This is a genomic window from Streptomyces sp. NPDC097981 (assembly GCF_040302565.1).
Taxonomy (GTDB): Bacteria; Actinomycetota; Actinomycetes; order Streptomycetales; family Streptomycetaceae; genus Streptomyces.
The window spans coordinates 1-115343 of sequence record NZ_JBEORW010000030.1 but is presented as its reverse complement, the minus strand read 5'-3'; the positions used below and the strand labels follow the sequence as shown (position 1 = coordinate 115343).

The window sequence follows — 115343 nt, the reverse complement described above, 5'->3', positions numbered from 1 at the left end:
GGCCGTCCGGTGATCTTCCAAGCGGGCGACTCCGACGAGGGCCGTGAATTCGCCGCCTCCCGTGCCGACGCGATCTTCGGCCGGTACGGGACGCTCGACGAGGGCCGAGCGTTCTACGCCGACGTCAAGAGCCGGCTGGCCGCGTACGGGCGCAGCCACGACGAGTTGAAGATCCTGCCCGCCGCCACCTTCGTCCTCGGTGACACCGACGCCGAGGCACACGAGCTCGCCCACGAGGTGAGGCGCCTCCAGGTCAGCGGGCAGACCGCGATCAAGTACCTGGAGCACGTCTGGAACCGGGACCTGTCCGGCTACGACCCGGACGGCCCGCTGCCCGACATCGATCCCGAGACCGGCGAGAACACCGTCGCCCTCGGGCGGGCGAGCGTCCGCCAGTTCCGCGACCCGCTCGAAACCGCCCGGCAGTGGCGCGAACTCGCCCAGTCCAAGAACCTCTCGATCCGGGAGCTGGTCATCGCCACGACCTCCGGCCAGACCTTCGTGGGCTCCGCGGCCGGCGTCGCCGAGCAGATCAACACGCTGGTGCAGGCGAACGCGGCCGACGGCTTCGTCCTGGTCCCCCACATCACCCCGGGCGGCCTGGACGTCTTCGCCGACACCGTCGTCCCGCTGCTGCAGGAGCGGGGCGTCTTCCGCACCGATTACGCCGGGACCACCCTGCGCGACCACCTCGGGCTCGCGGTGCCGGCGGCGGCCTCCGACAGGCAGGGCGCGGGGTCATGAAGTTCCTGGCCATCACCTTGATCACGGACTCCCCGGACCCTTGCTTCCCCGACCATTAAGGAGCCCGGCCATGTCCGGCATCCCCCTCGGGGTCCTCGACCTCGTCCCGGTCTCGTCCGGTTCCACCGCCGCCGAGGCCCTGCACCACAGCGTCGATCTCGCCCGGCAGACGGAGGCGTTCGGCTACGCCCGCTACTGGTTCGCCGAGCACCACCTCAATCCGGGGGTCGCCGGGACCTCCCCGGCGGTCGTGCTCGCGCTGACCGCCTCCGAGACCTCGACCATCCGGCTCGGCTCCGGCGCCGTCCAGCTCGGGCACCGCACCGCGCTGTCCACGGTCGAGGAGTTCGGCCTGATCGACGCACTGCACCCCGGGCGCCTGGATCTGGGCCTGGGCCGCTCGGCCGGGGGCCCGCCGCAGCGGACCTCGCAGGTCCCTCCGTTCGAGGGGTACACCACGAACGGGTTGCGCATCCCGGCCCGGTTCTCCTTCGCGCACCTGCTGGGCCATCCGCGGGTCGCGCTCCAGCAGAGGCTGCTGAACCTGCCCGGCGCCCAGCCGCAGGACTACGCCGAACAGGTCGACGACGTCCTCGCGCTGCTGCGGGGCGACTACCGCTCCCCGGAGGGGGTGGCGGCACATGCCGTCCCGGGCGAGGGGGCCGACGTACAGGTGTGGATCCTGGGCAGCAGTGGGGGAGTCAGCGCGGAGACAGCGGGCCGCAACGGGTTGCGCTTCGCGGCCAATTACCATGTCAGCCCCGCTTCGGTGCTGGAGGCGGCCGAGGGCTACCGGGCCGCCTTCAAGCCGTCCGCCGAGCTGGACCGGCCGTACGTGACGGTGTCCGCCGATGTCGTCGTCGCCGAGGACGACGCGACCGCCCGCGAACTGGCCACCGGATACGCGCCCTGGGTCCGCAGCATCCGTACCGCCGAGGGCGCCATCCCTTTCCCCACGCCGGCCGAGGCGCGCGCCCTGCCCTGGACGGAAGCGGATCGGGAACTCGTCGCCGACCGGGTGGACACCCAGTTCGTCGGCTCGGCACGGACCGTCGCCGATCACCTGGATCGTCTCCAAGAGGCCACTGGGGCCGATGAGCTGCTGATCACCACCATCACGCACGACCACACGGACCGGGTCCGTTCCTACCGGTTGCTGGCCGAGGAGTGGCAGCGTCGTTGACGCGCCGGCCGAGCCGCCACCGATGCGCCCCTGCGGACCGCGGGCGACCAGCCGGCCCTGAGCCACCTGTGCGTCCGCACTCGGCGCGCGGTCGCACTCAGGACCTCGCGCGCACCGACGAGGTCCTGAGTGCATCACGTCACCGGGACGCGTCTGTTCGGGCCGTCCCGTGCAGCCGCCACCGTCGGGCTCTGCCGACGGCCTGGCAGGGCCGGCCGCCAGGGTCAGCGCTGCCAGATCGTGTACCAGCTGCCGCACCGGTAGTCGGCGCCGGCCTTGGTGGTGCATTCCATGATTTCGAACCGGATGGCATTGCCTGCATAGTTCCAGGTCGTGTGGTTCACGGGACTCGTGTTCGAGGCGCTGAGGCTCTCGGGCCGGACGCCGCCGTCGTTGTACGTGGTGCGGATCCGGACACGGGCGCCGTAGGCGTCACCCGTGTTGGTGTCCTTGATGTTGACGTCCAGGGTGATGCGAACACCGTCCGGGTCGATCTGGCCCCAGGCGGTGGCCCCGGCCACGTCTGCGGGCGTTCGGTACCCCGTCCAGCTGGAAGTGGCGTTGGCGGTGCCTCCCGTGAGCCCCACCACCAGCGCGGCTCCAGCCAGGCCGGTCGTCAACGCGTGACGGATCTTCATGATGCTCTCCTCGTTTCGGTGTTTGCCATTTCGCCGACCGCACCGTGTGCCACCTGAGGAGGCAGCCCTGTTCGCGGAGGCGAACTGGCGCGGCTTCGGTTCGGATCGAGCCGTGTGAAGGGAACCCGGCGGCTGACCGCAGTCCGCCGCGGGACGGGTTCCTCGGCGCTTGTCCCACCGAGTTCAGCGGTCGGCGGATTGTTTGGCATGGGCCCTTCCGGCGTCCGAACAATGGCTGGGCGCGATCCTTTCCGAGGAGAGGCGGGGGGATAGGTTGGCCGATGGGCTGGCGTTGGGGTGACCGGAGGGGGCGGGCCCATGGCGGGGCGTCGTGAGGTGCCAGTGGATCCGGGGGCGGGGCCGGTGCAGCGGTTCGCGTTCGAGTTGCGCAAACTGCGCACCGAGGCGGGCGGTGTGACCTACCGGGCGCTGGCACAGCGGGCGGGCTATTCGGTGACGACTCTGTCGCAGGCAGCAGCGGGTGAGCAGCTGCCCACCCTGCCCGTGGTGCTGGCCTACGTACAGGCCTGCGGGGGTTCCCCAGCGCAGTGGGAGGCCAGATGGCGGCAGGCCGTGGATGAGGCCGCCGCCTTGGCAGCCGCGGACGACGGTGCGGACGATGATCCGCCGTACCGGGGTCTGGCGCGGTTCGAAGCAAAGGACAGCAGCCGGTTCTTCGGTCGCGACGCATTGACCGCCGACCTTCTTGATCTGCTGCACCGTCGGCGGTTCGCCGCAGTGTTCGGTCCGTCCGGCAGCGGCAAATCCTCTCTGCTGCGCGCCGGTCTGCTTCCCGCCCTCCAGGAACTGCGTGGTTCGGGCCTTCGACCGGCCGCGATCCGGATTCTGACTCCCGGCGAACTGCCGGCGCGCACCCGCGGGCACCTTCTCGCTCCCACCGACTCGGCCGGCGCGGGCGAGGACACGTTGGTGATGGTCGACCAGTTCGAGGAGGCCTTCACTCTCTGCCGTGACCCGGCCGAGCGAAGTCGGTTCATCGACATGCTCCTCAGCGCCAGGCAGCCCGAAAGCCGATTACGGGTGCTCCTCGCGGTACGCGCCGACTTCTACGGTCGTTGCGCCGAGCACACTGAACTGGCCGAAGCGCTGCGCGACGCCAACCTGCTGGCCGGTCCGATGAACCCGGCGGAGTTGCGCGACGCCATCGTCAAGCCGGCCACTGCCGCAGGGCTGACTGTCGAGCGCGCCCTGACCTCCCGGCTCGTTCAGGAGATGTCCACCGCACCGGGCGGCCTTCCGCTGCTGTCTCACGTGCTCATGGAAACCTGGCGGCGCCGCCGGGGCCACACACTGACTTTGGCGGGCTATGAGGCGGCCGGCGGACTGGAAGGCTCGATCGCCAAGACCGCTGAAGCCGCTTACAGCAGCTTCACCGAGCGCCAGGCGGCCGCGGCCCGCCCGGCGCTTCTGCGTCTCGTCGCTCCCGGCGAGGGCACAGCCGACACCCGGCGTGGGGTCCGGCGTACGGAACTGGAGGCGGCCGGCCGCGAGGAGACAGCCCATGTCCTGGAGGTACTCACCCGGGCGCGCATCCTCACCCTGGACGACGGCAGTGTCGAGCTCGCCCACGAAGCCCTGCTGACCGGCTGGCCGCGCCTGCTCGGCTGGATCGAGGACGACCGCGAACGGCTGTGCGCTCAAAGGGAACTGACGGAGGCGGCACGGGCCTGGGAGGAACTGGGCCGTGATCCTGGTGCCCTGTACCGTGGCAGCCGACTTGACACGGCACGAGAACACTTCGGCCCTGAAGAGTCCGGTGACCTGACCGGCTTGGAGCGCACCTTCCTCACCACCAGTCTTGCCCTGCGGGACGGCGAAGTCCGGGGCGCTGCACGCACGGTCCGCCGTTTGCGTCGGCTGAGGGCCGGCGTATGCGCTGTCGTGGTGCTCGCCGTTCTCGCCGGCGTGATCGCATGGCAGCAAGGCGAATCCCGGCAGCAGGAGCGGCTGAGGGCCGAGGCCCGCCGTGTCGCGGCGCTGGCCGCGAGCCTGCACGTAAGCGATCCGGTCACAGCCATGCAGCTCAGTGTCGCCTCGTGGGCCCTTGCCGACCTCCCCGAAACCCGCTCGGCATTGATGAGCGCCGCCATGCAGAGGGAACAGGACGCGTTTGTCGATCCCGATGCCGAACCCTCAGCCGTACGCTACCTGAGCAAGGACGGTCGCAGCCTGCTGAGCGTGGGCGAGCGACGGACGGTGCAGTGGGATGTGCGCAGCCACCGGCAGTCGGCCTCGTTCGCAGGACTGGGTGACCGTCTTGCGCACGTCGGCGTGGCCGGCCCCGACGCACGGACGCTGACTCTGGTGGGCGACGACGACCGGGTAGGCATCTGGGACGTGCAGACAGGCCGCCTTGAAGAGGGCCACGAGCCGCCGGTGAGCGACGGAGCCGAGCTGAGCCCGAGCGGGCGTACTCTCGTCCTGTACCGCACCGACGGCCCACAGGTAATGATCCAGCTGAGGGACGTGCAGACCGGACGGGTCCGGCTGGAGCGCCAGGCGGGCGGCCAACTGCCAAGACCCGGAACCGGAGAGACGTTCGACATCCCGGCCTGGACGACTCGGCGGCTGCGTCAGCAACACAGGACACGCGGCTACCCCCTGTCCGACGTCCAGGTCAGCCCCGACGACGGCACGATGGCCCTCTGCCTGCCCGGCGCCCCGCTCCAACTGTGGGACGTGGCCCAGGGCCGGCTTCTGCAGACCCCGTGGGCCCCCAGTGCAACCGCGGGCAACTGCGTCGCGGAGGACTTCGGGTTCACACCCGACAGCCGGTACCTCGTCCTGCGTGACGCTGCCGGAGTCCGCAGGTGGGAGATCGCCTCCGGCAAGGAACTGCCGGTGATCGAGCACAAGGGATTACGAGACCTCCAGTTCAGCTCGGACGGACGGTTCATGGCGGCAACGGACGCCGATGAGGTCCTCCTGTGGAGGACGGACGCCCCAGAAGTCCCGGTCTTTCGCAACCCGTCTTCCGACGAGGTGGTCAGTGAACTCAGGCTGGACATGGACGAGCGCCGAATCCGCTACTTCGCCGGCCGCTCGCAAACCGTGGTGCGGTCCCTGTCCCTGGAAGGCGTGCTGGACTCCCGCTGGCAAAGCCAGGCGGCCGTGGCGGCCTCCTTCAGCCCGGACGGCCTCGCACTTGCCGTCGCCCACCAGGACGCCGACAGCGGGCAGGCCCGCATCCGCTTGCACGACGGTCGCAGCGGCGATCGCCTGGCCGACCTGCCCGCATCCCCCTGCCCTGCTTCCGACCAGAGGCCGAGTTCCGTGCCCTGCCCCGTGCACATGGTATTCCGCCCGGACGGACGCGTGTTCGCCTACGGTGTCAGCGACCCCGCCACGTCCGTTCCCCCGGAAACGCTGTCCCTGTGGGACGTCCCCGCCCATCGTGTCATCGGCTCGCTGGACGTGACACTGACCGGTGCCACCACCCCCGGCACGCCGCCCTTCCCCGGCAACGCCGTCAACGCCGTCGTCTTCCACCCGGACGGAACATCTCTGATCGCCTCTCGCATACCCGATGACGAGAGGATCGAGTTCTGGGACGTTCACCGCCGGACCATGACGCGCGAAGTCCGAGGCATCGGTGGCCGAGCCCTGGCGGTGAAGCCCGGCGGACGGATCCTGGCCACGGACCACGGCCAGTTCCTCGACCTGCAATCCGGGCAGGTGACACGCCGGAACCTCACCCCCGACCAGACAACGGCCCTGACGTTCAGCCCGGACGGAAAACTCCTCGCCACCGGCGACGAATCCGGCCGGGTCACCCTATGGGACGGCGACACCCACCAGTCCCTGGGCGGCCTGCCCCCGACGCCCGTCGGCGACGGCCACAGCAGATTCGTATCGGCGCTGTCGTTCTCCCCCGACGGGCGCACACTGGCCGCAGCAGCCAGGGACGGCACGCTGCGGCTGTGGGACACCCGCTCGGGCAACTCGATCGGCTCCTCCTTCCCGACAGCGGGTGGCGCCGCCCTGTCCCTCGCGTTCAGCAGCGACGGCTCACACCTCTACGCAGCACAGGAACACGTGCCACTGCAGAGCTACACCGTGGCTTCCGACGAAGTGGCCGCCCAGGTATGCGAGCGCGTACGAGAGCCCCTGTCCCCGGACAAATGGCGGGCACTCATCCACAAGATTCCTTATCGGCAGGTCTGTTGAGAACGCGTAGGGACGTTGATCGGTTCGGAGCGGATGGCCGGTCCGAGGCTGTCGGCTCCTTGGTCGCGCGGCGCATGGCGCGTTGTTCAGTCCTGAACCAAGGGGGCGGTCCATCGGGATGTGATCGTCGACGCTAGCGTGATCATCATGTACGAGATCGAAGGCGTGAGAGCCACGCCGGGCGGGCGGATAAGCCTCCAGTTCCATGACCACGGCTTCGCCGTCAAGCCGGACCGGCGCGGAGGCCGCGTCGCCGACAAACTCCTCGGCGAGGAAGCCGGGTGCGTCACCGCACTGGTGCTGCTCGTGTCGGTGGGCCTCTTCAGCCTGCTCCGGAAGGCCGGAGCGCCGGATGCTGCCGTCACGGCTTGCCTGTGGGTGTTCATCGCCGCGGTCTGCTACGGGGCGCTCCTCGCGCTGTTGCACTGGACCGCCGGAGTGTTCGCGAACGTCGTGCTCTTCCTGATCGTCGTGGTGTCCCTCCCGGGGCTGCTGATTCCGAGCTACCGGCGAACAGTGCTGCGCCGGTGGCGCGGTGGCGGCGCGGAGACCGAGCCGGGGTGGGTACCCGGTAGCGCCCTCGCCGGAGTGTGGCACCAAGCGGACCCCCGCGTCGGCGCCGTGGTGACGGTCCGGCAGACCGACGGATCCGTCACCGCCTACGTTCCCCCGCCCGACAAGGCCCGCGACCTGTACGACTGCTTCGACGCGCTGCTGCGCCGCCACCACCACCCGGCCCCTGCGCACTATCAGCAGCCCGCGCACGGTACTCCGGCGTACCAGCCCTGGCAGGGGTACGCCCCCCACCAGCCCGGCCACCAGCCCGGCCACCACCCGGGCCACCCCCGCGGCTGACGCAGGCCCGGTGGCGCCTTGAACCGCGGCCGGACATCGAGCGCCGCCGGGAACCCGCTGCGCGTCAGGGGCAGTGGACGTCGGGTCAGCGGGGCGGGTCCGGCACCTACCGCACCGGGCGGGCCCGCCGGGTGGTGATCTCCCGGTAGACGTACGCCGCGATCACCACGGCGAATCCCGCGTCGTAGAGAACCTGGATGTAGTGGGGCTGGTTGTACAGGAAGCCGTCGAACCAGTCCGCCTGCACCTTCTGCACCACGTCCACCACGATGTCCACGACGAGAAGAACCGCCGCCGCGTACCCCGCCCGCCGGGTCAGAGTCCTGGACCCGGGTGTCAGGAGAGCCGTCAGTGCCCCGAGGGCCAGCAGGGGGAGGAACACCATCGGCAGGCGCGTGACCTCGACGGGCGCCAACACGGCGTAATACACGAACAGGGCTACCGGGAAGCCGAGGCGAATCGCGCGGTCGATACCCGGACGCGCCACACCGTGGTGGAGTAGCCGGCGCCGCGGGCGGCGGTGCTAAGGGCCGGTCCGGCACAGGGGCGGAGGCCGGAGGCGGGCTCGGGATCGTTGCGGGTGCCGTGGGGGCGGGGGCGCTCCCGGCAGCGCGCGGCCGGGGCTCCTCGTCCTCGCGGACCAGCTGCCGCAGCGCCGCGGACAGCGCGGCAGCGTTCGGGTACCGCCGGGTGGGGTCCTTGTGCAGCAGGGTGAGCACCAGATCGTCCCAGGCCGGCGAGATCCCCGCGGCCACCGAGCTGGGTACCGGCGGCTCCTGCACGAGGTGGGCGGTGAGGTAGCCCACGGCGTCCGGGGCCTGGAACGGCAGCCGGCCCGTGACCAGCTCGAAGAGGACGCAGCCGAGCGCGTACAGGTCGCTGCGCGGCTCCGGGAAGCCGCGCGCCTGTTCGGGTGCCATGTACGGAGGCGTGCCCACGATGAAGCCGGTCTGCGTGAGCCGGTCCGACGTCGCGTACGGGTCGGCCGCCCGCGCGACACCGAAGTCCAGCACTTTCACGATGCCGGACGCCACGACGAGGACGTTCGACGGCTTGACGTCCCGGTGCAGGATCCCGGCGGCGTGCGCCTCGGCGAGCGCGTCGGATATCTGCGCGCCCCAGTGCGCCGCGACCGGCGGGGCCACGGTGCCCCGGTGCAGCATCGCGTCCAGGCCCTCGCCCCGGACCAGTTCCATGACCAGGAACGGGACCTTGTCCTCCCCCTCGCCGTCCTCGCCCAGGTCATGGATGGTCACGATGTTCGGGTGTTGCAGGCGGGCCGTGATCCGCGCCTCGCGCAGGAACCGGGCACGAGCCTCACCCCCGCGGCTGCCGCCGCCGGCGAGCACGGAGATCACCTTGACGGCGACGGCCCGCTCCAGTGTCTCGTCCTGCGCCTCCCACACCTGCCCCATACCGCCCTCGCCGAGCTGGCGCACCAGCCGGTATCGACCACCCAGAAGGTGCCCCTCCACCACCGCGACCCCCGATTGAACGCGATTTTTGGCCCGGCGGCTGAACCGCTCTGCGCCGCCCGGCAACGGCGCTCTCACCCCCTGAACATCTGAACCCGCCGAGGACGTCGTCGTCCTTACGGGACTTCGTTCAGAATGCGAAGCGCCACTCCTGGTTGACGATAAAGGGATCCGCCCGGAAGGGCCCAACAGCAGAACCATGCCCCTGGACGCAGTCCCAAATCTGCAGAACTGCACCCGGCGGTGGAGGTGTTGGGAACGACGGGTTCCGGGCGTCGAGGCACTTACCGCTCTGCTGACTCACCAAGAGGATGGCACCCGCGTCGGTGCCTGCGCCGTAAAAGGCCTGAATCGTCCAGAGCTGATTCTGTCCGCCGTGGCAGTCCCACAGAACGACCGGTGTGCCGTTGGCCGTACCGAAGCCCGAAACGTCCAGACATTTTCTGCCCGAGCCCCATCGGATCTCACTGCCGCCGGTCGACAGATCGTAGAGATTGAAGATGCTGCCGGCACCGCTCTCCAGACGGAGGCCTCTGCCGTTGAGGCAGGCCATGTCCCGACATCCTTCGCTGATGACGGACACCTGCAGGTTGGACCACCAGTTCGTCAGGTAGGTCGACGTGTGCCATTGGTCGGCCCGGGCCGGGGCGGGGAACAGCAGCCCCCACAGCGTGATGACCGCGAGCGCGGCCAGAAGGGCCTTGGATTTTTTCAGCATGCTCTCCCCTTTCGGGGCATTGCATTCGATCTCCACCATGACATGGAAGGGCGTAGGGCGCCCCACAAACGCCTGCGCCTCGCGCGCATCGCCGTTCGTCAACACAGTGGCCACAGGACATGCCGGTGACCGACATCGGTTCTCTGCAGCCCGTGGCGACCTTCTGCGACAAGTGCGACTGCGGATGCCCGCAGCTGTTCATCGACGAAGCAGCCCCTGCCGACCGCAGGGTCGTGATCACCGACGACTTCGGCCGGCAGGTATTCCGTCGCGGTCGCGTGAGGAGTTGGTGCCGGCCCGCCCGCGGCCCGCTCAGCTGCCGGGACGCACCACGAACGCGACTGAGCGGGTCTGCTGTGCCCGCCGTGCAGGACGAAGGGGACGGCGTCCCCTCCTTCCATCGGGTCTTCACCTTCGCCATCACGGCCACGGAATTCGGCGTCATGGTCAAGGTGCTGCCCGCCGGGATGTCCACGGACGAGGCCGTGCACGTGGCGGTGCGTTCCGCGGCGAGCAGCCCGTCGCGCGGCCTGAGGAAGTGCCGTCGGTCGGTCGGTTATCGGTGCCGGAGGGTACTGATGTCCTCTGTGTCCGGCCGGGGTCGGGCAGCGAGGACGGACCCGACGGCCTCCAGGACGGGGAGGGAGGCGTGGGCGGTGGCCAGGGCGATGTCCTTGGCCGCGAGGGAGACGGGGAAGTGGGAGCCCTCGGCGAAGGCGCGGGCGACCGCGCCGGCCAGGGGGCCCTTGGCCAGTTGGGTGCGGACCAGCTCCGCGGGCAGGCCGAGGGCCCGTCCGAGTGCGAGGGCCTCGGAGACCAGGGTGACGCCGCCGATCGCCGCGTTGATGAGGACGAGCTTGAGGGCCGCCCCCGCGCCGGGGGCCCCGCACTCGGTGATCTCGCCGAGCGGGCGGAGAACCGTACGGACGGGTTCGGGCAGGGGGCAGCCGCCCGCCAGGATCCACAGTTCCCCTGCGGCGGCCCGGTCCACACTGCCCATCACCGGGGCATCGGTCAGCGTCACCCCGACGGGGAGGCGGGCGGCCAGCGCGTGGATCGTGTCGGGGCCCACTGTCGAGGTGTCGATCCAGTGCGTGCCGGGCCGCAACGCCGGGATGATGGCGCCGGCCACGGTCTGCGCGGCGGCCGGGTCGGACAGCATCGTGACGACGACGTCGGCGTTGCGGACGGCGTCGGCCGGCCCGGCGGCGAGCCGGGCACCGGCGGCGACGAGCGAGGCCGCCTTGCGCTCCGTACGGTTCCAGACGGTCAGCGGGTGCCCGGCATCGAGCAGTCGGGCAGCCATGGGGGCGCCCATGCTGCCGAGTCCGAGGAATGCGATCTTCTCTGTGCTCTTCATGGGCCGACCGTAGGAAAGCCTCACCCATGCCACAAGCGAATGTCTAGCATGGCTGCCATGCACAATCCGCAGAGCTTGTACGAGGTGTTCCTGCGCGTGGCACGGGACGGGTCGTTCACCGCTGCCGCCCGAGGGCTGGGTTACACCCAGTCAGCCGTGTCCCGGCAGATCCAGGCCCTGGAGGAGGAGTGGGGCGCCGTCCTGTTCGACCGGCTGCCGCGCGGAGTGCGGCTGACCGAGGCCGGGCGGGTGCTGTTGCCGCACGCGCAGGGCATGCGGGACCGGCTGCGCGCGGCCCGCGCCGAACTGGACGTACTGCGCTCGCTGGGCGGCGGCACGCTGCGGATCGGGGCCTTCGCCGCCGCCGACGTGTCGCTGGTGCCGTGCGCCGTGTCCGCGTTCGGAGCGCGGCATCCGGGCGTGACCGTCGTCCACACGGAGGGCCCCACCGCCAAGCACGTGGCTCTGCTCGCGGAGGGCGGTCTCGACGTGGCCGTCCTGAGCGCTCCCGACGGGGTGCCGCCCACGGGTCCGGATCTGCATCTTCTGTTGGACGAGCCGATGTACGTGGCGCTGCCGCAGGGGCACCGGTTCGCCGGGCGGGCCCGGCTGCGGCTGGCTGAAATGGCCGACGAGCCGTGGATCGAGGGCGACGTCCGCCCCGACCGGACCCTGCTGGCGCCGGCGCTGGCCAACGGGTTCCGGCCGCAGGTGGCGTTCCGGGTCAACGACTGGACGGCCAAGCTGGGTTTCGTCGCGGCGGGCCTCGGCATCACGGTCCTGCCGGCCCTCGCGGCCGGGGCGGCCCGGGCGGACATCGCCCTCGTCCCGGTGGACCCGGCGGACCTCCCTCACCGTAAGGTCTACGCCGGCACCCCCTGCGGCCGCACCCCCTCTCCCGCGACCACGGCCTTCCTGACGGACCTGCGGGAGGCGGCGGAGTCGGTGGTGCGCTGAGGTGCCTGCGCTGCCGGTGTCGCCCAGGAAGCAGGTGCCCTCCGGCTCCGGCATCCGCCCTCCCGGCGTTTCATGCCGGCGTGGCCGCGGTCACAGGTGAGGCGATCGCTGTGTTCGCGGTACCCGTGAGCAGCTGAACCCATCCGTTCCGCTACCATGTTCGATCGAACAGCGATCGACTGTAAATGTGAATAGCGCCTGAAGAAGCGGTATCGCGAGTGTTTTCACGGATAGACGGCGGAATCAAGTCCGCTGCGTGGCGTCAACCACGGGTCGTGCTGTGGGCTGCGGTGAGTGTGATGGCCCTCGGGTTCCTTGTCGCACTGGAGATCGCCGCCCGCCGCTACGGAGTACAAGGACCGGTTACCAGCCAGGCGCGAGAGGTGATATTCGCTCCGCGGTCGGGGACGGTGCTGTACGCGGGCATGACGTTGGTGCTGGTGGTGCTCAGCTGGCGGCAGCGGTTCATCGCGGTCGGTGCTGCGATCGGCATCGACCTCGTTTTCTGGCTCGTGCGGCGGGCGGTCGGCGCCGAGATGATGTTCGGCAACGGCGCGTTGTGGGTGACTTTGGCCTGTGCCGTCATCGCCGTCACACGCCGCACCGGCCAGGACCGTGTCCTGTTGCTGAAGGGCGTCGGACTGGCCCTGCTGCTGGTGGCCGGCCGCAAGACCGGCTACACCTGGCTGCTGATCACGTCGAAGACGCGCCCGATGGTGCTCGACCAGTACGTGGCGACCGCCGATCACGCGTTGGGCAACCCGTCATGGGTCGTGGGCCGGATCGTCGAGGCCACCGGCCCGGTCGGCTTTCGCGTCCTAGAGTTCGTCTACATCCAGCTCGCGGTGATGGCCGTCGTGGTCGCGCTGTACCAGCTGCGCAACGTGGCGGTCGACCGCCGCTTCCCCGGCCATCATCTGGTGCGCACCTTTCTCGTCATCGGCCTGCTCGGGCCGGGCATCTACATGCTCTTCCCGGTCGTCGGACCGATCTTCGCCTACGGGGGAGACGGGGGGCACTGGGCAGTGGCCAACCTGTGGCCGGACACGCCGTCGCAAGTCGGTACCCCGCACCCGATGCTCTTCGACGGGATCACCCCGCGCAACTGCATGCCCAGTCTGCACACGGCGTGGGCCACGGCGATCTTCATTCATTCCCGCAGGGGCCCGCGGGCTCTGCGGTACGCAGGCGTGTTCTGGCTGATCGCCACGCTCGGCGCAACGCTGGGCTTCGGCTACCACTACGGCGCGGACATCGTCGCCGGGGTGGTGTTCACCTTCACGATCGAGACGGCGCTGCGCACGCTCGACCGCGGCTGGGACAGGTCGGGAATCCAGCTGGTCGTCTACGGCACCGCGGTCTTCGCCGCGCTCTTGGCGTCGTATCGCTATCTGTCGCTGGAGATGGCCGCATATCCGTGGGTCTTCGGGCCGCTGCTCATTCTGGCGATGACGTCAGTGGTCTACGGCTATGTACGGACCACCAAGCGGTGGGAACGGAATGACGCGTCGGTGCATGTGCCGGAACCGCGAGGCGAACGGGAGCCTGAACTGGTGTGAGCCGCGATGCAGCGGTTTGTGGGCCGAGCGTCTCGGCGTCCGGGTTCCACCGGTCGATCCACGCAGCGGCCACGGGGCCGCACGCAGGTCCGCCGACGGGGACCTGGGTGCGCGGATCGAGAAGATCCACGAGGAATCGAACGGCCCCGGCGGAGTGCCCCGGATCGCCCGGGAACCGCGGGAGCGGCACGGTGTGGTGAACCACAAGCGACTCGCGGGGCTGATGCGCGAGCGTGGGCCCCGTCGGGAGGCATCCGCGGCGCAGGGTCCGGCCGACGGTCGAGGACCGAGCGTGCCGCCGGCACCGGACCTGGTGGGGCGTACGTTCGCGGCCCCGGCGCCGGACATGCGCCGAGCTCCAGGTGGATGCATTTGAGGTCGGCGGCCGCGGCCGCCGCAGACCACGTTGAGCACGCCCGGCGGCAGGTGCGCGGCCGCGATGCGGGCCGGCAGCGCGGTCGAGGCGTGCGGCGGCGAGCCCGGCGCCGAGCACGATGACGTCGTGGCGCGTTGTCTGGCCTAACGGCCCGTGGGGAGGTTGGCGCCGCCGGTGCAGTCGATGACCACGCCGGTGATGAAGCCGTTCGCGGCCAGCATGTGGACTGCCCCGGCGACCTCCTCGGGACGGCCGACCCGGCCCGCGGGCGTGGTTGCGGCGAGGCCGTCGAAGAGCGTCCGGCGTTCCTCGGCCGGCAGCGCGTCCCACCAGGGGGTGTCGATGACTCCGGGGGCCACCGCGTTGATCCGCAGCGGTGCCAGCTCCACGGCGAGCGGCGGGACCATGGCCTGCACCGCACCGTTGATCGCGGCGAGCCCTGCGGTCCCGGGGAACGCGGCACGGGCCGAGGCGGCGGTGATCAGGGTTGCCGAGCCGTTCGTGTTCAGCCGGGGCAGCGCTGCCTGGAGGATGCGGATCTGTGGCCAGAACTTGCCTTCGAAGCCGGCGGCGAGGCGGTCCAGGTCGAGTTCGGCGAACGCGCCGCTGCCGGCCGCGCCGCTGACCGCGATGACAAGGTGGTCGATCGGACCGGACTGTGCGAAGAAGGCGGCGATCGCGTCCGGGTCGGTGGCGTCCATCCGGTACGCCGTGGTCTTCCCGCCGATGCGTTCGATGGCGGCGTCGAGGCGGCCCTGGTCGCGTCCCGTGACGACGACCTCGGCTCCGTCGGCGGCAAAGCGGGCCGCGGTGGCCTCGCCGATGCCGGAGCTGCCGCCCATGACGGCGACGCGCTGTTCGGTGAAGGTCTGGGTTAAGGCGGTCACGGCGCACTCCTCTTGTCGAGAACAACGGTCTTGATATCGGCAACGCGTCAAAGATTTGCCGATACTGCTAGTCTCGTCAAGCTCTGAAAACCAATCGACGACAAGGGCAGGCAACGGTATGGACCCCGACGGGCCGCGCCCCCACACAGGGCGCCGCCGCAACGAAGCCACACGCCGCGCCATCCTGGACGCGACCATCCGGCTCCTGGCCGAGGCCGACGGCGCGCCGGTCACGACCGACGCCATCGCCCGCGCGGCGGGCATCGGAAAGCAGACGCTGTACCGCTGGTGGCCCTCCAAGGGCGCGGTCCTCCTGGACGCGCTCACCGACCGGTCCGAACAGGACGTGCCGGCCCCCGACACCGGTTCGCTCCGCGAGGACCTCCGCACGGTCATGGCGGCCACCTTCGAGGGAGCCCAGCGCTCGCCCACGGCCTCCGCCCTGCGCACGCTCCTGCGCGAGGCCGCCTCCGACCCCCACCTCGCCGAACTGATGCAGTCGTTCACCGGCGCTCGCCGCGCCGCCCTGAAGCTCGTACTGGAACGGGGCCGCGACCGCGGCGAACTGCCTCCGGACGCCGACCTCGAACTGATGGCGGACCAGGTCTACGGCGTCTTCTGGTACCGCTTCCTGCTCGGCCACGCCCCCCTCGACAACGAGACCGCCGACCGCCTCACGAACTCCCTGCTGCCCCCACCCGACGCGACGCCGACCAGACGGGTCTGACGGACACCACGGCCCCACCGACAACACTTCGTTCGACCGCATGTGTCCACCGGGCACGGCATACGAGGTGAACCGGTGCCTCCTTCTGCGTACGCTTCCACCAGAACGGACGTGGTGGGGGCGGTACAGCATGAAGAAGGAAGCAACAGCACACCGGTGGGGGTCGACCCTCGATTCGGTGGTGGTGTACGCGCAGGGTGCGCTCTGCCGCCGCCTGGCCCGCGGAAGTGTGCCGCCCGACGGCAAGGTGCGGGTGGCGGGACTGCCCCGGTCGCTGGAGCCGGGCTCCCTGCGGGCCCGGGTCCTGGGCGCCCCGGGAGTGCGTGTCACCGAGGCCCGGGTGGAGATCGAGGCCGGCGCGCCCGGTGCGGGGACACCCGACGGGTTGCTCCGCGAGGTCGAGCGGCTGACCGACGCTTACGCGGCGGCGCAGGCCGGCCGGGACCGACAGCTCGGCCTGATCGAGGAGATCAAGGGGCTCAAGCCGGTCCCGCCCGTCCGCAGGAAGGACGAACCGCACCGCCGCACTCCGGTCGACGCGTGGCTGGACCTCGCCGACTTCGTCGACGAGCGGCTGATGCGACTGCACTCCCGTCTCGCCGAGCTGGAGCGGACCCTGAGCACCGTGGAGCACGAGCTCGCCGTCGCCACCGACCGCCTCGCCCGCGCCTCGACCGACGCGCCGTCAGCACACGTGGAGACCGCGGTCTGCGCGGTCCTCACCCTCGACCTCACCGGGGGAACCAGAGCGGCCCCGGCCTCCGACGACGTCCAGGCGGCCGTGACGGAACCGGAGCCGGATCTGGAGCTGGAGCTGGAGTACGCAGTCCCGGGGGCGGTGTGGGTGCCGACCTACCGGCTCACCTGCCACCAGGGCGACACGGACGGCCGTCTCCTGATGCGTGCCTCGGTCGCCCAGCGCACCGGCGAGGACTGGTCCGGTGTACGCATCGCCCTGGCCACCGCCGACCTCAGGCGTGGCAACGACCTGCCCAGGCTCCGCTCGATCCGCCTCGGCCGCCGCCAAGCCGCTCCCGCGCCGTCCGGCTGGCGCGAGCCCCCGGCCGGGCTCGGCGACCTGTTCTCCGGATACGACGCCGCGGGCCCCGGCCCCGCCGTCCGAGCGGCGTCGGCGGCCGCCGCAGGCGCGCCCGTGCCGATCCCCGCCCCGGCCGGCTCCGCCGCGCCGCCGCCCCTATTCCCGCCGTCGGCCCCGGCTTCGCTGCCCCCGGCACCGCAGGGCTACGCCGGCGGAGGTCCCGGCCTCGCGCCGCGGGCTCCCTCGGGACGGCCCGTCGGCAGAGCGCGTACGGGCGGCGCTGCCTCCTTCGCGGGGGCACCCGCCCCGGCCATGCCGACCGCCGCTCCCGGCGGCGCCCCGGCACCTCCTCCGCCGCCGCCCCCGGTGGTCGGACCGCCTCGGCCGAGCGGCACCGAGCTCGACTACGCCGGCCTCGTCCTGAGCGGCCCGGACGAACCGGGCGCACGCAGGGGCCGGCTGTTCCCCGACGCCCCCTCCGACCCGGTGGCGCAGGAGCAGCGCCGCCGCGCCGAAGCGGTGGCCTCGTTGCCGCTGCCCGGCCACGCGGTACGGCCCCGCGGGTCGGCGGGCTCCTTCGACCACCGGTTCGACGCCGCCGCACGCACCGAGATCCCGTCGGACGGAACCTGGCACACGGTCACCGTCACCGAGTTTCCCGTCGGGCTGCGCACCGAGTACCTCACCGTGCCGTCCGTGGAACAGGCTGTGTACGCGACGCTGGTGCTGTCCAACGCAACCGACCAGGCGCTGCTGGCCGGTCCGGTCGAGGTCACCGTCGACGGCGAGTTCCTGCTGACAGCGGCCCTGCCCACGCTTGCTCCCGGCGCCGTCCGCAGGGTCGGGCTCGGCCCCGCCGAGGGCATCCGGGTCACCCGCCGCACACATCTGAACGAGTCGACATCGGGCCTGCGCAACAACACCACCGTGCTCGACCACCGCGTCCACGTCGAGCTGGCCAACGGGCTCGCCGGAACCGTCACCGTCGAAGTCCGCGAGCGGATACCCGTCACCTCCGAGCCGGACGTCCGGATCGAGGAACGGGCCGACTGGACGGCACCCGAGCCGGGCACCGGGCCCGAGAACCACGCCCCCGGCACCCGCCTCTGGCGGCTGGACCTGCCCGCAGGCGCCACCGCCGCCCTCGACGGCGGCTACGAGATCCGCATCCCGACCGGCAAGGCCCTGGCCGGCGGCAACCGCAGGAGCTGACAACCGCCATGACCACGGCCCCGAAGCCGATCGCCCTCCCCGTCACCGCCGTCACCTGCCTTGAGGACCGCGCCCACATCGAACGGTCCGTCGTCCTCGACCTGGCGGCCGGCGTCCAGCGGCTGCGCCTCGGTCCGGTCAGCGCGCTCGCCGTCGACCGGACCCTGCACGCCGGACTGACCGCCGATTTCGCCGCGACCGTGCTCGACGCGCGGATCGTGCGGACCTGGACGCCCCGCGGGCCGCTGCCGTCAGCCGAGGACGACTCCGCCCTCCGCCGGCGAGTGCACGAACTGGAGGAGGAAGAGAAGACCGTCAAGCGGCGACGGGACCGGCTGCGCGCCCGCCTCGACGTGCTCGGCCACCTCACCACCGACCTCCTGCGGGACATCTCCGAAGGCGCCGGCACGGGCGAGACCGACCGGACCCGCTGGGCCGCCGAACTGGACCGGGTGGACGACGAACGTGACACCCACGGGGCACAACTCCGCACCGTCCAGGCCCGCCTCACCGCACTCGAATCCGAACTCGGCACCACGCGCCGGGCCATGCACCTCGCCGAGGAGGAACCCGCCGAGTTGGTCGGCCACATCGACCTGACCGTCCACACCGAGACCGCCGGCCCGGCCGAACTACGCCTGACGCACCTCTCCCCGTGCGCACTGTGGCGGCCCGCCTACCGGGCCGTGCTCGACGGGGACTCTCTGACGCTGGAGACCGACGCGATGGTCTGGCAGCGCACCGGCGAGGACTGGTCCGATGTACGACTGACCCTGTCGACAGCCCGCTCGGCGCTGACCACCACCCCGCCGCGGCTTGACGAGGACAGGCTCACCCTCACCGACCGCTCCGCGGCGGAGCGCCGCACGGTCGACATCGAGCTGCGCGAGGAGGAGACCGGGGACCTCGGCCCGACTCCGGTACTGGGCCTGCCGGGCGTCGACGACGGCGGCGAGGCACGCGTACTGGGCGCCCCTGCACCAGTGTCCGTGCCCGGAGACGGTCGCGCCCACCGGGTACCGCTGTCCGCCTTCACGACGGGTACGAGCAGCGAGTACGCCTGCTCACCCGAGACGGCGGCCCTGGTCACCCAGGTGGTGCGGTTCGACAACCTCTCCGGTCACGCCCTGCTCTCCGGTCCGGTCGACCTGGTCCGCGGCAGCGGGTTCACCGGCCGGGGCACGCTCGACATGACTGCGCCCGGCGCGCCCGTCGAACTCGCCTTCGGCAGCCGCGACGACCACGCGGTGATCCGGCGCACCGGGGAATCGAGGGACACCGCGGGGTTCCTGCAGAAGACCGTTGTCACCCGCACGGTGGAGGTGCACCTGTCCCGGTTCTCCGCACCCGGCGAACAAGGCGACCGCGTGGTGGTCCTCCGCGAACGGATACCGGTCTCCGAGGTCTCCGCCGTGGAGGTCCGACTGCGCAAGGACGCCTGCTCTCCGGCCCCCGACGCCGTCGACTCCGAGGGCATCGTCCGCTGGGACGTCCCCCTCCCGCCCGGTGGTCGCAGCACGGTCACCCTGGTGTACGAGCTGTCGGCGAACTCCAAGGTCACGGGAGTCTGAGTCCGCGAGTCCGGCCTGGCCCCGCTCCCGGCGGTGCGGGATCCCCCGTCGCCTGCCCTGGCAGCCGCCGACGGCCTCGGCGAGGCCTCCTCCCGGCCGCGGGGGTCGGCGAGCCGGCTGACGTCCTGCCGGTGGCGGGCCGGCACGTCGAGGGATTCCGGGCTTGGGCTGTGGGCGGGCCCGGCAGGGACAGGGGGCGGCAGCGGCCATCCGTGCTGAAGTGGATCTCTTCTGGTGGGAGGCTTCAGGGCAAAGCGGGTGAAATCGAGTAATTCGGTTTCCCGTCCGGCCGCGATCGGGGGATAAGGGTGACGAGGATCGGCAGCTGGCAAGGCTGCCGCCGCCAGCGACGAGGGTGGGACATGGCATCGGAGCCTGGAAGCCGGAGAACCTCTGCCGGCACAGCAACCGCTTCGGGCCCGAGGGCGACACCGCGTACGCGACCCGGCTCAATCCCCCGTCCGGCACGATCACCCGGCTCGGCCCCGACCTGCCCGGGGCACAGGAGGCCGGCGATCCGCGCGCGGCCGATCTGGGTGACGCCGTCTGAAATCCAAGCCGCTTCTTCCCCTATGGCGGCTTCGGCCTTCGCGACGAAGGCGAACGCGCCCGCCAGGGCTCGCACGACCTGTTCCGGCGCGGCGTCGAGGCCGTCACGGTACGGGCCCGGCCGATGGGCTCCCGACAGGTGACGGCGCGGCCCGCGATGTCTTCGTGCTCGGCGACCTCGGCGACCTCGGCGACGAGCCGGCCTCGGCCGCCGCACCGCTGACCCTCCTCGGCCCGAGCGGCTGCCGGATCGGATCCCGGATCGGCTCCCGGATCGGTACCTCCGGCTTCGAGCGCCCCGGCCGATCCCGGCTCCGGAACCTCACCCCGCGCATCCCGAAGACCTGCATCCGGCACGGACTTGCGCCGGGCAGCCGGCCTCGGCGCTCGCTGCTCCGTTACCGCGGCGGGCGCATTCCCGACCAAGCCTGCCCCGTCGGCACGACCACACCCCGGCCGTGCCGCTCCCACCGCATCCGGAGGATGGACCCATGCCGCTGAAGAAATACGGTGTGTTGGCCGCCCGCGCCATCGACCGGCGCCGGGAGGGATCCAGCGACACGCCGCACTACCAGATCCACCTCACCGATGATGCTGGCACCCACTACCGTGCCGCCGTCAACGTCGAGTCGCAGCAGGCCCCCTCGGAGCTGCTGTATCTGGCCGACGACGATTTCCGCCACCCCGTGACCGAGCTGCTCCCGCCGGCCGGGAGTGGATGGACGGCCCTGGCGTCGCAGCCGGGGGAGGCGAGCCTCGACTTCATCCGCGGCAACCTGTTCGACCCGGCCTCGATGCGAATGCTTCCGCCCGATCTCGCGGGCTCCGACAACGACCTGGCCGACCTGCTCGACCACTACGTACAGCGGGCCATTGCCGACCCCACCGCAGCCGTGTATCTCTTCGGGCAGCGTTTCGGCCCCGAGGCGAGCATCGCCGACAAGGTGTTCGGGTTCCGGCCCGGCAACGGCGTCCACGACATCCACATGAACCAGGGCAACAGCGGTCGGTTCCGCTCCGACAACGGAGTCTGGCAGGACGGCGCCCTGCTCGTGCGCCTGCCCGCCGAAAACCGCTGGGTCGCGGTCTTCCTGGCCTTCCAGTCCCAGGCCTGGCACACCGACGACACCACCGGCCATCCCATCGACACCGCACCTCCCCGCCCCGCCGACCGCGCGGAACCCCTGCGGATCATGGCCGCACTGGTCAACCCCGCCGGCCCGGCGGCCGAAGCCGAAATCGTCACGGTGCTCAATGCTTCTCCCGCGCCGGTCAACCTCCAGGGCTGGCGGCTCGCCGACCGCAACCAGAAGACCATCCCGCTCCCCGCCGGCCTGCTCCAGCCCGGCACCACTCTCACGGTCCAGGGCGGCAACGGATTCCACCTCGACAACCAAGGCGGCACGATCACTCTCCTCGACCCGGACGGCCTCAAAGTCCACGGCGTCGCCTACACCGCGCGACAAGCCGAACGTGAGGGACAGACCATCACCTTCTGAACGCTCCGGCCCACAGGCGCCACCAGCCCCCTCGCCCGCCGGTCGAAGCGACATGGCCGACGGGCGGGGGCGGTCTTCGCACAGCTGTTCCGGAAACCGCGCGGCCCAAGCGCGCCACAGGTGCCCACGGCCGAGGCGGCTCTACCGTCCGGGCGGACGGGATCGCGGCCTCGATCGAGCGGACCGGTGCATTTGGGGCGCCAGCGGCTGATCACCGAGCGTGAGGGGTGCATTCCGTTGCAGCCCGGCGCCCCTATTGCCCCGATATGATGCATTCGTGATCAGAGCAAGGCGATCGGGGCGCCGCCGCCCCCTCTACGGCGGCCGGTGGGACGCTGCCCTGCTGTCGCCGGTGTTCGTCACCGTGCTCATCACCGCTCTGGCGTTCTCCACACCGAGGGAGTTCGCCTTCAGCCGCCTCCTGCCTGCCGCACCGGCTCTCGCGGCCGCGATGTGGCCCGTACTTCCCACGATCTTGCTGGGGGCGTTCTGCCTGCTGGTCATGATCGGCCTGAGCTTCGCCTACACCGACCTGGGGACTCCCTACACGGCGGCTGCGATCATTGCGGTCACCCTGGCGGCCGCATACGCAAGCCACGTCCGGCTCCAGAGGGAGGAGACGCTCCTCCACGTCCGGCTCATCGCCGACACAGCCCAGAAGGTACTGCTGCGCCCCCTGCCGCGCCGCATCGCGGATGTCGAGATCGAGTCGCTGTACCTGGCGGCCCAGGAGCAGGCCCGGATCGGCGGAGACTTCTACGAGGCGGTCGACACGCCGTTCGGGGTCCGTCTGCTCATCGGCGACGTACGCGGCAAGGGCCTGGCGGCCGTAGGGGCGGCCTCAGCGGTGATCAACAGCTTCAGGGAGGCCGCGTACGACGAGCCCGACCTGAGGGGCGTCGTCCATCGCCTGGAGGCCAGCATCTCCCGCCACAGCGACGCGTTCCCCGCTCTGGACCTGCCAGAGCGCTTTGCGACCGCTCTGCTCGCTGAGATCCCGAATAGCGGAGGCCGCATCAGCATCCTCAACTGCGGACACCCCCCGCCCCTGCTCGTCCGCCGAGGCGAGATCCGCGTCCTGGACCCCACCACCCCCTCTCCGCCCCTCAACCTCGCCTCGCTCATCGGAGACCACTACTGCGTCGACACCCTCGTCTTCGCCCCGGGCGACCAGCTGCTGCTGTACACAGACGGTGTCACGGAGGCCAGGGATCGCGACGGTGAGTTCTTCCCGCTGCCGGAGTGGATGCGTCGGCAAAGCCCGGCGCCGCCCCGCGAACTGCTCGACCGGCTTCACGAGGCCCTGGTGCACTACAGCGGCGGAAGGCTGGAGGACGACATCGCGGTCCTTGCCCTGCGGTCCACGAGCATCCAGGTCCAAGCGCAGCCCGTATAGGCGGCGGGAAGCGGCGGTGGGACGCGCTGGCCGGACGAAACCGGCCGGATCCCCGATGGCGGCGGCATGCCGGACCTTGCAAGGCCGGCGCGAAGGCGCCGTTCGGGTCACGGAGGGGGTACTTGGTGGTGAAAGCCGTTCGGCTTGCGATCGTGGCGGCCGTCGCGAGGGTAGACCGTCCTGGCAACGACCGCCCCGCAGCCATCGAGGAGCCAGCCATGTACGCAGCAGTCCGGCGGTACGAAGGGGTGACCGACCCCGCCGAGGCGGCACGCATCGTGCGAGAGGGGTTCGTGCCGCTCATGAGCCGGGTCCCCGGCTTCGTGGCCTACTACTGGATCGATGCCGGGAACGGAGTGATGGTCTCGACCAGCGTCTTCCAGGACCAGGCCGGTGCCGAGGAATCGATTGCGACCGCGGCGGACTTCGTGCGGGACCACCTCGCACCACTGCTCCCGACCCCTCCTCAGGTCCTGGCCGGGGAAGTCGTGGCTGCCGCATAGTGGCGCAAGAACGCAGGGGCCCGACCGTGAGCGATACGACGACTCTCGACCTACGACCACAAGCCCGGGCCGTGGCCCGACTCTCGGCGGCAGTCCCGGACGACCGGCTCGCCGATCCGACGCCCTGCCCCCAGTACGCGGTCAGCGACATGCTGAGCCACCTCGCACACCTTGCCGTCGCCTTCCGCGACGCAGCCCGCAAGAATCTGGGGCCCACGACCGACACGGCACCCGACGCAGCAGCCGTGCCCGCCCTGCCCGGCCAATGGCGCGAGGAACTGCCCCGGGTCCTCACCGAAATGGCCGAAGCATGGATGGACCCGGCCGCCTGGACCGGCATGACCCGCGCAGGCGGCGTGGACCTGCCCGGCGAGATTGCGGGTGCCGTGGCCGTCGATGAACTGGTGATCCACGGCTGGGACCTCGCGCGGGCCACTGGCCATGAGTACGCCCCCGATGCGGCCGCGCTGCGCGCTGCGCACGCCTTCCTGCTGGCGGCCGCCGAGGACGAGGACCGCGGTGGGGGCATCTTCGGAGCCGTCGTGCCCGTACCGGACGACGCTCCGCTGCTGGACCGGGCAATCGGGCTGAGCGGACGCGATCCGGGCTGGACACCGCCGACGTCCCTGTGACGCCGCCGCCCGGGTCTTGGAGACCGTGCCGCGTTGCGCCGGCTCTGCAGGGCGCTCTGAGCGGGGACCGGGTCCGGTCAGGTCACCATGCGACGTGCTGGTAGTCCTTGAGGAGGACCCCGTGGACGGGCGCGCCCGCTTGTCCTTGCACGATGGGGTGGTAGATGCGGGCTGCGCCGTCGACGATGTCCAGCGGAGGGCGAAATCCGGTGGCGGCGTGCCGTTCCCGCGCGGGGAGGGGCTTTTCGTCGGTGACCCACCCGGTGTCGACGCTGCAGGTGTGGATGCCGCGGGAGGCCAGGTCGGCGGCGCTGGTGCGCGTGAGCATGTTCAGGGCTGCTCTGGCCATGTTGGTGTGCGGGTGGTCGCTGGTCTTGTTCCGGACAGTGAACTGGCCTTCGACGGCAGATACGTTGACCAGGTAGCGGTGTGCGTGCGGGGAGGCGTCGAGCAGGGGCAGTAGGCGGTCTGCGAGCAGGAACGGCGCGACGGCGTTGACCAGCTGGACTTCCAGCAGTTCGACCGGGTCGACCTGTCCCAACCGCAGCGTCCAGGAGTTGGTGGCGGACGTCTCGGTCAGCAGGCCCGCCTCGTCCACGGTTTCCCGCGGCAGCAGGGCGGCGGCCGCCGATGGCTCAGCCGTGTCTGCGGTGCCGGCCAGGGTGTTGCCCGTCTCGGGCCGGGGGGTGAGTTCTGTCGTCCACGGCAGGGGCGCAGTACGGGGGCCGGGCGCGAGGAATCCCGGAGCGGTCCAGATCCGAGCCGCGGGAAGTGCGGTTCGGGCGGTGGTCTCGGCGGCGACCAGCGCACTGTAGGCCTCAGGGGTGCGGCGCAGGGTCTGAGCCGCGTTGTTGATCAGAATGTCCAGGGGACGGTCCTGCGCGAGCAGATGGTCGGTGAACGCCAGGACCTGCCGGGGATCACGCAGGTCGAGGGCGGCGATCTGCAGCCGGTGCCACCAGCCGGCGGCGCCGGGCGCTGCGGCGAACCGGCGTTCTGCATCGCGGGGGAAGCGGGTGGTCACGGTGAGCTCGGCCCCGTCCCGCAGAAGCATCAGCGCGGCCTGGTAGCCGATCTTGACGCGTCCGCCGGTCAGCAGCGCACGTCGGCCGGTCAGGTCGGTGCGGGCCGTGCGTCGGGTGAAGTTCTCCTCGGCGCACTGGGGACACAGCAGGTGGTAGAAGTGATGGACCTGCCGGTAGTGGTTCTTGCACACGTAGCAGCGTTGCGGGCGGTTCAGCAGCTTGAGAGGCCTGCGGTCGTCCGGGGTGCCGTCCGGCGATCGGCGCTTCGCACCAGGGCCAGGGGCGGGCCGATGCGCGATGTACTCCCGAACGGTCAGGTCTTGCCGGGTGGGAGTGTCGGTGGGCAGCGCGGCGTCCATGGTGCGTTCGGGGGCGCCGGTGGCGGTGGAGGCGAGCAGCTTCGCGTCGGCTGCTGTCCGATCTGCGCGTGCCTGAGCGCGTCGCCGGTGCCGGCCGTCGCGTACGAGGTCGCTGGCGGCCTGTTCCAGCAGACGGCGCTGAGCATCATCCACGGGGAGTTGTTGTGCCTGGTGCAGCAGCTCCAGGCAGGCCTGTATGAGATTGCTGCCCAGCGGCATACCTGTGGCGGGAGTCGCCGAAACAGCTGGCTGCACCAGAATTCCTTACTCGAACATGTGAGCGCTTCACGCGGCAATGACCGCCCATGATGCATGACTTATACGACATCCGTCACTCGCATTCAGTTCCGGCGTGAGCCCCGCCCTTGCTCACCGCGCCACTGTGCCCGGGCACAGGAGCCGAGGCGAACGAGGTCAGTGGTCGTGTCGCATGCCGTGCTCCAGCTGCTCGGGCCGGATCGCGTCGGCAGTGTCGCCGAGGGGCACCAGGCTTGATCGGCCGCCGGGCCCGGTTGCGGTGAACGGGATACCCAGGCTCTGGCACATGCGGGAGGCGCGCCCCAGGGCACTGAACGTCATGGGGGAGGGAGCGTCCGTCGGCAGGTGGATCGTGACCCGACTCGGATGGTGGGCGTGGACGAGGGCCTCGATCTGGAGGGCAGCCGCCGCCCGGTTGGTGACGTCCAGTTCCTGGGGGATCTCCACATGCAGGGTGCCTTCGGTGATGTGGTGACTGATGACCATGATCTGCCTCCCGCCCGCCGGGACCCGGACGGCACCGCCGCAGCAAGACCGTGTCCGGTACCAGTGTGGGACGCACGCCTGGGACGGGCGAGCCAGCATCGTGCCGCCCTGCAAATGAGATGACTTTTCGGGCTGTCGCGCGGGCAAACGGGCCATGTACGCCTCGGTCTGCCTGCACGACGGCCAGCCTCAGCGGGCGGTGAGAAGCAGGTGCTTTGCCAGGATGCCCGGCACCACTGGCGAGTCCGGGCCCGCTCTTCGGCCTTCGGCGTCCTCGCCGGTGAAATCCACCACGCCCGCACCCGTCGGCCGGGCCGCGCGCACGGCGCAGTCGGAGCCGCCACCGGCAGAGCGGCTTGCCGCAAAGGTCGATCCCCTCCCGCCGGAGCGGGCCGCCGACACCCTGGCGGGGTATCCGTCAACACGCGGCGCCAGGCTTGCGTTGCCCGGTCACGCTGGTGGGCCCCGTCGATCTGGGCCGGAATCAGCCGCCGCCTCTGTGGAGGAAGAGGAGAAGGCTGCTCGCTTGGGCGGGGGTCAGGTCAACCGGAACGTCGCGGGGAGCCGGTCTTCCGTCGGCAATGGCGAGGAGGCAGCCTTCGGCTTGTTCGGGTGGGACGCTGTCGAGGATTTCGTTGATCAGTTTCATCATCTCTTCGTCAGAGAGCGTTTCCGGATCGCTGAGGTTCTTCGGCTTCTTCTTGTCCATTTCCGGCCTCACCGCGTAGTCATGTGATCGAGCCGGGCCTGACACTGCCCGGTGTCCGTTCGGCTGTCGGCTGGGTCAGGTCCGTCCTGTCACCAGGCCGGACGAGCCCCATGCCTGGGTCCGACCCGGCGCACGAGCAGCGGGGGCCGAGTAGCCCCAGACGCCAAACGATGGAGCCGGGACCAAGGGCTTCGTACGCGCGAGAGAGCTGCCGGCACCCTGGAAGGACACGCCTCAGGCCGACGGCGCCCTACTGCTCAGCATGGGCGATGCGCGGGAGGCCCGCGAGGCGAGCCGGGCGCCGCAGCCTGCGCACCGTGAGCGCCGAGCCCGCCTCGGGGCACGGCAGTGGGCGTTCAGTTGGACTCGACTCACACCCATCGGATGGTCACGGCGTTGCATCGCGAACGGCCCGACGTCCCTTCGCCACGACGATGTGCGGGAGGTGCGGGTCTGCTGTCCGGCCAAGGGATCCGCGCAGGGTGGGCGGGTCAATGGACGGAGACCCAGCCGATGACGGAGGTGATCGCGCCGCCCAGCGGCACAGCGGCGACGGCAAGGAGAGTGCCGAGGGGGTGACCGACCGCCAGTAGCGCCGATAGCGTAACGGGGTATGGATCATGACGAACAGTTACTTCGTGCCTCGTCGTTCGGTGTGGCGGCGGCCGCATACGCCGAGCACCGTCCGGACTACGCGCAGGCCGCGGTGCGCTGGGCACTCGAACCCGCGCCCGGTCCTCGCGTGCTTGACATCGGCGCCGGAACCGGCAAGCTGACCGCCACGCTGGTCGCGCTGGGCGCCGAAGTCATTGCGGTCGAGCCCGACCAGGCGATGCTGACCGAGCTGCGCCGCTCGCTGCCGGCTGTCCGTGCCCTGCCGGGCAGTGCCGAGGCGATACCGCTGCCGGACGCCTCGGTCGACGCCGTGCTGGCGGGCAACGCCATGCATTGGTTCGACATGGCCGTCGCGGGACCCGAGATCGCCAGGGTCCTTGCGCCCGGCGGCATCCTTGCCGGCCTGTGGAACCTCATGGACGACCAGGTCGAGTGGGTCGCCGGGCTCGTGCGGGTCGGCGGGACCGCAGCGATCGGCCCGCGCGACACGCCCACCAGCTGGCGTGCCGCGACGGCCGGCATGCACCTTCCAAAGACAGGTGTGGGGCCCCGGTTCGGCTCGCCGGAGCAGACCGAGTTCCCGCACGGGCAGCGCCGTACCGCCGACTCTCTCGTCGCGACGATCGCGACGCGCGCAGGGATGCTCGTCATGCCGGAACAGGAACGGGAGGCCACACTGGGCCGGATCCGCGGATTCCTCACGGGTCGACCGGAGACCGGCCGCGGCGAGTTCACGGTACCGATGGTGACCGGCGTGCTGCGTGTCCGGCGGCTGTGAAGCATCACGTCGGCACCCGAGCCTGATGCACGGCCGCGAGTACGCGGGAACCGGCCGCGCACCAGCGCTCTCACCATGCATGCCGTTCACCCGCTCACGGCAGAGCACCATGCGACCTGCCAGTAAGCGACTGAACACTTCAGATGGGGAGGGAGGCGCTGGTGCTCGCCACCCGGTACGCCAAAACCGCCCAGTCCTGGAAGGCAGCCGTCAACCCCGCATCGATCCTGATGTGGGAACGACGATCGACGACAACTCCTCAGAGGGCGAGGCCCCGCCGTGCCGGTCGGCCGGCGGTGCGTCCGCTCTCCTGAGCTCACAGCGGCCGTCCGTACACGCGCGGCGCAGGCGTCCCGCGGAGAGCATCTGCACGAGACCGATGGCCCAGCACATCGGGCAACCGCGAAGCGCGAACAGCCCCGCGGCCGCGACCACAAGGCTGCCGGGCCCCAACAGCGGGATCAGCAGGAGCGATCCGGCCAGCGCCGCGAAGCCCGCCGTTCCGCGCAGGAGATGCCGCGGAAGTGACGCGCTGGTGAAACGCCCGGGGTCACGCATCACTGCCTCCCGACGCGGAGCCCATCGGCGTCCGCAGCGCCTGGCGGACCGCTGTACGGGCGCGGTGGAGGCGGGACTTCATCGCCGCGGTGCTCAGACCGAGTGTTTCGGCGACCATCCGCCCGCTGTAGCCCTGGACGTCCCGCATGATCAGCACACGCCGCTGGTCAGCGGGCAGCGCCGTGATGGCCTGCGCCACCCGTTCCGCTTCCAGCCGCACCAGCACCTCGTCCTCGAACGAGGGGACATTGCCTTCCGGGACCGGCCCGCCGCCACGCGCCGTCAGCCGCATCCGCCGCAGGCACTCGTTGCGCACGATGCGGAACATCCACGAGGCCAGCGCCCCGGACGCCCGCAGCATGCCGATCTTCCGGTACAGGATGATCAGGGCCTCCTGCGCCGCATCCTCCGCGTCCTGAGGCGACGCGCACAGCGACCGGGCGAACCGCTGCAGGTGCGGGTGGGAACCGGCCAGCACGGCTGCCGTCGCCTCCACATCACCGCTCTGGGCCGCGACCACCAGCTGCTCAGCTGGCCACACAAGGTCAGCCACGTGAACGCCCCCATCGGCGCCGCACCACTACAGCACAGGTGCACAGCATGACCGCCCCGGCGACGACAACGCCTATGACCATGACTACCTCCCGTCACACGGCGGACCATATCGTCCGCACACCCATGAGAGGCATGCGCACTGCAAAAGGATTCACCCTCGGTCGGTCAGTCGGGGTCACGACAACCGGACGTCAAGGTTCAGAGTTCACCACCGTCCGCAAGGCCAGCGTCCTGTGCGCCGGCGCCCAGGTCACCCCGGCAGAGCGTCATCGAGCCTCGTGAGTTCCTCCACACTCAGCTTGAGGTCCGTGGCCCCGGCAGAGTCAGTGATGGAGGCCGGGCGGCTGGCTCCCGGTACCGGGATCACCGCCGGGGAGCGGGCGAGCAGCCATGCCAGGGCGATCTGCTGCGGACTGACGCCGTGGTCGTCCGCAATGCTGTGGAAGGCAGTGCCGACCGAGGTGGGGCCCGAGGGTCCGTCGAGAGAGCTGCGCGAGATGCCGCCCAGCGGGCTCCAAGGCAGGAAGGCCAAGCCCAGCTGTGTGCTCAGCTGCAGCTCTGCTTCGCTGTCGCGCACGGCCGGCGAGTACTGGTTCTGTACGGAGGCGAGCCCGTCGCCCAGGATCGCATGTGCCTCGCGGATCTGGGCGGTGGTGACGTTGGAGATGCCGACGGCGCGGATCGTGCCGGCGTCGAGCAGCTCACGCAGCGCGCCGACGGACTCGGCCCAGGGCACGACGGGGTCCGGCTTGTGCAACTGGTAGAGGCCGATCGCGTCGAGGGCCAGGCGCTTGGCGGAGGCCTCGGCCGCTTGCTTGAGGTGATCCGGGGTGGCGGTGACGGTCCAGCTGCCGTCGCCCGGGCGGCCGCGGCCGCCCTTGGTGGCGACCAGGATGCCGGAGGTGCCGCCGCCGTAGCGGGCCAGGGCGCGGGCGATCAGCAGCTCGTTGTGGCCGACCTCGCCGGCGTACCAGTGGTAGCTGTCAGCGGTGTCGATCAGCGTGACACCCGCGTCGAGGGCGGCGTGGATCGTGGCGATGGCCCGCGTCTCGTCCGGACGTTGCTCGATGGACAGCGGCATCGCGCCCAGGCCGATGGCGCTGACGGTGATGTCTGCGATCGTGCGGTACTGCATGGTGGCTCCATTCCTCATGCGGTTTCCGTCCGGCCTGCGCGGCGATGACCGCGACGAGACCGTGTGTACGTCGAGGGGCCCGTCGGAACAAGCGTTGAGCGGGCCGGTGAAGTCGGCGGTGGCCACTCACGGCAGCAGGTCCGCCGGCTCCTCGTAGCGCTCGGCGTAGTGCGCCTCCAGGTACGCGTCGTCGTGCCGGGGAAGGCCCATGGCCACCAGCCAGGCGGCCGGGTCGACGATCTCCTCCGGCACCGGCGTGCCCGGCGTGCCCGGCGGGACAGCCGGCAGTACGGCGGTCGCCGGGTCGTAGACCTCGAAGTACCGGCTTCCGCCGATGACGCAGATCCTTTGCATGCCCTCATCCTGGACATGCACTGCCATCAGCAGAAGTGCTCGCCTACTGAATGCGTATTAAGGCGGACTGTCGATCGATGTGCAGCGGCTCCGCGGCGTGTGGCCGGTAGCGGAGCGCGGCGGCTTCAACCAGGCAGCCGCCGCCTTGCACCTCGCCCTTCGGCCCTTCCCAGCACGTGGCCGCCCTGGCGCGCAGTCTCGATGCCCAGGTCATCGACCGCAGCACCCGTGTGGCTGGTGTGGTCGAGGAACTCGGCACGGTCGGCCCACTCGCCGTCGGTGCGCTGTCGGTACTGGGGGGTGAAGTGGCGGTCGGCGGCCTCTCTCGTCAGGGAGTGTGGGTGAGGGTGTTGTCGAGCCAGTCGTAGATGCGGGCGAGGGAGAGGCGCATGGCGCCGGGGTGGCAGTGGGCGCCGGCGCCTTCTTCGGCGGTGAACATCATGAGGGTTTTGGGGCAGGTGAGGTGGTTGTAGAGCTGTTCGGGCTGGCCCTTGAAGAATTCGTCTTCGGCGGCGTCGCAGACGAGGGTGGGGCATTGGATCTGCTCGGCGATGCCGCCGTCGAGGGTGTAGTCGAGGTAGGAGGCGCTGAAGTCCCGGGGGGTGTCCACGCCCATGACGTACATGCCGTGGTTGATCGCCCAACGCGCGGTCGCGTCAGTGGCCGTGAGCTTCTCGAATGAGGCGTCGAGTTCGGGGGCGGATCCCGAGCGGAGGAGGCGCTCGGCCGCTTCGCGGTCAGTGGGGATGTTCCGGACGGATATCTGGCCGAGGTCGTAGACGCCGTCGACGGCGATCAGCGCGGCGAGGCGGTGTTCGAAGGCGGCGGCTCTGGGGGCGAGGATGCCGCCCATGCTGGTGCCGAGCAGGGCGATGCGGCTGTTGTCGACTTCCGGAAGGGTTTCGGACGCCGAAACCCTTCCGCCGCGCCGCGCAGGTCAAAGATCAAGCCAGGGCCTGTTGTGACAGTGCTGGTCACAGCCACTCGTCGAGGGCTGCGACCAGCAACCGCTGATGGCTCTACCGCCCTTGCGCCCGCAGCCGGCCGCCGACCACCTGAGTACGCCTTCGCCCCGTTCCGGGCCGGATACACCGCCTGTCTTGCGGCTGCCGGGCGGCCCCGTCGCCGGCGCGCAGCAGGTCATGGGTAGTAGCTGAGGATCACCAGCAGCGCTGTGCATTCCCCGAGGAGCTGGGCGCCGAGCGCCGCCTGGCGCACCCTCAGGACGGGAGCGGCCAGAGTGACGACCGACGCTACGACGGCGAAGCCGACACTCCAGACGAACAGCCACCCGGGCAGCCGTCCGGATACTCACCTCGCGGGTGTGTGCCGTACTCAGATCGCAGGCGCCGGGCGGCTTGCAGCAGCGCCGGTGTCAGATGGCCGACGTGGCCGGCGTCAGACGGGTGATGGTGATGCAGCCGGACGGCCCGCCGCCACGGGCGCAGACGTTCGCATCAGTGCGGCGGTCCATCTGCCAGGGTCGGAAACCACTTGGTGATGCCGGGCTGCATTGCCGTGATGGAGTTCATCTGAGCCTGCCAGTCGCTGCCTGCCGTGCCGCGGCTGCCCTGGCAGCCGGGGCAGCCGTCCTCGCCGCGGATGTGGCCCGCCAGCCACGCGTTGACGGCGACGCTCACGATGACGTTGTAGAGGTCGAGTGCTTCGGCCTCGTAGGGTTTATGGACGGGGAACTGGCAGCGGGCGATGCCCGCCGAAGGGTGAGAAACCCAGGCGGCGATCCTCGGGATCCCAGTCGACGGCCGATTCCGTACAGGCCGCACAGGCCGCACAGGCCGCACAGGCCGCACAGGCCGCACGGGCCGGAACCGGGCGCTTGCGGCCGTGATCGCGAAACCGGTTCGGGGGACTAGTCTTTCGATCATGCGTATGAGGATCGTTGGAATCGTGGCGATGGTGAGCGTGGGCTTGTTGGCCACGGGGTGTGGGGGCTCCGACTTGAAGAGTAAGCCGGAGCCTTCCATCAGCCGGCTGCCGAACAGGCTGGATCGTCCGGGTCCCCTCCCGGAGGGCGACCTGCAGCCGTCGCCGGCTGCCGACGCGCCGTTCGCGGCGAACCTGGAGTACGAGCTCCGTAAGAAGACCCTCTCCTTGGCCAATGCCACAGGGGAAGTTACCGCCACGTGCCCGACGGACGTGGGCTCGAAGAAGGGCACCACGGTCGTTTGTACGTCCAACTACAAGGGCGCAGAGGTCGAGTGGGACGTTGCCATCGGCGACGAGCCGGGCTGGTTGCCAGGCTACGTGAACTTCACCGCGAGGCCCCGTAAGGGGATCATGTCGAAGGAGGGCGTCCAGCGGATCATCTTCGGCAACGGCGGTGACTCTGTGGATTACATCCGGTGCAACGACGTGCCCGAGGCCGTCGCGGTGCCCATGGGCCCCACCCAGTACACGTGCCAGAAGGTAATGAAGGACGGGGAGCTGTACTACCCGCAGCCGATGAGCGCCACCGAGGACGGCCCGCGGGCGTACTGAGGCGCGCTCGGCAGTCCACGCCCGGCGCATGATCGTCGGGATTCGGCTGCGGGGCGGCCTGCGCCTGCTCCCTCCAGGCCGCGAGCTCCTCGCCGGTGAAGCCGGCTCCGGCCCCGCCGGAACCGGAGCCGGCGATGTGGCCAACCGGCGCGCCCAGTACCGTCCCCGACGAGGCCGTGGCGCAGATCAAAGCGCCCAACGCGGAAGGCCGGCGCCGGCCGGTCCCGCCGCGCTGCCTGTCACTGGCGCATCGTAGGGTCGCGGGGATGAAACGAGACGAAATCCCCGGATCCATGGACGCCTTCGACCCGGCCCTGCCGATGCTGACTCCTTCTCAGGCCGCGTACCTGCGGAACCTTGCCGCCCCTCATACCGAGGACGGGCACCACTACGCACTGGACGGCCTCGCGGCCCGCTGCGCACAGGTTCCGCAAGAGCAATGGCCCGAACTGGTCGCCGCGCACTTTGAGGTGCTGCGGCGGGCGAGCCGCGGCGGTGAGAGCAGCGAGGAGCTGCTGCGCGGCGCGCACGCACGGCTGCTGCCGGTCGACTCCCTCACGCCGGAGCTGGTGGACCGCATGCGCTACGCGCGGGTGGTGGCGGAGGGGCTGGTATTCGCTTACGCCCTCGACGGGCCGGACAGTGTACGGATCCTGACCGACGCCGACGTCGAGCGGGCCGGGCTGGAGACCCTGGGGCGGGCGGCGTACGAGAACCTGATGGACGTGCCGGTCACGTACGAGGAAGTGCCGGTCGAGGGACGGGCGACGCTGCACTCCGTGTACGGCGACTCCCCGTTCGTCGCGAGCCGGGCACTGTTCCTGGCGGAAACGGTCCGGCGGCTGACCGGTGAGACCCTGCCGGAGGCGGGCGCCCTGGTGGTCGTACCGACCCGGCACCTGCTGGCGTACCACCCGATCGCCGACGGCACGGTGATCGACGCCCTCAACGACCTCGCCACGTACGCCCTGCGCGCCCACCAGGACGGGCCGGGCCCGCTCTCCCCACGGGTCTACTGGTGGTACCAGGGCAGCCTGACCTCCCTCACGGTCATCGACGAGGACACCAGCACCCTCTCCCTGCAGCCGAAGCCTCACCTGCTCGGCCTGATGAAGGGCCTGGTCCGCCTGGACCGCGCCGGACGGACGACCACCAGCCCGGCGGCGCGGACGCCCTCCGACGCAGCCGGGCTCGAACGGGCCGCGGCCGGCGCGCTGGAGCAGCTCACACGGGACCCGTCGGGGCTGGGCGACGCCTTCGCCGCGGCCGTCGCCCTCGCCCACGCGCGCTGCGCCGACGACCCGAAGGCGTCCGACGTCACCACCTGGGACGCGTGGGCCACCGCCGTGCAGCTCGGCTGCGCGCTGTTCACCGGCGCGGAGCCGATGGAGTGCCACCTGGGCGAGGACCTGGTGACCCGGCTGCCCGCCCTCCCGGCCGTTCCCCCGGCGGACGCCCGGGCCTGGCTCGACGCGCTCTACCTGGCGGTCGTGTGCCGCCAGAAGGAGCGGATCGACCGGCTGTGCCGGGTGCCGATCGAGCGGCTGCGGGAGGACGACTCGGTCGACGAGTACGTGCTGCACTGGATCGACACCCTGCAGACGTACTTCGCGACGACCCGGCAGTCCATGGACGAGGTCGTGGACAAGCTGCTCGCCGCGATCCAGGCCTCGATGCCGGAGCGGATCGCCCGTGCCCCGAAGGAGTTCGTGAACGGGATCGACTACCAGCCGGTCGCGCTCTTCCACCGCCTGATCACGGGCGACCGGGACGCCTTCGCGGAGACACTGGCCGAGGCGGTCGCGGAGCACGCGGGCTACTGGGGGACATCGCAGGCCCCGCGCGCCCGGGTGGCCCTGGGCCCCCTGGCGATGGCCGCATTGGCCCACGACTACGGGTACCCGGTCGCGGCGGACCGTCCGCACCTGCCGGTGTACCTCCTCGACGGGCAGCGGATCGAGCACATCCCCTGACCTTGTTCTGTATCTTCTGGCGCTTCTGAAGTGGTCCGGGCAGGGTGGGCGCCATGACGGACAGCTCCGACTCTGTTCCTGCGGATGTGGACGACCGCCAGGCGATAGAGCACATCTCGGTCGTCCCTTGAGCCAACCATGGCCGACGGGCGCATTGGCACCAGGTAGCCGGGGCACGGTCGTCCGTGCCCCGGACTGGGACGCGGGGCGGGGGAGGCGCTCTAACGGCGAGAGGCCGGTCGGCTGCCGTCGCCGGCGGAGCGGGGCAGCGCGGTCGAGGCGAGGAAGTCGTCGAGCATGGTGATCTGTACGTCCTCGGGGAATCGGCTGGGGTCGAAGAGGGCCTGGACGACGAGTCCGTGAGTGAACGCGACGGCGGCGGCGGCGAGTTGGTCCGGGTCGGCCGCTGAGGGGAGCTCGCCGAGGTCGCGCGCGGCTTCGAGGTGTGGCCGGATCGTCGAGCGCAGCCGGGTATAGCGATCGGCCTGCTCGGCTCTCAGCCCGTCGTCGGCGAGGGAGAGGTCCCAGGAACTGACCCAGATGCGGTTGCGGGCGATGTCGCCCGGGGTCAGCGGCAGGATGTCGAGGAGCATGGCGCGCACGGTGGCGAGGCCCGCGGTGGGACGCGCGCGGCGGGGGCGCTCCGCGGTGCGCTTCTCCAGCAGGTCCAGGGCGTGCGTGATCAGGGCCCGTTTGGTCGGGAAGTAGTGCATGAGCATCCCGGTCGAGCCCCCCATCGCAGCGGCGACGGCACGCAGGGTCAGCCCCCCGAACCCCTTGTCGGCGAGTACGTGCCACACCGCCTCGGATACGTCCTTGCGGCGGGCTTCACGGTCTCCAGGTGCAGGCGGCATACTGCCATCCTACGTACCGAACGCTTGTTACGCACCAGAGAGCGAGGCTTCCATGTTCACCCTGCCGCTCGGCGACCATGCCCGACTCCGCCCCTTGGAGCCCTGGCAGGCACCGGAGTTCCTCGCCCACATCGACCGCGCCCGGGCCTCCGTGGACCCGTGGATACCCTGGGCGACATTCAGCACCGACCTCGACTCGGCCACGGCCACCCTCCAGCGATATGCCGACCGTCTGGCCACGGACACCGGCCGTATCTACGGGCTCTGGTTGGACGGCACTCTGGTCGGCGGCGTCATGTTCACCCGCTTCGACAGCGCCTCCGGCGTGTGTGAGATCGGCTGCTGGCTGGAGCCGGCCGGGGAGGGACGGGGCCTGGTCACCCAGGCCTGCCGGGCGCTGATCGGCTGGGCCTTCCGGGAGCGCGGGATGAGCCGCGTCGAATGGTGGGTCACGGCCGGCAACACCCGCAGCATCGCCGTCGCGCGCCGGCTGGGAATGACCCGCGACGGTGTGCTGCGGCAGAGCTCTTCGTACCGAGGTGTGCGGCGCGACAGCGAAGTCTGGTCGGTCCTCTCCGAAGAGTGGCCGCCTCTCGGGGACGTGTCCGTGTCCGATGTCCGGGCCGAGCTCGACGGGCTGATGCGCGTGTTCGTCGGTGCCTTCACCAACACCGGCGACCGTCGGCCGGACCTCGGCGTCATCCGCGACGTCTTCATTCCGCAGGGGAGGATCATCGCGAACGTCGGGGACGAGCCCGTGATCTACGACCTCGACGCGTTCATCGAACCCCGGCAGAAGATGCTCACCGACGGGACGCTGACGGAGTTCTCCGAATGGGAGGTCGCCGCGCGGACCGAGATCTTCGGATCGATCGCGCACCGGTTCAGCGAATACCGCAAGTCCGGCTTCCGCAACGGTGCGTGGTTCGAGGGCTCCGGTCACAAGACCACCCAGTTCGTCCGGACCTCGTCAGGATGGAAGATCTCCTCGCTGGCCTGGGACGACGAACCTGCCGCCATCCCCGAATGACCTTGCGGCCCCTCACCCACTTCCATGGCAGACGGGACGGTGATCGACGCGGCGCTGAGTGTTCCGCGCGAGGTCCAGTCCGGGAAACGTCCCGCTGTCCTCATGCCCGCCCCGCTGATCGGCTGCTTCGGCTTCTCCTACGGCGCCGGGACGAGCCTGCTGCCGCCGGCCGGGAACGACCCCCAGGTCAGGGCTGTGGCCGGCCCAGCGCCGGGGGAGACCTGTTCGCCTCGCTGCCTGGCCGGCCTCGTCTCCAAGCCCACCGACATGGCCTACCGCTGGATGGACCACCACCTCGGTGGCGAGGCCGGCACTGGAGCCACCCCACTTCGGCATCCGCGCGGAGTACATGCCCACGGACGCGCCGCCCCTCCACATCGCGCCTGTGACCCCGAGGCCTTCCGCTCATGCCCTTATTGCGGCTTCGGGCCCTTCATCAGCTTGCTGAGCTGTTCCAGAGCGCCTTCCTTCATGCCCCGGACGTAGTCCCAGCCGTTGTGGTCGCCGCCCTGGATCTCGTGGATCGTGACCTTGATCGGGCCCTTGCCGAACTGCTGCTGGAACTTTTCCATCCGGTCGCGGCCGCCCTCCTTGGTGCCGTACTGGAAGAAGATGTTCACCTCGGGTCCCTTGTTGTTGATCAGCTTCGGGGCGAGCTTCTCAGGGTTGTTCGCGTCCATCTCCGCCTGGTGGCCCTTCCAGAGCGGGGAGTCCGGGACGATGTCGGGGCCGTTGGCTATGACGGCCCGGAAGCGGTCCGGCTTCTGCAGGAGCTGTTTGAGGCCGACGAAGGCGCCGGACGAGTTGCCCATGAAGGCCCAGCCGTCGCGGGACTTGTAGGTACGGAAGTTGGCCTGGGCGAGGTCGGGTACGTCCTCGCCGATCCAGGTGCCCATCTTCGCCTGGCCGGGTATGTCGGAGCCGTCGTAGTAGTACTTGCTGTCCGGGTTGAGGAGCGGCATGACCAGGATGAACGGGAGGCTCTTGCCGGCCGCGGCGCCCTCGGAGATGGCCGTCTGGAGGCCCAGCTTCGGCATGGTCGCCCAGTAGTTGTCGGCGTTCCCGTTGCCTCCGGGCAGCGCGACCATGACCGGGAAGGCGCTCTTCGCGTACTCCGGGCGGTCGTACTCCTTGGGCGTCCACACCCAGACGCTGCCCTCGAAGCCGGACTTGGGGCCCTTCACCCGGGCCTTGGATATGCGGGTGCCGTCGTCCAGCTTGACCGTCTGCTTGAAGTCGGTGAACGGACCGGCGGGGAGGGACACGTCCGGGTCCGCGCTCGGCGCGGCGGCCTGTTTCCCGCCGCCGGTCTGCTTGTCCTTGCCCGCTCCGGTGGAGGGCTTCGCGTAGCTGACGGACTCCCCGTTCCCGTCGAACCAGTCTGTCGTCCAGTGGATCAACCCGGCGCCGGCGCCGGCGAGCAGGGCCACGGCCACCGCGGAGCCGATCCATACCTTCTTGCGGGATCGCCTGGGCCGCTGCTGCGGCTGCGGGTACTCGTGCACGAACTTCGCTCCGAACTGTGCGGCTGCCCTCAGGCGGGCAGAACGGGTGGGTCCTCCTCTTTGGATGTGTTTCTCGATCCCAAGGTTGCAAAAATATGCAAGAAATGTCGTTTACGGGCCGCCGAGCGCGCAGTGACCGGGAAGGGGTAGCGGGTCCAGGCCCGGGGTGAGGATCTGACGCAGGTTTTGGAGCGTTCACTGTCGCGACCTTCGGCCATTCCTTGGACCAGTCGACCGGGGTGATCCGCAAAGGCGCGAAGGCCGCGCGGCACGTGCCGGCCTCGCCGGACGCGTTCGTGTGGCTGCGGCTGTATCAGCAAGAGCTGATGAGAGTCGTGGTGCCCGGCCGCGCACCCTACCGCGACGCCGATGCCGGCCGGGAACACTCGCCCGGGCCCCGGGGCGGCCGTCAATATTCGCCGGTCAGAGGCGGTAAACCGGCGCGGACGTCAGGGTCCAGTGCCAGTTGACGGGTTCCCACTCCTTTTTCAAGGCGGTGCGTTGCCGGGCGTAGGCGCGCAGCGCCTCCTCGACTGCGGCCGCGAGGACGGTGAGATCGTCGGGGGCGGGTACGCGCAGGATCAGGTGCTGCTTGGTGTGGACCAGCAGCAGGTCACCGTCGGGGGAACAGGCTGCGAGGGTGAAGTGGGTCAGCGGCTTGAAGGCCTTGGTGTCGGTGGCCAGCTTGGCGCGGAGCACCCCTGCCTTGTTCCAGGCGTACAGGCCGTATCGGTTGAGGTGGAAGGCGTGGCCGTGGTTGGGGTCGGCGGCCAGGTTGAAGTTGAAGCCGGTGAAGGGGGAGTCGCGCCACTCGTGCAGCCCGTGCAGGCGTCCGGTCATCTCCCCGCGGTCGTCGACGAGGGCGAAGACGAAGGGACGGCCGCGGCTGCCGCCGCGGAACGTCTTGGCGTAGACGGGGACGACGAACAGGTCGTCGGCCAGCGCCACGGGCCGGCCGAGACGCGAGTCGTCCCAGCCCGAGAGAGGGTCCTCGTCGGCCACCAGCTCGGTCAGCGCGGGCCGGGGCCGGTTCGCCAGACCGATCGGCGCGCCCCGGTACGTGGCGTGGGCGCGTGAGTCGATGCCGCTGTGGTGGGCCGGAGCGGGGTCGAGTGCGGCGAGTGCCTTGATCACCGGCTTGGAATGGGCGGTCAGGGCGCCGTCGGCCACGCCGACGATGTTGGTGAGGAGGTTGCCGTACCGCCACACGCCGTATTCGGCGACGGTGCACAGCAGTCGGCCCGATGGGGTGACGCTGATGGAGGTGGCGAAGGCGTCGCCCGGCGCGAACTCCCCGAAAGGGCGTCGGTCCTTCGAGTCGTAGGCGGCCAGGACCCGGCTCAGGTCGGGGGCGACCAGGGTGGTGTTGTCCGGGCGTGTGCTGATCGCAAGGACGCCGTCCGGCAGGACGCACAGGCTCATGTCGTTGCCGTCGACCACCGCCGACGGTTCCCCGGCGCCGTCCGAGCGGAACAGGGCGCTCGCCAGAACCTCACCGTTTGCGGAGTACCGGGTGATGATCCGGTACCCGAAGCCCGCCTTCGCAGGGTCCTGTTCGTCATCGGCCACCCCGTAGGTGTGGCGGTACACCCCGTACAGCGCGTACACCTCGCCGTTCGGCGTGCCGGCGACATCGTAGGTGTGGATGCCCCAGCCGGTGGAGTAGAGCGCGGTCAGGTCGATGCGGTGGTGGTCCACCAGCGTGCCCGGCAGGGCCAGCGGAAGTATTTGGGTCACGCCCTCATCCTGGGCCACAGCACTGACACTCGGTTCTGTCGTCCGTTGGGAGGCCGGCGAGGCGGGTCCGGCAGACGGAGGAAGGAGGGCGGCAGCACGGCGGGCGCGCTGCCACGATCACGTCGTAGTGCGGGCAGTGCAGATGGTAGAAGTCGTCCGTGGAGTCGCCCAGCAGGGCACTCCAGTGGTACTGCCCATAGGCTGCCGGCAGGTCACGGAAGGCATGCAGGAAGCCGGTCGGCCGCGACGCCAAGCGTTGGTCTGGCTGTCCCAGCTGGCCGACGGCCTCAACGGGCAGGGCGTCGGGTGTGATACTGGCGGGCTCGCGTATTCGACTGTCGCGTGTTGCCCCATAGTGGGTCGGACCCCGAGGTCGTTTACATCAGGGCGGACGCCTCCGCATACGACGTGACCTGGGTGCTGGACGTCCACTGGTCCAGCGGTTCCCGCAGCGGCACGCCGGTGATCAACGACAACGGGCGGCCGTTCCGCACGAGTCGCGACAACGGCCGGCCCGCCTACGAGTTTCCGCTGGGCGGCTCGGGCTGGCTCCCGGAGGGCACGACCCGGTGACCCGGTCCGGTCAGCAGCCGATCGTGACCCACCTGTGGACGGGGTAGGTGGGGCTCGTGTCCCCCCTGACGCTCGACAGGATGTCGAGTTCGGCGCCGGTGGGCGGGGCGACCAGCCGGAACGTCACCCAGGCATCACCGACGGAGTCGGTGGTGCCTGACGCTCCCGAGGTGTAGCCCTTCTTGCCGGGAATCCAGTAGTCCACCCAAACCGGTTGCCGCGCGAATCTGGATGCGTCGGCGAGGTCGTGCGAGATGTGCACGGTCACGTCCACCGCGCGGATGGAGTACGGCCATGTGCCGACGGTGGTGCACTGCTGGAAGGCGGTGACGTAGGAGTCGTCGAACCACCACTCCCTGTCGACCCCGGTCGTGTTGTCCCACGTGCAGTGGAGCAGGGGGCGGGTCAGCGTGGTGCTGTAGTAGGTGCCGTCGGCCCAGGCGACCTCGTAGCTGATGCTCAGCGTCGCGTCGGCGGGCGGGTTGTCCACCGTGTAGTTGAAGGTGACGTTTCCCTTGGTCGGGTCGAACTGGCCGAAGAGCGTGCCGTATTTACTGGTGCCGGGGATGGTGTAAACAGCGGTGATCTTGGAGTCGGCAGGGCCGTGTGAGACGGCTTCCAGGTTCAGGGTGACCCGGTCGACGGGTACGACGGTGGTCGTCCCACCGCTCCCGGTGGTGCCCATTCCGCAGTGCTGGTCCAGGTAGGCCGCCACCGGCCCGTCCAGACCGGCGTAGGCGGGCGACGCTCCGGCGGCGGTCAGGCCGATGAGCAGGGCCAGACTCGCGATCAGTGCGCTCAGCGCCCTTCGTGATCTCAGTACCCTCAATGGCCTTGGCGGTCTTGGTGCTCTCCTGGTCATTTTGATCTCTCTCCCAGAGCCGATGATGCCGTTCGGTGTCGGAGCCGGGTCAGCAGGCGATGGTGGCCCAGGAATGGGCGGGGAAGGTGTGCGAGCCTGCTTGGCCGCTTGCCAGCACGTCGAGTTCGGCGCCGGTGGCCGGAGCGATGATCACGAACGACAGCGTGGCCTTGCCGTCGGAGTCGAAGACGCCGGACGTTCCCGAGGTGTAGGTCTTCTGGCCGACGATCCAGTAGTCAGCCCAGACCGACCGGCCCGCGTACGGCGAGGGCCCGTAGGACGAACCGTGCGCGACGTTCACCGTCACGATGTCCTCGCGGACATAGGCGTGCCTGCCACCGAAGCCGATGTCGACGGTCTCGCACCGCTGGGAGATGCCGGCGACGGTCACGTAGCCGTTCCACGTCGAGGCGTCGACGTAGCTGGTGTTGTCCCAGGTGCAGGGAGCCAGCGGAGCGCTCACGAAGTTGCTGTAGTAGACGCCGACGTCGTGCCACCACACCTGGTAGGTGACCGTCAGTGTCGCGCCCGGCGGCGGGTTGGGCACCGAGAAGTTGAACGTGGCGTTCTTCCTGGCGGTGTCGAACGCGCCGGTGGCGGTGCCGGTCTTGGTGCTGCCGCTGATGGTGTAGATGGCGGTGATGGTGGAGTCGGCGGGCGCGTAACCGACGGACTCAAGGCTGAGGGTGATCCGGTCGACGGGTATCGCGGTCGTCATGGGACCGCTGCCACTGTTCTGCACGGCGCAGTGCTGGTCCAGGTTGGGCGCGACCGGTCCGCCCGGGTCGGCGGAGGCGGATGAAGCCCCGATGGCGGTCAGGCCGATCAGGATGGCGAGAGCGGTGGTAACCGCTCTCCAGGTCTTCCAGGTCTTCCAGGTTCTTCGGGCCATCGCGGATGCCCCCAGGTCGTTGGTGCCGGACGGTGCTCTCCACTTGCGGTGGCAGAGACGTCCGTACGGCACCCACGGTTCCTCGCCCGGTGCAGCCCCGCTCAGTCCCAGTGGCAGGACCAAGTACGTGCGCTGACAAGCCACTTGGCCAGGTCCCCCGGGGGCGCGCCCAGTGCCGCGGGAAAATCCGAGCGCGACCCGTCAGCGACATCGGCGGGCGTTGAGCCGGGCGGCCTGGCGCGTCAGGTGGTCGCGCTCGGCGACGTTGGGTGCCTTGTGGGCCGCCTCGGCGTACAGCCGTGCCGCCGTCGCCAGGTCGCCGTCGCGCTCGTGGAGGTACGCCGCCACCGCGGCATGGCGGGGGAGTGAGGCGTCCAGCGCCGCGAGTGCCGCCAGGCCGGCGCGCGGCCCGTCGGCCTCGCCGACGGCGACCGCGCGGTTGAGCCGGACGATGGGGCTGTCGGTCAGGCGCGTGAGCTCGTCGTACCACTCGACGATCTGCACCCAGTCGGTCTCCTCGGTGGTGGGCGCATCGGCGTGGAGTGCCGCGATGGCGGCCTGGGCCTGGAACTCGCCCAGCCGGTCGCGTGCGAGGGCCGCCTGGAGGATCCCGACGCCCTCGGCGATCAACGCAGTGTCCCACCGGCTGCGGTCCTGCTCGGCCAGCGGCACCAGGCTGCCGTCGGACGCGGTCCGGGCGGCCCGCCGGGCGTGGTGGAGCAGCATGAGGGCGAGAAGCCCCGCCACCTCGGGGTGGTCGACGGCGGCCGCAAGCTGCTGGGTGAGCCGGATGGCCTCGGCGGCGAGGTCGACGTCGCCGGAGTAGCCCTCGTTGAAGACCAGGTAGAGGACGCGCAGCACGGTGGCGACATCGCCGGGCCGGTCCAAGCGCACGCCGGAGACGGTGCGTTTCGCCCGGCTGATGCGCTGTGCCATGGTCGCCTCGGGCACCAGGTAGGCCTCGGCGATCTGGCGGGTGGTGAGACCGCCGACGGCGCGCAGGGTGAGCGCGACGGCGGACGCCGGCGTCAGCGACGGGTGGGCGCACAGGAAGTAGAGCTGGAGCGTGTCGTCCACCGCGGGCGCGGGTCCGGGCGCCGGCTCCTCTTCGACGAGGTCCTCACGCCGGCGGCGGGCGGCATCCGCCCGGGTCGCGTCGAGGAACTTGCGCCAGGCCACGGTGACCAGCCAGCCCTTCGCATCCCGCGGAGGGTCGGCCGGCCAGACGCGGACCGCCTGGAGCAGTGCGTCCTGCACGGCGTCCTCGGCCGCCGCGAAGTCGGCTCCGCGGCGGACGAGGATCGCGAGCACACCGGGGGTGAGGCTCCTCAGCAGAACCTCGTCCATCGGTGAGGCCACTGCGCGGTCACTCCGTGATGGTGGGCGGCGCGGCCAGGAACGGGCGCACCTCCAGCCACTCGTGGATCGGCCTGCCGCCTGCCCCGGGGGCGGCCGACAGCTCCCCGGCCAGCTCGACGGCACGCTCGTAGCTGTCGACGTCGATCACCATCCAGCCGGCGATGAGGTCCTTCGTCTCGGCGAACGGCCCATCAGTGACCGGCGGGCGACCCTCACCGTCGTAGCGGACCCACGTCCCCTCGGGGGCGAGCGCCTGACCGTCAACGAACTCACCGGCCTTCTCGAGCCGGGCCGCGAAGTCGTTCATGTACTGCACGTGCGCCGAGATCTCTTCCGGCGTCCACTGGTCCATCGGTACGTCGTTGACCGCAGCCGGGGCGCCCCGGTAGTGCTTGAGCAACAGGTACTTGGCCATCATGGTCCTCCTGGATGGTGGTGCGACCCATTGTGGTCGCGTTCACTGCGGGGACGGAGCCAGGCACGGTTTCTCGACATCGCCGTCCGATTTTTAGCGAGGATTGCCTCCGCGGACTTGACGCCTTCGGTGTCTGCCGGGTGCGCGCCTGTCGCCTGCTCGATGCTCAGGCCGTGACCGAGGTGGGTGCCGAAGGCGCGGTTGCGGGAGAGCGGGGAGGAGCAGGCGGCTACCAGGCCGGCCCGGCCGCGGGGCATCCCGGCACCTGACACCGCCGCAGGAGGCATGCGCCCGTGACCAGCCCGCTTCCCGCTTGGCTGACCTCTCTCACCAGCCTGCGATTCCTCTTTGCCGCAGGTGCCCTGGTGTGTCGCATCGCCGTCGTCTCCCGCATTGGGCGACCACACGAAACTGCGCCGAACGGGAAACGACAAGCTCAGTGGCTCGGTGTGTACAGCAGCGCCTCCAGGCCGTGCTGGTGCGCCGCGCCGGTGAAGTCGTTCCAGCTGATCGCGCCGTCCGCGTCCGAGTCGATCAGCTTGAACGAGGCCTCCGCGGACTTGGCCGGTACACCTTTGAGCCCCCGCCAGACCACGAACTCGCGGCAGTCCATGAGGCCGTCTCCGTCCCGGTCGGCCACATGGAACTGCGCGTGCAGCACGGCCATCACCTCAGGCGTACCTGAGGGCGAACCGGAATCCGAGGCAGGAAGAGAGCTGACCCAATCTCGGTACTCCTCCCGCGTGATCCTCCCGTCGTGATCGCGGTCGACGAGCTCGGCCTGCTGCTGCCACAGCGCTAGATTTGCCTCGATCAGGGCGCGTCCCTTGGGCGAGCTCGGCCCCATGCCGTACGACTGGAGCAAGCGTTCCGCACTCGCCTGGTAGTCGTCCGCGGCGAGCACTCCGTCACCATTCGTGTCCAGCCGATCGAAGATCAGGTCGGCTACTGCCACCCTCTCGGTACCCATGCCGCGAGCCTAGGCCGAGCTCCTCCGTGCGGCGGCGGATTCCCGCGCCCGGGGGCGTGTCATGCCGGGTGACTCAGCGTGTCAGTGAGGTGCACCGACGCTCAGCAGCCGGATGAGATGGGGCGTCCCGCACGCAGCATGTCAGGAGTCCGTTTCCGTGCGTCCTCGCGCGCGTCTCAGGAGAAGGGAGTCTTGTCGGGGCGGCAGATCGCGCCCGGGGGCGGAAGCGTACCGTCGACGAAGTAGCGGCTCTCGTACGTGTTGATGCAGGTGCTGGCGTTGTTGAACAGCGCAGTGTGCCCATACCCGTCGTTGGTGAGCAGGCGCGCGTCCGCCAGCTCCCTGGCCATGGCCTGGGCACCCGCATACGGGGTGGAAGGGTCGTACCGGGTCCCGATCACGAGGACGGGGTGGGCGGTGGGCCTGTTCCACGGGCCGTCGTACCCGTCGGCGGACCGGGCGGGCCAAGTGGCGCACGGTTCTGCGGCCCAGGTCCAGAAGCGTCCCGCGTCGCCGGTGCGCCGGGCGCTGTCCTCCTCCAGGCCGTGGTAGACGGCGGGGTCGCTCGGGTTGGGGCTGTCGGAGCACCACACGGCCGCCGCCTGCTCCTCGCCCAGGTACGGGTTCGGCTGCGCGACCGGGGGCGGCGGCGGGGCGACCGGCGGCCTGGGAGCGCGGCCCTGCGACAGCTCCTGGAGGCGGCGCGCGAGATCCGTCCAGCCGGGGTCGACGAGGTAGAGGCTGTTCACCGTGTCGGCAACGGTCTTGGCGTACGTCCACGGGCCCACCGGACGCTCCCGTAGCTGCCGCATCAGCCGGTCGAACTTGTCTCGGGTGGCCTCCGGGCTGCCCGCGGAGAAGGCGCAGCGGGTCGTGGGGGCGGATCCGCACAGGGCGAGGAACCGGTCCAGGGTGGCCGCCGCGGTGCGGTCCGAGCCCATGCGCAGCAGGGTCGTGGTGCGCGGCTCGCCCGGCGCGGCTCCGTTCGTCCAGGCCTGCGGGTCGATGTTGCTGTCGAGGACCATGGCGCGGACCTTGCCGGGGAAGAGATTGGCGTAGGTGGCGCCCAGGATCGTGCCGTAGGAGACGCCGAGGTAGTTGAGCTGCGGGTCGCCCACCGACCGGCGGAGCAATTCGAGGTCCCGGGCGGTGTCGGCGGTCGACACGTGGCGCAGCAGGTCCGGTTCGCGCTTCTCGCAGCGCCGGCCGAGGTCCTCGTACGCGTCGATCCAGGCCTTGCGCTCCTTCTCGCCCACCGGGAAGCCGCCGGGTTTGCCGGCAGCCCAGGTGTCGGCCTCCTGGGCGCTGCCGAAGCAGTTCACGGCGGTGCTGTTGCCGATCCCGCGGGGGTCCCAGCTGACGATGTCGAAGCGTTCCCGCAGTTCCTTGGGGAAGGCGTCGTAGTTCTGCGGCACCTGCACGGTCCCCGGGCCCCCGGGGCCGCCGGGGTTCACGAACAGGGTGCCGATGCGCTTGCCGGGATCGGTGGCCTGCCGGCGGACGACTGCCAGGTCGATGGTGGGGCCCGCGGGGGCGGAGTGGTCGAGCGGCACCTTGGCCGTGGCGCAGTCGTACGGGCTGCCGGGCTTGCAGGGGCTCCAGTCCAGTCGCGGGACGGTCACCGAAGGTGATGGCGAAGCCGGTGGCGGTGACGGGGCACTCTGTACGGCGGCGGCGAGTCCGGGCGCAGTGAGCAGCGCCGAGCAGGCCAGCGTCGCGGCGAGGGCTGCTGCACGGCGGCGATGGCCGGCTGTGGCATCTGGTACGGACATGATCCGCCCTCCTCCGTTACATCGAGGGCACTGTCCGGCGGCCGATGCCGCCGCACCGGTACACACGCTTCTGTTACCACGAAACCGCGCTTCGCCAGCGCGCGCGAGCCGGTGCGGGTACTGGCACATCGGCCATGTTCAGCGAGGGCGGCCGTCGCGCCAGAGGCATACGGCGCAGGCGAGTGCCGCCCCTGCGTGCCTACCGGACCGCGGGACGCGGGCGCGCGATGCTCCTTTCATGCCGTTCGGGCCCGGTCGGCGGATGCGAGGAGGGCGTGGAGCCGGTGGTTCTCGAGAGGAAGAAGGCCCGTGCGGTCCGCGTGATGCGAAGCTCGGCCAGGCGTACGGTGTTCAGCCTCGACGCCCGGATGCCCCTGCTGGACGTCGCCAAGGACGGTGTGCGGAAGGCCTTTCCGGACCACTGGGCGTTCCTGCTCGGCGAGATCGCCCTCTACAGCCTGGTGGTGTTGCTGCTGACCGGCACGTACCTCACGTTCTTCTTCGACCCCTCCATGCGCGAGGTCACGTACCAAGGCTCCTACGGCCCCCTGAGCGGCCTGCGGGTTTCCTCCGCCTACGCCTCCACCCTGCGCATCAGCTTCGAGGTGCGGGGCGGTCTCCTGATCCGGCAGATGCACCACTGGGGTGCCCTCGTGTTCGTGGCTGCGATCGGCGTCCACCTGCTGCGGGTGTTCTTCACCGGAGCGTTCCGCAAGCCCCGCGAGGCGAACTGGGTGGTCGGCGTCACGATGCTGCTGCTCACGCTGGTCGAGGGTTTCGCGGGCTATTCGCTCCCCGACGACCTGCTGTCGGGTACGGGCCTGCGCACGGCCCAGGGCATCATGCTCTCGCTGCCGGTCGTGGGTACGTACCTGAGCCTCTTCGTCTTCGGCGGCGAGTTCCCGGCCCAGGACATCGTCTCCCGGCTCTATCCGGCGCACATCCTCCTCGTACCAGGACTGCTCGTCGCCTTGGTCTCGCTGCACCTGCTGCTGGTCGTGCGCCTCAAGCACACTCAGTGGGCGGTGCCCGGCAGCAGCGGCCGCAATGTGCTGGGCAAGCCGTTCTTCGCGCAGTACACGGCGAAGTCCGCAGGGCTGTTCTTCATGGTCGCCGGCCTGCTGTCCGCGCTCGGGGCGCTGGCGCAGATCAATCCCGTGTGGGCGTACGGGCCGTACCGCCCCGACCTGGTGTCCACCGGGGCCCAGCCAGACTGGTACGTCGGGTTCCTCGAAGGGGCCCTGCGGCTGATGCCGGGCTTCGAAACCCGCCTGTGGGGCCACACCCTGAACTGGAATCCACTGATCGCGGGCGTCGTCCTGCCGGGACTGCTGTTCGCCGGCCTGTACGGCTATCCCTTCTTCGAACGCTGGATCACCCCCGAGGGCGGGGAGCAGCACCTGTGCGACCGGCCGCGCCACCGGTCCGCCCGCACCGCGCTGGGGGTCGCCGTGCTCGCCGCCTACACGGTCCTGCTGGTGGCCGGTGCGCAGGACATCTTCGCCTTCGTCTTCGAGGTCCCCCTCCCAGCGATCACCTGGGCGCTGCGGTGCGCCCTGCTCGTCCTGCCCCCGGCAGCCTTCTGGCTCACCCGCCGGATCTGTCTCGCCCTTCAGGAGGAGGACGTCAAGGCGCTGAAGAGGGGACTGCCGACGGACGAAGTACGCCAGTCGGTCGAGGGCGGCTTCCACCCCACGCACCGGCCGCCGACGGGGGCGGAGCGGTACGTCCGGTCCGTCCACCGAGGGCCGGCGCCCGTACGGGTGCCCCCGCCCGGGCGAGCGGCGGCGGAGCGGCAGACGGCAGGCCGGCGGCGTCCGGTCGTACGGGGCTTCGCAGAGCGGTTGAGGCGGGGACTGAGCCATTGGTACTACCGCGATCAGCTGGTGCCGCCGCTGACCGAGACGCAGCGCCGCCGCGTCGCCGCCGTGCTGGCCGGCCCGGACGCCGGGGAGGCCGGGCCCGCCGGCGAGCACTGACCTCCGGGTGCCCGGATCAGGCATCCTGACCCGGGCGGAACACGAATCCGTAGAGTCCCGGGATCAGGACACCGACGCCGATGAGGGCCAGCCAGAGCCCCTGAACGGCGCCGATGCCCATGAGTGCCGTACCGGCGGCGGTGATCACGGGCGCGAAACTCCTCGCGGGGAACGAGAACTCCCTGCCCCCGCCCGCACGGATCTCCGCATCGGCGGTGTCCTCGGGCCGCCGGCCCCCGCGGCCGTACTGCCGCCACAGGAACGCGGCGACCAGCGCCGACATGAGGAACGACACCGCCAAGGCGGCGATCCCCGCAGGATCACTGGAGCACGCTGCGTAGACGGCGCCGGTGACGGCGAAGAAGACCGCCACACCGCTGAACAGCCACGCCTCCGTCTTCACCAGGTCACCACTTCGGGGTGGTGCAGGTCGAAGGCGGGCGAGTCCGACCGGATCCGGGGCAGCGCCTCGAAGTTGTGCCGGGGCGGCGGGCAGGAAGTGGCCCACTCAAGGGACCGGCCCCACCCCCACGGGTCGTCCACGTCCACGAGCCTGCCATGGCGACGCGTCTTCCACACGTTGTAGGCGAACGGCAGCACGGACAGCCCCAGGAGGAAGGACCCGATGCTGGAGAGCGTGTTGAGCAGGGTGAACCCGTCGGCCGCCAGGTAGTCGGCGTACCGGCGGGGCATGCCCTGCTCGCCCAGCCAGTGCTGGACGAGGAAGGTCAGCTGGAAGCCGGTGAACAGGGTCCAGAAGTGCATCCGCCCAAGGCGTTCGTCGAGCAGCTTGCCGGTGAACTTGGGCCACCAGAAGTAGAAACCCGCGAAGGTGGCGAACACGATCGTGCCGAAGAGCACGTAATGCAGGTGAGCCACCACGAAATAGCTGTCGGTCAGATGGAAGTCCATCGGAGGCGAGGCCACCAGGACCCCGGTCAGCCCGCCCAGGAGGAACGTCACCAGGAATCCGATGCACCACAGCATCGGCGTCTCGAACGACAGCGAGCCGTTCCACATCGTGCCGATCCAGTTGAAGAACTTCACCCCGGTCGGAACGGCGATCAAGAACGACAGCAGGGAGAAGAACGGCAACAGCACGGCGCCGGTGGCGAACATGTGATGGGCCCACACCGTGGCGGACAGACCCGTGATCGCGATCGTCGCACCGACCAGGGCGGCATATCCGAAGATCGGCTTCCGGCTGAACACCGGGATGATCTCGCTGACGATCCCGAAGAACGGCAACGCCACGATGTACACCTCCGGGTGGCCGAAGAACCAGAACAGGTGCTGCCACAGCAGCGCCCCGCCGTACGCCGCGTCGAATACGACCGCTCCGAACTTCCGGTCCGCCTCCAGAACCAGCAGCGCCGCGGTGAGCACGGGAAACGCCAGCAGCGCCAGGATCGAGGTGAACAGGACGTTCCAGGTGAAGATCGGCATCCGGAACACGGTCATGCCCGGTGCGCGCAGGCACACGATCGTCGTGATGAAGTTCACCGCACCGAGGATCGTGCTCAGTCCCGACACCGCCAGCCCCATCACCCACAGGTCGGCGCCCACACCGGGGGAGTACGCGGCCGCGTTCAGCGGGGCGTACGCGAACCAGCCGAAGGCGGCGGAGCCGTTCGCGGTCAGGAGCCCGCTGATCACCGTCAGGCCGCCGAAGAGGTACACCCAGTACGTGAAGGCGTTCAGGCGGGGGAAGGCGACGTCCGGGGCGCCGATCTGCAACGGCATGACCGCGTTGGCGAAACCCGTGAACGTCGGGGTGGCGAACAGCAGCATCATGACCGTGCCGTGCAGGGTGAAGAGCTGATTGTACTGCTCAGCGGAGACGATCTGCAGGCCGGGCCGGGCCAGCTCCGCCCGCATGACCAGGGCCAGCACACCGCCGAACAGGAAGAAGCCGAAGGCGGTGGCCAGGTACATATTGCCGATCACCTTGTGGTCGGTGGTCGACAGCAGACGCAGCACATGGGACCCCGCCCGCACCCGTCGCCCGGTGGCTCGCTCCTCGTCCGCCGTTGCCGACAACGGCTCACTGAGTGACACCACGGCCTCCAGGAGCGACGACGGACCGGCTGGCCAACGGCCTTCCGGCCAAGCCTGGCACCCCGAGTCGCCTTCAGTGACCAACCGGGACGGCGTGCCGCCGAGAGTTACCCGCATCGGGGAGCGGAGGCAGGGCGGAGGCTCGTCGCAGCGGCACGACGCCCGACCCGGGCGAGTGGGTCGGCAGCGCCGGTGTGAACGAGCTGGGTCAGAGCGCCAAGCCGTTGACGAACGGGCACTTCCGTGTCGGCAGCAGCAGGAACTTGGCCGGGGGGCCGGAACGTGACAGCTCCGGCTATCAGCGGCACGCCCGCGGCGGCCGACGCCGCGCAGTTCGGCGCCTCGCTCGCCGACGTCGAGCGGCAGCTCACCGAACGCATTGATGAGCTGGTCGCCCGACGCGACACGCTGCACCGGCTCGCCGACGGCGACCCGGTCCTGCTGTCCGACCGCGCCTGTGCGGTCCTGGACCGGATGCCCGGCCTCGGCTGCGGCCCCGACCACGTGGCCGCGCAACGCGAGGCCCTGGTACTGGCCCGGGCGCCGGTGCCGGAGCGCTTCGACGGCTTCCTGACCCAGCTCGAACACGGCCTCGACGACCCCGAGTACATCGGCTTGACCAAGCACGGCTGGGAGGCCGAGACCTGGGAACCGGATGATCCGAGGATCGAAGAACTCACAGTGCGGTATTTCCACGCGATGGCTTCAAGGGTGCGGCGATGGTCGGCCCACCGCCGCCCACGGACCGGATCGGCCGGCGTCAGCGGCTGGATCCGGTCCCACATCGCATCAGTGATCACTAACCGGACACACGTATCCGCTCAACCGATCAACCCATCAAAGGGACACGCTGTAGCTGAAAACCTGGCGACTGTTCCGCCGGGCCAAAGGGTGAGGTTTCAGTGCTCGCAGAGGGAGAATTCTCGCTCGTAGAGCTGCTCGTTGTGTTCGTCGATGAAGAACTTGCGTTCCTGCATGAGTTGTTCGCGGTAGTTCTTTGCCTGTTCGAGAGTCATGGTCGAGGTGCCGGACCATGGTTGTTGCGGTGACACATCCGATGTCGAGACGATCTTTTCCGTCGGGTCAACCAGGAAGAACGCGAGAATTTTGCGATGTCCCGGGCGGGTGGTGTCCGTGAGGCGGAATGAGTCGACGCGGTGTTGCAGGATGTTCGGGAACGCCAGGCAGCGGCCCGCTGGGGTCGATGTCGATCCCAGCATCTGGTTCAGTGCGTCCTCGTCCTCCAGGCCGTAGACCTCACGCAGACCGTCGTTGTCGTTCTGTTCGTAGTTCGGGTCGTCGAGTGCCGCCCGGAAGCTCAGCCGGCTTTCGGTGATGTTTTCGCTGTCCCAGTAGTAGAGGGCGGTCGAGACGATCCGCTCGTTCATCATCCCCTCGACGTGCCAGGAACCGCCGGGGTACTCGGGCTTGTCCGGGGTGAGATGAATGGTGGCGAGCTTGACGATGACCTGGAGACTGCGGCCGCGCAGGTCGACCCGGGCGGATGCATCGGGCAACTCGGGCGGGGTGAAGGCCGGGGCGTCCGGGATGACCGGGTGGCGGTTCTCCCACCAGTCGTCCTGGGCCTGTTCCCACGCACGAAGGGCTTCTGTGTAGGCCTCATCATCACTGTAGGAAGATTTGTTCGGATACTCCGGTTCCGAGTCGTACCACCCGAAGGGATCGGCCTCGATTCGCAAGGGCCGCGGATGGCGCAGATCGGTGAGCACGTTCTCCAGTAGTGGGCGCAGGCGCGCGAACAAGTCTGGTAGGACGGATGCCAGTTCGCGGTGAATGTCGGGGTGGACGTTGTTGACGTACGAACGGAAGGCGACATCGCCGTCGTCACTGACGTCGACGTCCGTGGGCAGCCACTGGAATTTCTCCGAGAATTCGTACCTCGAATAGCGGTCCGTTGGATTCTGCCAAGCCCGCTCGGGCGCGCCGCTCACCTCTCTCACCAGGCAGAACAGTGAGGGATGAACCAGATCCAGTACCTGGCCGTCGGAGCCGGGGTGCCAGTCCTGGTCTGCTTCGGGGACCTGTTCCAGAACCTGAACCGCCTCGCACAGGCGGGATCTGAGCTTGTCGTCGACCAGTGTGTCCGACTGCCACACCCCGTCGACGGCGGACACCTCGACGCCGGTGCGTCCGTCCCGCAGCGCGGCGTAATGCACGAGTTCGGCAAGCACGTAACGAACCTGCGCTTCGGTGAGGCCCTGGGCGACCGCTTCTTGCGTCCACCTGGCGACGACGTCAGCATCGTTCATCTTGTCGAACCACCCCGGCTTCGCCCGAATGTGTGAACTGCACTGCATCATCTGAAGTTCCCGCAGCGTTCGGGGTGTCGCTAACGATATGGAACGGGATGCGTGAAAGGGCAGCGGGAAAGCAGACAGGCCAGTCAATTCTCTTGGTCCTCCCAGTCGGTGTGCGGTGGCCGGAAGGATACTTCAGCGGACTGACACCGCAGCCGTGGTCCCTCAACAACTCCATCGCGCCGCCGTGGCCGGGCTCAGCGCCGACGACCTCCGGCTTGGGGAAGTGCGGCCGACCCGGCCCGAGGCCAGCGACCGGATCCACCACACAGGCCTCGCCGGCCCGTTCTTCTGTCCCGGGACCGCGCGGTCGGCTGCCTCGGCCGGCCGTTCGCTGATCATTACCTCAGGCGTGACTGTCCCGGCGCGTCTGTCCTGGACGTACTGACTCAGTCGCTCGTTGACCGCCGGCTTGGCCGTTCTCGGCCGTCGTGCCCGTCGTTCGGTATGCCGCTGCGCGGCGGCGTGACACGAGGTCGATGACGGTCGCAAGACAGAGCGGCTTCGCGCCGCTGACCGGCGGATATGTGATGTCGCCGACGTACTTCGTGTTCACCCCGGCCGCGGTGTCGTTCCTCGGCCCGCGGGCAACAAGTATCGGCCACGAGTGACGTGGCCGATGGCCCGGGCAGCGGAACTCCCGGGCCGTGGTCATCCAGCCACTGTCAGACCAGCGGAATCAGTACCAGAGTTGGGTGGTCTGGTGGTTGCAGCTCGCCAGTACTGTCCTGGCACCGTTACCGCCGCCGGAGATGGTGAGGCATTTGTTCCAGTCGCTCCCGTTCCTCAACTGGGCCGAGCCGCCGGTGGAGTCGATGTACCACATCTGGTCGGCGTTGCCGTTGCAGTCCCACTGGATGGCTTGCTGGGCGTTGTCGCTGACGTTCCCGTAGATGCCCAGACACTTGTCCGAGGCCACGTTGTGCTGCTGACCGCTGGTGAGGGCCGAAGCGGAAGGCGCGGTGATGAGCGCGGTACCGGCCGCGAGCAGGAGGCCTGCGGAGGTGGCGGCAATGCGAGTCAGAGTCCTCGTCAGCTGTGCCCGATCACCATTGCCGGTTCGATGCCGTGGCTTCGCAGTGCGGCGGTGAGGCCGATCTGCAAGGTGAACAGCAGGGGCTGGGCGATCTCGGTCGCGGCCGGCTGCCACTGCCCGGGCGGGGCCATGAGGGCCTTGACCACTGACCATCCCAGACGGGGTGTCAGGGCGGCGTCCGCTCGTTCCACCTCCTCCCGGAAGGCCGGGTGGTGAGCGAGGAGGTCGGCTCCCATGCCGGCCCACTGCGATCCGTTGCCGGAGAACACGAACGCCACGCGGCCGCCGGTCGCCGCTCTTGCGGTGGCGCCGACAGGGCGGTAGGCCGGGTTCGTGTTCGGCCGCCCGGCGGCCTTGGCATGCGGCTCGGATGCCGGCACCGACGCGCCGCTGACGGTCTCGGCGTCGTCGGGCGCGCCGGGGTGCGCCAAGGCGGCGAACTCCAGGGCGGCCTCCTGCGGGGTGCGGGCCAGCACCACCGCCCGGTACTCATGCCGACTCCGGCGCAGACAGGAGGTGTACGCGAGATCGTAGAACTCCTCCGGCGCCGTGGTCCTGAGCTGTGCCGCCGCCTTGGCGGCCGCCTCGGCCAATGCCTGAGCGGAGCGCGCCGACACCAGGACCGGCAGGCCCTCGGCGGGCGGCGGATCCGGTTCCGTCCGGCGGCGAGGTGGTGCGCAGGTGAGGACGGTGTGGGCGTTCGTACCGCCGAAGCCGAAGGAGTTGACACCGACGACGGGGCGGTCGGCCGGTGCCGGCTGCCGGCTACGGGAGGTCACGCTCAGACCCAGCCCGGCGAAGTCGATGTCCGGATGCGGCGGTTCGGCGTGCAGGGAAGCCGGGATCGTGCGGTGTCTGAGCACCAGGAGCGCCTTGAACAGCCTGGCCATGCCCGAGGCGGGCTCCAGGTGACCGATGTTCGTCTTGACGGAGCCGATCGGCAGTTCGCCGCTGATCCGGCGGATGCCCAGTGCGCGGCCGATGGCGTGGGCCTCCAGCGGATCCCCCACCGCAGTCCCTGTGCCGTGGGCCTCGAAGTACACCAGCTCGTCCGGATGCACCCCGGCCCGTGCGTACACCTGACGCAGCAAGTCCTCCTGGGCACGGGGGTTCGGCAGCGACAGTCCCATGGTCCGGCCGTCGCTGTTGACACCGCTGCCGAGGATCACCCCGTGGACACGATCACCGTCGGCGAGGGCTTCGGTCAGCCGCTTGAGAAGGACCACGCCGCCGCCCTCGGCCCGTATGAAGCCGTCGGCGCGGGCGGAGAAGGAGGCGCACTTCCCCCTGGCCGACAGCATCGACGCCTGGGAGAACCCGACGTAGTGGAACGGGCTGATCAGCACGTTGGCCCCGCCACACACCGCCATACTGCTGGTCCCCTCCCACAGCGTGTGGCAGGCGCGGTCGAGCGCGACCAGCGAGGACGAGCAGGCAGTGTCGATGGCCATACTGGGACCGTGCAGGTCGAAGGCGTACGAGACCCTGTTCGCCGCGATCGAGGAGGCCGCGCCCGCCATGGTGTAGGCGCCCACCGTACGCAGGGACGACATCTGCAGGGCGCCGTACGAGGCGTCGGAGATGCCGACGTACACCGCGGTGTCGGACCCGGCCAGCCGAGCCGGATCGATCGCGGCGTCGTCCAGGGCCTCGGCGGTCAGCTCCAGCAGCAGCCGGTGCTGCGGGTCCATGTGCGCCGCTTCCTTCGGGGAGATCCCGAAGTAGGCGGCGTCGAAGGAGCCGACATCATCGAGGAATCCGCCCACACCGGTGTAGCTCTTCCCCCGGCGCGGCATCGAGGTGTCGACGAAGCGGCTCGCTTCGAAACGGTCTGCGGGGACCGGTCCGACCAGGTCCCGGCCCTGCTCCAGCGCGACCCACAGCTCGTCCAGGCTGTTGATGCCGCCCGGAAGACGCAGCCCTGCCCCGACGATGGCGATGGCACGCTCGGCGGCGTCGGGCCGGTGCATATGGGTCGCCCCTTCAGTCCCGTGGCGGGGCCGGGGGGCTCACATCACCCGCGCCACCGCCCTTGAATGCGACGCACAGTAGTGAAAGCAGGCGTCGACCAGGGCCGGGGCTCACTCCAACTGCCCAACCCGAGCGGGACTTTCACCCGCACGGGAAATCGGCCGAGTCATGGATGCGTCATCACTTCGAGTGATCGGATGTGGGAGGAGCACTGCCTGGCATCCCTGCCCGCCCACTCTGCGTATCTTCGCCTGCCGGGCGCGGAGGCCGGCAGCCCGGCGCCGTGGCCCCGTAATCTCCATCGCCCACCGGTGCCGATGCCACGTCAGCCCAAACGTCACCCAGGAGCCAGCCATGGCCGTGTTGTTCACCGGCGCGACCGGATTTCTCGGGAGCCACATCCTGCGCGAGCTGCTTGCCGAGAACGCCGAGGAGACGGTCACGGTCCTGGGCCGAGGTACCCCCGGTGACCTGCAAGCCCGGGTCGAGGCCGCGCTCACCTGGCTGGACTGTTCCGCACCGGACACGGGCACCCTGCGCCGCCTGCGGTACGCCACCGCCGATCTCACCGAGCACCACCTGGGCTTGAGCGGACCCGATCGGGCAGATCTCACCCGAGACTGCACCGCCGTCTGGCACTGCGCCGCGTCCTGGGCCCTCCAGGGAGACCCCGCCCCCCTGTTCAAGGCGAACGTCATCGGCACCCGCCGGATCCTCGAACTCGCCGACGAGGCACCCCAGGCACAGCTGGTGCACGTGAGCACCGCCTACGTTGCCGGACGCCGTCACGTCGGCCACGTCCTGGAGACCGAACTGAGCGAAGAGCACGGCTTCCAGACCTGCTACGAGGAGACGAAATATACCGCCGAGAGAATGGTCCACGCCTGGACCGCCCGAACAGGCCGCACCGCCGTGATCCTCCGCCCGAGCCTGCTGGTCACCGACCGGCATGCCCCCGATGGGCTCCCGCAACAGCCCCTGGCCGTTCTGGCCTGGCTCCTCGATGCGGCCCTGCGCGACAGGGCGGCGGAGGACGAGACGGTGGCGCGCCTGTTCAACGGGGGAGATTCCCACGGCTGCGGAATGCGCTTGCGCATCCCGGGCAACCCTGCCGCCGGCATCAACATGGTCCAGGCGGACTACGCAGCCCGAGCGGCGGTCCGCGCCGCCCGGGCCGTCCGCGGCGACGGGGGAGCCGGACTGCGTACGGTCCACCTCACCCACCCGCGCAACACCGGCTTCGAAGCGGTCATGTACGCCTTCGAAGCCCTCTACCCCGGCATCACCCTGACCATGACGCCGACCGTCGCCGCCCCTGACCCGTACGAACGCGTCTTCGCTCACGCCCTCGGAGACCTGCTGTCCTTCACCGTGCAGCAACGCACGTACGACCGCGCCAACCTTCTCCAGGACGCCCCCGACCTGCCCGATCCACAGCCCGTCACCGGCCCCTACCTCGCCCGGGCGCTGTGCCGGGTCCACGAGCACCTGTTGGCGGGTCATGCCGGTCAGTCGGGAGTGTCATGAATCAGGTGGGAACCTGCTCAGAAGGGACCCCTGATGGACACGGAGACCGGTCACCTGATCGAGGCCGCCGACGGGAGCGGGATCAGCTCGGGAGACCCGCCACGAGGTTGACGTCGACTTCATGGCCCATCGTTGCGGTGCGCCACGCGACGAGTTCCTGGTATGCGGGCGACGCGTACCAGTCGCGGGCCGACTCGTCGCTGGGGAAGCCCACAAGGGCGGTCTTCGTGTACGCGGACGGGCCCTCCAGCCGGGTCGGGCTGCCGAACGCGAGCAGGCGTCCGCCGAACGCCTCAAGTGTCGGGCCGACATGGGCGAGGTAGTGGCCGAGGGCGGTGTCGGGCGTGTCATCGGTACGGACGAACAGCACGTAGTGCACGGCTTCTCCTGGTTGCTCCGGTGCGCCCCTCAGGGCACATGCCTGGCATCGAAAACTCTGACAACGAATACTTTGATATCGAAATGTTTCCGCGGGTCGACGGTACCTGCGGGTGGCAGTGGAGTCAAACGCTTCGACGTCGAAGCGTTCTGTTAGCCTTGGCGCCATGCGCGACACGGTGGACGAGGTCATCGAGCAGTGGGACGCCCTTCGCCCCGGACTGGACACGGAGCCGATCGGTGTGGTCCTGAGGATCTTCCGCGCGTCACGGCACCTCGACCAGGGGATCAAGGGCTACTTCGACGAACACGGCCTGGAGACGTGGGAGTACGACATCCTGGCCACGCTTCTGCGCGCGGGCGGCGGCAACACCCTCCGCATGAGCGACCTGGCCGGCGCCGCGATGATCAGCCCGGCCGCCCTCACCAACCGCATCGACCGGCTGGTCGCCAAGGGCCTGGTGACCCGAGCAACCGATCCGGACAACCGTCGCCTGGTACGCACGGAGCTGACCGCCGAAGGCCGCCGCATCGCCGAAGACCTGATCGAAGGCCACCTGGCCAACGAGCGTGAACTCGTCGAAGGCCTCACCCCCGAAGAGCGCAGGCAGCTGTCATCCCTGCTCCGCAAGCTCCTCATGTCCTTGGAGGGCGACTCCCGCAAGCCCAAGAACTCCTGATACGACGTCCGCCTCGTTTGCGCCCCCGCAGCCGCAGGAGTCTGCGGAACCTCCCGCCGACGCCGTGCTCCGGTAGCCGACCCGGCGGCCCGCTCCCACGCGAGCCCGAGGGGCAGGGAGGCAGACCGGCGCCGTCCGCGCCCGCACAACGCCCGGCACGGTCACGCCGACCAGGGAAGGCACGCGGCGTGCGGCTGATGTGATACGGGCATCAGCGTGTGGCAATGGGCCTGGACGCCCGTCCGGGTCGTGGACCGGGACCCGGCGACCCCAACCGGCCGAGACCAGGAACTACGCTCCGGCCAGCCAGGCAGCGGCCTCCCGCAGCTCCTCCGGCGTGCCCGGCGCCAGGGCCGACAGACGCTCCGGGCGGCCCAGGAGCCGCCGGTGGGCCGGGGTGAGCACGGCATTGGCCAGCAGCCAGCCGCTGAGGGCGTGCGGGTCCGTGGGGGACCGGCGCAGGGTCTCGGCGTAGAGGGCCTGGGCCGTGCGCGGGACCCCGGCGACGAGCTGGGCGTCCGCACCGTCCGGTGCGAGCGGCGGATCGCGGTAGAGACGGGCGCGGGGGTCGTGCCACGGACCCGGCGGGCCGGCCAGGACCGGCTGGTGCGCACCGGCCGGTGGGGGAGCGCCTCCCGCGGCGAACGCCGAGGCCAGCGCGGTCCGTTCGGGCTCGTCGCAGCGCAGGTTCCGCAGCCGCCACTCGACGAGGTGGCTCAGCGCGGCGGCCCGCGCCCGCTCCGCCGTCCGCGGTGCCACGGGCTCGCGCAACCAGCCGTCGAGGGTGGCCGCCAGCCCGCGGAGCAGCCGGGTGCCGGGTGCGGTGAGCCGGGCCCGGGTCAGCAGCGTACGGACGATCAGCCGGGTCTGCAGGCGGCGCAGCGCGAAGTGGAACCCCGCGATCCCGGGATCCACCCCCGGGTCCGTCATGCGGTCACGCCAGAAACCGGTGACCCCCGTGAAGGCGTACGCGCCGTGCAGCAGCCCGGTGGTGTGGCGCGGATCGGGCCGCCACGGCGCGTAGTGGATCTCGGCGCCGTCGTCGTGGAGCAGAGGGAAGAGATGGAGCAGTGCCCCCAGCTTGCTGTGCTGGAACTCGTGCACCATCGCCTCGGCGAGTGCCAGCGCGTCGGGCGGGCGGGAGACGACCATGGAACCGAAGGCGTCCGACGTGGTCGCGCTGACCAGTACGTCGACGGGGGCGGAGCCCGGCGCGGTCGATGCCGTACGGGTCGGCCCGCCCGGCTCCGCGAGGTCCGCCGGCACGATGCGCCGGACCTCGGCCACCCGCAGCCCGCCCGGCCCGTCCGGCGAGGGCCCCTCCAGGATGGCCGCGGCCTCGGTGAACAGCCGTTGCCAGCGCTCCGCCTCCGCCCCGGACAGCGGCTGCGGGGTGACCGGTTCGTCCAGGTCGCGGTACGGGTCGAGGTCGTCCAGCCAGGTCGACGTGCCGGCGAAGGTGCGCGAGGGGGTCCAGTGGCTGCGCCAGGCCTGGTCCAGCGGGCGGACCAGGATCGTCCGGCCGCCCGAGGCCAGGTGCAGATCGCCGCCCCGTAGCCGGGCCCGAGCCGTGCCGTAGCCCTGAAGACCGCCGATCCGGGCCAGGCCCAGGGTGGGCAGGGACAGGCCGCCGTCCCGCAGGGGCACGTCCAGTTCGACATCCAGCCCGGCAAGGATCCGCGCGGTCAGCGAGATGGCGCAGAGGTGCCCGGCATCCGCCCACAGCGGCGGTCCGCCCGTCGTGCCGTGGAGACGGCGCACCACGTGCGCCGTCCAGCAGCCCATGTGCGGGCTCATCAACAACGCCTCGCACGCGTCCGGTTCTGCCCCGGCCGCCTCGGAGAACAACTCCCAGACCGGTGCGGCCGGGCCCAGTTCGCCCAGCGCGCCCGGCAGCTCGTCCAGCCGGTCGAGCAGTTCACCCAGCAGCATCAGGCGCCTGGTGCGTTCGGCCCGGACCAGGAACGCGACCGCTTCGGCGGAGCCGCCGCCCGAGGCGAGTTCGTCGAACCGGGCGCCGGGCATCCGTAACCGCGCTTCGTGCTCCTGTGACGCCATCTACTCGGCCCTGGCCCCGCCGGTCGGATTGCTGTGCCCCATGGTGTTGCTCCGGGCACGGCGCGCCTGGGCGAGCAGCCGTCGGCTGCGCAACGGTGCCGGAACGCCGCGTATCGCGGCGAGGCTCACCCCGGTCAGATCCGCGAGATCGGATTCGACGTGCTCCGCGCGGTCCGCACCGGGACGGTCCGCGTTGGCCGGCTCATGCAACGTGCTTCCCCCTTCAAGTGCCCCGCTCCCACCGATCGGGCGGGCCGTGCCGCCGGCGCTGCCGGAGTCACCTCCATGATGACGAACGGGGGCTGTCTCGAAAAGCCCATGTGATCAAGCCATCCGACGACGCCTCGGCGCCTCACCCGGCGGGTCGCGGTCCGGCACACGCGTGGACGGCCGCCTCCAGGGCCACGGCCCGCTGCTCGTCGTCGTCCAGCAGGGTGACCGCCGCGTGGAGCAGCCACAGCTCTCCGGGCACCTCGCTCAGGGCTCGGACGATCCCGATGAGGTCGGTGCGCGGCTTGGCGTGCCGGCGCATCCGCTCCACGGTGCGGGTGGCCTCGCCCAACTCCGTGACGATCGCCTGCCGTTCCTCGGGGTCGGTCATCATCGGGTACGCGAGCAGGGCGCCGATCAGGCGTTCCATCGGCTGACCGGGTGTGTTCGCCACCCCCGCGGCGGCCCGCGGTGCCGCCGTCGCGGGGGCCGGCGGCGCCGGGTGCTCGGACCGCTGGGGGCCGTAGAGCCAGACCATCGGCAACTGGTCGGTGCGCCGCTCGGCCCGCAGTCGCTCCACCCGCTCCTGGACGTCGCCGAACAGTGCCTCCGGATCCGGCCACTGAGGCGCACCCGCGCCGACCGCACCGCGCCGGCTGTCAAGGGCTTCCAGGACACTGGCCGAGAACAGACCCGTGCCGCGCGCGGGATCGTTCGTGGCCCGCTGCCCCCGGGTCGCCGCCAGCAGCAGCGTCTGGTGGTGGGACTGCACCCGCCGTCCCTCGGGCAGGCTCTCGGCGGGCAGCGTGTGCTGGAAGCCGTACTCCTCCTCGAACGTCTGGCAGGCGTCCACGATCCAGATCTGCCGGCCGAAGCCGGGCAGGGTGTCGCTCGCCAGGGTCCGGCGCATCGAGTCCAGGTCGAGGTTGCGCTTGTCGGCGGTGGTGGCGTCCGCGCAGAACAGCCGCAACCGCTCCGCCCGGTCCAGCACCCCGTGCCCGCCCCACCACACCCACAGCGCCTCGCCTCGCAGGGAGTGCAGCCCGGACACCACCAGCTGCCGCAGCGTCGCGTGGTCGGCGGACCGGTACGGCACGCCCGGGTCGGTCAGCGGGTCGAGGTGGAGCAGGATGTTCTGCTCCGGTACGCCGGCACGCAGCAGCCAGGAGCGGAAGCGCAGGGCGTCCCCGGCAGGCCCGGACAGGTCCCAGCCGGGCCCGGCGGCGTACCGCTCGATGCCCACGACCACTGCGAAGGTGCGCTCCGGCGCGGGAGCCGCGGTCCCCGTCACGACAGCCGGGCTGCGATCTCGCGGTAGACGGCCGGATTGGTCCAGTAGGCGCTGTGCGCGGCCGGGAACGGCTGCCGGTTGTCGACCTCGACGTCGGTGACCCGGTCGGGGAACAGCCCTGCCCCGAGGTAGCCGAGCAGGTCCCGCCGGTCGTAGACGTTCAGCCAGTCGGGCACGTGCCGCGGCAGCGGTTCCGGGTGGGCGAGTCCGGGCAGGGCCCCGCTCTCGTAGAGGAACGGCCCCTGGGACCCCACCGTGACCAGCAGTTCCACTTGCGGCAGCGGCGCGGTGACCAGGGTGTCCAGGGCGATGATGCCGCCGAGGCTGTGCCCGACCACGACCACCGGCGCCGGCAGCTCCTCGATCAGTCCGCGCAGCCTCCGCCGCAGCGCCCCGCCCCGGGCCAGGTACCGCATGATGTCGGCGGCGGCCGGATGGGCGGCTTCGGTCAGTGCCCGGCGGCGCCGGACCGCGGCATGGGAGGCGAGCCGGAGCGCCGGCCGGGCGAGCAGGGCCCCGAGGCCCCGCTCGGAGCCCGCCGGCCGGGCCCCCATGAGTTCGGCGAGGGCGGCCACGGCCGCGTCCCGCGCCTCGCCGTCGGGGACGACGGGCGCGTCCTCGGCGAGTACGGCGGACAGCGCCGCCGCGACCACCGCCCGGGCCAGCAGCCGGGCGAGGTCCTCGTCGTCGGGCAGGCCGCTCGCGGCCCGGCCCGGCAGCGGGCTGCGGGCGAGGGCCAGAGCGGCCTCGGCCAGGTGCCGTTCCGGTACACCGGTGCGTTCGGCGACATCGGCCACCTTCCCGTCGAGGGAGGCCAGCAGCGCCCGAGGCCGCTCCCCGGGGAGCGCGGCGCCGAGGGGCAGTTCGCCGGGGGCGGCCGGGCCGTCAGCGGCGACCAGCGCCAGTTCGACGAGCGGATCGCGGTACAGGTCGGCCCACCGCTCGCTGTCGGTGTCCTCGGCCGGGGCCGCGTCGGGCGACTCGCCGAGGCCGCCGCGGCTGCGCCCGCCAGGCTGCGGCAGGGACAGGCCACCGGCCGCCAGCGTCGCGCCGAACTCCCCGCCCCAGTAGAACGGGACCGGGCGGACGGCCGGGGCCACGGCGCGCAGCCCGGCCGAGAAGCGCCCGTACAGCTCCGAGAACCCGGGCTCCCGGACCCCTGTGCCGTGAATGAACAATGCCGTCGTCATAAGCCCCCACCCCGACGTCAACCGTTCGCCGTGAACGCGATCGTGGCACATAACGAGCCGTCAACTTGGCAGTATGCTGAAATCGTGCCCCTCGACCCCGGGTGCGCGCTCTTTGGTCTGCCGTGCACCCGCCGTGGCCGTTCCGGCCCGGCGTCGGACTCCTTGAGGGGGACCGTATGGCTACTGATGCGATGATCACCCATCTCGTCGGCGCCACCGCGCTCATCCTGATCGTCGCCCACACTGCGGGCTGGCTCTCCCGGCGGTGGCGACAGCCCACGATCATCGGGCAGTTGATCGCCGGCATCGCCCTCGGCCCGACCATGCTCGCGGGGCTCTTCCCGGCGCTTTCGCGGATCCTGTTCCCCCCGGCGCTGGGCCCGGTGCTCACCGGGCTCTCCCAGATCGCCCTGGTCCTCTTCCTGTTCGCCGTGGGCTACGAACTCGATCTCGGCGTGGTCAGGGGCCGGGCCCGTACCGTGGTGGCGGTCTCGCTCGCGGCGTTCGTGCTGCCGATGTCGGCCGGGTGCGCCGCCGCGCTGCTCTTCCACCGTCAACTGGCGTCGCTGGGCGCGCCCCGGGAGATGTCCGCGGCCTCGGTGCTGTTCTTCGGCGTGGCGCTGTCCATCACGGCCGTGCCCGTCCTGACGGCGATAGTCCGCGAGAACGGCCTGGCCGGGACGGTGCCCGGGATCGTCGCCGTCGCCGCGGCAGGGGTGATCGACGTCATGGGCTGGACCGTCCTGGTGGGCACGCTGCTGGAGACCGGGGCGGAGGGCGGGCTGTCCCGGCCGGTGCGGCTGGCGCTGCTGCTCGGGTTCACGGCCGTGATGCTGCTCGCGGCCCGGCCGGTCCTGCGCCGCCTGTTGTGGCGTTCGGGGGTCGACCCGTCGGTGCGGCTTGCCGTCCTGGTGGGCTTCGCGTTCGCCTCGGCCTGGGTCACCCAGGCCCTCGGGCTGCACGTCATCTTCGGCGCCCTGCTCGCCGGCGTGGTCACCCCGCGGGAGGAGGGCTGCACCCTGGACCCGGACCTGGTCCGGCCGCTGCACGACATCGGCATGTTGCTGCTGCCGTTCTTCTTCGTGGTCTCGGGCCGCAGCGTGGAGATCGGAGCGCTCGACTCCGCCGGTGTGGTCGCGGTGGTCGCGGTGACCCTCCTGGCCGTGACGGTCAAGGTGGTGAGCGGGACCGTTGCGGCCCGGCTCGCGGGCCTGGACCGGCACGATGCCCGGACCGTGGGCGTCCTGCTCAACACCCGTGGTCTGACCGAGCTGATCGCGCTGAACGCGGGCTTGCAGGCGGGGCTGCTCAGCGGCCGGCTCTACACGGCGCTGGTGCTGATGGCCCTGGCGACCACCGTGGCCACCGAGCCCCTGCTGGCCGTCGTACGCCGCCTGCGGGCGCGCGCGGAGGGCGCGGGCGGGGACACTCCAACGCCACCACCCCGCACCCCGGTCGATGCATCTTCCGCCGAGGCCCTCTGACACCGCGCACGAGGCGCAGGGCGGCACCGCGGCGCACGGCATCCTGACGGCGGCACTCCGTACGGCGAGTACGGAGTGCCGCCGTACGTCGCCTACAGGGGCATCGGCGCGATGTCGCACTCGATCCGCTGGTGCAGCCGCGCCGCCACCAGCCACGGGTGGTCCGGGCCGAGCACCCGGGTCATGCCCTCCACGGCGTCGGCGTTGAGCTCGTCGGCCTCCTGGATCCGGCCGAGCCCGCGCAGGTCCAGGGCCAGGTTCGCCCGGCAGGAGAGGGTGAGCGGGTGGTCGGGGCCGCAGGTGCGGACGAACTTCGGCAGGTTCTCCTCGTCGATGGCGCGGGCCGCTTCGAAGTCCAGCTTGGCGTAGTGGTTGTTCGCCAGCCCCAGGACGGCGGTCAGCGTGAAGGAGTGCATTTCGCCGAGGGTCTCCCGGAACGTGCCGGTGGACTCCAGGTCCAGGGCCTCGGCCTGCGCGACCTCGCCGAGGGCGCGCAGTGTCGCCGCCAGGTTGGTCATCGTGATGAGGGTGAACGCGTGCTGCGGGCCCAGGGTCGTCCGGTAGCGCTCCAGGGTCTGCAGGCCCAGCTCGCGGGAGGCGGTGAAGTCCCCGCGCAGCCGCCGGTCGACGGTGGCGTTCACGGCGCAGGCCAAGGTGTCCGGGTACTGGGCACCGTAGCGGAGGGTGAACCGCTCCAAGGTCTCCTCGGTGAGGTCCGAGGCCTCCTGGAGAGCCGCGTCCCGGCGCCGGCACACCGCCAGGTTGCGGGCGGCGCGGATGGTGGCCGCGTTGTCCTCGCCGAAGACCGTGCGGTAGATCCGGTACGTCTCCTCCTGCATGACCCGGGCGGCCGGGTAGTCGCCGCTCTCGCGGATGTCGATCGCCAGGCCGTTCATCGTGTTCAGCGTCAGGCCGTTGGTGGCGCCGTAGAGGATGTCCCACTGCCGGGCGGTCTCCTCGTCCAGCTCCCGGGCCGCCGCGAACTGACCGCACGCCCGCAGGGTCACGCCGTAGCTGTGGGCGGCCAGCAGGGTGGCGGGCTCCTCCGGGCCGATCAGGTCACGGGCCCGGCCGTCGGCCTCCTCGTCCAGCGCGCGGGCGGCGTAGAAGTCTCCCTTGTAGCGCAGGGCGCCGGCCATCTGCGTCATGGAGTCGATCAGGTCCTCCTCGGGAACCGAATCCCGCCGCGAGATCTCCAGCACCTTCTGGAACAGGTCCAGGGCCTGCGTGACGCCGCCGGTCTGGAGCAGCAGGAACCCCAGGAGCTTGCCCATCACCAGGACCTGCGGGTCCTCCTCGCCGGACCGGGCGGTCCATGTCTGCCACGCTTCCCGGGCCACTTCGACACCGGTTTCGTGCGCGCCCCAGTAGTACAGGTAGAGCACCATGGACTTGATCAGTTCGCGGCCCCACGGGTCGGAGGTGCGGACCGCGCCGCTCGCCATCACGTGCGGGAGCAGCGCCTGGTACGCCGGCCACTGGTCGGGTGAGTTGGGGGCCCCCGGCGTGGCGGTGGCCAGCAGCAGGTGTGCCGCGCGCCGCAGGTCCTCGGTCCGGTTCTCGTCGAGCCCGGCGGCGAGCACCGCCTGCATCAGACGGTGGATGTGCAGGGTGCCGTTCTTGTGGTCCAGCTTGATCAGCGACAGCTTGCTGAGGTCGCGGGTGGCCCGGGCCAGCAGCACCGGGTCGCGCAGCACCGGGTCCAGTTCCGGGGTGATGTCGACGTTGCGGGTGCCGCGCAGGATGCTCAGGGGGATCGGCTCGGGCGCCATGCAGGCGCAGATCTCCAGGAGCTGGCGGGCGGCCGGGTTGCTGTCGGCCAACTGGTCCAGGGAGATGTTCCACGCGGCGGCGACCGAGACCGGGTAGTCCGGCGACGGGTCGAGCTCCAGGATGCCGGGTCGGCGCTGGTCCAGCAGGTCCAGGTACTGGCCGACCGGCATGCCGGTCGCGGCGTGCCAGGCGCCGGCCTGTTCGATCGCGAGCGGCAGGTCGCCCAGGGCCTCGGCGAGGCGGTTGGCGTCCCCGTGGCTGAGGTCGCGGGCCCGGCGCTGGAGCAGGGCGATGCTCTCCTCGCGCTCGAAGACGTTGACGGTCAGTGGGGAGGCGACCCGCTCCCAGTCGCGGTTGCGGGAGGTGACGATGATCTTGCCGGGGCCGCCGGTGGGGAAGTAGCCGCGGACCGTCTCGATGTCCTCGGCGTTGTCGAAGACCAGCAGCCAGTTGTCGTGCGGTCGTCCGGTGCGCAGCGCCTCCCGGACGGCGGGCACCGCGGTGTTGGCCTGCGGTCCGACCTCCAGGTTCAGGGCGCGGGCGAGGTCGACGAGGGCGCCGAGGATGAGGTTCTCCCGCTCCGCGGGGATCCACCAGATGACGTTGTACTCGTGGCTGTGCCGGTAGATGTACTCGATGGCCAGCTGCGACTTGCCGACCCCCCCCATGCCATGGAGGGCGTGCGGGAGCACCGCCGCCGTCTCGTCCGACCGCAGCTGTTCCTCAACGGCCGCCAGCAGGCTCTCCCGGCCGGTGAAGTTGGGGTTCTTCGGCGGGACGTTCCCCATGACCCTCGGCTGGCCGGAGCGGACGAAGAGGGTTTGGGACTTGGTGTCCATGATCGGTTCAGCCTTCCGGACTGCGGGGCCTGAGGGGTCGGTGGTGGTCGGCACACGTTCTCCAGGGGATGCGTCGTCGTTCGCGGGGACGGGGATCTCCTGGGGAGGTATGCCCTCTTCGGGAATGTCGGGTACGCCGGGAGGGCCGGAGCCACCCGCCGTGATGACGGGGGGGTCCGTACTGACGCCGCCCGGCCCGGCCCCGCCCGGCCCGCCGCCGACGGCGGCCAGGACCCGGTCGGCGCGCCGGGCGTACGGGCCCGCGAGGGCCTTGAGCACGGCCAGTTCGACGCGCAGCCACGGCCGGTTGGCGGCCGTCGCTTCCGGCAGGGCGGCGTGCTCGGGGTCCTGCAGCGCGGCCCGCAGCCGTACGCCGCGCCCGCGGGCGCTCGGCAGATCGGCGAACAGGCTCACGGTCCGGGCGAGCTGGCTGCGGGTACCGGTGGCGAGCAGCGCCTCCCGGATGCCCTCGGCGAAGTCGGGGCGGCCGTCGGAGCCCGGGCCTTCCCAGTCGATCAGCCCGCCCATCAGCAGCTCGGCCACGTGCCCGGGGCCGGCCTCCGGCACCGCCCGGTCACGCAGCTCCTCGATCAGCTCGAACTCGAAGGGCAGGGCGGCCAGATGGGTGGCCAGCCGGCGCGCGGTCGGCGTGGCCAGCGAGAAGAACCGGCGCACCGCGGCCTCGGCGGCCTCCGCGGAGCCGGGCCCGTCCGTCCGCGGGGGCCGCAGCCCCGGCGTCGGCCGGCCCTCGGCCAGCGTCCCGGCGAGCAGGAAGGGCAGCGTCCGGCGTACGCCGAGTTCCCCGGCCACCAGCTCGGCCCAGGCTGTGAACGACTCCGGTTTCAGGCTCAGCACGGGCACGGGGACGACCGGCTTGCCCTCGGCCCCCCAGGGCGGCTCCCCGGCCGGGTCCTCGTACGCGGGGCCGTGGCCGATCCGGGTGTTGGGCGCGCCGAAGCCGCCCGCCTCCAGCTCCGCGCGGTACGGCGCGGCGGAGGAGCGGTGCCACAGATAGGTGGGCAGCAGGTGCACCAGCGCCGTGGGCCCGCTGCGCGCCAGCCGCATCAGCAGGTCGTCCGCCGCCGGTCCGGCCCAGCCGTGCGCCAGCCCGTCGGTGACCAGCAGGTGCACCCGGGAGCCGCGCGCGTCGATGACCTCCGCCGGATCGCCGGTCCCCTCCCCGGGCCAACGCAGCCGGGCCCGGCCGCTCGCGGGTAACTCCAGTCGGACCGTGCGCACGTCCCGGAACGCGCCGCTGCGGGCCGCCTCCACCGCGATCGCGGCGATCCGCTGCTGCCAGATCCGCATGGTCGGTGCGGCGTCGACGAGCAGCACGAGGTCGAACGCCTTCTCGGTGGCCGGCCGCAGGTACGGTACCCAGAGGTTGTCGGAGATGCCGTACCGGGCGGTGCGTTCCTCGTCCAGCTCCTTGCGGTGGAGGGCGGGCAGGCTGCGGCTGAGCAGGTGCAGCGCCTTCGCCAGGCGCAGCGGCACCGGTCTGCGGGCCCGCCGGGAGGCGGGGGCGACGGGCATGGCGCGGCCGGCCTCGGGTTCGGCCCCGGTCTCCCGGAGGCCCGCCGGGCCGTCCTCGCCCGAACGGCCGGACGGGGACGGGAGCGCGATGGGGGAACCGGTGGCGTCGTCCGTGCCCCGCACCGGCTCGGCCTGCTGCGGGCCGCCGGGCATGCTCGGGGGCGGGGTCGGGTCACCGGCCGGCGCCGGGTCGCGTTCCGGCGCATGTTCCGGGCCGTCCTCCGGAGCGTCCTCCGTGGGAGGGCACTGCTCCTCGGCCGCCGACGCCGGCGCCGCGGCCCGACGGGCCGCCGCCAGCCAGACCGCGTCGGCGACCTCCCGCCAGGTCGGAACGTCGCCGGAAGGACCGTCCGTCCCGGTACGGGCGTCGGGAGCGCGCTCCCTGGGAGTGCCGTCCATCAGCGGCCTTTCGCGAGGTCGCGCAACAGCAGTTCAATGAGCTTACGCCCGTCGGAGTCCGCCTGGAAACCACCCGCTGTGGTCAAATGGACAGCATTGAGCAACTGGTCGACCGACTGTGTGCCTCCGGTACGCACCCGCCGCTCGAAGTCGTCGATCAGCGCGTCCACCGCTTCGGGCCTGCTCCGCAGGTGGCTGACCACGATCGAGACGAGCTGCTCCCGGCTGGGCGGACGCATCTCCAGCGGCAGACAGCGGCGCCGGAAGGCGGCCGGAAACTCCCGTTCGCCGTTGCTGGTGATCACCACGAGCGGGAACTCCCGGCACTCGACCCGGCCGCCGACGATCTCGGCCCGGCCGTCCGGGTCGTCCGTGAACACGCTGACCGTCGGCAGGGCGCTGCGGATCAGCTCCGGGACCGTGTAGCTGCCGTTCTCCAGGACGTGGAGCAGGTCGTTGGGCAGGTCGATGTCGCTCTTGTCGAGCTCGTCGATCAGCAGGACGCGGGGGCGGGCGTAGGCGAGCAGGGCGGTGCCGACTGGGCCGAGGGTGACGAAGTCGCCCAGGTAGGGCGCGGGTTCGGGCCGGGGCCCGGCGGCGGGTGGTGTGGCGGGCGTCGCGGGCGCGGGCGAGGCGGGCGCCGGCGGGCCGGGGCGCCGCCCGGCCGGGGCCGGCCGGTCGGCGCCCGCCCGCCAGGCCGCGATGGCTTGGGCCCGGCCGATGGAGTCGTACTCGTAGAGCCCGTCGCGCAGCGTGGTCCGGCTGACGATGCTCCACTGGAGCACCCGCCCGAGGCCCAGTTCGCGGGCGACCAGATAGGCGAGCGTCGACTTGCCCACCCCGGGCGGCCCGGACACCAGCAGCGGACGGCGCAGCAGCAGCGCGGCGTTGACGGTGTCGATCTCCTCGTCCCGCAGCCCGGGCCGGGCGTCGTGCGCACCCAGGCGGCGGTGCAGAGCGCGGTCGTCGTCGGCGGGGGCGGGCTGGAGCGGCGCGCCCAGGAACTCCCGCCAGGGCGGTGCGGGCGGGATCGTCGGCGGGTCACCGGCCGGTGCCGCACCGGTCGCGTGGAAGACGCGCCAGGATCCGTCCGGCGCGGTACCGGTGGTGCCGCCGCCGGCCGGGGCGGTGTCGTGCTCCGGCTTCTGCTCCTGCTCGTACTCGGTCACGCCGGTACCTCCTCGCAGTCGATGAGCCGAAACGGGTCATCGTAGAAGAACGCCACATGACGGCCGGGGAGTTGCATTCCGTTCAATTCGGTCTCGGCCTTCATGCGCAGCCGGTGGATGGTGCCGGGCAGCTGGGTCGTGGGATAGCCGACGAGCATGTCGAGCGGGGCGCCCAGCGCCTGCAGCGCGGGGTCCCGGCGGTCCCAGAGCGCCACGCCGATGCCCTCGGCGATGGCCGCCTTCAGCGGTTCCAGGGCCTGCCCCTCCAGGGCGGGGGCGCTGAGCGTCACCGCCGTCAGGTGCTGGTCCGCGACCAGCTTGTTGCGCCAGATGCGCAGCCCCGTCGTGGTCGGATCGGCACCCGTCCAGGAGTGCGGGCGGGCGGCGCTGGCCGCGCGCAGGGTCTGCCAGCGCAGCCGCCAGCGGCGCAGCTGGGCCGGGTCGCGGGTACGCATCCGCTCCAGGCTGCGCAGGTGGACGTAGTAGCGCAGCCCTATGGGGACCGGCTCGTCCTCGCCCGCCTCGCGCAGCCCCAGGCCGGCCACGTCGTGGTTGAGCATGCTGTACGGCAGGACGAACTCGATGTGGATCGGGCTCGGGTCCTCGCCGGCGCTGTCCGCGTCGGCCCAGTACGCCTCACCGTGCCGGACGGCCCGCTCCACCACCGTTCCCAGGTTCGGCGGGGTGGCCCGTTCCAGAGCGCCCGAGACCGGCGCCCAGTGACCGGCGGTCCGGTTGACCCAGTGCCGCACGTAGATGTCGGGCGAACCGTCGAGGGCGGGATCCACCATGACGATCAGACAGCGGGGAACGTCTCCGCCGGGCAGGCCCGTGGTGCCCGGCAGGCCCGGGGCGCCCAGCCGCTCGCGCCGTTCGTACAGCGCCTCGTCGGCCCCGGCTCCCGCGCCGGACGCCCAGGCCTCGCACCACTCCCGCAGCCGGCGCCGCCGCTCGCTGTCCCGCGGCATCAGCTCGGCGACGCACTCCAGCAGGACCACGGCGGGCGGCAGCCCGTCGGCCCGGGCGTTGAGGTCGAGCAGGTGGTCGAAGAGCCGGCCGGGCATGAGTCCGCCGGGCAGGTCCAGCTGCAGCTCCCTTCTCAGCCGGTCCAGCAACTCGCCCGCGTCGACCCCTGTGTGCCCGGCGAGCAGCGCCCGGGCGGCCTTGAGGTCCCTGTCCTCGAATGCACCGAGCAGGGGCAGCGCCGTGGAGGACTCGGGCTCCCAGGCCCGTAACACCCGCTCCCGCACACGCCCGGCGACGTCACTGCCCTCGTGCAGCTCGACGGCGTAGAGGAGCGCGTCCACGCCCGTCTCCACGTCCTGCTGGTCCCGTAACACCGCCTGCACAAGGGCGACCGTATCGTTCCGGGCGTTCTTGCCGGGCAGATCCAGGGCTCTTTCGAGGTATCCACTGACACTCTGCCCGAACAACAGCCGCTCGCGGGGGTCCCGGACGCAGTCCAGTGCACTCAGCTCGTCCACGAGCGCCATCCGCAAGCGCGCCCTCTCCCCGACGCCCAACCGCACCGCCACGTTCCCCACCCCCGACCGTCCCCCAGAAGTCGGCACGAGTCCCCTCGCTGGTCCGCGAAATTATCACGGGGCTTTCTTTGCCACCAGAAGAACTGATCAATCCCCCGGGAGCGTCCCGAAAAAACCCCACGGCTTGGCCGAGGAGGTGCTTTTCCCATGCACAGCAGGGCTGTTCACCCTGGCGACCCGGGAGAGGTGAGGGAGTTCCGCCGTCTGGACCAGGTGGCAGTTGACCCGGGCCTCGCCCGCGCCCGGGCGGGCCGCCGGTGTCAGCTGCCTGGCCAACCTTGCCGTCATGGCCCTCGACCGCCTGGAGGCACTCGTCCGCAACCGGCTCAAACGCCTCCAGTACCGGCCCGGCACCCTCGACGGCTTCATAGCCGGCACCGGCCTCGCCCTCGACGAGGGGGGAGTCCGCGTTCGAGGTTGCGGCACTCAGCCGGTCCCGTCCGTCACCACGGTGACCGATACCAACCACTACGGGAGGGCGGCCGTCGCCACTGCCTGGGACCGCCTTCACCCGCTGCTGGTCCGGCGCTCGGCCTGGGCCGACCACTCCGAAGCAGAGCTGCCGGTCGTCGAAGGTACCGTCATCCGTCGCGGCAGCCATTACCAGCAGCAAAGCTGCGTGGCCTTGGGTGTGGGCCAGGGGGCGCAGTAGGTCGGTGGCGCGTTGCGCTTGGGGGCCGAGGCGGCGGCGGAGGTCGTTGCGCATGGCGTCGCTGGCGTGCCGGGCCAGGCTGGCCGGCCAAACGGGATCGTGCGGGTCGGGGGCGACGGTGTCGGCGGCGCCGGCCACCGCGCGCCCGGCCGGCCGCAGCCAAGAGATATTTGTTGAAGATTGATATATGTAGAGTTGCTTAGGCCTTTGCGTCAAGGTCGGTCGGAGCAGGAACGCCGACTGACTCCCTTTACATGCGTAAATCGCCTCTTATAATGGGTGTTGGAAGTGGTGTCCAACTAGCCGATCCACCTGATCCCGTCGGTACGTCGGACTTGTCGCACCGTCAGGCACGATGCCTGACGCGCTTGCCGTGGAGCGACAGCTTGCCGCCCCATGAGCCGTGAGACAGTCGATCGCGTGTCGGGGAGTGTCGATCCGGTATTCCCCGGACGGGCAGGGACACGGGCTCTTGACATGCTGCTCTATCTGCTTGCCCTCAACCCCACCGACTCCGTCACCCAGGGATTCCTGCCGGCCGCGGCCCGGCTTGGCCTGTCGGTCACCGTGCTGACCGACAGCCCGGCCCCGCACCAGCGCGCGTACGCGCGACTCCCGTCGCCGCCAGACGTTCTGAAGTGCGATGTGCGGGAGTTCCGCGAGGTGGTCAGCCTGATCTCCACGCGCCGCGCACCGAACGCGGTCTTCACCAACAGCGATCACCTGCAGACGCAGGCGGCGCTGGCCGCGGACTACTTCGGGCTGCCGGCCAAGAACTGGAAGGCCACCCTGCGGGCCAAGGACAAGGGCCTGCTGCGCCGCCACCTCGCCCGGTGCGGGCTGGACACCGTCTGGTCGGCCGAGCTGGCACCGGGAGAGGCGGCGGCGACGCTGACCGAGTTGGACGTGCCGCTGCCCTGCGTGGTCAAGCCGAGGGAGGGCGTGGCCAGCGAGGACGTCGAACTGGTCGACGACATGGACCAGCTGGTCCGGTGCTGCGAGGACGTCCGCAGGCGGCGGCCCGGCGCGGCCCTGGTGGTCGAGGAGTTCCTGGTGGGGGAGCAGTACACCCTGGAGACGCTGGGTGACGGCACCCGCCGGCACGTGGTCTGCGGGTTCCGCGCCGAACCGTCGCCGCCGCCCTACTTCATCGACGCGGTGTACGAGTTCGTCCCCACGCACCCGCCGGCGGTGCTGGAGCAGGTACTCGCGCAGCTGGACGAACTGGGCGTCGGGCTCGGCGCATGCCATACCGAGTTCATCGTGCAGGCGGACGCCCGGGCACGGATCATCGAGGTCAACTACCGGGCGGTCGGTGACCAGACGGATCTGATGATGGCCGACCTCCTGGAGATTCCCTACTTCGAGTACGTGCTGGGCGTCCACCTGGGCCGGCCGCTGCCCGCCGACCTGGGGGCCCGTACTGACATGCGGATGCACAACCTGGCCGTCTGCGCCGACCGCGCCGGGACGCTGACCGAGGCCCCGGGCCCGTCCGACCTGGTGTCCGGCGGCGTCCGGTTGTCCTACCGGCCCGTACGGGCGCTCGGTGAACGACACGAGCACTACCACAGCAACCGGGACTTCCTCGGTCTGGTCTGGGCCATGGGCCAGGACGAGGAGGCCCTCCGGCGTGCCGCCGCGGAGTTCGTCGCCGCCAACCGCTGGGAGATCACGCCGTGACCGTGCGAGACGAGCTGGCCCTGCGGGTGCTGGGCGCGCTGCTGCGCGAGGACGTGCTGGGGCTGCGGACCGGGAGCGTGCCCGTCGAGCGGGCGGACGGCCGCTGGCTGCGACGGGAGCTCGACGGGACCGCCGTGCTGCTGCCGGTGGAGGAAGAGGGCTTCCAGTGCGAGGACACCGCACGGCTACCGCTGCTGGAGGTGGACGGAGCCAGGGTGACCGGTCTGGACGAGATGATCGGTGTGCTGCGCGCGCTGGCCCCGCCCGAGGACCGGGGTGGCTACGACGCCTTCGCCGAGGAGTGCCGGCAGACTCTGGCGACCATGCGGCTGCACGCCGTGTCCCGGAGCGAGGTGCACGCACAGCTGGCGGCGCGGTACGGAGCCGACCCGGCCGACTGGACGGGCCTGCGCGGAAGCCTGGCCCAGGACACCCTCGCGGCCTACCAGGACCACCCCGTCTACCCCACCGCGCGCGGGCGGTCCGGTCTCGACGGCGAAGAGCTCCGCCGCTACGCACCGGAGTTCCATCCGTTCTTCCCGCTGCGCTGGCTCGTGGTTCCGGCGGCATGCCGTGGCGACGCACGGCAACGCCCCGCTGCCCGCCTGGTGGCCCACCCCCGAGCAGCTCGGCCTGTCCGATCCCACCGGGCGCCGTCTCGCCATTCCGGTGCACCCGCTGTCCGTCGGCGAGGCGCTGGAGGAGGCGTTGGCGGCCACCTCCCTGGCAGGACGGGCCGTACTGGCCGAGCGTCCGTATCTGACGGTCGTCCCGACGCTTTCGATGCGTACTGTCGCCGTCGCCCGAACCCCCTTGCACCACATCAAGCTCCCGCTGGCCACCGCCATCCTGGGCCGGCGCAACCGGCGGACCATCAAGCCGGGCGTGCTGCCGGACGGCGCGGCGGGCCAGCGGCTGCTGGAGGCGGTGATCGCTCGCGAGCCACGATTCGCGCGCTGCGTGATGCTGGCCGACGAGCAGTGCTATGCGGAGACCGGCCACGAGCTGCTCGCCGTGCTGCTGCGCCGCTACCCGGCCGCACTCCAGGACGCGCTGACCGTGCCGCTGGCCGCGCTGCTCGCCGCCGCGCCCAGCGGCCGGCTGGTGATCGACCACCTTGCCGACCGGTTCTACCGCGGTGACGTGCTCGCCCTCTTCGACGGCCTCCTCACCCTGCTGCTGGACTGGCACACGACCCTCTTTGGGTACGGGATCGCCCTGGAATCGCACCAGCAGAACACGTCACTGGTGTTCGACCTGCCGTACGGCCGCACCCGCCTGCGGCTGCTCCTCAAGGACAACGACGGCCCCCGGATCAACACCGCCAGGGCCAAGCGGCTCGACGTCGATCCGGCCGAGTTCCACGACCGGCGGATCTGCGGTGAGGGAGACCGGGCACTGACCGACCTGTTCATCACCATCACCGGCCACCTCTGCACGGCCGCCATCGCGTTCGGCCTCGCCACGCACGGCCGCGCCTCGCTGACCGGCCTGCTGCGGCTGCTGCGCGACCGCCTCGCGAGGCGATCGCCCGGCTGGGCGCCGACGGCGAGCCGCTGCGGGCCGCCCTGCTGGACTCCGAACGGCTCCCGGTCAAGGCGATGGTGACGGCCGGCACGCTGCTGAGCAAGGAGCGCTCGGGCGCCGCCGACATCAACAAGTACTACACCAGCGGCCCCAACTACCTACTGCGCGACGGGATCCGGCGATGAGTACCGCTGCCCCGCCACGCTCCGAGCACACCGTCGCCGGCCGCGGGCAGGGACTCGACCGCGGGCAGGTGCGCGCGGTCGCGGCCTGCTACTTCGTCGCCTCGTTCGCCGCTCTCGGCCTCCCGCCGTACCTCACCGCGATCCTGCCCGGCCTCGGCGACCGGGACGGCCACTGGGCCGGGCTGCTCTACGTCCTGCCGACGGTCTTCAGCGCGCTCGGCGCTCCGCTGTGGGGTCGCCTGGCCGACCGGTTCGGCCGCAAGCGGCTGCTGCTGCGGGCCCAACTCGGGCTCAGCGTCTCCTTCCTGCTCGCCGGGGCAGCGGACAGCCTGCCGGCCTTCACCGCGGCGCTGGTGCTCCAGGGCTTCCTCGGCGGAACCTTCGCGGCCTCCAACGGCTATCTCGCCGCCGCCCTGGAGGGCCCACGGCTGTCCGGGGCGCTCACGCTGATGCAGGGCAGCGCGCGGGCCTCGCTGGTCGCTGCACCGATCCTGGTGGGGGCGCTGTCACCGTGGATCGACCCGCATCGCCAGTACCTGCTGATGGCCGCTCTGCCGCTGGCTGCCGCCGCTCTGCTGGCCCGGATGCCGGAGCCGTGCCGGCCGGTGCCCGGCGCGGCCCCGGCGGGGCACACACCGCGCGAGCGTGGCGATGGCCCGCTCCGGCTGCTCTACGCTCTGGAATTCGTCTTCGTCTTCTCCACCATCGTCTCCTTCCCATATCTGATCGCCCTGATCGGGCAGCGCCTGCCCGGCCTGTCCGCCACCGTCGCGGGCCTTCTCTTCGCCCTGCCCCACCTGTGCTATCTGCTGCTCGCCGCCCGGGTGCACCACCCCGTCGTGGGCCGGCCACGGCCCGGCATCGGGCTGGGCCTCGCGGTGGTCGCGCTCGGCCTCGCCGGCCACGCGGCAGCCGACAGCCTGGCCGCCTTCGTCGTGGTCCGGCTGGTGTTCGGTGCCGGGCTCACCCTCGGCCTGGTCTCACTCTCCGTGCTGGCCGCCGAGGCGGCGCACGGGCGAGCCCCCGGCCGGATGTTCGGCACCGTGGAGTTCTTCTCCAAGAGCGGAGCGGTGGCCGCCGGGGCCGTCGCCGCCCTCGTCGCCGGCCGGTACGGCGCGAGCGCAACCATGCTGACCGGAACGGCGGCCGCCCTCGCCGCGGCCACCGCGCTCCTCCTCTCCCGCACTCGTCGGAGGCAGTGATGAAGTCCCTCTCCCGTCCGCCGGCTCCGCTCCCCAGCGCCGACCAGGCGGTCGCGCACACTCTCCTCAACTGCCTGCTCCGCGAGGTGTCCGTGCCCGAGCACCAGACCGCCGTCGTGGACGGGCACCTGCTGGTGCGGCTACCGCGACGCGGAGTGCTGCTGCGGATCGAGCTTCGCCGTACGTCCCTGATCGGCGCGCACCGCTTCACGGGCCCGGTCTGCACGGAACACCCGGCCGGATGGCGGGAGCTGGGCTGGCGCGAGTTCGCCGAGCACGTCCAGGGCGAGCTGACGCTGCGCAGCGGCGTGGACAACGAGGAGTTCATGGAACAGATGGCGTCCAGTTACGAAGGTGTGAAAGCCGCCCTGTCCGGCCGGCCGGCGGCCGGCGCGGACCGCTACCTGGAGTCCGAGCAGGCGATCCTCTTCGGCCACCGATTCCACCCCACACCCAAGTCCCGTACCGCCGACCGAGCGGGCTGGGCCGCATACGCGCCGGAGCTGCGCGCGACGTTCCCGCTGCGCCACTTCGCGGTGCGCGCCGCCCTGCTCGCCGAGCAGAGCGTGGACGACGCGGCGACGGCGCTGGTGGACGGGCTGCGCCCGGTGCCCGAAGGGTACCGGCTGCTGCCCGCGCACCCCTGGCAGTACCGGCTGCTGGACGCGGATCCCCGGTTGCGAGCGGCACTCGAACGGGGCGATGTGCTCGATCTGGGCGCCGGCGGCCAGCCGTTCACTCCGACCGCCTCGGTGCGCACCCTGCACGGTGCCGGCGCCTTCCTCAAGTTCAGCCTCAATGTCCGGATCACCAACTGTCTTCGCAAAAATGCCAGCTACGAGCTGGCCGGCGCGGTCGCCCTCACCCGGCTGCTCGCCCCGGTACGGGCCGAGCTGGGCCGGCGGTTCCCGCGTGTCGCGATCCTTCGCGAGCCGGCCTTCCGTACCCTCGCGCTGCCGGGCCCCGACGGGTACCCGGACACGGCGCTGTACGAGGGCTTCGGCCTGATCGTCCGCGAGGGCCTGGCAGCCGTCCTGCGCCCCGGGGTGACCCCGCTGCTCGCAGCCGCCGTCGCCGACGAGTACCCGACCAGCTCCGCGCACATCTCCCAGCTGCTGGACGGCGCCGGGCCCGCCGAGGCGATCCACTGGTGGCGCGCCTACCTGCAGCTGCTCGTCCCGCCAGTGCTGGCCGCCTACTTCGACCACGGCGTGGTCCTGGAGCCGCACACGCCCGGGTACTGGCCCAGCTGCCCCCCGACGTGGCAGGCCCGATGTCCTACGACGCGCAGCGCGGCTGGGACCGGGTCGTCTACTGCCTGCTGGTCAACCACGTCTCCGAGGTGTTGGCGGCGCTCACCGACCGGTACCCGTGGCTTGAGGCCCCGCTGTGGCAGCTGGTCCGTGAGACGCTGCGCGCCTACGCCGCCGAGCACGGCTGTCCGCCCAGGCTGAGCGCGCTCCTCGCAGGCGTGCCGCTGCCGGCCAAGGCGAACCTGCTGACCCGCTGGGAACGCAAGGCGGACCGCTCGGCCGGCTACGTCCGGCTGCCGTCACCCCTTGCCGAGGACCTCCTCGCCGCCACCCGTACCCCCTCCGAAGCCCCCGACCACACCCCGATCCGGAATGCCCGATGACCGCCGCCGTCCGTCAACTGGTGTCCGGCCTGGCGCCCGACGCGCTCCCCGCCTACGTCTACGACCTGGCCGCGCTGCGCGCGCACGCGGCCGCCGTGCGGGCCGCGCTGCCGGACGGTGTCGAGCTCTACTATGCGGCCAAGGCCAATCCGGAGCCCGAGATCCTCGCCGCGCTGGCGGACTCGGTGGACGGGTACGAGGCCTCCTCCGGCGGCGAGTTGGCCCACCTGCACCAAGTGCTGCCGCACGCCGTGCTGGCCTTCGGCGGGCCCGGGAAGACCCCCGCCGAAATGGCCCAGGCACTGCGGATCGGAGTCCGGCGATGGCATCTGGAGAGCGAACAGGAGCTGCGGCGGCTGGCCGCGCTGCTCGCCGGCATGCCGGGGCGTACGGTGGACGTGCTCCTCCGGCTGAACCTGCGGGCAGGCTCCGGTGCGCTCGACTCGGTGGCGCTGGCCATGGGCGGGCGCCCGACACCGTTCGGGCTCGACCCGGCCCAGGCCCAGCGGTGCCTGCGGCTGCTTGCCGCGCCGGGCTTCGAGCGGCTGCGGCTGCGCGGCGTGCACGCGCATCTCGCCAGCGGCCTGGACGCGCCGGCGCAGCTGGCGGTGACGGAGCAGATCGTGCACCGGGCGGTGGAGTTGGCCGAGCGGCACGGCTTCGAACTCGCCGAGGTCAACGCCGGCGGCGGGATGGCCGTCGACTACGCCGACCCGGCACGACGCTTCGACTGGACGGCATTCGGCGCCGGCCTCGCCGAGCTGCTCAACCGCAACCCCGGACTGCGGCTGCGGATCGAGCCGGGGCGGGCACTGACGGCGTACTGCGGTTACTACGCCACCGAAGTGCTCGACGTGAAGCAGAGCTACGGCCAGGACTTCGCCGTCCTGCGCGGCGGCACCCACCACCTGCGCACGCCCGCCACCCGGGGCCATGACCAGCCGTTCACCGTCGTGCCGGTGGCCGACTGGCCGCATCCGTGGGCCCGGCCCGCCGTCACCACCGGGCGGGCGACCCTGACCGGGCAGCTGTGCACGCCCAAGGACGTGCTCGCCCACCAGGCCCCGGTCAATGCGCTGCGGGCCACCGACCGGGTGATGTTCGAGCTGGCCGGGGCCTATGCCTGGAACATCTCGCACCACGACTTCCTGATGCATCCCCGCCCCTCCTTCCACTTCCTCGACCCGGGGCACCTGGCGGCGGAAGGTCCACGCTGATCCGTACGCACTGCCCGCGGTGTGGGTCCGTGATGTGCGGCGTGTGGGTTGCAGTGGTGATGCGTCACTGTTGTTCAGTGCCAGGGGAGCGGGCCAGCCGGATCGTGATGCCAACACGGGCGGACTGACCGGCAGCGTGGCGCGGCAGGTCTGGATCCGCCGGGCCGCGAACCGTCAGGCCCGCCCGCGGCGAGCACGTCGGGGTGGCGGGCGTTGGCGTTGCGCCACCGTAGGCAGCGGTGCAGGGCTCGGGTCTGCGCGGGATGGCTGCGATGGTTCGATCTCCCCGTTCGGGAAGGGCATGCCGCAGGTTGTCTCATTTCGTACCGTACCCCTCTCAGGGTCGGGAGAATCTCGGATTGCAACAGGCGGTGATCGAACGTGCGGCCGATGGGCGCTTCAACTCGCCCCCGTCGTACGGCGGTCGACCTTCCCCCCAGCACGGTGAGAGGTACCACGATGACAACGAACCGCGTCAGGCGCTACGCAGCCCGCGCGCTGACAATTACGGTGGCGGCCTGCGCAGTCGCGGCGGCAAGCACCCTTTCGGCGTCCGCTGCCGACCAGCCGACACGGCCGCAGCTCATGGCGGACTGCGGCTCGGGTGAAGGCAAGTGCACGTTCAACTCGCCCAAGCTCGAGGAGGCATATCTGGGTGAGTTCCGTCAGGTGTCGAACTCACTGTTCAACTGCAGTACGTCTGACGCCACTCAGGCGATGACGTGGGACGACACGGTGGGATCCACCGACTCGTTGGGCGTCTCCGTCACCGCCGGTGGCAAGATCGCGGGCATCGTGGACCTCAGCATAACGGCGAGTTACAGCCACAGTTGGTCGAGTACCCACTCGGAGAGCAGCTCGCTCAACATGACGGTGAAGCCCGGCGAGGTGGGGTGGATCTCGCGTGCCCAGGTGATGCAGAAGGTCTCCGGTACGTGGCAGACCCACTACGACAGCCCCAAGTGGGGTCACTACTACTGGTTCTTCGAGGACACCATCACCAGCCCGGCCAAGAACGGCACTGACGGCAAGAGCAATGCGGTGGTGGTCAAGAGCCGGAAGATGACCGCCGCGGAGAAGCGCTCCTGCTCCGAGGATTCCCGCAAGGGCAGCGCGTTCGTCCAGGAACGCTGAGTGGCGGCTCGCCCGTGACGCCGGCCCCTTGTCCCCGCCCTGTGCGGGGGCAGGGGGCCGCAACCGCGGCCGCCGCGAACACCCGGCATTGCGGCCGTGGACGGTCCCGCCGTCGTTGCGCCCGCGTGCGGTGCATCCACCTCCACGGTCCCCGTACAGCCCAGGGCCCGGCTGTGCCCCGCGCCCGGAAAACCGCGGGCCGCCGCGGGCCACTGCCACTACGATCGGGCCTCACCTGATCACGGCGGTACGACGGAGGCACCGATGCCACAGGCCCCTTCGCGGACACCCGCCCACCCCGAACGGCTGGAGCAGGGACACCCGTTCCGGCAGTGGCAAACCTGGCGCGTACCCGGCACCGAGCTCACCCTCACCGGGTACTCGCGCGCCAACGACAAGACGTTCTTCCACATACCGGAACTGCGCTGCGCGCTCGACGCCGGACTGGCGGAAGGCCGTCAGGCGGACACCGTCTTCCTCACCCACACCCACCACGACCATTCCAAGGACCTCGACTACCTGGCCGCCAGGCCCGCCGGTGTCGACATCCACCTGCCCGCCGAGGCGGTGCCGTACGTGGAGACCTTTCTGCGGGCCTCGGCCGAACTGAACCACGGCACCGCCTACGACCCGGCCCTCGCCCCGAACTGCCGGCTGCACGGGGTGCGCGGCGGCGACGAGTTCACTTTCGGACGCCGTGGGCACCACGTGCGGGTAGTGGAGTGCGCGCACAAGGTGCCGTGTGTGGGATACGCGTTCTCCGAACGTCGCAAGGCACTGCTGCCCGAGTACGAGGAACTGTGGCGCTCCCTCGTCGAACAGGGCCGGGGCGCGGAGTTCGGCCGCATCCTGGCGCAGCGCCGCCAGGATGGCATCGAGGTCGAACGAGAGGTGCTCAAGCCGCTGTTCGCCTTCCTCGGCGACACCCATGTGAGCGTGTTCGCGGACAATCCGTGGCTCTTCGATTATCCGGTGGTCATCACTGAGTGCACCTATCTCGACGATGCCGAACTTGAGCGGGCCGACCGGGTCGGACACACCGTCTGGAGTCGGCTGAAGCCCGTCGTCGAGGCCCACCCGCACACCCTCTTCGTCCTCACCCACTTCAGCCTGCGTCACTCGGACCAGGACGTCCTCGCCTTCTTCCGTGACGAGCGGCCCGGCAACGTGCTGCTGTGGGTGCATCCGGACAGCCTGCTGCCCGGACAGCACCAGCACGGCGGTTCGCATGGCTGAAGTCCGCTGGTCGCAATGATGCCGCTGATGCATGCCCCGTGGCAGGCGCGCCCGATGGAGTACCGGCCCAGCCCCGCGCAGCTGCCCGTGCCTGCCTCAGCCACCGTGGTAGGCGAACGCGGCCCAGTGGTACGGCGCCTCGTGGAGCCTGATCTCGGGAGCCCGTCCGCCGCCGGCACCGTCGCCGGTGAGCGGGAAGGCCCGGTCGCGCAGCCAGATCTGTGCCCGCCGCAGTGCCTCTCCCAGCTCCAGCTCCGGATCGTCACGCTGCCATTCTTCGTACATGCGGCTGATCAGCATGGCAGTGCTCTCGTCGTTGACCGCCCAGAAGGATCCGACGACACCCACCGCACCGCTCTGCAACCAGGCGGTGGAAAGGCTGATCACCTCGTCCGGCAGCCCCGGGCCGATGACTGACGTCTGGCATGCAGACAGCACGACATGCCGCACATGGCTGAGGTCCCGGTCGACGACATCGGCAACGGTCAGCTTCTCGTCGTCCGCGAGGGTGAGTGCGTTCCGTGAGGGGTCCGCCGGCACCACCTCGCCGTGGCAGGCGAAGTGGAGGGTGTCGAAGTGCTCGATCTTGCGCAGGACGCGTTGGAGCCCGGCCTTCTCGTGGCGCAGATGCTCCCGCTCGCCCTTCCAGGCCCGCAGGACGCCTGCGGCCTCCACCTCGGTGTACGGCAGCGCAGGTGCCTGCACCGGCTTCGGCTCCTCGACGAGGAGCAGGCGGGGGAGGTCCGGCGGTGCACTCCCGCCGCGGGCGCGCAGGAGCATGCGGGCACTCGGCGCATAGCTGATCCGGATCCGGTCGAGGGCGTAGCTCCAGCCGGTCGGCGCGCTGCGGTCGACGGTCCCGGCGGCGTGCAGGGGCAGTAGGGAGAGCAGTCCGGTCGGCACCAGAGTGACATGAGTGATGTGGCCGTCGGAGTCCAGGGTTGCGAGGACGCGTTCCATGACCTCCTTCCACAGCCAGTGAAGGACGTCGTCGACCGGGCCGGACCGCTGGCCGCCGCCCGCTCCGGGAATCGCCCGCAAGAACGTCACGACCTGCTCCTGCACGCGCGCTGCGCGGAGTTCCGGGAGCTCCTGGTGGCTGATCTCACCGTCGGGGCGCACCAGGACGGCATGACCGCCGTCCTCGCCCGCGATGAGGTAGACGAGGGGGTGGAGCTCCGCCGCCTCGTGGACCTCCTCGATCCTCGTCGGGAGCAGGAAGGTCTCGTACCCCTTGATCGCGCGGATCTCGGAAGCCAGCGAATCCAGCGCCTCCGCCGCCTCTCGGGCGGCGTCCGGGGTCTGGGAGCCTTCGAGCCTGCGTGCCGCGACGTCATACCGGTCTGCCGTCCCGGCACGGTCCTCGCGCCGCAGTCGCCGCAACGTCGCGCCGACGCCGTTGAGTGCGTCGTCGATGAGGAGAGTACGGCCCTGCTCCAGGGAGAGCACGGCGCCCCGCGCGTCGCCGGTCTTCAGGAACGCGGTGGCGCTGCTGGAGGCCAGGCCGAGGACGCGGCGTGCCCAACTCTCCTGGTCCGTGCGCTGTACCTGGACGGCGATCAGACGCCGGGCCGAGACCTGCGCGGCGCCGAAGGCCTCCGTCGCCTCTCTCCATGCCTTGCGCTGCATCGCCCATTCGCCCCAGCCGGCCGCGGACGAGAGCGCGGCCGAAGGGTCGAGGTCGTGGCCGAGGCTTGCGGCACGCAGCTCCGTGGTGGCGGCTTCGAGGTCGGCCTGTGCGTGGTTCCGCCGGTACCGCTCGATCAGCGCGTTGCCGAGGTTCCCCCGGTAACCGACCACGTCCGAAGAGCGCTCCGCCGTTGCGGCGACCGCCTCCCGCAGGTGCTCGATGCTCCGGTCGACCTGTTCGGAGTCGTCCGGGCCGGCGGCGAGCAGCAGGGCGAAGCCGAGGTTGTTGAGCCAGCCTGGCCGGTGCGGGGACGTGGGCGGCACGGAGGCGAGGGCCCTCGTGAAAAGCTCGATGGCCTCCCGCAGGTCGCCGCGTGCCAGCAGTGCGCCGCCCAGGTTGTTCGTGTGCAGGGACGCCTCTCTGGTGCCCGCAGGGGTCATGGCCACGGCCCTTTCCAGATCCGTGACGGCCTGGTCCAGGTCCCGGGGGGCGGCGCTCTGATGGTGTCGGGCCAGATGCTTGGCGCCCAGGTTGTTGAGGTACGTCGCCATGGCGGCCGTGTCCGGCTGAACGTACGTGAGGGACTCGGTGTAGTGGCCGATGGCGGCGTCCAGATCGGCCAGCCGGTGGTCCCGATAGTACTTCGTCGAGTACGCGTTCCCCAGATTGTTGAGCGGGCTGTGGCGGTGCGGCGAGTCCGGTTCCAGGAGCTCAAGGGCCCGGTTCAGTGCCCGCAGCGCCTGGTTCAGGTCGGTCGTGTTGCCGAGGCTCTCGAAGCGCGCGGTGTGGCAGGCGCCGAGGTTGTCGAAGCGGATGGCGTAGAGGCGCGGCCGCGCCCTGGCGGCCTCGGTGTCCCGGGTGGCCTCGCGCAGCAGGCCGATCGCCTCGTCGAGCAGTTTCGGACCGCCCTGGAGCTGGAACTGCTCGCGCAGGCACAGGGCGAGGTTGTTCTTGTAGTACCCGGCCTCGTCCTCGGTCGTGGCGGCGGTGAGCGCCTCGCGGTTGAGCCGGACCGCCCGTGCCAGGACCTCGGCGTCCCCTTCGCGGCGGTACTTCTCGCGCAGGGCCAAGCTGAGGTTGGACAGCTGGTCGCCGGAGGGCGACCCGCCGGCCGCGCGTACGGCCTCGTAGGCGGAGGACAGCAGAGCCACTGCCCGGTCGAGGTCGTCGGGGTCGCCCGCGTACTGGTACCGGGTGTTGAGGACGAGGCCGACGTAGCCGGCCAGGCCGGGGTCAAAGCCTGCTGCGCCGGCCAGTTCGTCCGCGAGCCGGCCCGCCCGCAGCAGCGCCGGGGCATCGCCGTACCGGTCGTACGTCTGCCAGAGGATCAGGAGGAGGACCGTGGCGATCGTGCGCCGCGGCGAGGCGTACGGCCGCTCCAGGTCCAGCGCCGCCTCTGCGGCCCCGCGGCCGAGGCGCAGCGGAGCCGGGTCCGATGTCCTCTCGGCGGCGTACAGGGCCGTGATTGCGGCAGAGGCGAGGCTGCGCCTTCGGGTGCCGAGGGGCAGCCGGGGCCACCGCGGGTCGTTCAGAACATTCGTCCAGTACGGAAGAGCAGACGCGGGGTCCCCACCGGCCGCCCGCTCTGCAGCGGCGATCGACTCGGCCAGAGCGGCGGGGGTCTCTCCTGCCTCCTCGACCAGCAGCTCCACGGCTGCGCGGGCTGCTCCGACGTCCGCCGCCCGCACGATGACGGCTTCGCGATTGTTCTCGGAGATGCCTCCGGCCAGTCCGTCGGGCAGCACCGCCGCCACCAGGGCGGCGCATTCGGGTGTGCTCAGCTCGGGGTGGCGGACGAGCAGTTGGGCAGCCCTTTCCGGGTCTCCGGTCAGGAACTCGATGAGGCACTCGCGGAACAGCCCGGGGCTGGGCTGGAGGTCGTCCTCCTGCGGGGCGGGGCCGGGTGCGGGGAAGTACGCGATCGCGGCATCGACGCCTTCGGTACGGCACCGCTCCACCAGGAACCTGAAGGTGCTCACACGGAGAGCGATTTGCCCTCCGGCCGCCTGAGCCTGGGAGGCTACGAACTCGCCGACGACGACCGCCCGGTCGCTGAGGAGCTGCGGATTCTCGGCAAGTACCCGGAAGGCTTCCTCCCGGGTGGCTGTTTCGAACAGAGCGATCCAGGCCGGCATGATCTCGCCCGGTCCGGGCTCCAAGGGCTCCTGGTCGGTCCATTCGGCGAAGCCCGCGTCCAGCCCGACCTGCTGGCAGCGTCTCAGCAGCGCGACCCGCTGGCGAACGGCAGCCCTAGCCGGCTTCTCGCCGGCGTCGGCCGGCCAGGCGCGCTCGATCGCCGTAATGGTCCCGGCGGTCAGCAGTTCGGGATGGCCCTCAACGTACCGCCGGGTTTCCTCCCAGCTGCCGCACCCCACCAGTCCTCCGACTAGCTCGATGAGCCGGGCCTCGGTACCGGTCAGACGTCTCGGTGATTCCTCGCCGCCCACGCCTTCCTGACGAGATGTCAACATGCACCTCCCGGCCAATTGCGCTCTCGGGTGGAGAGCTCGCGTCGGCGGTCGAGCGGCAAGTATGGCAGCGGCGGGACAGTCTGTCCCCCGGGTCGTTGACAACCGTCGCGGCATGGCGCGAACCTTCAGTGGTCCGGCTGATGCCGTGGGGTGCGCGGGAGGAGACAGATGAGCGAGACGGAGCAGGACACCCCAGCTGAGCTGCTGCCTTACGAAGAACTGACCCGGCCCGAGTTCGCGGAGACGGCCGCTGCCACCTTCACTGCGGAACAGCTGTCGTCAGCGATCTTGCTCCAGGGGCCCTGCCCGCGCTGCCGGACACCGATCGAGGTCCACCTGCTGGAGCAGGTTGTCGGGCGTGGTGAGCCGGCCCAGCCCGCGGCCGAGCCAAAGACGATCTTCTGTACCTGCACGGACCCCCACCCGAATCGGCCCGAGAGCAGACGCTCCGGCTGCGGCGCCTACTGGACCCTCGTCTTGAATCGGGCGCGAGGGTGATCGAACTCTCCCCAGGGCCGACGCCCTCGGTGCACGACCTGCGCAGGGCCCAGGCCGTCGACGGCCTCGTACAAACCGAACTGGCCCGGACCCGGGCCGGCGCTGTGGCGTGGAGCACCGGACTGGCCGGCCTCCTCGCGGCCCTGCTGGGCTTCAGCCTGATCAGAGGGCGAACCGACGTCCGGGAGCTCGCGGTCACCTGGGCAGCCGCAGTCGGGATCCTCCTTGCAATCGCCCTCGTCAGTGGCGCACTCGCGGCACTGCTACTGCTCCGGGCGGCGCACGGCTTTCCCCGGGTGGCTGACGTCCAGGACGTGGAGCCGGAGGTGATCGCCAACCACAAGGAAGCCCTCACCTCGGCTGTCGCACTGCGGCGCGGCATCACGCTCAGCCTCGTCTGCGCCGGCCTGCTCAGCGCGGCCGTCGCGCTCACCTGGTACGGGCCTGGACGCGCGGAACCGATGATTCGCATCGGCACCAGTACCCAGACCGTCTGCGGCACGGTGGTGAGGACGGCCAACGGCGCAATCACGATCCGCGGCACCGGTGGGGAAACCTCAATCCCGCTGAGCAGCATCACCGCTGTGGGGAGCGTGCCGCTCTGCCCGCCTGGCCATTGATCCGAAACAGACGCCGGCGTCAACCACACATCGTGCGCGGCTACTTCGGCGGCCCGCACGTCCGCTACGTCCTGGACGAGAACCCTTCACCGTCTGCCGCCGAGCCGCCCGCACCGGGATGCACACCGCGTAGGCGCCGCCTCCCTCCTACGGCTTCGGCGCGCGTTGCTGGAGGGCGGTGTGGCCGGCCACGGACATGACGATCGCGAAGAAGAACAGCGGAATCGCGAGCGCGCTGAACACGGCGCTGTGCCACAACACCAGCGCCAAGGACGAGTGGACGATGAGCAGCGTGACGGCGAACGCCATCCCGAGGACCTGCCGGCAGCCGCGCGCCACCAGCAGGAGGGGACGGCGCAGGTGGGGCGGGACCCGCCGGGTCTGCCACAGCAGCCAGCCTCCCCAGCTGCCGACGAGCACGGCCGCGCACGCCAGGTAGGTGAGGAGGGCGTCGTTGCCGGTGGCGCCCGCGCGCAGGTGGGCGGAGCCGCACGACACGGCGATGATTCCGGCGAGGGCCACCCAGCGGGCGCCCGAGACCGTTCCCCAGGCCATGGTCTCCAGGTTGAAGCGGGCCTGGCGGTCGTTCAGGTCGAGGGCGGCGGACTGGACGAAGCCCTCGGCGGCCCGGGTCCACGAGCCGGGACGGAGCCACTGGCGGCGCAGATGGAGCAGCGAGAGGTTGTTGTGGGCCGCGCTGCTGTCCGGGTTGAGGCGCAGCGCCGTCTCGTAGGCCTGCCGGGCGACGCGGTGGTTGCCGGTGCGGTGGGCGGTCAGACCGAGGAGGAAGTGCGCGTCGCTCTCCTCGGGGGCGAGGGCGACGGCTGTGCGGGCCGACTCGCATGCGGCCCGCTTGCGTTCCACGCGGGCGGCGCGGTCGCGGACGGGGCGGTGGAGGACGCCGCGGTCGCGGACGGGGCGGTCGAGGACGGAGCGCCCGAGGACGGGGCGGTAGAGGACGGAGCGGTCGAGGACGGTGCCGAGGGTGTAGTGGCTCGCCCAGTACTGCGGGGCGAGTTCGACGGCGCGCCGGGCGGAGACCTCGGCCTGCTCGTACTCCTTCAGGGCGAGCAGGACGTGGGTGTGCGTCAGCCAGGCGCTCACCGACTCGGGTTCGACGCGCAGGGCCTGTTCGACGGCGGTGAGCGCCTGCTGTTCGTCGCCGAGGCGGTGCCGGCAGCGGGCGAGCAGCACGAGTGCGGTGGCGTCGTCGGGGTCGCCGGCGAGGTGCTGGGCGGCGAGTGCGGCTGCCTGCTCGTAGCGCTCCAGGTCGAAGAGGGCTTCGGCCTGTTGCAGGGACCGGCTCATCAGACCTTGTCCCGGTCGTGGGTGATGCTGAGCAGGTTCGGTACGAGTGCCAGCCAGAACAGGACCTGGGGGACCGTGCGCTCGCTCCACGGAAGAGCCACGAGCAGCAGCGCGCACAGGGTGGCCCAGGTGGCCTGGCCGAGTACGACCCTGGGCCAGAATGAGCGGCGCACGAGCGCGAACACGGTGAGCTGTGCCCCGGTCCGCAGCCGCCGGTAGCGGCGCCAGGCGCCGAAGCCCCACACCACGGCCATCAGGGTCAGCGCCCACAGCCGGGTGCCGAGATGGACGGGCAGCTCCTTCGCCTCGCCCCCGGTGGGGAAGACGTCGACGGTGACGGCGGCCATGACCAGACAGAGCAGGGCGAGCCATCGGGTGCCGCGCAGCATCCGGTAGACGGCCTTGTCGAGGTCGGAGCGGAGCGACTCGGAGTCGGGGGCGGCGGCGAGCGCGCCGGCGTAGAGGTCGGCGGCCCGGGCGGCGGACGTGCCGGGCTTGCGGGCCTCGCGCCCGGTGACCTCGGTGACGGCGAGCTGGTCGGTGGGGTCGATGCGCAGGAGCTGCCGCACGGACTCCTGCACCAGGTCGGAGCGGCTGTTGAACGCGGCGACCTTGTACATGGTGTGCCATGTGTCGACGACGTCGGGGCCGAGCCGGACGGCCTCCTGGGCCTCCTGGAGTGCCTCCTCCTTCGTCCCCACGAAGATCAGCATCTCGGCGCGCTGGGCACGCGGGCCCCAGCGTTCCGGCGCGAGGCGGATGGCCTCGCGCTGCGACTGCTCGGCCTCGGGCAGCCGGCTCATCCTGCGCAGGGCGAATCCGCGCATGAAGTGCCCGTCGGCGAACTCGGGTTGGAGCTTCAGTGCCTGGTCGGCGGCGTCGAGCCCCTCCTCGTTGCGGCCGAGGCCGGTGAGACAGCGGGCGCGCGCGGTCCACGCCTCGTGGTCGTCGGGTGCCTCGGCGAGACGCCGGTCGAGGAGGGCGAGGGCCTCGTCGTACCGCTTCATGCCGTAGAGCTCGACGGCCTGTTCGACCTGCGGGTGCAGGGATGTTCCACTCACAGCTTGCGCTTCTTCTTCAGGTAGGCGACCAGGTCGTCGTACATGCCGCCGTCGTTGGCGAACATGGCGACGTTACGGGCAGCGGCGAACCAGGATTCGCTGGACGGCTTGATCTGCTTGGCCGCGGCCAGGAGGTCCTTGGTGCCGATCATGCGGACGGTGCCGGAACGGGCGGAGTCCAGGAGCGCGTACTCGGCCGCGCTCTCGCAGACATGGGCGAGATCGGCGCCCGAGAAGTCCTCGGTGACCTTGACGATCTTGCCGAGATCGACGGACTCGATGGGACGCTCGCGCAGGTGGTAGCGGAGGATCGACTCCCGGGCCGGGGCGTCGGGCGGGAGCACGAGCAGGGTGCGGTCCAGACGGCCGGGGCGGCGCAGGGCGAGGTCCACGTCCCAGGGGACGTTGGTCGCGGCCAGCACGAAGACGCCTTCGTTCTGTGCCGCGTTGATGCCGTCGAGCTCGGTGAGGAGCTGGTTGACGACGTTGCGCAGACCGCTGTGGTGCGTACGCGAGCGCTTGGCGCCGAGCGCGTCCAGCTCGTCGAGGAAGACCACGCAGGGCGCCTGGCGGCGGGCGGCCTCGAAGATGTCGTGGACGTTCTTCTCCGAGCTGCCGATGTACATGTCGAGGATGTCGGAGAGCGAGACCGACATGAAGCCGGCACCGAGTTCGCCGGCGACGGCCCGCGCGATGAACGTCTTGCCGCAGCCGGGCGGGCCGTAAAGGAGCAGGCCGCCGCGGAGCGACTTGCCGTACAGCCTGCGGAGTTCGGGGTTGCGCATCGGGGCGAGGAAGGCGGCTTCGAGCCGGTCCTTGACCTGCTGCATGCCGCCGACGTCGGCGAGGCGTACGTCGCCGGGGGCGTCGATGTCCCAGGCGGAGGCATCGGCCGGGTCGCCACTGCCGTCCGCGGTCAGGGGGGCCTCGGTGGCGTCGCCCGCGTCGGCGGGGTCAGTGGGATCGATGGGGTCGGCGGCGAAGCGGGGGCCCACGACGTCGGCGACTTCCTGCTCGGCGGCGGCCCAGTCGAAGGCGGGGGGTCGGGTGCCGTCCGTGGCGGGTGAGGGGGCGGCGGACGCGGCGGCCTGGGGCGGGGTAGTGGTGGGCGGGGGCGTGCCGACCGTGGGCAGTTGCATGGCGCGGACCATCACGTCCCGTACGGCTTCGTCGCCCGGCGCGTGCTGCAGCGCGACCGCGGCTTGCATGACGGCCTCGTCGTGCCTCCCCTCCGCGAGGAGTAGTTCGGTGAAGTGCAGCCGCAGGGGCACGTCTTCGGGAGCCGCGGCGACGGCGGCCCGCAGGCTACGGATGAGAGGTGACTCGTCGGACATGGGGTCAGCCTAGAAAGCGGCTCACGGCTCTCGTCCACCGGGTGGGGTCGAGATCGACAGGCGCCTGGAGAACGCCGGCCCGACGGCGTCCGGCCCGCCACCACCACGAGCTTCTTGGGGGAGTAGCTGACCAAAACGTTCTTGGTCTGCTGGTGGTACACGGATCGCACCTCCCTTGACCAGGCAGGATGTCCGCCAAATCGCCGAGGTGGCAGCGGGCTGGTCCGCAACTGGCCTGGATCTTGGTCTGCTCGGGCAGCAGATGGGAGTACACGAGGCCGGGCCTGATGCGAGGCGGGGCCCGGTCCTCGCCACTGCGGTGCGGCGATGGCACGCAGCGTAAGACGGGTGGCGGCGGGAGGCTAACACGCGGGGGACGAGCCCTTCTGGCCGGTGAGGTCGCGGTTGTAGAGCCACCCGGTGGTGTTCGTGCCGTCCACGCGCACGTACGTCCACTGGTTGCCGTACGAGTTGACGATGTAGCAGTGGTACCAGAGCTTCGTGCCGTCCTTGACCAGGGCGCCGGCGGGGCAGTTCTGGTACGGCGCGGCCAGCAGGTGGTGGTCGCCGGAAATGTAGCCGTAGGTGCCCGGCTTCGGGTCCTTGTGGGTCCAGCCGGCGCAGCCCGTCGGGACGGGGCTCGGCTGGGCCGGGGCGGGCGAGGACGCCTTTGAGGAGGGTGGTGCCGTGTCCGGCTTCTTCGAGGCGGCGGCGGACGGCTTGGCCTGGGGCCCGGAGCCGGAGGGAGAGGGCCCCGGGGTGTCCGTGCCCGGCCGGCCGTCGGCTGCCGGGGAGCCGCTACCGGGCACCGGCGTCGGCGCCACCGCCCGCACCCGGTCGCTGCCGCCCCCCGTGGTCACGGCGTAGGTGACACCGCCGGCTGCGAGTACTGCGACGGCCGCCGCGGCTATCGCGACACGGCTGCGGCGGCGCGCTCGGTCCGCGACCTCGGGGTTCCGTGCGGCGGTCGGCGGCTGGCCCGGCGGGGGGAATCCGTTGTAGGGAGCCGGGACATGGGGTTGCGGAAATGATGCGGCGTCCAGGCCACCATGGACCCCGCCACCGACGACCGGCGGCGGCCCGAAGCCGACGGGCGGCCCCACGACGGGCGGCCCCACGACGGGCGGTGCCATCGGGGACGGCGCCCCGGCCGCGGAAACCGGCTGCGCGGGTCGCGCTCCGGCCCCGCCCTCCGCCACCCGCTCCAGCATCGCGCGGGCCTGGTCGGCGGTGGGCCGGCTCCCCGGCTCCTTCGCCATCAGCGCCTGCAGCACGGCCCCGAGCGGTCCCGCCCGCCGGGGTGCGGGCAGCGGTTCGGCGACGATCGCGGCCAGTGTGGACCACACGGAGGTACGGCGGAACGGCGAGGTGCCCTCCACCGCCGCGTACAGGGTCATCCCGAGCGACCAGATGTCCGAGGCGGGGCCGGGTTCCCGGCCCTGGGCGCGCTCAGGCGGCAGGTAGTCGAGCGACCCGACCAGCTCACCGCTGCGGGTCAGTTTCGCCATGGCCTCGTCACCGGAGGCCTCCATGGTGGCGATGCCGAAGTCGGTGAGGACGACCCGGCCGCCCGGCTCCAGCAGCACGTTGCCCGGCTTGACGTCCCGGTGCAGGACGCCGGCCCGGTGCGCGGCGTCGAGCGCGTCCATCAGCTTGGCACCGATCGCGGCGGCCTCGTACGGGTCCAGCGCGCCGCGCTCGGTCACCACCTCGTCGAGCGAGGGTCCGTCGACGAGCTCCATGACGATGACCGGGAGGCCCTGCTCCTGTGTCACGTCGTGCACGGTGACCACCCCGCTGTGCCGGATGCGGGCGGCGGCCTGCGCCTCGCGCTGCATCCGGGTCCGCAGGTCGGCCAGTTCGGAGGCGCTCGCGTCGGTGTAGGCCCGCAAGACCTTGACGGCGACCTCCCGGGCGAGCAGTTCGTCGACGGCCCGAGCGACCACTCCCATGCCGCCGCGGCCGATCACGGAGGTCACCCGGTAGCGCCCTCCGAGTACCTTGCCGACCAGGTCCCCGTCGTTGTCTTGCCCCTCTTGGCCCGCTGGCACCACATGCTCCGTTCCACGATCGGTCGTTCGTCTCGACGAACTGACGGGGCACAAGCGTAGATGCATGATCGGAGGGCAGGCCGCGCGGCCGCCTGCCCGGACGTCCTGGGAGCCCGTGCTCAGGCGGACGGTTCACGAGGGTCCGCGCTCCGGCCGGGCCGCGAGTGCTTCGGGCAGGGTGTCCCGGTTGGCCGGGGTGAGGTGTACGACCTCGACGTCGGGTGTTCTGTCCTGCGGGCCGGCGCCCGCGCCGCTGCAGAAGGGGCCGTCGGTGCCCTGGTCGGCCCTTACCAGCGCTGAGGGTAGCCATGGGCGCCGTACAGCCGGACGAAGTAGGCCGATGCGACCGTCGCGCGGTGCACGAGGCCGTGGGCCCGCCGCTCGTACAGCTCGACCCGTTCATGTCCCCCCGGGCCGATGGGCTGGACGAGCCGGCCACCGGTCCGCAGCTGTGTGATCAGCGGCTCCGGTACTTCAGGGAAGGCCGCGCAGACGATGACGGCGTCGTACGGAGCACGGGCCGGCACGCCGAGGGTTCCGTCGCCGAGGACGATCGCGGCGTTGTCGAGGCCCTGCCCGGCGAGCCGGCGGCGGGCTTCCTCGACCAGGTCCGGCCAGCGCTCGACGCCGACCACGTACCCGGCGAGGCGGGCCAGCAGCGCGGTCTGCCAGCCGTAGCCGGTGCCCACCTCCAGGACGCGTTCGCCTCCGGTGAGGCCGAGCGCGGAGACCATCATGGCGACCAGCGAGGGCTGGGTGGTCACCTGGTCGTGAGGGAGCGGCAGGGGCGTGTCGCGGTACGCGGAGGCCACGTGCTCGGCGGGGACGAACTCCGCCCGTGGCGTGACCCGGACGGCCTCCAGCAGCCGTACGTCCGTAACCCCCACGGCCCGCGCCGCACGGACCAGGTCCTCAGGAGACGACTCATGCCCCATGGGTCACCGGGGCGCGGGCGCGGCGGGTACCCGCCTGATCAGGGTGCCCCTTCGAGGTGGGCGTGTCGCTGATGTCGGCCTAGCTGTCCAGTGGTACGAGGACATGGGTCTCCGGGTAGTAGGCGGCGGCGCAGCAGTGCGTGGTCGGATGGACGACCAGCCGGAAGCTCTCCGCGCGGCGCTCCGGGGCGTCCGGTCCGATGCTCAAGATATCCATCCGTCAGCCGTCGGCCGGCCCGAGCGCGGCGAAGTCCGCCGGGCGAGTCGGAAACGGCAGTGGGCGCCCGCGGCGCGCGTCCACCGTGCGCGTCTGCGGACCGAGCGGCGAAGCCGACCTCCCGGTGATCCCGGCCCGCCGACGGGCCGCATCCTGGGGCACACAGCGCCGTTCCGCGACTCGGTGTCATCGGTCGGCGCGGCGATCCTGGCTCCGATGGCAGAAGGGCGCCCGTCCTGCGGTTCATGCGGAGGGCTGGGCCAGGTTCGGGTGGCGACGGCGCCAGTTCGCGTAGACCGGGCTGGCGGTGCAGGTGTCCAGATAGCCGGCCGCCGCCGTGCGGAGGATGGCGTCGCCGTGGGGGGTCAGTGGGCCGTCGCGGTGCCAGGCCAGGATGTGCCGGTACCAGAGCGGGTTTCCCGCGAGGGGGCGGACGGCGACGCCGGGGGTTTCCGAGAAGGTGGCCTGACAGAGGCTGACGGCCAGGCCCGCGCGGACCAGTTCGACCAGCTGGCGCCCTTCGGCCTCGTGCGGGGCGGAGGGGCGGCGGCCGGTCAGCGCGCACACGGAGGACCAGTACTCGCGGGTGCGGTCGCCGTCGGGCCGGGGCATCGCCCAGTCGTGATCGGCGAGTTCGGTCAGGGATACGGCCTCCTGGCGGGCCAGCGGGTGGGTCGCGGGCAGTAGGGCGAAGACGGGTTCGGTGACCAGGGGGGTGAGGACCACCCCGTCGCGCGGCGGCAGGACCTGCTCCGGGTGGTCGCCGAGGACCGCCGCCTCCAGGCGGCCGGCGGCGAGGTCGTCCAGCAGGGTGACGGGGGAGTAGTGGCACCGGGACGTCACCTCGGCCTCGGGCAGCAACCTCCCTATGGCCAGGATGAGGTGGCTGATGAGGGGAGCACCGACCGATCCGACGCGGACCCGGTCCGGGGATGCCAGGTGGCGGGCCGCGCGGGCGGTATCGGCGAGAAGCGCGTCGATGCCCGGCAGGACGGCGCGGGCCCGGGCCAGCACCAGCTCACCGAAAGCCGTGGGTGTGGCTCCGGCCCGCTGCCGGTCGAAGAGGACACCGCCGAGCATCGACTCGATGCGGCGCAATTGCGTGCTGAGGCCGGGCTGGGTCATGGACAGTGCGGCGGCGGCCCGCGTGAGGCTGCCGGCGTCGGCGATCGCGCACAGCACCCGCAGGTGCCGTACCTCCAGTTCCATGCGGCGCATGTTATGGAGCGACGACAGCTTCCGGACAGGAGCCGGATCCCGTCAATCTTATGTGAAATGTCACACGTGATTTACGGGAGGTTGAGCTTCCATGCGACCCGGATCCAGACCCATCCGCCGACTGACGGCCACGCCCGGGCTGCCGGCTGCCCTGGCCGCCGCACTCCTGCTGCTCCTCCTGCTGGTGGCGCCGCCCGCCGGCGCCGCTGACAGCCCGTCGGCCTGCGCCCTGCGCGGTACCACCGGGTGGACGGACGAGGGGCACGATACGGACTACTCGGTGTTCCGGCGTTCCGCCGGCACGGTCAAGGTCGGCATGGTCTTCGTGGACTTCCCGGACGCACCGGCCACCGAGGCGCCGAGTGAGGACTCTGCGCAGATCACGCCCGGGGCGGACTGGCTCTGGTACGCCTCGTACGGCAAGACCTGGCTCGCGATCGACCAGCACCAGCGGTGGTTTCGCATGCCTCGCGCCTCCACCGACTACGGCTTCGCGCGCGGCCTGACCCACGAGACGCACGAGGTGTACGTCAAGGACGCGGTGGCGGCCGCCGATCCGTACGTGGACTTCTCCGGCTACGACATGGTGTACGTCGTGCCGACGCGCAACGCGGCGGCGATCTCCTTCACACCCACGTACGTGTACGAGCCGGGCACGGCGGGTGTGGTGGCCGACGGCCGTCGGGTCAAGTGGGCGGTGACCTTCGGCCAGGACATGTGGCACTGGGGTGCCAAGCTGGTCGCCCACGAGACCGCGCACACCTTCGGTCTGCCCGACCTGTACGCCTTCGAGGCGGGCGGCGATGCCCACCGGTTCGTCGGCGGCTGGGACGCGATGGGCCTGATCGGCGGCCGGGAGCCGCAGTTCTTCGCCTGGCACTCCTGGAAGCTCGGCTGGACCGGGGACGGCCAGGTCGTGTGCCGGGCCGCGAAGGGCAGCGACACCGTGTACCTCACGGCGGTCGAGTACGGCAGCGGCACCAAGATGGCGTTGATCCCCACCGGCCCCACGACCGCGTATGTCGTCGAGTCCAGGCGCGGGATCCAGGCGGACGCGGGCTCCTGCTCGACCGGAGCCCTTGTCTACCGGGTCGATGCCTCCGTGCGGACCGGCCAGGGGCCGGTCAGGGTGATGGATGCCAAGCCGGCCGCCGTACCCGCGGTCGGCTGCCGACCGTTGGACGACGCCCCGTTCTGGGCAGGCGAGTCGTTCACCGATGCGGTGGCCGGGGTACGGATCGACGTCCTCGCCGCTGACGGCTACGGCGAGACCGTACGCATCACGAAGTCATAGGCGGGGCAGGACGCGACAGTGCCCCCGGCTCCATGCCGAGGAGCCGGGGGCACTGCGCGGGGTGACGTCAGGTGCCGCTCTTCGCGGGGTCCTTGAGCCCGATCGTGGCGTAGTCGAGCTGGCCGCCGAAGGACGTGTGGCCGAAGGCGCCGGCGATGTTGGTGCCCAGCAGCAGCGGCATGCGCTCGATGACGGCGGGCGCCGTCGGGGCCTTGGCGAGGATCTCCCCGTCCAGCTGTCGCCACGCCGTGTTGGCCTGCGCGGCGTCGGTCATGCCGGCGATCTCGTCCATCCGCTTCATCGTCGCCTCGTCGCGGAAGAGCGAGTGATTGCCGGAGTTCCCCTTCTCCTTGATGTAGCGGCCGTCGAAGACGAAGGGCAGGAAGGTGGAGCCGGAGGGGTAGTCGGGGCACCAGCCGGTGTAGACGAGGTCGGTGCGCTTCTTGGTGTCACCGATGGTGTCGTAGAAGGCCGACGGGTCGACGGCGTCGATCGTGACCTTGATCCCCGCCCGGCCCAGGGACTGCTGGACCGCCTCGGCAACCCCCTTGTCCCCGTTGGAGACGGTGATGGCGGTCGTGAACCCGTCCGGCTTCCCCGCCTCCTTCAGGAGCTGCTTCGCCTTCTCCACGTCACCCGTGGCCGGGATTCCCAGCGTGTCGGGCTGCTTGCCGCCGAAGAGCGAGCCGGGCATGAGCGCGGTGGCGGGGTCGTTGAGAGCCGGGCCGCCCGAGGCGGTCAGCACCGCTTCGCGGTCCAGGGCGTACTGCACGGCCTGCCGGACCTTGACGTCGTCGAAGGGGGCCCGGCCGGTGTGCATCTGTACCATCTCGGTGCAGTTGGTGGACTCGGCCAGCAGTCGCGCCCTGACGTCGGCCTTGGTGAGCACCTTGGGGGTGCTCTCGGGGCGCAGCTTGCCCCAGGAGACGGCAGAGGCGTCCACGCCCTCCGAGGCGATGAGACGGTCGTCCACCTGGTTGGCCCTCAGCCCCATCACCACGACCAGCTTGTCCGGGTACGCCTTGCGCACGGTGTCCGTCGCCGGGTCCCAGTGGGGGTTGCGGACCAGCACCAGCCGCTTGTCCCGGTCGTACGACTCGATCTTGTACGGGCCCGAGGAGAACGGGCGGCTGTCGTACTGGGGCCCCTTGTCCTGAGCCGGGGGCACCGGGGCGAAGGTGGGCAGGACGGTGGCGTTGGGGAACTCCGCGAAGGGCTTGCGGAGTTCGAAGACGATCGTGTGGTCATCGGGGGTCTTGACGGAGTCGAGGTGCTGCCCCTGGGCGGGGCCCCGGTAGCCCTCGGCGCCGGCCAGGTAGCGGGCGGCGTAGTCCGGGCCGCCGGGCAGGTCGGGGGAGAAGGACCGCTCCACGTTGTACTTGACGTCCTGGGCGGTGATCGGGGTGCCGTCCTCGTACGTGAGACCCCTCTTGAGCTTGAAGGTCCAGGTTTTGGCGCCGTTGGAGGAGACACCGAGGTCCTCGGCGAGGTCGGGGACCAGCTCTCCGCCCTTAGCGCCCGGTTCCGCCTTGTACGTCACCAGCGTGCGGTAGAGCAGCCGGGTACCGAAGTCCATGTCGCCGATCACCCAGTTGCGGGCCGGGTCGAGGTGGGTGAAGTCCTGGTTGGACAGGACGGTCAGCGTGCCGCCCTTTTGCGGAGTGCCGCCGACCGTGGCCCCTGCGTTGGCGAGTGCCGGGTTCTTCGCGTCCTTGTCCTGCCGACTGCCGCCGGAGTGGCTGCCGTTGGAACAGCCGGCCATGCCGAGTGTGACGGTCGCCGCCAGGGCGGTGGCGACGGCGTGAGTGCGCTTGTTCATCAGTGGTCACTCCGTGAACAGTCGGGCAGCCCGAGGAGGCTGGAATGTGACCGATAACATAGTTATGTGAAATGGCACTCACAATTGTCGCGCCTCCATAGCGCGGAGTTATGGGCAAGCGGGGGGCTCCGCGGCGGACGTTGGCCGCGCCATGCTGTCGCGCAATGTCACACGTCACCGGGCGGCCATGCGGCCGCGAAAGGGACCCATGAACCCTGCGTACGCAACCGTCGACCACGTCTTCACCGTCCCCCTGGACCACGCGGCCCCGCACGGTCCGACCATCCAGATCTTCGCCAGGGAGGTCACCGATGCGCTCCAAGCGGGCCGGCAACTACCCTGGCTGCTCTATCTGCAGGGCGGACCCGGCGGCAAGTCGCCCAGGCCGTCGGCCGGTTCACCCGGCTGGCTGCCCCAAGCCCTCAAAACCCACCGGGTCCTCCTCCTGGATCAGCGCGGCACGGGCCGTTCCGCCCCCGTCACCGCCCGGGCGGCCTCCCGCTTCGCCTCGCCGGCCCGGTTGGCAGACCATCTCGGCCACTTCCGCGCCGACTCGATCGTCGCGGACGCCGAACTGATCCGCCGGCAGCTGTGCGGCGACGAGCCCTGGGAGACCCTCGGTCAGAGCTACGGCGGCTTCATCACCCTCACCTATCTTTCCCGGGCCCCCCAAGGTCTGCGGGCCTGCTACGTGACCGGCGGCCTGCCTGGCCTCTCGGCCACCGCCGCCGACGTCTACGCCCGCACCTACCCCCGGGTGCGGGACCGCGTCCTCGACTTCTATGCCCGCTACCCCGACGACGCCGCCCGGCTGCGCGACATCGCCCGCCTCCTGGCTGCCACCGATGTGCGCCTGCCCGACGGAGACCGGCTCACCCCCCACCGCCTGCGCACGCTCGGCCTCACCCTCGGCATGGGTGACGGCTTCGAGCGGATCCACTGGCTTCTCGACGAATCCCTCGACCAGGAAGCCAAGCTGACCGACACCTTCATGCACCAGGTGACGACACTGACCGGCTTCACCGACAACCCGCTCTTCGCCGTCATGCAGGAGACCCTGTACGGCCAGGGCGCGGGGTCGACGGGCTGGGCGGCGTCCGGGGCCTTGGCGGCCTTCCCCGAGTTCGCCGAGGACGCCGACCCCCTCCTGCTCACCGGAGAAATGATCTACCCCTGGATGTTCCGCGAGATCAAGGGCCTGCGTCCCTTCGCCGACGCCGCCGATCTGCTCGCCGAACGCCGCGACTGGCCACCGCTGTACGACCCCCACCGCCTCGCCGCCAACCGGGTCCCGCTCGCCGCACTCGTCTACCACGACGACATGTACGTGGACGCCGGGCTCTCCCTGCGCACCGCGCGCGAGGTCGGCGCCACCCGGGTATGGGTCACCAACGAATGGGAGCACGACGGCGTCACTGCCTCCGGCGGCCGCGTGCTGTCCCGCCTGATGGATCTGGCCGCGGGTCGCGCGTAGAACTCTCGCAGCTCCCTCCCACCCGCCCGCGCAACCCCTCAATCTGCCTCTGACGGGAGAGACATGACCAACCCGCTCCACCGCCTGCTGCCGCTCGTCGCGGTCGTCGCGCTCGTCGCCCCCATCTCCGGCCTGTCCGCCCCCACCGCGGCCGCTGCCCCCGGTTCGCCGCCTCCAGCCGCCGGCTGCGCCCTCCCCGGCCGGACAGGCTGGACGGACGAGGGGCACGACACCGACCGGTCCCGGTTCCAGCCCGCCACCGGAACCCGCCGTGTCCTGACGCTGTACGTGGACTTCCCCGACGCCCCGGCCACCGACTCCACCGAGCCGTACGCCGCTCACCTCGCCCCGGCCGCGGACTGGATGGGCCGCGCGAGCTACGGCCGTCTGCGGCTGGACAGCACCCCACTGCACCGCTGGATCCGGATGCCCGCCGAGTCCACCTCCTACGGCTTCGCGCGCGGCCTCACCTTCGAGGCCCACGAGAAGTACCTTCGCGACGCGATCACGGCCGCCGACCCCTACGCGGACTTCTCCCGCTACGAAATGGTCTACGTCGTCCCGGCCAGGACGGCGACCGCGATCCCCTTCTCACCGACCTACCTGTACGACCCGGCAACCCCCGGCATCACCGCCGACGGCACCCGCCTCAAGTGGGCCGTCACCTTCGGACAGGACATGTGGCGCTGGGGCCCCAAGGTCGCGGCCCACGAGACCGCCCATACCTTCGGGCTGCCCGACCTGTACGCGTTCACCGGCCCCACCCACCCGTACGTGGGTGGCTGGGACGTCATGGGTGACATCGCCGGCCGCGCCCCGCAGTACCTCGGCTGGCACTCTTGGAAGCTCGGGTGGACCCGCGACGACGAGGTCGCCTGCCTGCCCGCGTCCGGTCGCCGAACGGTGCGGATGGCCCCGGTGGAACGACCCGGCGGAACCAAGATCGCCGTGCTGCGGACCAGTGAGACGACGGCATACGTGGCGGAATCCCGCCGTGCCCGGGGCAACGACGCGGCCGCCTGCTCCACCGGCGTCCTCGTCTACAAGGTCGACTCCGCCGCCCGGACCGGCGAGGGCCCGGTGCGGATCATGAACGCGAACCCGACCACGATCCCGCCCAACGGCTGCTCCTCGCTGGACCTGGCCGCGTACGCACCCGGACAGAGCTTCACCGACCCCGCGACCGGCGTGCGCATCGACGTCCTCGCGGGCGGACGGACGGGAGACACGGTGCGGCTGAGCAAGGAGTGACTCCCCAGCGGTGGCGCAGGACGTGCGCTCACGCGGACGCCCAGGCACCCGAACTGTCGGTGCACGCCGCCACAGCGTTCTTCCTCGCGCTCGCCCCGGAGGCCCCCGGCCATGCCCCGATCTGGGCCAACGCCACCTGCGGACTGGGCGGGACCGCCCCGCTCGTCGCCGGGGAGCCGCGGGGCCCGGAGATCCGAAGCCCACGTCTTCGACGAGAACGACCCGGCCGTCAAGGAGCACGTGGCCGCAGCCGAGGAGAGCCGACCGGCGGAGGACCGAATGGCCCCCGTCAGGATCCATACGGCCCAAGCGGAACCGCCTCCATCTGCGTGACAGTGACAACAGCCTCATCACGCCTTCAAGAGGAGCAGACGTCATGAGCACCAAGCGGGTTCTGGTCGCCTACGGCACCAAGCACGGTGCCACCGCAGGTATTGCCGAGCAGATCGGCGAGACGCTACGCGAGGACGGTCTTGCCGCCGATGTACGGGCCGCCGACGACGTACACGACGTCCGCGGCTACGACGCCGTCGTCCTCGGAGGCTCCCTCTACGCCGGGCACTGGAGCCGCAAGGCCATGCACTGCGCCGAACGCAACGCGGACTCCCTCAGGCACAGGCCGGTGTGGCTGTTCAGCAGCGGCCCCCTCGACAGTTCCGCCGAGGAACACGACGTCCCCCCGGTCGCCGCCGTCGCCCGGCAGATGCAGCTCATCGGGGCACGCGAGCACGTGACCTTCGGCGGCAGCATCACAGCCCGTACGCCGGGGTTCCTCGCCCGTGCCCTGCTCCACGAGGGCAAGGGCGGCGACTACCGCAACCCCGAGAGGATCCGGACCTGGGCCCACCACATCAGCACCGAGCTGGCCGCCTGACCGGCAGGGCGGCACAGACGCAGGACGGAGGCGTGTCATGCACCACCGCACGCCCGGGGCGGGAGGCAATCCGCTCCGTCGTGACGCCGACCGCACCCGAGCCCGCCTGCGCGCCACCTCCATGCCGGCCTGCCTGCCGGCCGTGATCTGCGGCGTCGCGGTCGGACGAAACGCCTGGACGGACGCCGGCCGCGCCGCCGAAGAGATCGCACTCCACCGGCACTCCGTCCCGGCCGTGACGGTCGGCGAGACCACCTACCGGGCCGAACCCCGGTGGTCCGGCCGTCTGCGGCCCGGACAGGGAGCCGGTGATGACTGAGGCCGCCGCCGACCAGGAGCTCACACCGGATGTCGCGCCCGACCCGCTGGAGCCCCTGCCCCTGCTCCGCCGCGAACTGCACACCGGCCCCCCTGGGCCTGTCGGGCCGTGAAGCGGAACGCCGACTGGCCGTCTACGGGCCGAACGAGGTCCGCCCCGGCGCCCGTACGAGCATCCTGCGGGAACTCCTGAGGCAGCTGGTCCACCCGCTGGCCCTGCTGCTGTGGGCCGCAGCCGCACTCGCGTTCACGGCCGGCATCGACGTGCTCGGTTGGGCGATCATCGCAGTCGTCCTCGTCAACGCCGGATTCGCCCTGGTCCAGGAACAGCAGGCGGAGAAGGCCGTAGAGACCCTGGCCCGCTACCTTCCTGCCCAGGCCATCGTGGTCCGGGACGGACAGGCACAGCAGGTCCCCGCGCGTGATCTGGTACCCGGCGATCTCCTCGTGCTGGAGGAGGGCGGCCGGGTACCGGCTGACGCCCGCCTGACCGAGGGAGGCATAGAGGCCGACCTCTCCATGCTGACGGGCGAGTCCGCTCCCGTCGAGCGTGTTGCCGGCCCAGGCCTCGAAGGCGTTTCACTCCTTCAGGAACCCAACCTCGTCTTCAGCGGCACCACCGCCACCGAGGGCCAGGCGCAGGCGATCGTCTTCGCCACGGGCGACCACACCGAGCTGGGCCGGATCGCCGTCCTCAGTCAGCGCACCCGCCGGGAGCCCAGCCCGCTGGAGACACAGGTCAAGAAGATCGCCTGGCTGATCGCGGCAGTAGCCGTCGCCTTGGGGGCCGTGTTCCTCGTGACCGGCGTTGCCGTCGGGCTGCCTCTCACCGACTCCCTGATGTTCGCGATCGGCCTGCTCGTCGCCAACGTCCCCGAAGGACTGCTGCCCACGATCACCCTCGCCCTTGCCGTCGGCGTGCGCGTCCTCGCCCGCCAAGGGGCGGTGATCAAGCGGCTGAGCGCTGTGGAGACCCTCGGCTCGACCAACGTCATCTGCACGGACAAGACCGGCACCCTCACCCGCAACCAGATGCGCCTTCACACCGTGTGGATGCCCCAGGACGCCACGAGAGCCGGGTCGGGATCGGCGGACCTCGTTCGCGATGCGGCCCTGTGCACCACCGTCACTCGTCAGGGTGACGGCACGCTGCGCGGAGACCCGACCGAGGTCGCCCTGGTGGAGGGAGCCGCAGACCACGCGGTGCCGGTCGACCTGACGGAGCGGGATGCCGGTCGCCGCGTTTGTTTCCGTTTCGACCCGCGCCTGCGCCGCATGTCCGTGATACAGCACACGGACCAGAGCCGTCGGCGCGTCATCGTCAAGGGCGCCCCGGAAGCCGTTCTCCCGCTGCTGGCTGCCGGGGAGCCGGCCGAGGAGGCCCAGGACGCCGCCGATGCAATCGCGAAGGACGGGATGCGGGTGCTGGCCGTCGCGGTACGCGAACTGCCACCTGGCACCGGCCCGCCGGCGCAGCGCCGGCAAGTCGAACAGGAACTGCAGCTGCGCGGACTGGTCGGCCTCCATGACCCGCCGCGCCCAGAAGTCGAGGCCGCGGTCCGGCGCTGTCACGCGGCGGGGCTCACCGTGCACGTAGTCACTGGTGACAACGGAGCAACAGCCGCAGCCGTGGCCCGTGCTGTCGGCATCGGCGTGCCGAACATGCAGGTGGTCGCCCAGTCCGAGGCGATCGACGACCACGAGCTCGACCACCTCCTCCGCAAGGACAGTACGGAGATCATCTTCGCCCGTTCCTCGCCCGAGACGAAGCTGAAGGTGGCGGATGCCCTGCGCGCCCACGGGCGGATCGTCGCCATGACCGGCGACGGGGTCAACGACGCACCCGCGCTGCACCGCGCCCACATCGGCGTGGCCATGGGACGGTCGGGCACGGACGTGGCCCGAGAGGCGTCCACCATGGTCCTGACCGACGACAACTTCGCCACCATCGTCACGGCGATCGAATCCGGCCGCCGCGTCTACGACAACGTCCGCAAGTTCATCGTCTACATCTTCGCCCACCTCACCCCCGAGGTCGTTCCCTTCGTCGTCTTCGCCCTCTCCGCCGGGACCGTGCCGCTCCCTCTGACCGTCCTGCAGATCCTCGCCATCGACCTCGGAACCGAGACGCTTCCCGCACTCGCCCTGGGCCGCGAGCACGCCGAACCGGGCGTCATGGCACGACCACCCCGGCCCAGTTCGCAAAGCGTGATCAGCAAGGACATGCTCGTCCGCAGCTGGGGTTGGCTCGGCTCCGTCTCCGCCGTCCTGGTCATGACCGCCTTCTTCTACGTTCTGTGGCGTGCGGGCTGGCAACCCGGCGATGACACCGGTCCCGGGAGCCCGCTGCACCACGCCTACCTGACCGCGACCACCGCTACCTTCGCGGGCATCGTCACCTGCCAGGTCGGCACCGCCGTGGCCGCCCGCACCGACCACGCGGCCCTGCGCGACATCGGCTTCTTCACCAACCCGCTGCTGCTCGGCGGCATCGCCTTCGAGCTCGCCTTCACCGCGGCGCTCGTCTACGCACCACCGCTCCAGAGCCTCTTCGGCACCGCTGCCCTCCCGCCGGACGTCGTCCTCCTCATCGCGGCCTTCCCACCGCTGGTCTGGGGCACGGACGAGTTCCGCCGGTGGGCCCGGCGCCGCCGTCACCGCTGAACACCGTGCGAGAGCGCTCCGCGTCGCATCTGGTCGCGGCGGGTGACGATGCCGACGAGCCGGTCCTCCTCGTCCACGACGGGCAGCCGCTCGATGCCCCGGCCCGTCATCGGCCGGGCGGCGTCGGCGGCCCCGCGGAGCGGTGGGGACCTTTGGTCCCCATCGCGGTCCCGGGCGGCCCTCTTCGTGGAGAGCCGCCGATGCCAGCGTGAGTGGTGTCCTCATCGGCTTCTCGGTTGGGAGGAACCGTGGAAAGCACATTCCGCACCCCGGACACCAGCCCGGTGGTCGTAGGCGTGGACGGCTCGGACTCGGCGCGCACTGCCGCCATGTGGGCAGCCAGGGAGGCCGTACGCCGCGAGCGCCCCCTGCACATCGTCTACGGGGCCGACACCGACGGCAGGGCCTTGTACCTGTCCGGGGAAGCCGTCGAACGGGTCCGCGCCAACGGCCGAGGACTCCTGGACGACACGGCGCAGGCTGTGCAAGCCGAGCACCCCGGTCTGCGCGTGACCACCGAGTTCAGCCGCGCGGACGCCGTCACCAGCCTGCACCGGGCCGGCGCCCTGCACGGCACGATCGTAGTGGGCAACCGCGGCCTGGGCGGATTCAACTCCCTCATGCTCGGCTCGGTCGGCCTGGACGTCGCGGCCGGCGCCATGGCCCCCGTCATCGTCGTCCGTGGTGTCGACGGCACCGAGGAGACCGGAACCGTCCTCGCCGCCTTCCGTGACGAGCACGACCTCCTGTACGCCCGGTACGCCGCGCGTGAGGCCGAACTGCGCAAGGGATCCCTCCGGCTCCTGCACGTCTGGAACATCCTGCAGTCCGTCGGCCAGGTGGTCAGCATGCTCGACGGCATCGACGAGATCGCAGGCGCGCACGCAGAGGCCCTGCAGGCCGTCCAGGACGCGGTCTGCGAGGAGTTTCCCGACCTCGAAGTGCGGGCCGACGCAGAGAAGAGTGTCTCCGTGGCCGGTGTCCTGGTGGAGGCGTCCCGCCACGCCGACCTGCTCGTCATGGGCGGACGCCGGGTCCCCGGTCCCCTCGGAATCGCGCGCAACCTGGGCAGGGCCACGCACAGCGTCCTGCACCACGCCCACTGCCCCGTCCTCCTCATCCCCCGGACGGGCAGCGACTTCGGGAGCCGGTCATGACCGGCGGCCGGGGCCGCGACATCGTCGTCGGGGTCGACCCTGCCAGGGACTGGCACCTGCCCCTCGCCTGGGCCGCAGACGAGGCACAGCGCCGTCGGCTCCTCTTGCGCCTGGTGCTTGCGGTGCCGCCGCAGCACGACACCCACCACGTCGAGGACACCACCGGCCGGCTGGCCCTGCGACGGGCGGGAGCCGACAGACTCGACCAAGCCTGCAGCTGGGTGCGTGACCGACACCCCGAAGTGAAAGTCACCGACGATCTGCTGGAGGGGCTCCCCGTCCCTGCCCTCGGCAGCCTGGCCAAGGAAGCCCACATGGTAGTGCTCGGCTCCCGGCACCTCAGCCGTACCGCGGAGTTCTTCAGCGCCGGATCCATCGTGGTACCCGTCAGCGCTCAGGCCCCTTGCCCCGTGGTCGTCGTCGGCGACGCGGAGCACATCAGCCGGCAGCCGCCCTACGTCGTCGTGGGCATCGACGGCAGCCCGACCGCGTCGGCCGCGCTGACGTTCGCCTACGACGAGGCCGACCTGCGCGGGGCCGCGCTCCGGGCCGTCTGCGTGTGGCAGCCGCCGGTGTTCATGCTGAACGACGAGGAAGTGGCCCTTCGCGCTCAGCGCGCCCTGCTCTCCGAGGCCACCGCAGGCCTGTCGGACAGGTACCCCGACGTGCACGTCACCCATGAGGTCCTGACCGGCCACCCGGTCGAGGAGCTCGCGAGGGCGGCCGAGCACGCCCTGGCCGTCATCGTGGGCCGCCGCGGCCGCGGCGGATACGCCGGCATGCGGCTCGGGTCCGTCGTCCACGGCCTCCTGCACCGCGCGCACTGCCCGGTGATCGCCGTACCCATGGAATGAAGGCTGCCGTGACCGGCCGTACGACCGACACGCGGCCTGTGTCAGCCCCAGCGGGGCCGGGGCTGACACAGGCCGAAGCCGAACGCCGACTGGCCCGCTACGGCCGCAACGAAGTGGCACCGCCGCGGCCCACGCCTCTTCACCGACGGGTGCTGGCGCAGCTGCGTGACCCGCTGATCACGGTGCTTCTGGGAGCCATGCTGCTGACCCTCGCGATCGGGGACCACCCGGACGCCGTCGTCATCGGCCTGGTGGTCGTCTTCAACACCACTGTGGGGGTGGCTCAGGAAGTCCGGGCGGACCGCGCCGTGGCCGCGCTCTCCGCCCTCTCGGCCCCGCACGCGAGGGTCCTGCGCGAGCGCACCCCGCACGAGGTGCCGGCGGCCCTCGTGGTGCCGGGCGACACCATGCTGCTGGGGGAGGGGGACATCGTCGCCGCGGACGCCGACCTCACCGAGGCGTCCGCACTTCTGGTGGACGAGTCCCTGCTCACGGGTGAATCCGAACCCGTCGACAAGAGCGCGAACGATACGGTCAGTGCCGCTACCGTCATCGTGCGCGGCCGAGCCGTGGCCACTGCGAAGGCCACCGGATCCGCCAGTGCCCTCGGCCGGATCGCGGCGCTGCTCGACACAGGCCGCGAACCCACCCCGCTTCAGCGCCGCCTTGCCTCCCTGGGCCGCATTCTGGCGGCCGTGACCATCTCCCTGTGCGTTCTGTTCTTCGCTCTGGGCCTGGCACGCGGCCTCACGGTGAGCACGATGGCGGTCACAGCCATCAGCCTGGCCGTCGCAGCGGTGCCGGAGTCCCTGCCGGCCGTGGTCACCCTCGCCCTGGCTCTCGGGGCACGCCGGATGGCCGCCCGCAACGCGCTCGTCCGACGCCTGCCGGCAGTCGAAACCCTGGGCTCGGTGAGCGTCCTGGCCACGGACAAGACCGGCACCCTCACCGAGGGGCGCATGGTCGTCCAGCATGTGTGGACGCCCTCCGGTTCCGCGGACGTGTCCGGCAGCGGCTACGAGCCGGAGGGAGACCTGACCCGCGCTGGACGTCTCCTGACTCCCGTGGAACTCCGCCCGATGCAGGAACTGCTCACAGCGGCGGCCCTGTGCAACGACGCGAGTCTGCGACAACCGCGCAAGCCCTCCGATGCCTGGACGGCCGTGGGCGATCCCATGGAGGCCGCTCTGCTGGCAGCCGCTGCCAGGGCAGGTTGCCCGGACCAGGCCGCACTGCACGAAGCCTGCCCCCGTTTTGCGGAGGCGCCCTTCGACAGCGTGCGCAAGCGGATGACCACCCTGCACCACCTTCCCGACGGGAACGTCCTGGTGTGCCTCAAAGGGGCACCGGAGGCGGTACTCACTCCAACGGTGCTCGCCGAGCCGCAGGGCCTCCTGGACCGGGCCCGTGGCCAGGCCGCCCTCCTGGCCGCTCGCGGGTTCCGCGTCCTGGCGGTGGCAGGAACCGAGCGGCTCGTGTGGGACCGGCCGGCTCCCGAGGCCGAGCACGGACTGGGCCTCCTGGGCCTCGTCGCCATCAGCGACCCCCCGAAGGCGGCGGCTGCCACGACCCTGGAGGTGTGCCGCGCCGCGGGCATCACCCCCGTCCTGATCACCGGCGACCACCCGGCGACCGCCCACGCCATCGCCGTACGCACCGGCCTTGTCGAGGACGGAACCACCGGTGAGGTCCTCACCGGCCCCGAGCTGGCCGCGGCCCCGGACACCGACCTGACCCGGGTGCGGGTCTTCGCGCGTACCGACCCGCAGCAGAAGCTGGACATCGTCCACGCCTGGCGCGCCCGCGGCGCGGTCACGGCGATGACCGGGGACGGGGTCAATGACGGTCCCGCGCTCCGCCAGGCCGACATCGGCGTGGCCATGGGCGCCCGCGGCACGGAAGTCGCCCGCCAGGCAGCGGACCTGGTGCTCACCGACGACGAGCTCTCCACCGTGGTCACGGCCGTCGAAGAAGGCCGCCGCGTCTACGACAACATCCGCCGCTTCCTCGTCTACGCCATGGCCGGCGGAGCCGCCGAGATCCTGGTCATGCTGGCAGGCCCCCTGCTCGACCTGTCCCTGCCCCTGCGCGCAGGTCAGATCCTGTGGATCAACCTGCTCACCCACGGTCTGACAGGTGTGGCCATGGGCGCCGAACCCGTCGGCCCGCAGGCCATGCACCGCCCGCCCCGCCCTCCTGGACAGCACATCCTGGCCGCGGGCGTGTGGCAGCGCCTCCTCGTCCTCGCAGCGGCCGTGACGACGTTCAGCCTGATCGCCGGCGTCGCCGCCCGTGCGATGGACCTGCCCTGGCAGAGCGTGCTCTTCCTGGCCCTGCTCGCGGCCCAGCTGGGAGTGGCTCTGGGCCTGAGGGCCCGGCTGCTCACCACACAGAACCTCTTCCTTCCTGCCTCCGTGGCGGTCTCCGCCCTCCTCGCGCTGGCCGCCCTTCACGTTCCCGCGCTGCAGTCGCTGCTGGACACCGAGCCCGTGGGCTGGTCCGGTACGGGGCTCGCCACCGCGGCCGCCCTCGCGGCATTCATCGTCGCCCGGCTCCTGCGGGGCGCATTCCACGGAAAGGCAAGATCGTGAAGGCATATGCACACGGACACGGTGTCCACGCCGAGGTGGGCGACCAGATCGTCGTGGGCGGCCCGACCGTCGGAACACCGGGCCGGGACGGCGAAGTCATCGCTCTGCACCACGACGACGGCACCCCGCCCTACGACGTGCTCTGGTCCGACACCGGCCGCACCACCGTCTTCTTCCCGGGCCCGGACGCCCACGTCCGCCATCTGCACGCAGAGTCGGGCACACCCCACCGTACGGACCACCACTGAGCACTCCTGCTCCAGGTACGGATCGATGAGGTCAGAGGCGCACGCGGCCGACTGAACGGGCTGCTCCAGGCCTGGTGTCGGTTGGCCGGGAGCTGGATCTGCCGCAGGTCCTGCGCGTGAGGTCCTTGCCGTGCTGGGCGAGGCCTGGACGGGGCGCCCCGGTGATCAGGTGGTTCCCGGCACTCGCTCGACGTCGAGTTCCAGGAAGTGGGCCGAGCACGAGATGCACGGGTCGTGGTTGCGCACGGCCCGCTCGCAGAGCCGGGTCAGTTCCGCCTCGGAACCCTCGCCCCGGTCGAGGCCGGCCTGGACGATCCGGCGCAGGTCCTCCTCGATGGCGCCCTGGTTCTGGGCGGTGGGCGGGACGAGGCACGCGTCGGTGATGCGGCCGGCGGCGTCGAGCGTATAGCGGTGGTACAGCAGGCCGCGAGGTGCTTCCGTGGCTCCGTGTCCGGTGCCGGCCCGGGCGGGCACTTCCACGTACGGGTGGGTGGGCGGCTCGTACGCGTCGATGATGCGGAGGGCCTCCTCCACCGCGTAGAGGACTTCCACCGCCCGGACGAGGACGCTGCGGTACGGGTTCCTGCAGACGGAGCCGCGCCCGCCGCCTCCCGCATCCGGTCGCAGCGGGGGCTCGCCCAGTCCGGCCTCCCGGGCCGCTTCCAGCGCCGTCGGCGAGAGCAGGTGGCCGCTGATGGCCCAGCGGGCGAGAGACCCGGTGAGATGCCGGCGGCCGTCGAGCCGGGAGTGCAGGGCCGTGGAGTACGGGAGCTGCGCCTCGGCGACGTGGGCGGAGAAGTCCCGGAGGGGAAAGCTGCGCGGTGCGAGGGGCTCGCCGTACGGCAGGACGGTGGGAACGCCGGACTCGATGGCGTAGGTACCGGCTTCGGCGAGGGCGAACAGGTCGGCGTCGCACTCCGCGTCGGGGAAGTCGAAGCCGGCGACCCAGCGGACGGTGTCCCACGCGTCGTCGAGGGCCGTGCGCAGTCGCTCCGCCATGGGACGGAGCTCGGCCCGGGCCGGAGTGCGGTGGAAGCCGCCGAGGCGGACGTTGACGGGGTGGATGGCGCGGCCTCCGAGCAGTTCGACCAGCGCGTTGCCGGTCTGCTTCAGGCGCAGTCCGCGTTCGACGTGCTCCGGGTGGGAGCGGGACAGCCCGATCACGTCGTCGTGGCCGAGGAAGTCCGGCGCGTGCAGCAGGTGGATGTGCAGCGTCTGACTCTCGATCCACTCACCGCAGTACAGCAGGCGACGCAGGGCGGCCAGTTGTCCGCCGACGGTGACGCCGCACGCGTCCTCGATCGCCCGGCAAGCGCTCATCTGGTAGGCGACGGGACAGATCCCGCAGATGCGGGACGTGAGGTCGGGGGGCTCCGTGTGGGCCCTGCCCCGGAGGAAAGCCTCGAAGAACCGCGGCGGCTCGTAGATCGCCAGGCGCGCCTCGGTGACGGTGTCGCCGTGGACCCGCAGGTGGAGCGCGGTCTCGCCCTCGACACGGGTGAGGGCGGGGATGCGCAGCACCCGGGACCTGGACGTGGGCGGGCTCATCCGGCTCCTTTCGCGTCCGTCACGCCGGGCCCTCGCTCCTCGACGGCGGTGAAGGCCGTGACGTTGAAGGTGTGCAGGAACCTGCCGATGTCCTCCTCGTCCATTCCGTCGCGGTGCAGGAGCGGGACCAGCGCGGGAAGGTTCGTGGTGCCGGCAGGTCCGAAGCAGCCGTAGCAGCCACGTCCGTAGGTGGGGCACAGGGCCCCGCAGCCGGCATGGGTGACGGGGCCCAGGCAGGGTGTGCCGTGGGCGACGGTGACGCAGACGTTGCCGCGGCGCTTGCAGGCGAAGCAGACGCTGTGGTTCGGGATGCCGGGCTTTCGTCCGGCGAGGAACGCGGTGATGACCTCCAGGAGCTGGCCGCGGTCGATGGGGCAGCCGCGCAGTTCGAAGTCGACGGGTACGTGGGCGGAGACGGGCGTGGAGGCGGCGAGGGTCTCGATGTAGTCGGGACGGGCGTAGACGGTCGCCAGGTACTCCTCGACGTCGGCGTAGTTGCGCAGCGCCTGGACGCCTCCGGCGGTGGCGCAGGCGCCGATGGTGACGAGGTGGCGGGAGTCGGCGCGGATGCGGCGGACGCGGTCCACGTGCTCGGGGGTGCTGACCGACCCTTCGACGAGCGCGAGGTCGTACGGACCGGGCGCGGCGTCACTGGACGCCTCCCCGAAATGGGCGATCTCCAGTGCGTCGGCGATGCCGAGGAGCTCGTCCTCGCAGTCGAGGAGCGTGAGCTGGCAGCCGTCGCACGAGGCGAACTTGAAGACGCCCAGCCGGGGGCGGGAGGACCGTTGCGGTGTGTCGGGCGCGTTCATTCACAGTTCCCGGACAGTGAGCAGGGACTCGGCCTGGTCGTAGCCGATGACCGGGCCGTCGCGGCAGAGCAGCAGCGGCCCGAGCTGGCAGTGGCCGCAGTGGCCGGTGGCGCAGCGCATGTTGCGCTCAAGGGAGACCTGGATGCGGGCCGGGTGCACGCCCCGGTGGACCAGGGCACGCGCCGTAGCCCGGATCATGACCTCGGGGCCGCAGACGAAGGCGGTCGTGTTCTCCGGAGCGAACCGGGCTTCGCCGATCAACGCTGTGACGACTCCGACCCTGCCGGTCCAGTCGTCGGAGGGCAGGTCCACGGTGACCGCCGCGAAGGGCCTGCGCCATCCGGGGACCTCGTCCGGGTACAGCAGATCGCCGGGGGTCCGGGCACCGGCGAGCACGTTGAGCCGCCCGTAAGCGTCCGGCTCGGCCAGCACCGTGTGGATGAGGGGACGCAACGGGGCGAGGCCGATACCGCCTGCGATGACGAGCACGTCGCGGCCGTGCGCGGCGGCCGTGTCCCAGCCGGTGCCGAACGGGCCGCGGACCCCGACCGGTGCACCGGGCTGCAGCGCGTACAGTGCGCGCGAGACGGCACCGACAGCGCGTACCGTGTGCGCCAGTACCTGCCCGCCGGAGGTCCGGGACACCGACACGGGGATCTCTCCGACCCCGAACGCGTACACCATCGCGAACCGGCCCGGTGCGAAAGGGCCCAGAGGCTCCCCGGCCGGCTCCAGCGTGAGCGTGACCGTGTCGCGCGTCTCCTCCCGCCGGTCCACCACTCGGTGGGGAAGCGGTGCCAGGGTCATGGTGTGGGCCTGCTCTCCTGCGATCCGTACAGGTCGAGCAGCCGGGTGCGTGTGGCCCTGAGCCGTTCTCCGATCGTCTCGGCGACGAGGGTGACCAGTGCCAGACCCAGCGCGGGCCGTGCGGCGCACAGGGCGCGTACCGCGGCGGCGTCGAACTCCCAGGCGTGGGTGGGCTCCCGGGTCTCGGCGCCGAGGTGCCACTGCCGGGGCGGGCACAGCCACGACCAGCCGAGCAGGCCGCCCGCACCGATGGTCTCGACGACCGCGGGTCCCCGGCCGGGCACGTGGACATCGAGCGCGACAGTGCCCGAGCGGATGATCCAGAAGCGGTCCGCCTCCTCGCCCTCCTCGAAGATCCGGGTGGCACCCGGCAGGACGACGTCGCGCGCCAGGGCCATCAGCCGCTCGCGTCCCTCCGCGGTCAGAGGGGCGAGCAGTCCCTCGGCGGGAGGCCGGTCCGCAGCCGGGGTCACGACGTGTTCTCCTGCTGCGCGGCCTCCTGGTGCAGGGCGTGGGCCTCCTCGGTGAGGTCGATGCCGGTGGGACACCAGACGATGCAGCGGCCGCAGCCGACACAACCGGAGCTGTCGAACTGGTCGTGCCAGGTGCCCAGTTTGTGGGTGAGCCACTGGCGGTAGCGGCTGCGGGGCGTGGCCCGGACCGGGCCGCCGTGCAGGAGCGAGAAGTCCAGGTCGTAGCAGGAGTCCCAGCGGCGCCACCGCTCGGCGTGATCGCCGGTCAGGTCGGTCACGTCCTCGGTGGTGGTGCAGAAGCAGGTCGGGCAGACCATGGTGCAGTTGCCGCAGCTCAGGCACCGGGCCGTGACGTCGTCCCAGCGGTCGGCCTCCAGGCTGTCCCGCATCAGCGTGCGCAGGTCCACCGGCGGCATGGACCGGCCCATGCGTTCGGCGGCCTCCTGTACTCCACGGGTCGCGGCGGCACGAGTGGCGTCGTCGGCGATGCGGTGGGGGAGCTGCGCGAGGACCGCGGCTCCCTCCTCGGTGCCGCTCCGGCACAGGAAGCGGTGGCCGCCGTCGTC

90 protein-coding genes and 9 pseudogenes (1 of these 99 running past the window's edge) are annotated in these 115343 nt (G+C 71.1%); 44 read left to right on the top strand and 55 right to left on the bottom strand.

What is annotated here, in order from left to right:
• Together ABTY04_RS26850 and ABTY04_RS26845 are read left to right on the top strand one after the other, a co-directional pair.
• Positions 1–744: the 3' portion of an NtaA/DmoA family FMN-dependent monooxygenase gene (locus tag ABTY04_RS26850; RefSeq protein ID WP_352215948.1), read on the top strand. Its footprint begins 636 nt before the window's first position; 744 of the gene's 1380 nt are visible here — the last part of the coding sequence; its start codon lies beyond the left edge, outside the window; the stop codon is at positions 742–744.
• Positions 745–814: 70 nt separating this feature from the next.
• Complete coding sequence (locus ABTY04_RS26845; protein WP_352215947.1) at positions 815–1927, top strand: LLM class flavin-dependent oxidoreductase; 1113 nt, start codon at positions 815–817, stop codon at positions 1925–1927.
• A 224-nt stretch (positions 1928–2151) separates the two neighbouring features.
• On the opposite strand, the gene ABTY04_RS26840 is transcribed toward ABTY04_RS26845, so the two are convergent.
• Entirely contained in the window at positions 2152–2565 is a 414-nt protein-coding gene (locus ABTY04_RS26840) for a hypothetical protein (RefSeq protein WP_352215946.1), read from the bottom strand.
• A 318-nt stretch (positions 2566–2883) separates the two neighbouring features.
• Here ABTY04_RS26840 and ABTY04_RS26835 point away from each other — a divergent pair, with 318 nt between their 5' ends.
• Together ABTY04_RS26835 and ABTY04_RS26830 are read left to right on the top strand one after the other, a co-directional pair.
• A complete protein-coding gene (locus tag ABTY04_RS26835) occupies positions 2884–6753 on the top strand; it encodes an nSTAND1 domain-containing NTPase (RefSeq protein WP_352215945.1) in 3870 nt (1289 codons plus the stop codon).
• 147 nt (positions 6754–6900) lie between these two features.
• Positions 6901–7608: a hypothetical protein gene (locus ABTY04_RS26830; RefSeq protein ID WP_352215944.1), complete on the top strand. Its 708-nt coding sequence runs from the start codon at positions 6901–6903 to the stop codon at positions 7606–7608.
• Between the two features lie 106 nt (positions 7609–7714).
• Here ABTY04_RS26830 and ABTY04_RS26825 read toward each other — a convergent pair whose 3' ends face one another.
• The 4 genes and pseudogenes from ABTY04_RS26825 to ABTY04_RS26810 form a co-directional block, all read right to left on the bottom strand.
• Positions 7715–8095 carry a hypothetical protein gene (locus tag ABTY04_RS26825; protein WP_352215956.1) on the bottom strand — a complete coding sequence of 127 codons (381 nt, stop codon included), beginning with the start codon at positions 8093–8095 and terminating at the stop codon, positions 7715–7717.
• A gap of 244 nt (positions 8096–8339) precedes the next feature.
• A pseudogene (locus ABTY04_RS26820) lies at positions 8340–9023 on the bottom strand (serine/threonine-protein kinase); the annotation flags it as partial.
• A 190-nt stretch (positions 9024–9213) separates the two neighbouring features.
• The gene (locus ABTY04_RS26815; RefSeq protein ID WP_352215943.1) at positions 9214–9906 is read right to left on the bottom strand and encodes an RICIN domain-containing protein; all 693 of its coding nucleotides are present in this window, start codon (positions 9904–9906) and stop codon (positions 9214–9216) included.
• A gap of 451 nt (positions 9907–10357) precedes the next feature.
• On the bottom strand, positions 10358–11161 hold the full coding sequence (locus tag ABTY04_RS26810) for an NAD(P)-dependent oxidoreductase (RefSeq protein ID WP_352215942.1): 804 nt from the start codon (positions 11159–11161) through the stop codon (positions 10358–10360).
• 57 nt (positions 11162–11218) lie between these two features.
• Here ABTY04_RS26810 and ABTY04_RS26805 point away from each other — a divergent pair, with 57 nt between their 5' ends.
• From ABTY04_RS26805 to ABTY04_RS26795, 3 genes are all read left to right on the top strand, one after another.
• Complete coding sequence (locus ABTY04_RS26805) at positions 11219–12118, top strand: LysR family transcriptional regulator (RefSeq protein WP_352215941.1); 900 nt, start codon at positions 11219–11221, stop codon at positions 12116–12118.
• Between the two features lie 242 nt (positions 12119–12360).
• Positions 12361–13677, top strand: a complete 1317-nt coding sequence (locus tag ABTY04_RS26800) for a phosphatase PAP2 family protein (RefSeq protein ID WP_352215954.1) — start codon at positions 12361–12363, stop codon at positions 13675–13677.
• Positions 13589–14053 carry an IS3 family transposase gene (locus tag ABTY04_RS26795; RefSeq protein WP_352215940.1) on the top strand — a complete coding sequence of 155 codons (465 nt, stop codon included), beginning with the start codon at positions 13589–13591 and terminating at the stop codon, positions 14051–14053. Before ABTY04_RS26800 ends, ABTY04_RS26795 begins: the two co-directional genes overlap by 89 nt.
• A gap of 143 nt (positions 14054–14196) precedes the next feature.
• Here ABTY04_RS26795 and ABTY04_RS26790 read toward each other — a convergent pair whose 3' ends face one another.
• A complete protein-coding gene (locus tag ABTY04_RS26790; protein ID WP_352215939.1) occupies positions 14197–14940 on the bottom strand; it encodes an SDR family oxidoreductase in 744 nt (247 codons plus the stop codon).
• A 118-nt stretch (positions 14941–15058) separates the two neighbouring features.
• On the opposite strand from ABTY04_RS26790, the gene ABTY04_RS26785 reads away from it, so the two are divergent.
• From ABTY04_RS26785 to ABTY04_RS26750, 8 genes are all read left to right on the top strand, one after another.
• Positions 15059–15667 carry a TetR/AcrR family transcriptional regulator gene (locus ABTY04_RS26785; protein WP_352215938.1) on the top strand — a complete coding sequence of 203 codons (609 nt, stop codon included), beginning with the start codon at positions 15059–15061 and terminating at the stop codon, positions 15665–15667.
• 130 nt (positions 15668–15797) lie between these two features.
• Positions 15798–17918: a DUF4139 domain-containing protein gene (locus ABTY04_RS26780; protein WP_352215937.1), complete on the top strand. Its 2121-nt coding sequence runs from the start codon at positions 15798–15800 to the stop codon at positions 17916–17918.
• Between the two features lie 8 nt (positions 17919–17926).
• Positions 17927–19489, top strand: coding sequence for a mucoidy inhibitor MuiA family protein (locus ABTY04_RS26775; RefSeq protein ID WP_352215936.1), 1563 nt, complete (start codon positions 17927–17929; stop codon positions 19487–19489).
• A 355-nt stretch (positions 19490–19844) separates the two neighbouring features.
• Entirely contained in the window at positions 19845–20039 is a 195-nt protein-coding gene (locus ABTY04_RS26770; protein WP_352215935.1) for a hypothetical protein, read from the top strand.
• Between the two features lie 490 nt (positions 20040–20529).
• Entirely contained in the window at positions 20530–21537 is a 1008-nt protein-coding gene (locus tag ABTY04_RS26765) for a DUF2278 family protein (RefSeq protein ID WP_352215934.1), read from the top strand.
• A gap of 352 nt (positions 21538–21889) precedes the next feature.
• Positions 21890–22933: a PP2C family protein-serine/threonine phosphatase gene (locus ABTY04_RS26760; protein WP_502996722.1), complete on the top strand. Its 1044-nt coding sequence runs from the start codon at positions 21890–21892 to the stop codon at positions 22931–22933.
• A 218-nt stretch (positions 22934–23151) separates the two neighbouring features.
• Entirely contained in the window at positions 23152–23436 is a 285-nt protein-coding gene (locus ABTY04_RS26755) for a hypothetical protein (protein ID WP_352215932.1), read from the top strand.
• Positions 23437–23462: 26 nt separating this feature from the next.
• Positions 23463–24068: a TIGR03086 family metal-binding protein gene (locus tag ABTY04_RS26750; RefSeq protein ID WP_352215931.1), complete on the top strand. Its 606-nt coding sequence runs from the start codon at positions 23463–23465 to the stop codon at positions 24066–24068.
• Positions 24069–24150: 82 nt separating this feature from the next.
• Here ABTY04_RS26750 and ABTY04_RS26745 read toward each other — a convergent pair whose 3' ends face one another.
• The 3 genes from ABTY04_RS26745 to ABTY04_RS26735 form a co-directional block, all read right to left on the bottom strand.
• On the bottom strand, positions 24151–25671 hold the full coding sequence (locus tag ABTY04_RS26745) for an SDR family NAD(P)-dependent oxidoreductase (RefSeq protein WP_502996721.1): 1521 nt from the start codon (positions 25669–25671) through the stop codon (positions 24151–24153).
• 195 nt (positions 25672–25866) lie between these two features.
• Positions 25867–26196, bottom strand: coding sequence for a hypothetical protein (locus tag ABTY04_RS26740; protein WP_352215929.1), 330 nt, complete (start codon positions 26194–26196; stop codon positions 25867–25869).
• Positions 26197–26680: 484 nt separating this feature from the next.
• Positions 26681–26905 (bottom strand): hypothetical protein, encoded by a 225-nt coding sequence (locus ABTY04_RS26735; protein ID WP_352215928.1) that lies wholly within the window; start codon positions 26903–26905, stop codon positions 26681–26683.
• Between the two features lie 613 nt (positions 26906–27518).
• Here ABTY04_RS26735 and ABTY04_RS26730 point away from each other — a divergent pair.
• Positions 27519–28298 (top strand): methyltransferase domain-containing protein, encoded by a 780-nt coding sequence (locus ABTY04_RS26730; protein ID WP_352215927.1) that lies wholly within the window; start codon positions 27519–27521, stop codon positions 28296–28298.
• 550 nt (positions 28299–28848) lie between these two features.
• Here the strand turns inward: ABTY04_RS26730 and ABTY04_RS26725 are convergent.
• The 5 genes from ABTY04_RS26725 to ABTY04_RS26705 form a co-directional block, all read right to left on the bottom strand.
• A complete protein-coding gene (locus ABTY04_RS26725) occupies positions 28849–29409 on the bottom strand; it encodes an RNA polymerase sigma factor (protein WP_352215926.1) in 561 nt (186 codons plus the stop codon).
• Positions 29410–29661: 252 nt separating this feature from the next.
• Entirely contained in the window at positions 29662–30546 is an 885-nt protein-coding gene (locus ABTY04_RS26720; protein WP_352215925.1) for an aldo/keto reductase, read from the bottom strand.
• Between the two features lie 126 nt (positions 30547–30672).
• Entirely contained in the window at positions 30673–30900 is a 228-nt protein-coding gene (locus tag ABTY04_RS26715; RefSeq protein WP_352215924.1) for a hypothetical protein, read from the bottom strand.
• Positions 30901–31228: 328 nt separating this feature from the next.
• A complete protein-coding gene (locus ABTY04_RS26710) occupies positions 31229–31753 on the bottom strand; it encodes a hypothetical protein (protein WP_352215923.1) in 525 nt (174 codons plus the stop codon).
• A gap of 604 nt (positions 31754–32357) precedes the next feature.
• On the bottom strand, positions 32358–32540 hold the full coding sequence (locus ABTY04_RS26705) for a hypothetical protein (RefSeq protein WP_352215922.1): 183 nt from the start codon (positions 32538–32540) through the stop codon (positions 32358–32360).
• A gap of 244 nt (positions 32541–32784) precedes the next feature.
• Here ABTY04_RS26705 and ABTY04_RS26700 point away from each other — a divergent pair, with 244 nt between their 5' ends.
• Together ABTY04_RS26700 and ABTY04_RS26695 are read left to right on the top strand one after the other, a co-directional pair.
• A complete protein-coding gene (locus ABTY04_RS26700; RefSeq protein WP_352215921.1) occupies positions 32785–33399 on the top strand; it encodes a hypothetical protein in 615 nt (204 codons plus the stop codon).
• Between the two features lie 266 nt (positions 33400–33665).
• Positions 33666–35372 carry an immunity 49 family protein gene (locus ABTY04_RS26695; protein ID WP_352215920.1) on the top strand — a complete coding sequence of 569 codons (1707 nt, stop codon included), beginning with the start codon at positions 33666–33668 and terminating at the stop codon, positions 35370–35372.
• A gap of 221 nt (positions 35373–35593) precedes the next feature.
• Here the strand turns inward: ABTY04_RS26695 and ABTY04_RS26690 are convergent, their stop codons facing one another.
• Positions 35594–36226, bottom strand: coding sequence for a TetR/AcrR family transcriptional regulator (locus ABTY04_RS26690; RefSeq protein WP_352215919.1), 633 nt, complete (start codon positions 36224–36226; stop codon positions 35594–35596).
• Positions 36227–36278: 52 nt separating this feature from the next.
• Between ABTY04_RS26690 and ABTY04_RS26685 the strand changes: the two genes are divergently transcribed.
• On the top strand, positions 36279–37256 hold the full coding sequence (locus ABTY04_RS26685) for a GNAT family N-acetyltransferase (protein WP_352215918.1): 978 nt from the start codon (positions 36279–36281) through the stop codon (positions 37254–37256).
• Between the two features lie 413 nt (positions 37257–37669).
• On the opposite strand, the gene ABTY04_RS26680 is transcribed toward ABTY04_RS26685, so the two are convergent.
• Entirely contained in the window at positions 37670–38761 is a 1092-nt protein-coding gene (locus tag ABTY04_RS26680) for an alpha/beta hydrolase (protein WP_352215917.1), read from the bottom strand.
• Positions 38762–39184: 423 nt separating this feature from the next.
• A complete protein-coding gene (locus ABTY04_RS26675) occupies positions 39185–40498 on the bottom strand; it encodes a hypothetical protein (protein WP_352215916.1) in 1314 nt (437 codons plus the stop codon).
• A 354-nt stretch (positions 40499–40852) separates the two neighbouring features.
• Here ABTY04_RS26675 and ABTY04_RS26670 point away from each other — a divergent pair.
• A pseudogene (locus ABTY04_RS26670) lies at positions 40853–41071 on the top strand (transcriptional regulator); the annotation flags it as partial.
• Positions 41072–41081: 10 nt separating this feature from the next.
• Here ABTY04_RS26670 and ABTY04_RS26665 read toward each other — a convergent pair.
• The 7 genes from ABTY04_RS26665 to ABTY04_RS26635 form a co-directional block, all read right to left on the bottom strand.
• Positions 41082–41900: a hypothetical protein gene (locus tag ABTY04_RS26665; protein WP_352215915.1), complete on the bottom strand. Its 819-nt coding sequence runs from the start codon at positions 41898–41900 to the stop codon at positions 41082–41084.
• A gap of 82 nt (positions 41901–41982) precedes the next feature.
• A complete protein-coding gene (locus tag ABTY04_RS26660; protein WP_352215914.1) occupies positions 41983–42897 on the bottom strand; it encodes a hypothetical protein in 915 nt (304 codons plus the stop codon).
• A 129-nt stretch (positions 42898–43026) separates the two neighbouring features.
• Positions 43027–44172 carry an RNA polymerase sigma factor gene (locus ABTY04_RS26655; RefSeq protein WP_352215953.1) on the bottom strand — a complete coding sequence of 382 codons (1146 nt, stop codon included), beginning with the start codon at positions 44170–44172 and terminating at the stop codon, positions 43027–43029.
• A 19-nt stretch (positions 44173–44191) separates the two neighbouring features.
• Complete coding sequence (locus ABTY04_RS26650) at positions 44192–44599, bottom strand: YciI family protein (protein WP_352215952.1); 408 nt, start codon at positions 44597–44599, stop codon at positions 44192–44194.
• Positions 44599–44856, bottom strand: a complete 258-nt coding sequence (locus ABTY04_RS26645; protein WP_352215913.1) for an NAD(P)H-dependent glycerol-3-phosphate dehydrogenase — start codon at positions 44854–44856, stop codon at positions 44599–44601. The genes ABTY04_RS26650 and ABTY04_RS26645 overlap by 1 nt, the downstream gene beginning before the upstream one ends.
• A 179-nt stretch (positions 44857–45035) precedes the next feature.
• Complete coding sequence (locus tag ABTY04_RS26640) at positions 45036–45569, bottom strand: EF-hand domain-containing protein (protein WP_352215912.1); 534 nt, start codon at positions 45567–45569, stop codon at positions 45036–45038.
• A gap of 176 nt (positions 45570–45745) precedes the next feature.
• Entirely contained in the window at positions 45746–47341 is a 1596-nt protein-coding gene (locus tag ABTY04_RS26635; RefSeq protein ID WP_352215911.1) for an alpha/beta hydrolase, read from the bottom strand.
• 323 nt (positions 47342–47664) lie between these two features.
• On the opposite strand from ABTY04_RS26635, the gene qcrB reads away from it, so the two are divergent.
• Entirely contained in the window at positions 47665–49320 is a 1656-nt protein-coding gene (qcrB, locus tag ABTY04_RS26630; protein ID WP_352215951.1) for a cytochrome bc1 complex cytochrome b subunit, read from the top strand.
• A 16-nt stretch (positions 49321–49336) separates the two neighbouring features.
• Here the strand turns inward: qcrB and ctaF are convergent, their stop codons facing one another.
• The 7 genes and pseudogenes from ctaF to ABTY04_RS26595 all read right to left on the bottom strand — a co-directional run bounded on the left by ctaF (position 49337) and on the right by ABTY04_RS26595 (position 56702).
• The gene (gene ctaF / locus ABTY04_RS26625) at positions 49337–49723 is read right to left on the bottom strand and encodes an aa3-type cytochrome oxidase subunit IV (protein ID WP_352215910.1); all 387 of its coding nucleotides are present in this window, start codon (positions 49721–49723) and stop codon (positions 49337–49339) included.
• Positions 49720–51318 (bottom strand): aa3-type cytochrome oxidase subunit I, encoded by a 1599-nt coding sequence (ctaD, locus tag ABTY04_RS26620; protein WP_502996720.1) that lies wholly within the window; start codon positions 51316–51318, stop codon positions 49720–49722. Before ctaD ends, ctaF begins: the two co-directional genes overlap by 4 nt.
• A 734-nt stretch (positions 51319–52052) precedes the next feature.
• Positions 52053–52163: pseudogene (locus tag ABTY04_RS26615) on the bottom strand (IS5/IS1182 family transposase); the annotation flags it as partial.
• A gap of 114 nt (positions 52164–52277) precedes the next feature.
• Complete coding sequence (locus ABTY04_RS26610; protein ID WP_352215909.1) at positions 52278–53786, bottom strand: DUF4246 domain-containing protein; 1509 nt, start codon at positions 53784–53786, stop codon at positions 52278–52280.
• A 364-nt stretch (positions 53787–54150) separates the two neighbouring features.
• Positions 54151–54273, bottom strand: a pseudogene (locus ABTY04_RS41210) (IS3-like element ISRhosp5 family transposase); the annotation flags it as partial.
• A gap of 102 nt (positions 54274–54375) precedes the next feature.
• Positions 54376–54846 carry an RICIN domain-containing protein gene (locus ABTY04_RS26600; RefSeq protein WP_352215908.1) on the bottom strand — a complete coding sequence of 157 codons (471 nt, stop codon included), beginning with the start codon at positions 54844–54846 and terminating at the stop codon, positions 54376–54378.
• A complete protein-coding gene (locus ABTY04_RS26595) occupies positions 54729–56702 on the bottom strand; it encodes a type I polyketide synthase (protein ID WP_352215907.1) in 1974 nt (657 codons plus the stop codon). Before ABTY04_RS26595 ends, ABTY04_RS26600 begins: the two co-directional genes overlap by 118 nt.
• A gap of 355 nt (positions 56703–57057) precedes the next feature.
• Here ABTY04_RS26595 and ABTY04_RS26590 point away from each other — a divergent pair, with 355 nt between their 5' ends.
• Positions 57058–58230, top strand: coding sequence for an SDR family oxidoreductase (locus tag ABTY04_RS26590; protein ID WP_352215906.1), 1173 nt, complete (start codon positions 57058–57060; stop codon positions 58228–58230).
• Positions 58231–58312: 82 nt separating this feature from the next.
• Here the strand turns inward: ABTY04_RS26590 and ABTY04_RS26585 are convergent, their stop codons facing one another.
• Entirely contained in the window at positions 58313–58609 is a 297-nt protein-coding gene (locus ABTY04_RS26585) for a DUF1330 domain-containing protein (RefSeq protein WP_352215905.1), read from the bottom strand.
• Positions 58610–58775: 166 nt separating this feature from the next.
• Between ABTY04_RS26585 and ABTY04_RS26580 the strand changes: the two genes are divergently transcribed.
• A complete protein-coding gene (locus ABTY04_RS26580; RefSeq protein WP_352215904.1) occupies positions 58776–59288 on the top strand; it encodes a MarR family winged helix-turn-helix transcriptional regulator in 513 nt (170 codons plus the stop codon).
• A 291-nt stretch (positions 59289–59579) separates the two neighbouring features.
• Here ABTY04_RS26580 and ABTY04_RS26575 read toward each other — a convergent pair whose 3' ends face one another.
• The 4 genes from ABTY04_RS26575 to ABTY04_RS26560 all read right to left on the bottom strand — a co-directional run bounded on the left by ABTY04_RS26575 (position 59580) and on the right by ABTY04_RS26560 (position 64037).
• Entirely contained in the window at positions 59580–61346 is a 1767-nt protein-coding gene (locus tag ABTY04_RS26575) for an HEXXH motif domain-containing protein (protein ID WP_352215903.1), read from the bottom strand.
• Positions 61347–61556, bottom strand: coding sequence for an aldo/keto reductase (locus ABTY04_RS26570; RefSeq protein WP_352215902.1), 210 nt, complete (start codon positions 61554–61556; stop codon positions 61347–61349).
• A gap of 142 nt (positions 61557–61698) precedes the next feature.
• Positions 61699–62847: an effector-associated domain 2-containing protein gene (locus ABTY04_RS26565; protein WP_352215901.1), complete on the bottom strand. Its 1149-nt coding sequence runs from the start codon at positions 62845–62847 to the stop codon at positions 61699–61701.
• Positions 62844–64037 (bottom strand): alpha/beta hydrolase family protein, encoded by a 1194-nt coding sequence (locus tag ABTY04_RS26560; protein ID WP_352215900.1) that lies wholly within the window; start codon positions 64035–64037, stop codon positions 62844–62846. Before ABTY04_RS26560 ends, ABTY04_RS26565 begins: the two co-directional genes overlap by 4 nt.
• A 176-nt stretch (positions 64038–64213) precedes the next feature.
• Between ABTY04_RS26560 and ABTY04_RS26555 the strand changes: the two genes are divergently transcribed.
• Positions 64214–65521 carry a cation:proton antiporter gene (locus ABTY04_RS26555; RefSeq protein ID WP_352215899.1) on the top strand — a complete coding sequence of 436 codons (1308 nt, stop codon included), beginning with the start codon at positions 64214–64216 and terminating at the stop codon, positions 65519–65521.
• A 92-nt stretch (positions 65522–65613) separates the two neighbouring features.
• On the opposite strand, the gene fxsT is transcribed toward ABTY04_RS26555, so the two are convergent.
• The 3 genes from fxsT to ABTY04_RS26540 are packed head-to-tail and all read right to left on the bottom strand — an operon-like array spanning position 65614 to position 72718.
• On the bottom strand, positions 65614–70065 hold the full coding sequence (gene fxsT / locus ABTY04_RS26550) for an FxSxx-COOH system tetratricopeptide repeat protein (protein ID WP_352215898.1): 4452 nt from the start codon (positions 70063–70065) through the stop codon (positions 65614–65616).
• Positions 70065–71234 carry an AAA family ATPase gene (locus ABTY04_RS26545; RefSeq protein WP_352215897.1) on the bottom strand — a complete coding sequence of 390 codons (1170 nt, stop codon included), beginning with the start codon at positions 71232–71234 and terminating at the stop codon, positions 70065–70067. The genes fxsT and ABTY04_RS26545 overlap by 1 nt, the downstream gene beginning before the upstream one ends.
• A complete protein-coding gene (locus ABTY04_RS26540) occupies positions 71231–72718 on the bottom strand; it encodes a VMAP-C domain-containing protein (RefSeq protein ID WP_352215896.1) in 1488 nt (495 codons plus the stop codon). Before ABTY04_RS26540 ends, ABTY04_RS26545 begins: the two co-directional genes overlap by 4 nt.
• A gap of 328 nt (positions 72719–73046) precedes the next feature.
• Between ABTY04_RS26540 and ABTY04_RS26535 the strand changes: the two are divergent.
• From ABTY04_RS26535 to ABTY04_RS26510, 6 genes and pseudogenes are all read left to right on the top strand, one after another.
• Positions 73047–73175 (top strand): annotated as a pseudogene (locus tag ABTY04_RS26535) (IS630 family transposase); the annotation flags it as partial.
• Between the two features lie 732 nt (positions 73176–73907).
• Entirely contained in the window at positions 73908–75113 is a 1206-nt protein-coding gene (locus tag ABTY04_RS26530; protein ID WP_352215895.1) for an ATP-grasp domain-containing protein, read from the top strand.
• Positions 75095–76825, top strand: a pseudogene (locus tag ABTY04_RS26525) (IucA/IucC family protein). The gene ABTY04_RS26530 and the pseudogene ABTY04_RS26525 overlap by 19 nt, the downstream one beginning before the upstream one ends.
• A complete protein-coding gene (locus ABTY04_RS26520; RefSeq protein WP_352215894.1) occupies positions 76822–78027 on the top strand; it encodes an MFS transporter in 1206 nt (401 codons plus the stop codon). Before ABTY04_RS26525 ends, ABTY04_RS26520 begins: the two are co-directional and overlap by 4 nt.
• Positions 78027–79663: pseudogene (locus ABTY04_RS26515) on the top strand (IucA/IucC family protein). The gene ABTY04_RS26520 and the pseudogene ABTY04_RS26515 overlap by 1 nt, the downstream one beginning before the upstream one ends.
• The gene (locus ABTY04_RS26510; RefSeq protein WP_352215893.1) at positions 79660–80880 is read left to right on the top strand and encodes a type III PLP-dependent enzyme; all 1221 of its coding nucleotides are present in this window, start codon (positions 79660–79662) and stop codon (positions 80878–80880) included. Before ABTY04_RS26515 ends, ABTY04_RS26510 begins: the two are co-directional and overlap by 4 nt.
• Before the next feature lie 74 nt (positions 80881–80954).
• Here the strand turns inward: ABTY04_RS26510 and ABTY04_RS41205 are convergent.
• Positions 80955–81161, bottom strand: a pseudogene (locus tag ABTY04_RS41205) (hypothetical protein); the annotation flags it as partial.
• A gap of 178 nt (positions 81162–81339) precedes the next feature.
• Between ABTY04_RS41205 and ABTY04_RS26505 the strand changes: the two are divergent.
• Together ABTY04_RS26505 and ABTY04_RS26500 are read left to right on the top strand one after the other, a co-directional pair.
• Positions 81340–82014 carry a hypothetical protein gene (locus tag ABTY04_RS26505; RefSeq protein WP_352215892.1) on the top strand — a complete coding sequence of 225 codons (675 nt, stop codon included), beginning with the start codon at positions 81340–81342 and terminating at the stop codon, positions 82012–82014.
• A 264-nt stretch (positions 82015–82278) separates the two neighbouring features.
• Complete coding sequence (locus ABTY04_RS26500) at positions 82279–83250, top strand: MBL fold metallo-hydrolase (RefSeq protein WP_352215891.1); 972 nt, start codon at positions 82279–82281, stop codon at positions 83248–83250.
• 96 nt (positions 83251–83346) lie between these two features.
• Here the strand turns inward: ABTY04_RS26500 and ABTY04_RS26495 are convergent, their stop codons facing one another.
• Positions 83347–87351, bottom strand: coding sequence for a CHAT domain-containing protein (locus tag ABTY04_RS26495; RefSeq protein ID WP_352215890.1), 4005 nt, complete (start codon positions 87349–87351; stop codon positions 83347–83349).
• Between the two features lie 168 nt (positions 87352–87519).
• Here ABTY04_RS26495 and ABTY04_RS26490 point away from each other — a divergent pair, with 168 nt between their 5' ends.
• Positions 87520–87849: a hypothetical protein gene (locus tag ABTY04_RS26490; protein WP_352215889.1), complete on the top strand. Its 330-nt coding sequence runs from the start codon at positions 87520–87522 to the stop codon at positions 87847–87849.
• Positions 87850–87878: 29 nt separating this feature from the next.
• A complete protein-coding gene (locus tag ABTY04_RS26485; protein WP_352215888.1) occupies positions 87879–88469 on the top strand; it encodes a hypothetical protein in 591 nt (196 codons plus the stop codon).
• 147 nt (positions 88470–88616) lie between these two features.
• Here ABTY04_RS26485 and ABTY04_RS26480 read toward each other — a convergent pair whose 3' ends face one another.
• From ABTY04_RS26480 to ABTY04_RS26450, 7 genes are all read right to left on the bottom strand, one after another.
• Positions 88617–89777, bottom strand: coding sequence for a tetratricopeptide repeat protein (locus tag ABTY04_RS26480; RefSeq protein WP_352215887.1), 1161 nt, complete (start codon positions 89775–89777; stop codon positions 88617–88619).
• The gene (locus tag ABTY04_RS26475) at positions 89777–90838 is read right to left on the bottom strand and encodes a tetratricopeptide repeat protein (RefSeq protein ID WP_352215886.1); all 1062 of its coding nucleotides are present in this window, start codon (positions 90836–90838) and stop codon (positions 89777–89779) included. The genes ABTY04_RS26480 and ABTY04_RS26475 overlap by 1 nt, the downstream gene beginning before the upstream one ends.
• On the bottom strand, positions 90835–92172 hold the full coding sequence (locus tag ABTY04_RS26470; RefSeq protein WP_352215885.1) for an AAA family ATPase: 1338 nt from the start codon (positions 92170–92172) through the stop codon (positions 90835–90837). The genes ABTY04_RS26475 and ABTY04_RS26470 overlap by 4 nt, the downstream gene beginning before the upstream one ends.
• A 362-nt stretch (positions 92173–92534) precedes the next feature.
• Positions 92535–94226, bottom strand: coding sequence for a serine/threonine-protein kinase (locus ABTY04_RS26465; RefSeq protein WP_352215884.1), 1692 nt, complete (start codon positions 94224–94226; stop codon positions 92535–92537).
• 284 nt (positions 94227–94510) lie between these two features.
• Positions 94511–95158 (bottom strand): protein-L-isoaspartate(D-aspartate) O-methyltransferase, encoded by a 648-nt coding sequence (locus tag ABTY04_RS26460; RefSeq protein ID WP_352215883.1) that lies wholly within the window; start codon positions 95156–95158, stop codon positions 94511–94513.
• A 79-nt stretch (positions 95159–95237) separates the two neighbouring features.
• Positions 95238–95366 carry a hypothetical protein gene (locus ABTY04_RS26455; protein ID WP_352215882.1) on the bottom strand — a complete coding sequence of 43 codons (129 nt, stop codon included), beginning with the start codon at positions 95364–95366 and terminating at the stop codon, positions 95238–95240.
• A gap of 252 nt (positions 95367–95618) precedes the next feature.
• Positions 95619–96584 (bottom strand): LysR family transcriptional regulator, encoded by a 966-nt coding sequence (locus ABTY04_RS26450; RefSeq protein WP_352215881.1) that lies wholly within the window; start codon positions 96582–96584, stop codon positions 95619–95621.
• A gap of 100 nt (positions 96585–96684) precedes the next feature.
• On the opposite strand from ABTY04_RS26450, the gene ABTY04_RS26445 reads away from it, so the two are divergent.
• Positions 96685–97887: a metallopeptidase domain-containing protein gene (locus ABTY04_RS26445; RefSeq protein ID WP_352215880.1), complete on the top strand. Its 1203-nt coding sequence runs from the start codon at positions 96685–96687 to the stop codon at positions 97885–97887.
• 67 nt (positions 97888–97954) lie between these two features.
• On the opposite strand, the gene ABTY04_RS26440 is transcribed toward ABTY04_RS26445, so the two are convergent.
• Positions 97955–99706, bottom strand: coding sequence for an ABC transporter substrate-binding protein (locus tag ABTY04_RS26440; RefSeq protein ID WP_352215879.1), 1752 nt, complete (start codon positions 99704–99706; stop codon positions 97955–97957).
• Positions 99707–99914: 208 nt separating this feature from the next.
• Here ABTY04_RS26440 and ABTY04_RS26435 point away from each other — a divergent pair, with 208 nt between their 5' ends.
• The 5 genes from ABTY04_RS26435 (at position 99915) to ABTY04_RS26415 (ending at position 106287) form a co-directional block, all read left to right on the top strand.
• Complete coding sequence (locus ABTY04_RS26435) at positions 99915–101180, top strand: alpha/beta fold hydrolase (RefSeq protein WP_352215878.1); 1266 nt, start codon at positions 99915–99917, stop codon at positions 101178–101180.
• Between the two features lie 63 nt (positions 101181–101243).
• Entirely contained in the window at positions 101244–102431 is a 1188-nt protein-coding gene (locus tag ABTY04_RS26430) for a M6 family metalloprotease domain-containing protein (protein WP_352215877.1), read from the top strand.
• A gap of 376 nt (positions 102432–102807) precedes the next feature.
• The gene (locus ABTY04_RS26425; RefSeq protein WP_352215876.1) at positions 102808–103305 is read left to right on the top strand and encodes a flavodoxin domain-containing protein; all 498 of its coding nucleotides are present in this window, start codon (positions 102808–102810) and stop codon (positions 103303–103305) included.
• Between the two features lie 37 nt (positions 103306–103342).
• Entirely contained in the window at positions 103343–103624 is a 282-nt protein-coding gene (locus tag ABTY04_RS26420; RefSeq protein WP_352215875.1) for a hypothetical protein, read from the top strand.
• Positions 103625–103653: 29 nt separating this feature from the next.
• Positions 103654–106287, top strand: coding sequence for a cation-translocating P-type ATPase (locus ABTY04_RS26415; RefSeq protein WP_352215874.1), 2634 nt, complete (start codon positions 103654–103656; stop codon positions 106285–106287).
• Here ABTY04_RS26415 and ABTY04_RS26410 read toward each other — a convergent pair.
• A pseudogene (locus ABTY04_RS26410) lies at positions 106278–106403 on the bottom strand (CBS domain-containing protein); the annotation flags it as partial. The gene ABTY04_RS26415 and the pseudogene ABTY04_RS26410 sit on opposite strands and share 10 nt — an antisense overlap.
• Before the next feature lie 132 nt (positions 106404–106535).
• Between ABTY04_RS26410 and ABTY04_RS26405 the strand changes: the two are divergent.
• From ABTY04_RS26405 to ABTY04_RS26390, 4 genes are read left to right on the top strand one after another with little or no spacing between them, the layout of a single operon-like run.
• Positions 106536–107444, top strand: a complete 909-nt coding sequence (locus tag ABTY04_RS26405) for a universal stress protein (protein ID WP_352215873.1) — start codon at positions 106536–106538, stop codon at positions 107442–107444.
• Positions 107441–108298: a universal stress protein gene (locus tag ABTY04_RS26400; protein ID WP_352215872.1), complete on the top strand. Its 858-nt coding sequence runs from the start codon at positions 107441–107443 to the stop codon at positions 108296–108298. The genes ABTY04_RS26405 and ABTY04_RS26400 overlap by 4 nt, the downstream gene beginning before the upstream one ends.
• Positions 108295–110889 (top strand): cation-translocating P-type ATPase, encoded by a 2595-nt coding sequence (locus tag ABTY04_RS26395; protein ID WP_352215871.1) that lies wholly within the window; start codon positions 108295–108297, stop codon positions 110887–110889. Before ABTY04_RS26400 ends, ABTY04_RS26395 begins: the two co-directional genes overlap by 4 nt.
• Entirely contained in the window at positions 110886–111137 is a 252-nt protein-coding gene (locus ABTY04_RS26390; protein ID WP_352215870.1) for a DUF1918 domain-containing protein, read from the top strand. Before ABTY04_RS26395 ends, ABTY04_RS26390 begins: the two co-directional genes overlap by 4 nt.
• A 165-nt stretch (positions 111138–111302) precedes the next feature.
• Here ABTY04_RS26390 and ABTY04_RS26385 read toward each other — a convergent pair whose 3' ends face one another.
• The 5 genes from ABTY04_RS26385 to ABTY04_RS26365 form a co-directional block, all read right to left on the bottom strand.
• Positions 111303–112685, bottom strand: a complete 1383-nt coding sequence (locus tag ABTY04_RS26385; RefSeq protein WP_352215869.1) for a Ni/Fe hydrogenase subunit alpha — start codon at positions 112683–112685, stop codon at positions 111303–111305.
• Positions 112682–113497 (bottom strand): NADH-quinone oxidoreductase subunit B family protein, encoded by an 816-nt coding sequence (locus ABTY04_RS26380; protein ID WP_352215868.1) that lies wholly within the window; start codon positions 113495–113497, stop codon positions 112682–112684. The genes ABTY04_RS26385 and ABTY04_RS26380 overlap by 4 nt, the downstream gene beginning before the upstream one ends.
• Entirely contained in the window at positions 113498–114304 is an 807-nt protein-coding gene (locus ABTY04_RS26375; RefSeq protein ID WP_352215867.1) for an FAD/NAD(P)-binding protein, read from the bottom strand.
• Positions 114301–114702 carry a cyclic nucleotide-binding domain-containing protein gene (locus ABTY04_RS26370; protein ID WP_352215949.1) on the bottom strand — a complete coding sequence of 134 codons (402 nt, stop codon included), beginning with the start codon at positions 114700–114702 and terminating at the stop codon, positions 114301–114303. The genes ABTY04_RS26375 and ABTY04_RS26370 overlap by 4 nt, the downstream gene beginning before the upstream one ends.
• 71 nt (positions 114703–114773) lie before the next feature.
• Positions 114774–115343, bottom strand: a 570-nt coding sequence (locus ABTY04_RS26365) for a 4Fe-4S dicluster domain-containing protein (protein ID WP_352215866.1), incomplete at its 5' end; no start/stop codon positions are given.

What these genes read in the sequence shown, in the direction of transcription:
- ABTY04_RS26780 (WP_352215937.1), top strand. Translation starts at nt 15,798, where the DNA reads ATGAAGAAGGAAGCAACAGCACACCGGTGGGGGTCGACCCTCGATTCG.
- ABTY04_RS26580 (WP_352215904.1), top strand. Translation starts at nt 58,776, where the DNA reads ATGCGCGACACGGTGGACGAGGTCATCGAGCAGTGGGACGCCCTTCGC.
- ABTY04_RS26745 (WP_502996721.1), bottom strand. Translation starts at nt 25,671, where the DNA reads ATGCCGCTGGGCAGCAATCTCATACAGGCCTGCCTGGAGCTGCTGCAC.
- ABTY04_RS26595 (WP_352215907.1), bottom strand. Translation starts at nt 56,702, where the DNA reads ATGCACCGGCCCGACGCCGCCGAGCGTGCCATCGCCATCGTCGGGGCA.
- ABTY04_RS26530 (WP_352215895.1), top strand. Translation starts at nt 73,908, where the DNA reads ATGCTGCTCTATCTGCTTGCCCTCAACCCCACCGACTCCGTCACCCAG.
- ABTY04_RS26395 (WP_352215871.1), top strand. Translation starts at nt 108,295, where the DNA reads ATGAAGGCTGCCGTGACCGGCCGTACGACCGACACGCGGCCTGTGTCA.
- fxsT (WP_352215898.1), bottom strand. Translation starts at nt 70,065, where the DNA reads ATGGACGGCACTCCCAGGGAGCGCGCTCCCGACGCCCGTACCGGGACG.
- ABTY04_RS26785 (WP_352215938.1), top strand. Translation starts at nt 15,059, where the DNA reads ATGGACCCCGACGGGCCGCGCCCCCACACAGGGCGCCGCCGCAACGAA.
- ABTY04_RS26805 (WP_352215941.1), top strand. Translation starts at nt 11,219, where the DNA reads ATGCACAATCCGCAGAGCTTGTACGAGGTGTTCCTGCGCGTGGCACGG.
- ABTY04_RS26690 (WP_352215919.1), bottom strand. Translation starts at nt 36,226, where the DNA reads ATGCCGCCTGCACCTGGAGACCGTGAAGCCCGCCGCAAGGACGTATCC.
- ABTY04_RS26420 (WP_352215875.1), top strand. Translation starts at nt 103,343, where the DNA reads ATGCACCACCGCACGCCCGGGGCGGGAGGCAATCCGCTCCGTCGTGAC.
- ABTY04_RS26840 (WP_352215946.1), bottom strand. Translation starts at nt 2,565, where the DNA reads ATGAAGATCCGTCACGCGTTGACGACCGGCCTGGCTGGAGCCGCGCTG.
- ABTY04_RS26450 (WP_352215881.1), bottom strand. Translation starts at nt 96,584, where the DNA reads ATGGAACTGGAGGTACGGCACCTGCGGGTGCTGTGCGCGATCGCCGAC.
- ABTY04_RS26810 (WP_352215942.1), bottom strand. Translation starts at nt 11,161, where the DNA reads ATGAAGAGCACAGAGAAGATCGCATTCCTCGGACTCGGCAGCATGGGC.
- ABTY04_RS26375 (WP_352215867.1), bottom strand. Translation starts at nt 114,304, where the DNA reads ATGACCCTGGCACCGCTTCCCCACCGAGTGGTGGACCGGCGGGAGGAG.
- ABTY04_RS26495 (WP_352215890.1), bottom strand. Translation starts at nt 87,351, where the DNA reads ATGTTGACATCTCGTCAGGAAGGCGTGGGCGGCGAGGAATCACCGAGA.
- ABTY04_RS26460 (WP_352215883.1), bottom strand. Translation starts at nt 95,158, where the DNA reads ATGGGGCATGAGTCGTCTCCTGAGGACCTGGTCCGTGCGGCGCGGGCC.
- ABTY04_RS26385 (WP_352215869.1), bottom strand. Translation starts at nt 112,685, where the DNA reads ATGAGCCCGCCCACGTCCAGGTCCCGGGTGCTGCGCATCCCCGCCCTC.
- ABTY04_RS26520 (WP_352215894.1), top strand. Translation starts at nt 76,822, where the DNA reads ATGAGTACCGCTGCCCCGCCACGCTCCGAGCACACCGTCGCCGGCCGC.
- ABTY04_RS26445 (WP_352215880.1), top strand. Translation starts at nt 96,685, where the DNA reads ATGCGACCCGGATCCAGACCCATCCGCCGACTGACGGCCACGCCCGGG.
- ABTY04_RS26830 (WP_352215944.1), top strand. Translation starts at nt 6,901, where the DNA reads ATGTACGAGATCGAAGGCGTGAGAGCCACGCCGGGCGGGCGGATAAGC.
- ABTY04_RS26775 (WP_352215936.1), top strand. Translation starts at nt 17,927, where the DNA reads ATGACCACGGCCCCGAAGCCGATCGCCCTCCCCGTCACCGCCGTCACC.
- ABTY04_RS26560 (WP_352215900.1), bottom strand. Translation starts at nt 64,037, where the DNA reads ATGACGACGGCATTGTTCATTCACGGCACAGGGGTCCGGGAGCCCGGG.
- ABTY04_RS26435 (WP_352215878.1), top strand. Translation starts at nt 99,915, where the DNA reads ATGAACCCTGCGTACGCAACCGTCGACCACGTCTTCACCGTCCCCCTG.
- ABTY04_RS26635 (WP_352215911.1), bottom strand. Translation starts at nt 47,341, where the DNA reads ATGTCCGTACCAGATGCCACAGCCGGCCATCGCCGCCGTGCAGCAGCC.
- ABTY04_RS26645 (WP_352215913.1), bottom strand. Translation starts at nt 44,856, where the DNA reads ATGCCCCGCGGCCGGGCCGGCCTGGTAGCCGCCTGCTCCTCCCCGCTC.
- ABTY04_RS26710 (WP_352215923.1), bottom strand. Translation starts at nt 31,753, where the DNA reads ATGGGCGGCATCCTCGCCCCCAGAGCCGCCGCCTTCGAACACCGCCTC.
- ABTY04_RS26590 (WP_352215906.1), top strand. Translation starts at nt 57,058, where the DNA reads ATGGCCGTGTTGTTCACCGGCGCGACCGGATTTCTCGGGAGCCACATC.
- ABTY04_RS26505 (WP_352215892.1), top strand. Translation starts at nt 81,340, where the DNA reads ATGACAACGAACCGCGTCAGGCGCTACGCAGCCCGCGCGCTGACAATT.
- ABTY04_RS26700 (WP_352215921.1), top strand. Translation starts at nt 32,785, where the DNA reads ATGCGTATGAGGATCGTTGGAATCGTGGCGATGGTGAGCGTGGGCTTG.
- ABTY04_RS26650 (WP_352215952.1), bottom strand. Translation starts at nt 44,599, where the DNA reads ATGGCCAAGTACCTGTTGCTCAAGCACTACCGGGGCGCCCCGGCTGCG.
- ABTY04_RS26730 (WP_352215927.1), top strand. Translation starts at nt 27,519, where the DNA reads ATGGATCATGACGAACAGTTACTTCGTGCCTCGTCGTTCGGTGTGGCG.
- ABTY04_RS26575 (WP_352215903.1), bottom strand. Translation starts at nt 61,346, where the DNA reads ATGGCGTCACAGGAGCACGAAGCGCGGTTACGGATGCCCGGCGCCCGG.
- ABTY04_RS26440 (WP_352215879.1), bottom strand. Translation starts at nt 99,706, where the DNA reads ATGAACAAGCGCACTCACGCCGTCGCCACCGCCCTGGCGGCGACCGTC.
- ABTY04_RS26715 (WP_352215924.1), bottom strand. Translation starts at nt 30,900, where the DNA reads ATGCAAAGGATCTGCGTCATCGGCGGAAGCCGGTACTTCGAGGTCTAC.
- ABTY04_RS26490 (WP_352215889.1), top strand. Translation starts at nt 87,520, where the DNA reads ATGAGCGAGACGGAGCAGGACACCCCAGCTGAGCTGCTGCCTTACGAA.
- ABTY04_RS26695 (WP_352215920.1), top strand. Translation starts at nt 33,666, where the DNA reads ATGAAACGAGACGAAATCCCCGGATCCATGGACGCCTTCGACCCGGCC.
- qcrB (WP_352215951.1), top strand. Translation starts at nt 47,665, where the DNA reads ATGCGAAGCTCGGCCAGGCGTACGGTGTTCAGCCTCGACGCCCGGATG.
- ABTY04_RS26380 (WP_352215868.1), bottom strand. Translation starts at nt 113,497, where the DNA reads ATGAACGCGCCCGACACACCGCAACGGTCCTCCCGCCCCCGGCTGGGC.
- ABTY04_RS26425 (WP_352215876.1), top strand. Translation starts at nt 102,808, where the DNA reads ATGAGCACCAAGCGGGTTCTGGTCGCCTACGGCACCAAGCACGGTGCC.
- ABTY04_RS26755 (WP_352215932.1), top strand. Translation starts at nt 23,152, where the DNA reads ATGTACGCAGCAGTCCGGCGGTACGAAGGGGTGACCGACCCCGCCGAG.
- ABTY04_RS26765 (WP_352215934.1), top strand. Translation starts at nt 20,530, where the DNA reads ATGCCGCTGAAGAAATACGGTGTGTTGGCCGCCCGCGCCATCGACCGG.
- ABTY04_RS26795 (WP_352215940.1), top strand. Translation starts at nt 13,589, where the DNA reads ATGTACGGACCACCAAGCGGTGGGAACGGAATGACGCGTCGGTGCATG.
- ABTY04_RS26400 (WP_352215872.1), top strand. Translation starts at nt 107,441, where the DNA reads ATGACCGGCGGCCGGGGCCGCGACATCGTCGTCGGGGTCGACCCTGCC.
- ABTY04_RS26655 (WP_352215953.1), bottom strand. Translation starts at nt 44,172, where the DNA reads ATGGACGAGGTTCTGCTGAGGAGCCTCACCCCCGGTGTGCTCGCGATC.
- ABTY04_RS26510 (WP_352215893.1), top strand. Translation starts at nt 79,660, where the DNA reads ATGACCGCCGCCGTCCGTCAACTGGTGTCCGGCCTGGCGCCCGACGCG.
- ABTY04_RS26480 (WP_352215887.1), bottom strand. Translation starts at nt 89,777, where the DNA reads ATGAGCCGGTCCCTGCAACAGGCCGAAGCCCTCTTCGACCTGGAGCGC.
- ABTY04_RS26685 (WP_352215918.1), top strand. Translation starts at nt 36,279, where the DNA reads ATGTTCACCCTGCCGCTCGGCGACCATGCCCGACTCCGCCCCTTGGAG.
- ABTY04_RS26835 (WP_352215945.1), top strand. Translation starts at nt 2,884, where the DNA reads ATGGCGGGGCGTCGTGAGGTGCCAGTGGATCCGGGGGCGGGGCCGGTG.
- ABTY04_RS26555 (WP_352215899.1), top strand. Translation starts at nt 64,214, where the DNA reads ATGGCTACTGATGCGATGATCACCCATCTCGTCGGCGCCACCGCGCTC.
- ABTY04_RS26430 (WP_352215877.1), top strand. Translation starts at nt 101,244, where the DNA reads ATGACCAACCCGCTCCACCGCCTGCTGCCGCTCGTCGCGGTCGTCGCG.
- ABTY04_RS26415 (WP_352215874.1), top strand. Translation starts at nt 103,654, where the DNA reads ATGTCGCGCCCGACCCGCTGGAGCCCCTGCCCCTGCTCCGCCGCGAAC.
- ABTY04_RS26470 (WP_352215885.1), bottom strand. Translation starts at nt 92,172, where the DNA reads ATGTCCGACGAGTCACCTCTCATCCGTAGCCTGCGGGCCGCCGTCGCC.
- ABTY04_RS26370 (WP_352215949.1), bottom strand. Translation starts at nt 114,702, where the DNA reads ATGGCCCTGGCGCGCGACGTCGTCCTGCCGGGTGCCACCCGGATCTTC.
- ABTY04_RS26640 (WP_352215912.1), bottom strand. Translation starts at nt 45,569, where the DNA reads ATGGGTACCGAGAGGGTGGCAGTAGCCGACCTGATCTTCGATCGGCTG.
- ABTY04_RS26845 (WP_352215947.1), top strand. Translation starts at nt 815, where the DNA reads ATGTCCGGCATCCCCCTCGGGGTCCTCGACCTCGTCCCGGTCTCGTCC.
- ABTY04_RS26735 (WP_352215928.1), bottom strand. Translation starts at nt 26,905, where the DNA reads ATGGACAAGAAGAAGCCGAAGAACCTCAGCGATCCGGAAACGCTCTCT.
- ABTY04_RS26740 (WP_352215929.1), bottom strand. Translation starts at nt 26,196, where the DNA reads ATGGTCATCAGTCACCACATCACCGAAGGCACCCTGCATGTGGAGATC.
- ABTY04_RS26720 (WP_352215925.1), bottom strand. Translation starts at nt 30,546, where the DNA reads ATGCAGTACCGCACGATCGCAGACATCACCGTCAGCGCCATCGGCCTG.
- ABTY04_RS26500 (WP_352215891.1), top strand. Translation starts at nt 82,279, where the DNA reads ATGCCACAGGCCCCTTCGCGGACACCCGCCCACCCCGAACGGCTGGAG.